Annotated in this window: 105 protein-coding genes, 1 tRNA gene, 1 other RNA gene and 2 pseudogenes (1 of these 109 only partly in view); 28 read left to right on the top strand and 81 right to left on the bottom strand. The window is 48.2% G+C overall.

What is annotated here, in order from left to right:
* A protein-coding gene (locus MK185_13385; protein MCH2041617.1) for an AraC family transcriptional regulator crosses the window boundary here: on the bottom strand, positions 1–651 show its 5' portion. Its footprint begins 357 nt before the window's first position; 651 of the gene's 1008 nt are visible here — the first part of the coding sequence; it begins with the start codon at positions 649–651; its stop codon lies beyond the left edge, outside the window.
* Positions 652–887: 236 nt separating this feature from the next.
* On the opposite strand from MK185_13385, the gene MK185_13380 reads away from it, so the two are divergent.
* Positions 888–1226 (top strand): hypothetical protein, encoded by a 339-nt coding sequence (locus MK185_13380; GenBank protein ID MCH2041616.1) that lies wholly within the window; start codon positions 888–890, stop codon positions 1224–1226.
* 29 nt (positions 1227–1255) lie between these two features.
* Here the strand turns inward: MK185_13380 and MK185_13375 are convergent, their stop codons facing one another.
* From MK185_13375 to fliS, 47 genes and pseudogenes are all read right to left on the bottom strand, one after another.
* Positions 1256–1498, bottom strand: coding sequence for a hypothetical protein (locus tag MK185_13375; GenBank protein MCH2041615.1), 243 nt, complete (start codon positions 1496–1498; stop codon positions 1256–1258).
* Between the two features lie 109 nt (positions 1499–1607).
* Entirely contained in the window at positions 1608–1982 is a 375-nt protein-coding gene (locus MK185_13370) for a DUF2802 domain-containing protein (protein ID MCH2041614.1), read from the bottom strand.
* Positions 1983–1991: 9 nt separating this feature from the next.
* Positions 1992–2474 (bottom strand): chemotaxis protein CheW, encoded by a 483-nt coding sequence (locus MK185_13365; GenBank protein ID MCH2041613.1) that lies wholly within the window; start codon positions 2472–2474, stop codon positions 1992–1994.
* A 117-nt stretch (positions 2475–2591) separates the two neighbouring features.
* Positions 2592–3509 (bottom strand): chemotaxis protein CheW, encoded by a 918-nt coding sequence (locus MK185_13360; protein ID MCH2041612.1) that lies wholly within the window; start codon positions 3507–3509, stop codon positions 2592–2594.
* Positions 3502–3915, bottom strand: a complete 414-nt coding sequence (locus MK185_13355; protein ID MCH2041611.1) for a hypothetical protein — start codon at positions 3913–3915, stop codon at positions 3502–3504. Before MK185_13355 ends, MK185_13360 begins: the two co-directional genes overlap by 8 nt.
* Position 3916: 1 nt before the next feature.
* Positions 3917–4702, bottom strand: a complete 786-nt coding sequence (locus MK185_13350) for a ParA family protein (GenBank protein MCH2041610.1) — start codon at positions 4700–4702, stop codon at positions 3917–3919.
* Positions 4703–4798: 96 nt separating this feature from the next.
* Positions 4799–5494 carry an OmpA family protein gene (locus tag MK185_13345; protein MCH2041609.1) on the bottom strand — a complete coding sequence of 232 codons (696 nt, stop codon included), beginning with the start codon at positions 5492–5494 and terminating at the stop codon, positions 4799–4801.
* Positions 5491–6231, bottom strand: a complete 741-nt coding sequence (locus tag MK185_13340) for a flagellar motor protein (protein ID MCH2041608.1) — start codon at positions 6229–6231, stop codon at positions 5491–5493. The genes MK185_13345 and MK185_13340 overlap by 4 nt, the downstream gene beginning before the upstream one ends.
* 9 nt (positions 6232–6240) lie before the next feature.
* A complete protein-coding gene (locus MK185_13335; protein MCH2041607.1) occupies positions 6241–7278 on the bottom strand; it encodes a chemotaxis response regulator protein-glutamate methylesterase in 1038 nt (345 codons plus the stop codon).
* An 18-nt stretch (positions 7279–7296) separates the two neighbouring features.
* Positions 7297–9579: a chemotaxis protein CheA gene (locus MK185_13330; GenBank protein MCH2041606.1), complete on the bottom strand. Its 2283-nt coding sequence runs from the start codon at positions 9577–9579 to the stop codon at positions 7297–7299.
* A gap of 12 nt (positions 9580–9591) precedes the next feature.
* The gene (locus MK185_13325) at positions 9592–10377 is read right to left on the bottom strand and encodes a protein phosphatase CheZ (GenBank protein ID MCH2041605.1); all 786 of its coding nucleotides are present in this window, start codon (positions 10375–10377) and stop codon (positions 9592–9594) included.
* A 15-nt stretch (positions 10378–10392) separates the two neighbouring features.
* Positions 10393–10779, bottom strand: a complete 387-nt coding sequence (gene cheY / locus MK185_13320) for a chemotaxis response regulator CheY (GenBank protein ID MCH2041604.1) — start codon at positions 10777–10779, stop codon at positions 10393–10395.
* Positions 10780–10968: 189 nt separating this feature from the next.
* Entirely contained in the window at positions 10969–11679 is a 711-nt protein-coding gene (locus MK185_13315) for an RNA polymerase sigma factor FliA (protein MCH2041603.1), read from the bottom strand.
* Between the two features lie 23 nt (positions 11680–11702).
* The gene (locus tag MK185_13310; protein MCH2041602.1) at positions 11703–12521 is read right to left on the bottom strand and encodes a MinD/ParA family protein; all 819 of its coding nucleotides are present in this window, start codon (positions 12519–12521) and stop codon (positions 11703–11705) included.
* A 6-nt stretch (positions 12522–12527) separates the two neighbouring features.
* Positions 12528–13922 (bottom strand): flagellar biosynthesis protein FlhF, encoded by a 1395-nt coding sequence (gene flhF, locus MK185_13305; GenBank protein ID MCH2041601.1) that lies wholly within the window; start codon positions 13920–13922, stop codon positions 12528–12530.
* A gap of 38 nt (positions 13923–13960) precedes the next feature.
* Positions 13961–16126: a flagellar biosynthesis protein FlhA gene (gene flhA / locus MK185_13300; protein MCH2041600.1), complete on the bottom strand. Its 2166-nt coding sequence runs from the start codon at positions 16124–16126 to the stop codon at positions 13961–13963.
* A gap of 150 nt (positions 16127–16276) precedes the next feature.
* The gene (gene flhB / locus MK185_13295) at positions 16277–17431 is read right to left on the bottom strand and encodes a flagellar type III secretion system protein FlhB (GenBank protein ID MCH2041599.1); all 1155 of its coding nucleotides are present in this window, start codon (positions 17429–17431) and stop codon (positions 16277–16279) included.
* A gap of 5 nt (positions 17432–17436) precedes the next feature.
* Positions 17437–18216 (bottom strand): flagellar type III secretion system protein FliR, encoded by a 780-nt coding sequence (gene fliR, locus MK185_13290; GenBank protein MCH2041598.1) that lies wholly within the window; start codon positions 18214–18216, stop codon positions 17437–17439.
* Between the two features lie 7 nt (positions 18217–18223).
* A complete protein-coding gene (fliQ, locus tag MK185_13285) occupies positions 18224–18493 on the bottom strand; it encodes a flagellar biosynthesis protein FliQ (protein MCH2041597.1) in 270 nt (89 codons plus the stop codon).
* 14 nt (positions 18494–18507) lie between these two features.
* Positions 18508–19278, bottom strand: coding sequence for a flagellar type III secretion system pore protein FliP (gene fliP / locus MK185_13280; GenBank protein MCH2041596.1), 771 nt, complete (start codon positions 19276–19278; stop codon positions 18508–18510).
* The gene (fliO, locus tag MK185_13275) at positions 19275–19649 is read right to left on the bottom strand and encodes a flagellar biosynthetic protein FliO (GenBank protein MCH2041595.1); all 375 of its coding nucleotides are present in this window, start codon (positions 19647–19649) and stop codon (positions 19275–19277) included. The genes fliP and fliO overlap by 4 nt, the downstream gene beginning before the upstream one ends.
* 34 nt (positions 19650–19683) lie before the next feature.
* On the bottom strand, positions 19684–20235 hold the full coding sequence (gene fliN / locus MK185_13270) for a flagellar motor switch protein FliN (protein ID MCH2041594.1): 552 nt from the start codon (positions 20233–20235) through the stop codon (positions 19684–19686).
* A gap of 11 nt (positions 20236–20246) precedes the next feature.
* A complete protein-coding gene (fliM, locus tag MK185_13265; GenBank protein MCH2041593.1) occupies positions 20247–21215 on the bottom strand; it encodes a flagellar motor switch protein FliM in 969 nt (322 codons plus the stop codon).
* A 9-nt stretch (positions 21216–21224) separates the two neighbouring features.
* A complete protein-coding gene (locus tag MK185_13260) occupies positions 21225–21767 on the bottom strand; it encodes a flagellar basal body-associated FliL family protein (GenBank protein MCH2041592.1) in 543 nt (180 codons plus the stop codon).
* A gap of 267 nt (positions 21768–22034) precedes the next feature.
* A complete protein-coding gene (locus MK185_13255; GenBank protein ID MCH2041591.1) occupies positions 22035–23222 on the bottom strand; it encodes a flagellar hook-length control protein FliK in 1188 nt (395 codons plus the stop codon).
* 143 nt (positions 23223–23365) lie between these two features.
* Positions 23366–23710: an Hpt domain-containing protein gene (locus tag MK185_13250; GenBank protein MCH2041590.1), complete on the bottom strand. Its 345-nt coding sequence runs from the start codon at positions 23708–23710 to the stop codon at positions 23366–23368.
* 12 nt (positions 23711–23722) lie between these two features.
* A complete protein-coding gene (locus tag MK185_13245; protein ID MCH2041589.1) occupies positions 23723–25423 on the bottom strand; it encodes a SpoIIE family protein phosphatase in 1701 nt (566 codons plus the stop codon).
* A gap of 13 nt (positions 25424–25436) precedes the next feature.
* Positions 25437–25742 (bottom strand): STAS domain-containing protein, encoded by a 306-nt coding sequence (locus MK185_13240; GenBank protein ID MCH2041588.1) that lies wholly within the window; start codon positions 25740–25742, stop codon positions 25437–25439.
* Between the two features lie 57 nt (positions 25743–25799).
* Entirely contained in the window at positions 25800–26837 is a 1038-nt protein-coding gene (locus MK185_13235) for a chemotaxis response regulator protein-glutamate methylesterase (protein ID MCH2041587.1), read from the bottom strand.
* Between the two features lie 7 nt (positions 26838–26844).
* The gene (gene cheD / locus MK185_13230; protein ID MCH2041586.1) at positions 26845–27498 is read right to left on the bottom strand and encodes a chemoreceptor glutamine deamidase CheD; all 654 of its coding nucleotides are present in this window, start codon (positions 27496–27498) and stop codon (positions 26845–26847) included.
* Positions 27495–28367 (bottom strand): protein-glutamate O-methyltransferase, encoded by an 873-nt coding sequence (locus MK185_13225; protein MCH2041585.1) that lies wholly within the window; start codon positions 28365–28367, stop codon positions 27495–27497. Before MK185_13225 ends, cheD begins: the two co-directional genes overlap by 4 nt.
* Before the next feature lie 182 nt (positions 28368–28549).
* Positions 28550–29053, bottom strand: a pseudogene (locus MK185_13220) (methyl-accepting chemotaxis protein).
* 285 nt (positions 29054–29338) lie between these two features.
* Positions 29339–30982 (bottom strand): annotated as a pseudogene (locus MK185_13215) (PAS domain-containing protein).
* A 193-nt stretch (positions 30983–31175) separates the two neighbouring features.
* Positions 31176–31682 (bottom strand): chemotaxis protein CheW, encoded by a 507-nt coding sequence (locus MK185_13210; GenBank protein ID MCH2041584.1) that lies wholly within the window; start codon positions 31680–31682, stop codon positions 31176–31178.
* Between the two features lie 10 nt (positions 31683–31692).
* The gene (locus tag MK185_13205) at positions 31693–33801 is read right to left on the bottom strand and encodes a chemotaxis protein CheA (protein MCH2041583.1); all 2109 of its coding nucleotides are present in this window, start codon (positions 33799–33801) and stop codon (positions 31693–31695) included.
* 5 nt (positions 33802–33806) lie between these two features.
* Positions 33807–34169, bottom strand: coding sequence for a response regulator (locus MK185_13200; GenBank protein MCH2041582.1), 363 nt, complete (start codon positions 34167–34169; stop codon positions 33807–33809).
* A gap of 29 nt (positions 34170–34198) precedes the next feature.
* A complete protein-coding gene (locus tag MK185_13195; GenBank protein MCH2041581.1) occupies positions 34199–34486 on the bottom strand; it encodes an STAS domain-containing protein in 288 nt (95 codons plus the stop codon).
* A 121-nt stretch (positions 34487–34607) separates the two neighbouring features.
* Complete coding sequence (gene fliJ, locus MK185_13190) at positions 34608–35063, bottom strand: flagellar export protein FliJ (GenBank protein ID MCH2041580.1); 456 nt, start codon at positions 35061–35063, stop codon at positions 34608–34610.
* A 2-nt stretch (positions 35064–35065) separates the two neighbouring features.
* Positions 35066–36403: a flagellar protein export ATPase FliI gene (gene fliI, locus MK185_13185; protein ID MCH2041579.1), complete on the bottom strand. Its 1338-nt coding sequence runs from the start codon at positions 36401–36403 to the stop codon at positions 35066–35068.
* A complete protein-coding gene (locus MK185_13180) occupies positions 36393–37268 on the bottom strand; it encodes a hypothetical protein (GenBank protein MCH2041578.1) in 876 nt (291 codons plus the stop codon). The genes fliI and MK185_13180 overlap by 11 nt, the downstream gene beginning before the upstream one ends.
* A 1-nt stretch (position 37269) precedes the next feature.
* The gene (gene fliG, locus MK185_13175) at positions 37270–38307 is read right to left on the bottom strand and encodes a flagellar motor switch protein FliG (GenBank protein MCH2041577.1); all 1038 of its coding nucleotides are present in this window, start codon (positions 38305–38307) and stop codon (positions 37270–37272) included.
* Positions 38300–40012, bottom strand: coding sequence for a flagellar M-ring protein FliF (fliF, locus tag MK185_13170; GenBank protein ID MCH2041576.1), 1713 nt, complete (start codon positions 40010–40012; stop codon positions 38300–38302). Before fliF ends, fliG begins: the two co-directional genes overlap by 8 nt.
* 13 nt (positions 40013–40025) lie before the next feature.
* Positions 40026–40409: a flagellar hook-basal body complex protein FliE gene (gene fliE / locus MK185_13165; GenBank protein ID MCH2041575.1), complete on the bottom strand. Its 384-nt coding sequence runs from the start codon at positions 40407–40409 to the stop codon at positions 40026–40028.
* Between the two features lie 204 nt (positions 40410–40613).
* Positions 40614–41969, bottom strand: coding sequence for a sigma-54 dependent transcriptional regulator (locus tag MK185_13160; GenBank protein MCH2041574.1), 1356 nt, complete (start codon positions 41967–41969; stop codon positions 40614–40616).
* A 19-nt stretch (positions 41970–41988) separates the two neighbouring features.
* Complete coding sequence (locus tag MK185_13155; GenBank protein ID MCH2041573.1) at positions 41989–43206, bottom strand: ATP-binding protein; 1218 nt, start codon at positions 43204–43206, stop codon at positions 41989–41991.
* Between the two features lie 187 nt (positions 43207–43393).
* The gene (locus MK185_13150; GenBank protein MCH2041572.1) at positions 43394–44854 is read right to left on the bottom strand and encodes a sigma-54 dependent transcriptional regulator; all 1461 of its coding nucleotides are present in this window, start codon (positions 44852–44854) and stop codon (positions 43394–43396) included.
* Between the two features lie 264 nt (positions 44855–45118).
* On the bottom strand, positions 45119–45577 hold the full coding sequence (gene fliS, locus MK185_13145) for a flagellar export chaperone FliS (protein ID MCH2041571.1): 459 nt from the start codon (positions 45575–45577) through the stop codon (positions 45119–45121).
* Between the two features lie 277 nt (positions 45578–45854).
* On the opposite strand from fliS, the gene MK185_13140 reads away from it, so the two are divergent.
* Positions 45855–47879, top strand: coding sequence for a methyltransferase domain-containing protein (locus tag MK185_13140; protein MCH2041570.1), 2025 nt, complete (start codon positions 45855–45857; stop codon positions 47877–47879).
* A 72-nt stretch (positions 47880–47951) separates the two neighbouring features.
* Here the strand turns inward: MK185_13140 and ung are convergent, their stop codons facing one another.
* From ung to prfB, 3 genes are all read right to left on the bottom strand, one after another.
* Positions 47952–48629 carry a uracil-DNA glycosylase gene (ung, locus tag MK185_13135; protein ID MCH2041569.1) on the bottom strand — a complete coding sequence of 226 codons (678 nt, stop codon included), beginning with the start codon at positions 48627–48629 and terminating at the stop codon, positions 47952–47954.
* A 136-nt stretch (positions 48630–48765) separates the two neighbouring features.
* The gene (gene lysS / locus MK185_13130) at positions 48766–50310 is read right to left on the bottom strand and encodes a lysine--tRNA ligase (protein MCH2041568.1); all 1545 of its coding nucleotides are present in this window, start codon (positions 50308–50310) and stop codon (positions 48766–48768) included.
* A gap of 138 nt (positions 50311–50448) precedes the next feature.
* Positions 50449–51544, bottom strand: a protein-coding gene (prfB, locus tag MK185_13125) for a peptide chain release factor 2 (protein ID MCH2041567.1) whose coding sequence is annotated in 2 segments (ribosomal slippage) — positions 50449–51471 and positions 51473–51544 — 1095 coding nt in all. Because the reading frame shifts where the segments join, the coding sequence is not laid out codon by codon here.
* Positions 51545–51708: 164 nt separating this feature from the next.
* Between prfB and MK185_13120 the strand changes: the two genes are divergently transcribed.
* The 7 genes from MK185_13120 (at position 51709) to MK185_13090 (ending at position 58151) form a co-directional block, all read left to right on the top strand.
* Complete coding sequence (locus MK185_13120) at positions 51709–52032, top strand: bacterioferritin-associated ferredoxin (GenBank protein MCH2041566.1); 324 nt, start codon at positions 51709–51711, stop codon at positions 52030–52032.
* 211 nt (positions 52033–52243) lie between these two features.
* Positions 52244–53224 (top strand): helix-turn-helix domain-containing protein, encoded by a 981-nt coding sequence (locus MK185_13115; GenBank protein MCH2041565.1) that lies wholly within the window; start codon positions 52244–52246, stop codon positions 53222–53224.
* 100 nt (positions 53225–53324) lie between these two features.
* Positions 53325–55634, top strand: coding sequence for a CCXG family PEP-CTERM protein (locus MK185_13110; protein ID MCH2041564.1), 2310 nt, complete (start codon positions 53325–53327; stop codon positions 55632–55634).
* A complete protein-coding gene (locus tag MK185_13105; protein ID MCH2041563.1) occupies positions 55631–56077 on the top strand; it encodes a YbaN family protein in 447 nt (148 codons plus the stop codon). The genes MK185_13110 and MK185_13105 overlap by 4 nt, the downstream gene beginning before the upstream one ends.
* Positions 56078–56081: 4 nt before the next feature.
* The gene (locus MK185_13100) at positions 56082–56945 is read left to right on the top strand and encodes an alpha/beta hydrolase (protein ID MCH2041562.1); all 864 of its coding nucleotides are present in this window, start codon (positions 56082–56084) and stop codon (positions 56943–56945) included.
* Positions 56946–57010: 65 nt separating this feature from the next.
* Positions 57011–57682: a phosphatase PAP2 family protein gene (locus MK185_13095; protein ID MCH2041561.1), complete on the top strand. Its 672-nt coding sequence runs from the start codon at positions 57011–57013 to the stop codon at positions 57680–57682.
* Between the two features lie 187 nt (positions 57683–57869).
* A complete protein-coding gene (locus MK185_13090) occupies positions 57870–58151 on the top strand; it encodes a hypothetical protein (protein ID MCH2041560.1) in 282 nt (93 codons plus the stop codon).
* Between the two features lie 17 nt (positions 58152–58168).
* Here MK185_13090 and MK185_13085 read toward each other — a convergent pair whose 3' ends face one another.
* From MK185_13085 to rlmE, 15 genes are all read right to left on the bottom strand, one after another.
* On the bottom strand, positions 58169–58342 hold the full coding sequence (locus MK185_13085) for a hypothetical protein (GenBank protein ID MCH2041559.1): 174 nt from the start codon (positions 58340–58342) through the stop codon (positions 58169–58171).
* Between the two features lie 357 nt (positions 58343–58699).
* Positions 58700–60802: a polyribonucleotide nucleotidyltransferase gene (gene pnp, locus MK185_13080; protein ID MCH2041558.1), complete on the bottom strand. Its 2103-nt coding sequence runs from the start codon at positions 60800–60802 to the stop codon at positions 58700–58702.
* A gap of 260 nt (positions 60803–61062) precedes the next feature.
* Positions 61063–61332, bottom strand: a complete 270-nt coding sequence (gene rpsO, locus MK185_13075; GenBank protein ID MCH2041557.1) for a 30S ribosomal protein S15 — start codon at positions 61330–61332, stop codon at positions 61063–61065.
* An 89-nt stretch (positions 61333–61421) separates the two neighbouring features.
* A complete protein-coding gene (truB, locus tag MK185_13070) occupies positions 61422–62378 on the bottom strand; it encodes a tRNA pseudouridine(55) synthase TruB (protein ID MCH2041556.1) in 957 nt (318 codons plus the stop codon).
* 22 nt (positions 62379–62400) lie between these two features.
* Positions 62401–62799, bottom strand: coding sequence for a 30S ribosome-binding factor RbfA (gene rbfA, locus MK185_13065; protein MCH2041555.1), 399 nt, complete (start codon positions 62797–62799; stop codon positions 62401–62403).
* A gap of 89 nt (positions 62800–62888) precedes the next feature.
* Positions 62889–65633, bottom strand: a complete 2745-nt coding sequence (infB, locus tag MK185_13060) for a translation initiation factor IF-2 (GenBank protein ID MCH2041554.1) — start codon at positions 65631–65633, stop codon at positions 62889–62891.
* Between the two features lie 27 nt (positions 65634–65660).
* Entirely contained in the window at positions 65661–67157 is a 1497-nt protein-coding gene (gene nusA, locus MK185_13055; GenBank protein ID MCH2041553.1) for a transcription termination factor NusA, read from the bottom strand.
* 22 nt (positions 67158–67179) lie between these two features.
* Positions 67180–67611: a ribosome maturation factor RimP gene (gene rimP, locus MK185_13050; GenBank protein ID MCH2041552.1), complete on the bottom strand. Its 432-nt coding sequence runs from the start codon at positions 67609–67611 to the stop codon at positions 67180–67182.
* Positions 67612–67994: 383 nt separating this feature from the next.
* Positions 67995–68080: transfer RNA gene (locus MK185_13045), tRNA-Leu, on the bottom strand.
* A gap of 17 nt (positions 68081–68097) precedes the next feature.
* A complete protein-coding gene (gene secG, locus MK185_13040; GenBank protein MCH2041551.1) occupies positions 68098–68502 on the bottom strand; it encodes a preprotein translocase subunit SecG in 405 nt (134 codons plus the stop codon).
* A 7-nt stretch (positions 68503–68509) separates the two neighbouring features.
* Positions 68510–69250, bottom strand: a complete 741-nt coding sequence (gene tpiA, locus MK185_13035; GenBank protein MCH2041550.1) for a triose-phosphate isomerase — start codon at positions 69248–69250, stop codon at positions 68510–68512.
* Positions 69251–69341: 91 nt separating this feature from the next.
* Positions 69342–70676 (bottom strand): phosphoglucosamine mutase, encoded by a 1335-nt coding sequence (gene glmM / locus MK185_13030; protein MCH2041549.1) that lies wholly within the window; start codon positions 70674–70676, stop codon positions 69342–69344.
* An 86-nt stretch (positions 70677–70762) separates the two neighbouring features.
* Positions 70763–71599: a dihydropteroate synthase gene (folP, locus tag MK185_13025; GenBank protein MCH2041548.1), complete on the bottom strand. Its 837-nt coding sequence runs from the start codon at positions 71597–71599 to the stop codon at positions 70763–70765.
* Positions 71600–71750: 151 nt separating this feature from the next.
* Positions 71751–73655 carry an ATP-dependent zinc metalloprotease FtsH gene (ftsH, locus tag MK185_13020; GenBank protein ID MCH2041547.1) on the bottom strand — a complete coding sequence of 635 codons (1905 nt, stop codon included), beginning with the start codon at positions 73653–73655 and terminating at the stop codon, positions 71751–71753.
* A gap of 106 nt (positions 73656–73761) precedes the next feature.
* Entirely contained in the window at positions 73762–74391 is a 630-nt protein-coding gene (gene rlmE / locus MK185_13015; GenBank protein MCH2041546.1) for a 23S rRNA (uridine(2552)-2'-O)-methyltransferase RlmE, read from the bottom strand.
* A 107-nt stretch (positions 74392–74498) separates the two neighbouring features.
* Between rlmE and yhbY the strand changes: the two genes are divergently transcribed.
* From yhbY to MK185_12995, 4 genes are all read left to right on the top strand, one after another.
* Positions 74499–74804 carry a ribosome assembly RNA-binding protein YhbY gene (gene yhbY, locus MK185_13010; protein ID MCH2041545.1) on the top strand — a complete coding sequence of 102 codons (306 nt, stop codon included), beginning with the start codon at positions 74499–74501 and terminating at the stop codon, positions 74802–74804.
* 327 nt (positions 74805–75131) lie between these two features.
* Positions 75132–76250, top strand: a complete 1119-nt coding sequence (locus tag MK185_13005; protein ID MCH2041544.1) for a beta-ketoacyl-ACP synthase III — start codon at positions 75132–75134, stop codon at positions 76248–76250.
* A 160-nt stretch (positions 76251–76410) separates the two neighbouring features.
* On the top strand, positions 76411–76944 hold the full coding sequence (gene fabA / locus MK185_13000; GenBank protein MCH2041543.1) for a 3-hydroxyacyl-[acyl-carrier-protein] dehydratase FabA: 534 nt from the start codon (positions 76411–76413) through the stop codon (positions 76942–76944).
* A gap of 182 nt (positions 76945–77126) precedes the next feature.
* The gene (locus MK185_12995; GenBank protein MCH2041542.1) at positions 77127–77642 is read left to right on the top strand and encodes an acyl-CoA thioesterase; all 516 of its coding nucleotides are present in this window, start codon (positions 77127–77129) and stop codon (positions 77640–77642) included.
* A gap of 65 nt (positions 77643–77707) precedes the next feature.
* Here MK185_12995 and greA read toward each other — a convergent pair whose 3' ends face one another.
* From greA to carA, 3 genes are read right to left on the bottom strand one after another with little or no spacing between them, the layout of a single operon-like run.
* Positions 77708–78184 carry a transcription elongation factor GreA gene (greA, locus tag MK185_12990; protein MCH2041541.1) on the bottom strand — a complete coding sequence of 159 codons (477 nt, stop codon included), beginning with the start codon at positions 78182–78184 and terminating at the stop codon, positions 77708–77710.
* Positions 78185–78205: 21 nt separating this feature from the next.
* Positions 78206–81421, bottom strand: coding sequence for a carbamoyl-phosphate synthase large subunit (gene carB / locus MK185_12985; protein ID MCH2041540.1), 3216 nt, complete (start codon positions 81419–81421; stop codon positions 78206–78208).
* Between the two features lie 9 nt (positions 81422–81430).
* Positions 81431–82573 (bottom strand): glutamine-hydrolyzing carbamoyl-phosphate synthase small subunit, encoded by a 1143-nt coding sequence (gene carA, locus MK185_12980; GenBank protein MCH2041539.1) that lies wholly within the window; start codon positions 82571–82573, stop codon positions 81431–81433.
* Positions 82574–83457: 884 nt separating this feature from the next.
* On the opposite strand from carA, the gene MK185_12975 reads away from it, so the two are divergent.
* A complete protein-coding gene (locus tag MK185_12975) occupies positions 83458–84066 on the top strand; it encodes a TetR/AcrR family transcriptional regulator (protein MCH2041538.1) in 609 nt (202 codons plus the stop codon).
* A gap of 81 nt (positions 84067–84147) precedes the next feature.
* Here the strand turns inward: MK185_12975 and dapB are convergent, their stop codons facing one another.
* The 4 genes from dapB to grpE form a co-directional block, all read right to left on the bottom strand.
* Positions 84148–84951, bottom strand: a complete 804-nt coding sequence (gene dapB / locus MK185_12970) for a 4-hydroxy-tetrahydrodipicolinate reductase (GenBank protein ID MCH2041537.1) — start codon at positions 84949–84951, stop codon at positions 84148–84150.
* Positions 84952–85127: 176 nt separating this feature from the next.
* Entirely contained in the window at positions 85128–86270 is a 1143-nt protein-coding gene (gene dnaJ, locus MK185_12965) for a molecular chaperone DnaJ (GenBank protein ID MCH2041536.1), read from the bottom strand.
* Between the two features lie 78 nt (positions 86271–86348).
* The gene (gene dnaK, locus MK185_12960; protein MCH2041535.1) at positions 86349–88271 is read right to left on the bottom strand and encodes a molecular chaperone DnaK; all 1923 of its coding nucleotides are present in this window, start codon (positions 88269–88271) and stop codon (positions 86349–86351) included.
* A 117-nt stretch (positions 88272–88388) separates the two neighbouring features.
* Positions 88389–88991 carry a nucleotide exchange factor GrpE gene (grpE, locus tag MK185_12955; GenBank protein MCH2041534.1) on the bottom strand — a complete coding sequence of 201 codons (603 nt, stop codon included), beginning with the start codon at positions 88989–88991 and terminating at the stop codon, positions 88389–88391.
* Between the two features lie 176 nt (positions 88992–89167).
* On the opposite strand from grpE, the gene recN reads away from it, so the two are divergent.
* Positions 89168–90844, top strand: a complete 1677-nt coding sequence (gene recN, locus MK185_12950; protein ID MCH2041533.1) for a DNA repair protein RecN — start codon at positions 89168–89170, stop codon at positions 90842–90844.
* An 83-nt stretch (positions 90845–90927) separates the two neighbouring features.
* Here the strand turns inward: recN and fur are convergent, their stop codons facing one another.
* On the bottom strand, positions 90928–91332 hold the full coding sequence (gene fur, locus MK185_12945; GenBank protein ID MCH2041532.1) for a ferric iron uptake transcriptional regulator: 405 nt from the start codon (positions 91330–91332) through the stop codon (positions 90928–90930).
* A gap of 128 nt (positions 91333–91460) precedes the next feature.
* Here fur and bamE point away from each other — a divergent pair, with 128 nt between their 5' ends.
* Positions 91461–91859, top strand: coding sequence for an outer membrane protein assembly factor BamE (bamE, locus tag MK185_12940; GenBank protein MCH2041531.1), 399 nt, complete (start codon positions 91461–91463; stop codon positions 91857–91859).
* 68 nt (positions 91860–91927) lie between these two features.
* Here the strand turns inward: bamE and MK185_12935 are convergent, their stop codons facing one another.
* The 3 genes from MK185_12935 to MK185_12925 form a co-directional block, all read right to left on the bottom strand.
* Positions 91928–92227 carry an RnfH family protein gene (locus MK185_12935; GenBank protein ID MCH2041530.1) on the bottom strand — a complete coding sequence of 100 codons (300 nt, stop codon included), beginning with the start codon at positions 92225–92227 and terminating at the stop codon, positions 91928–91930.
* 14 nt (positions 92228–92241) lie between these two features.
* A complete protein-coding gene (locus tag MK185_12930) occupies positions 92242–92673 on the bottom strand; it encodes a type II toxin-antitoxin system RatA family toxin (GenBank protein MCH2041529.1) in 432 nt (143 codons plus the stop codon).
* Positions 92674–92770: 97 nt separating this feature from the next.
* Positions 92771–94153, bottom strand: coding sequence for a sodium-dependent transporter (locus MK185_12925; protein ID MCH2041528.1), 1383 nt, complete (start codon positions 94151–94153; stop codon positions 92771–92773).
* A 243-nt stretch (positions 94154–94396) separates the two neighbouring features.
* Here MK185_12925 and smpB point away from each other — a divergent pair, with 243 nt between their 5' ends.
* From smpB to MK185_12905, 4 genes are all read left to right on the top strand, one after another.
* Positions 94397–94876 carry an SsrA-binding protein SmpB gene (gene smpB, locus MK185_12920; GenBank protein MCH2041527.1) on the top strand — a complete coding sequence of 160 codons (480 nt, stop codon included), beginning with the start codon at positions 94397–94399 and terminating at the stop codon, positions 94874–94876.
* A 130-nt stretch (positions 94877–95006) separates the two neighbouring features.
* Positions 95007–95366: a transfer-messenger RNA gene (gene ssrA / locus MK185_12915) on the top strand.
* Positions 95367–95535: 169 nt separating this feature from the next.
* Positions 95536–97164, top strand: coding sequence for an FAD-binding dehydrogenase (locus MK185_12910; GenBank protein MCH2041526.1), 1629 nt, complete (start codon positions 95536–95538; stop codon positions 97162–97164).
* 70 nt (positions 97165–97234) lie between these two features.
* Positions 97235–98902 (top strand): acetolactate synthase large subunit, encoded by a 1668-nt coding sequence (locus MK185_12905; GenBank protein ID MCH2041525.1) that lies wholly within the window; start codon positions 97235–97237, stop codon positions 98900–98902.
* A gap of 86 nt (positions 98903–98988) precedes the next feature.
* Here the strand turns inward: MK185_12905 and MK185_12900 are convergent, their stop codons facing one another.
* A complete protein-coding gene (locus MK185_12900) occupies positions 98989–100983 on the bottom strand; it encodes an EAL domain-containing protein (GenBank protein MCH2041524.1) in 1995 nt (664 codons plus the stop codon).
* 223 nt (positions 100984–101206) lie between these two features.
* Entirely contained in the window at positions 101207–103471 is a 2265-nt protein-coding gene (locus MK185_12895) for a LuxR C-terminal-related transcriptional regulator (GenBank protein ID MCH2041523.1), read from the bottom strand.
* A 190-nt stretch (positions 103472–103661) separates the two neighbouring features.
* On the opposite strand from MK185_12895, the gene MK185_12890 reads away from it, so the two are divergent.
* From MK185_12890 to MK185_12880, 3 genes are all read left to right on the top strand, one after another.
* Complete coding sequence (locus MK185_12890) at positions 103662–106424, top strand: peroxidase (GenBank protein ID MCH2041522.1); 2763 nt, start codon at positions 103662–103664, stop codon at positions 106422–106424.
* A 113-nt stretch (positions 106425–106537) separates the two neighbouring features.
* Entirely contained in the window at positions 106538–106975 is a 438-nt protein-coding gene (locus tag MK185_12885) for a MarR family transcriptional regulator (GenBank protein MCH2041521.1), read from the top strand.
* Positions 106976–107108: 133 nt separating this feature from the next.
* The gene (locus MK185_12880; GenBank protein ID MCH2041520.1) at positions 107109–107534 is read left to right on the top strand and encodes an organic hydroperoxide resistance protein; all 426 of its coding nucleotides are present in this window, start codon (positions 107109–107111) and stop codon (positions 107532–107534) included.
* A gap of 116 nt (positions 107535–107650) precedes the next feature.
* Here MK185_12880 and MK185_12875 read toward each other — a convergent pair whose 3' ends face one another.
* Complete coding sequence (locus tag MK185_12875; protein MCH2041519.1) at positions 107651–109513, bottom strand: monovalent cation:proton antiporter-2 (CPA2) family protein; 1863 nt, start codon at positions 109511–109513, stop codon at positions 107651–107653.
* A gap of 288 nt (positions 109514–109801) precedes the next feature.
* Between MK185_12875 and MK185_12870 the strand changes: the two genes are divergently transcribed.
* From MK185_12870 to MK185_12855, 4 genes are all read left to right on the top strand, one after another.
* Positions 109802–110803: a glutathione S-transferase family protein gene (locus tag MK185_12870; protein ID MCH2041518.1), complete on the top strand. Its 1002-nt coding sequence runs from the start codon at positions 109802–109804 to the stop codon at positions 110801–110803.
* An 18-nt stretch (positions 110804–110821) separates the two neighbouring features.
* Complete coding sequence (locus MK185_12865; protein ID MCH2041517.1) at positions 110822–111721, top strand: LysR family transcriptional regulator; 900 nt, start codon at positions 110822–110824, stop codon at positions 111719–111721.
* A 114-nt stretch (positions 111722–111835) separates the two neighbouring features.
* Positions 111836–112528: a pirin family protein gene (locus MK185_12860; protein MCH2041516.1), complete on the top strand. Its 693-nt coding sequence runs from the start codon at positions 111836–111838 to the stop codon at positions 112526–112528.
* An 11-nt stretch (positions 112529–112539) separates the two neighbouring features.
* On the top strand, positions 112540–113331 hold the full coding sequence (locus tag MK185_12855; GenBank protein ID MCH2041515.1) for a sulfite exporter TauE/SafE family protein: 792 nt from the start codon (positions 112540–112542) through the stop codon (positions 113329–113331).
* Between the two features lie 87 nt (positions 113332–113418).
* On the opposite strand, the gene MK185_12850 is transcribed toward MK185_12855, so the two are convergent.
* A complete protein-coding gene (locus MK185_12850) occupies positions 113419–113667 on the bottom strand; it encodes a type B 50S ribosomal protein L31 (protein ID MCH2041514.1) in 249 nt (82 codons plus the stop codon).
* Between the two features lie 262 nt (positions 113668–113929).
* Between MK185_12850 and MK185_12845 the strand changes: the two genes are divergently transcribed.
* Positions 113930–114871: an alpha/beta hydrolase gene (locus MK185_12845; GenBank protein ID MCH2041513.1), complete on the top strand. Its 942-nt coding sequence runs from the start codon at positions 113930–113932 to the stop codon at positions 114869–114871.
* Positions 114872–115343: the final 472 nt, after the last annotated feature.

Here is a 115343-nt window from a genome sequence, read left to right as displayed (position 1 = left end):
ATGCATCGACGCCAGTTTATCATCACTGAAAGCGAGTGGTTCATCCAGAATTTCCGATGAAAATACCAACGCGTTGTGTTTGGCACCAAAATGGATAGGAGCCTGAAAAATACGTTGATAGTTATCCAATGATTCAGGCTCCGGATGATTAAACTCAACCCGGATAATCGGCAAAGATTTACACACCAGCCAATTGGCAAAGCTACGTAATAGCACCATCACAGCATCAATCTGATGGCGAATAAAATCCTGACGCCGCGGCAGGTAAACCAATCCAGCTTCGCCATCACCTTTTATCAGACAATACTCGCCGCCATCACTGACTACCCGCGTGTAACGAATCGACTTTTCAAATGCAGCTTCCAGCGTTTCGCTGTGCATCAGACTCATTGCAAATAGCTGAAAATGACTGGGTTTTACCTGCTCGCCCATTAGCAACCCAAAATCGCTATTCGGTAATAACGATTCCATTGCCCGCCACATCTTCATGGTTTGTTCAAGACTGATACGGGCATATGGCTGATCCAGCATCCTGGCCTCAATACCAGAAAGTTCCAGCAACACATTGCGATCAATTCCCTGGTGGTCAGCACCAAGGAGTAAAGCATGTATCCATAAGCTGGAGACGGTTTGGATAGTGTTGCTAATCATCGGGATGTACAGCGGTTCCTGAGTAAATGACCGACAACAGACGTCATCGGTGTGATTAAAATAACAAACCCACCGAGATCGGTAAAAGTTTCTTTTATAACGTGGCGAAATCTAATATCGGATAGCCGTTAAAATCGGACTCTCCATCAAAGTTGCAGCTACCCTACCAACACCAAACCCCGTATAGTTGGCGCGCCAGAATTACAAAAACAAACAGTTTGGGAAGATCTGTTGATATGAAAGGGTACAAAAGCGTCAAAGGGGCGACGCTTATTGATAATACCATTGGGCTTGTGGTTGCATCCGGGCTTATTGCCATTTCCTTGGCGCAAGTACCCGGGGTTCTCGACAGTGCTGACAAAGCAGCGCTGCATTACATTCAGCAAACTGAACGTTCGGCCCATAGCGTGTATGAGCAGTACTCGATGGCTAAAGGATCAGAGTCACCAACACTTGAGATTGAATTCAATGGAGTACTGCGTGAGGGCAACCATGTGATATCTCCATTAGGACACTATTGCTACGACAGCAGCCGGCTGGAAGTTGGCCTCACTCGATGCGTTGCAGCTGAGTGATTACTGCAACAAAGATGACGTGAAGTAAGTCAGACGTTTACGTTAATACCCTGGCGTTTGTAACAGTAAGAAGCGTTGCAGTAGATGGTTATCAGACGCCCTTTATCCGGGGTCTGGATGATGTACAAATCAGTAAACTCGGGCGTCCGTTCCATAAATGTCGCGTTGTGAATTTGCTGTGATATCAGACTGTGTGAAACATCTGACTGCAAAGCCTCCCATTCCGTCAGCATACTTCCAGCCAGCATAAGGGAACCGAGAATAAGTTTCATAACATACCTCCAAGCAATGGCCACTCTTTCAGTATAGGAACGAAGATCTGCTCTCGATGTATTTTTTTGTTATAAGGTTACGATACAAAAAGTACGTATTATTACGACATTATTGCCTTTTCAGTGACACCAATAATTCTGCTTCGCCACGCGCCATGCCGCAGTTATCAACCAGTTCGGCAGCGGTTGCACCAAGACCAACAAGGCGGGAGGCCTGCTCGAAGGTAGCATCATCGGCGTTCGGCAATACTGCCTTTTGCTCAACTTTCTGAAAGCGAGACTCTATCTGCTTGATACGCCTTCCCATGCCAATGGTACTGCGGCTAACTGCCTGACTGGCCTCATCGAGAGCAACAAGACTCTCGTTTACCCTGACCTGTTCCAATTGCTGTTGTCGCCACAAAGACCACATAAAGCCGCCGACAACGACCAGTAAAGCCAGATTTCCAATTAACAACCAATGCACCAGAGTCAGTGACGCCATGACAAACCTCTATAAACCTTGAAGTTCTGTCCACTCCTCGTCAGTCATGAGCTTCTCGAGATCCACCAGAATAAGCAATTCATCATTTTTATGACAAACACCCTGGATAAATTTCGCACTCTCTTCATTGCCAACGTTCGGAGTGGTTTCAATTTCTGACTGTCGCAGATAAACCACTTCAGCCACCGCATCCACGAGAATACCAACCACCTGATTTTCCGCCTCGATAATCACGATACGGGTCTGGTCGGTTGTGTCTGATGTCGGCAAACCAAAACGTTGTCGGGTATCAATTACGGTAACCACATTACCGCGCAAGTTAATGATGCCCAATACATACGGGGGCGCACCTGGTACAGGAGCAATTTCGCTGTAGCGCAATACTTCCTGGACCTGCATCACGTTGATACCGTAAGTTTCATTCTCTAATCTGAATGTCACCCACTGCAGAACCGGATCGTCTGCACTCTTATTTCCGGCTATCGCTGACATAAAACATCCTCGCTAAGAAAGATCAGTGCGTCAAAAACACGTTGAAACCTCTCTTAACTATAGAAGACAGCACAAAGTGTACCAGCCGAATTGAAGTTTTTTTTTAACGAAGGGTTTTCATGCCGGGCGGGTATTATCTTCGAGCATATCCATCAGGTTAGGAACATCGATCAGGGCGCACATTTCATCGATAACAGTACCTGCCAGCCAGGGACGTTTGCTGTTATCACCGCGCCACTTGATAGAATCGTAAACCAGCGTGGTAGTGTCGCAGATTTCCTCACACGCCAACGCCCAATGCGAGCGATCTAACTGAATCACAAAACCAAAACCCTGGTCATTCAGGCGGATACCACGCTCCGGCATAATCAGTTGTGCACTGTCTACAATCGTCAGTTTCTGTGCATCACTTTGCCACACTCCGACCGACCAGTCGGCCTGACCAAACAAAGGGGTGATTTTATCGCTGGCATTGTGCACACCACCCAGCAACGACAAAGGAATCGCCAACTTTAATCCGGCGACTTTGAAAATTAAGCATTCAACTCCCTGACTGGAGCGCCAGTCTAAGGATTTGGCTGTCAGTTCCGATTGCTGTGTATCGCCTTCAAGCTGTAATGCAGGTTCTGCAATATCGTCGTACAGTGGTTCTGGCTCTGGATCAACCTGCGGAAATGCGTCAACCGCGTCCGGCAGAGCCACTCGCTGCAGAGGAACGGTCAGAGTCCGTGACAACCTTGTGGGGTCAGGTTCGGCAAACGGCGTTTTATCAACGGCGATAACCGAGTTAACACTGGCATCAATCGCCGTTTGCTGTTGCTGTATCACAGAGCTGGCAACACGCTCAGGTGTTGATGATTCAATCACTGCATCCGTATTAATCAATTTTTTCGTCACTGCAGACCCGGAAGCTTCCGGAGTCTGAGTATCAACAACCGTCAGTGTTTCGGTCGCAGTCAGCAGCAGTTGATCAAGATAGCCTTGAAGTACGTCATCAACATGGTTCGAAGGTTTCTGTTTGATCGGGTCAGTCATACACTGCGACCTTGACCCTGTTACCCGCTGTGACGACCGGCAACTCTGAATCTTTGTATTGTCGCGCCAACAATGTTTTGTTACACGATGCCAGCACACAATCGCGCAGGCGGGACTGCGGTAATACTCTGGCCAGCTGAAGATTGTTCAACAGTTCTGCATATCGCTCGTGAGCGTTAAGACACTCTGGTTTTACTGCCAACACTGGTTCTCTACCCGCCACGATAGTTGTTTCAGCCATTTCAGGTTCTGCAAGCGTAACCAACGCTGCCGTGCTATCCACCTGCCCGGTAGTTTCCTGAAATGGTTCAACAGCCTCAGCCAGCATTGAGTCCCAGTCGGCGGCAGCTGGTTGTGACGGAGTCAGCAAATCATTCAGGTAATCGCCAAGCGGGTTATTACTCATTTTAGTGCTCCGCCTGCTGACAGGATTCTTCCAGCAGGGCTAACAAATGACGATAGGCACGCACACCTCGTCCGGCGCTGTCCAATTGGTGCGGGAAAATCCCTTGCTGACTGGCATCACGCAGCCGCGTATCAACCGGAACCGCTTCAGACCACAGAGAGCCCTGATATATTCGTCGCATTTCTTTTAATGTCATTACGGAAGCCGACGTTCGACGATCAAATAAAGTCGGCACAATGGTGTAGGGTAAATTACGATTCTGTGATCGCATAACCATCTTGAGTGTGTGAATCATACGCTCTAAACCCTTCATGGCCAGATGTTCAGTTTGCGTCGGAATCACCAGACGCTGACACGCTGCCAAAGCATTGACCAGCAACACCCCCAGAATTGGCGGTGTATCCAGCAATACATAATCATAATCGTCCCACAACTGAGCCAATGATCGCGCCAGAACCAGGCCCATACCGTCCTGGCCACTGACCTGGCGCTCCAGCGTTGCCAAAGAAGTTGTTGCAGGCAGCAGTGACACATTCGCCATACTGGTCGGTTTTAAGACACTCTGAATAAAAGCTTTATCTTTATGGCGCTGTTCGAAAAACAAATGGTACAAGCTGCGTTCCAGGCTATCCGGATCCTGTTTGAAATAACTCGTCAGAGAACCATGCGGGTCCAGATCAACCAGTAACACCCGGTTCCCCTGCTCGGCAATCAGTCCGCCCAGAGAAACCACACTGGTTGTTTTACCGACACCGCCTTTTTGATTGGCTATCGACCAGATTCGCACAAATTTCACCCTATCGTTTTGGTTCTTCGCTTTTTGGTTCTTCGCTGTAAGGATTGGTTAGAAAAGCAACCCTATCGGAGAGAAGCAAATATCGTGTCAATTTACTTCGTTGGGACGTGACCATGGGGTTTCATTGCCACCCTGAGTCATAAAGATAACCACTCTGCGATTACGGGATTTAGCCTCTGGTGAGTCTCCCTCGGCAACCGGCTGGTAATGCGACATCCCCATTGCAGCCATACGCTGGGGGGCAACACCGTACAGGGCCAGATTCTGAACCACTGATGCCGCCCGAAGTGCAGAGATCTCCCAGTTACTCACTCCTATGGATGGCGTATCGTCACTGTGACCTTGAACATTAATCGGATGCGGCCAATTGCGCAGGTGGCGAGCCATTTCCTCTATCAGCGGCAAAGCCTGGTCACGAATCCGGGTCTCGCCGGGACCAAACAAAAAATCGGAATTCAATGACACCGAAATCCAATCACGCTCTCCTTCTACAATCATATCGTCCGCATCTTCAATTAATTGAGTAAGTTGGCGTATATCAGCCAAGAATGGCTTAAAACCACTCCCTTCCTCCAATGGTATTGAAAGTTGTGGCGGTGTAGCTGGCGGCGGCGGGATATTGTTAGAAAAAACGGCTTCTATCTGCGAACGTATCGCAGCACCTTCGTCCTCATCGATCAATTGCATTGCGTACATCATGATAAAAAAGGCACACAACAGGGTCATGTAGTCAGCATAAGAAACCAGCCAACGGTGCGGATCGGGGCCTTGCTGCTGACTCACAGGACAATGCCCTGCAAACGAAACCTCAGAGCCATCGGGTTCGTCCCCTCTTTAACCGATAACAGGCCAATCAGCATTGACTCGTAATAACGGCGTCGAATGGCAACATGCTGACGCAAACTGTTCGCTATCGGGATAACCACCAGATTAGCACTGGCGACACCATAAAATGTTGCCACAAAGGCAGTCGCAATACCGTTTGCCAATGCTTCGGGTTGCTGAATGTTCGACAGCACCTGCATCAGACCAAGAACAGCACCAACAATCCCCATTGTTGGCAGATAGCCCGCGAGGTTGTCCAAGACGTTAATAATATCCAGATCACGCTCAGCCCGAGTCTTAAACTCCAACTCCATTGTTGCTCTCATCGTGTCGGTATCGTATCCATCCACGACCAAGGTTAAGGCTTTTTTAAAGGTAGGATCAGTTTCAGTATTGGCCAAACGTTCAAGCGCCAGAATGCCATCACGCCTCAGCGCATTACCGCAAGTGACCAGTTTGTTCACCATGCCGTCGTATGAATATTGAGTGGGCGCAACCAGCCAGGAGAGCATAGACACAAAAGGGCGTACGTAGGAGGCTGGCATTTGTGCAAAAGCAGCCAGTCCCGAACCTGCAAAGACAATCAGTGCAGCAGCAGGATTCCACAAAACAGCGAGACTACCGCCTTCCAGAGAATGGCCAACGACCACGGCTACCACGGCTAAAAAAACAACGACCAGGCTCCAGCGGTCCATGTCTTATTTCTACCCCAGCTCTTTGCTCAAGCGCGAACCAATATCCTGCAGCGCAAGCACATCGTCATTCAGTCCTTCTTTTATAACCGCCAGAGGCATACCAAAAATGACACAGCTTTCTTCATCCTGCGCCCATACTGTTGAACCGGAACTCTTCAGCAAACGTGCACCCTCTTTGCCATCGGAACCCATTCCAGTCAGAACAATGGCCAAAGTGGAACGTGGAAAATGTTTCGCCGCCGAAGCAAATGCAATATCAACACTGGGTTTGTAGTTAACTCGCTGATCACTTTCATGAATATGAATTGAGCCGCCATTGCGTTTGTCGACCATCAGCTGCATACCGCCAGGTGCAACATAGACATGACCGTTTTTCAGCACATCCCCATCTTCTGCTTCCTTAACAATCAGCGGACTCATGCCATTCAGCCGTTCGGCAAACGCCTTCGTAAATGAGCCTGGCATATGCTGAACGATGACGATAGGGGTCTGAAAACCAGCAGGTATCGATTTGAACAGGGTTTGCAATGCGGCAGGACCACCGGTAGACGTACCAATAACAACCAGGTCCATTTTGCCAATGGGTTTACTGCGAGAAGACCGCGACGATACAGAGGCGTTTGGCGAAGCAGCTGCCAAAACCCGCGACTGCTTGCGAGCAACAGCGGCGATTTTGTCGGTGAGTGCTTTCTTTACTTCTGCTGTACCTTTCGCAACCGCATCAAAATTTTTTGACAGAAAGTCCAGTGCCCCGGCATCCAGCGCGTCAAGCGTTACTCTGGCTCCCTCGAATGTCAGTGATGAGAACATCAGGATAGGCACTGGTTGCTGTGCCATAATTGTCCGAACCGCCGTGATACCATCCATAACCGGCATTTCATAGTCCATGGTAATAACATCGGGCTTCAGCGATGCGTTCATTTCGACCGCTTCACGTCCGTTTGACGCGCATCCAACCACCTCCATACGACCGTCGGCATTGATGATTTCGGAGACCCTGCGACGGAAAAATCCGGAATCATCAACTACCAGAACTCGAATGCTCATTCCTTCCCCTTATTGGCTTCAGGCCGCGTTTATCGTTCTCGACGAATAGTGATTGAGCATGCTCGGAATATCCAGAATCAGGGCTATGCGTCCATCGCCAGTAATGGTTGCCCCGGCCATACCGGCGGTGCCGTGCAACATTTTACCCAATGGTTTGATAACCACCTCTTCCTGACCAATTAACTGATCGACAACAAACCCAACGCGTTTTGTACCAACCGAGACCACCACCACGTGGGCACTTTCATCGGCTTTGGCAAACTCTTCGCCTTTAATCAGCCAGCGTTTGAGATGAAATAGCGGGATGGGTTTTTCACGCACCACAACCACTTCCTGCCCATCCACAATGTTCGTTTGAGTCAAATCCAGATGGAAAATCTCATTGACACTGACCAATGGGAAAGCAAACGCCTGATCTTTTAGCATTACCATCAGCGTTGGCATAATTGCCAGCGTCAGCGGTACTTTAATCCGGATGCTTGTACCTTTGCCCATCTCAGAGTCAATGTTAATCGTCCCGTTAAGCTGGGTAATTTTGGTCTTAACCACATCCATTCCAACACCGCGGCCGGAAACATCCGAAATCTGCTCCTTAGTTGAGAAACCAGGTGCAAAAATCAGGTTATAACACTCGTTCTCGCTCAAACGATCAGCTGCATCCTGATCCATAACGCCTTTTTCAACTGCTTTATTACGCAGAACATCGGCGTCCATACCGCCACCGTCATCCTGGATGATCAGGAGAATATGGTCGCCTTCCTGTTCAGCCGATAACACAACGGTACCAACACGAGCTTTGCCGTTTTGCTCCCGCTCATCGGGCATTTCTACACCATGATCGACCGCATTACGGACAAGGTGAACCAATGGATCAGCCAGAGCCTCTACCAGGTTCTTATCCAGGTCGGTCTCTTCACCACGCAGCTCAAGATTGATTTCTTTCTTCAGTTGACGAGCAAGATCACGTACAACCCTGGGGAACCGACCAAACACCTTCTTGATAGGTTGCATACGGGTTTTCATGACTGACGCCTGAAGATCACCGGTAACCACATCCAGGTTGGCAACCGCTTTTGCCATCGACTCGTCGTTGCTCTTAAGGCCAAGTCGCACCAAACGGTTACGAACAAGAACTAGTTCGCCCACCATATTCATAATGTCATCGAGGCGCTTGGTATCAACACGAACGGTTGCTTCAGCGGCCGGTGCTTCTTTATCTGCCGCACGTTTGACCGGAGCAGCAGGTTTGGCCGTTTGGCTTTTGGCTTCTTGTTTCGCTGGGGCGACGACAGGTTTGGCAGCCACAGGCTTAGCGGGTGCAGGCTTTGCAGCAGGCTCAGCAGAAACCGATTTTGCAGCAGGTTTAACTGGGGCATCCTTCACCGGCGGCGGCGTGGCGGGTGCTTCAGGCGCTTTCGTATCAGCTGCGGAATCCGCAGTCGCTGAGTGCTTACCCTTGCCATGCAGACGATCCAATAACTCTTCAAACTCCGAGTCGGTAATCAGATCATCACCACCAGAGGGAGTTGTCGGTGGCAGTTTTTCTTCACTGGATTCCTGTGCCGGGGACTCTTGTTTCTTAACATCGTCAGCACTGATGTGTTTACCCTTGCCATGAATTTGATCCAGCAGGGCTTCAAACTCGGCTTCAGTAATCTCATCGTCTTCGTCGGCTGATTTACCGCCGAGATCAAAGAGCTCGTCATCGCCAGATGCTGCAGTAGGCTGCTCAACAGTCGCAGAAGACACTTCAGATTTTTCATCCAGCGCGTCTAACAGCTGCTCGAATTCATCATCAGTGATATCACCGGAGGCCTCCTCAGCAGTAGCTTCAGCGGCAGGCTGCGCATCAGCAACAGGAGTTGTTTCTTCTGCTGATGCTGGCTCGGCAACACTCGCTTCATCTTCGGCTTCTGGGAGCGCTAACTGATGCAGACGCTCGATCAAAGCCGGATCAGCATTCTCTGGTTCAACGCCGGAACGCACCGCCTCAAACATCTCGTTGACACTGTCCAACGCCTGCAAAACAACGTCCATGAGATCCGGATTGACCGTTCTGTTGCCGTTTCTGAGCGTATCAAAAACATTTTCCGCCGCGTGACAGCAATCCACCAATGGGTTCAGCTGTAAGAAACCAGCGCCACCTTTGACCGTGTGGAAACCACGGAATATGGCATTTAGCAGGTCGTTATCGTCCGGTCGCTGCTCAAGATCAACGAGCTGCTCGGACAGTAATTCGAGAATTTCACCGGCTTCAATCAGAAAATCCTGGAGGATTTCTTCATCTGCATCGAAACTCATCCGTTAGCTCCTCTAAAAGCCAAGACTGGATAACAAGTCATCTACGTCATCCTGGCTACTAACTACATCTTCGCTGGATTTATCAATCTGGGGGCCTTCAGCCACAATATTTCCATCCTCAGATGGCTCAGACTGACTTTCTCCAACCTCTAAGTCACCGTGGGTAATTCCGGTAATGGAATCCACATGGCCAGCCATAGCCACCAGAGTCACCAAGCGCGATTCAACATCGCGGACTAAATCCGCTACCTTGTGAATAACCTGCCCGGTTAAATCCTGGAAATCCTGAGCCAGCATAATGTCTGATAGCTGACCCTGTAATTGCTGCGATTGAGTTTCGCTGTTCTGTAAAAACGCCTGAATATCTTTGCTCAAAGCACGGAATTCTTCAGGCCGTAATTCTTTGTTCAGGAATCGCTGCCATTGTTGCGCCAGTTCACCGGAACGGCTTTGCATATCAGCCGCCAGTGGCAAGCTTGCTTCAACCAGATCCATTGTTCGGTTAGCGGACTTATCTGTCATTTCAACAACGTACGCTAATTTATCGGTCGCATTTTCGATTTCTGAACCGGCGCCAATGGAATCGATTTTCAAGTTCTTGATGGATTCATGCAGTGCACGAGTCAACCGGCCTATCTCGTCATAGAGGGTGCGGTCACGTACTTGATTGAGATCGTTAACCATGGCTACAGCTTTTCCTAAATCACCGTTTTCCAACTGCTTTAACATGCCTTCGGCCAAGGTTTTCATCTCTGAGCCGATCGCACCGTCATCATCCTGCGGTTTGATGTCTGACATCGCGTTGCCTTCCGGTTAGCCTTCGACTCGTTCAAAGATTTTGTCGATTTTTTCCTTCAACACTGCGGCGGTGAAAGGCTTAACAACGTAGCCATTCACACCTGCTTGTGCTGCCGCGACAATCTGATCACGCTTTGCTTCCGCCGTTACCATCAGAACGGGCATGGACTTCAGACGCTCGTCCTCGCGTACTTTCTTAAGCAGCTCAAGACCGGTCATTCCAGGCATGTTCCAATCAGTGACCAGAAAATCAAAATCACCGTTCTGCAGCATCGGTAAAGCAGTTGTCCCATCATCGGCTTCGGCCGTGTTGGTAAACCCCAGATCACGCAGTAAATTTTTGACAATACGTCTCATCGTAGAAAAATCATCAACGATAAGAATCTTCATATTTTTGTCCAAAACGACCTCCACTAGTCGACTTTGTATATTCCAAGTCGTTACTAAGGTTTAGTGTAGACCTTGTTATGGCTTTATCCAGAAACCAGCAGGGCAGATTGGCGATTGTGTAACAAGATGATCGATCAGACAGGGAGCAGAAGAGCGCTTTGGTAAAGGGTTTTTATTAATCAGATTGCGAGGAAAAATGAGTTATTCAATCCAACCAGTCAGTCGAGAACGTAAACGGGCCGCGGCCTGGCTATGAATCTGACTGACACGACTTTCACTGACCCCCAGAACGGCACCAATTTCTTTCAGATTGAGCTCCTCGTCGTAATACAACGCCAACACCAACTGCTCACGCTCTGGAAGCCCTTTGATCGCCTCGGCCAGACTGTTTTGAAAACTTCCCCTTTCGATACCCTCCAATGGGTTAGGACTGTCAGTTTCAAACACATCTGCGCCGGATTCGCTTTTCTCCAGCACTTCCTCGTAGCTAAATAGCCGACAACCGGCGCTGTCCTGCAGAATCGAGTGGTATTCTTGCTGAGTAATTCCCAGATATTCAGCGACTTCGCTATCCTCAGCATCCCGGCCTTTTTCACTTTCAACCTGTTTGATGGCTTCAGAGATACGCCGACTATTGCGGTGCACAGACCGGGGAGCCCAGTCGCCACGACGAATTTCATCGAGCATGGCACCCCGAATACGAATACCTGCATAGGTTTCAAAACTGGCACCTTTTCCGCCATCGTATTTGCGTGTTGCCTCCAATAAACCGATCATACCGGCCTGGATAAGGTCATCGACCTGAACACTATCGGGAAGTCGTCCGAGCATGTGATGCGCAATCCGTTTCACCAGCGGCGCATGCTCTCGTACTAATTCATCTACATTGTGATTTTGAACTTCTGAATACACCAGACAACTTCCCGCAACCACGACTACGCCCCGGTTTCCTGAACCAGGCGATCAACAAAAAATTCCAGATGACCACGAGGCGTTGATGGCAACGGCCAGGAGTCCACTTTTTTCGATAACGCACGGAAAGCCGCCGACGCCTTTGCGCGTGGATAAGCATCCACAACGGCCTTCTGACGCTGAACTGCGCGCTTCACCGCATCGTCTTGAGGAATTGCACCGACGTACTGCATAGCAACATCCAAAAATCGGTCGGTGACCTTCGTAAGCTTACCAAATAGCGCATTGCCTTCCTGTGGTGACTTCACCATATTGGCGATGATACGGAAGCGAAAAACGCCATAGTCACGGTTAAGCAACTTTATTTGAGCGTAGGCATCGGTAATCGAAGTTGGCTCGTCCGTCACCACCATTAATACCTCCTGTGCGGCACGAACAAAGCTCATGACGGTATCAGAGATACCTGCTGCAGTATCGATGATAAGAACATCAACGTCGTCACCAATATCGCTGAATGCCTGTATCAGGCCAGCGTGTTCCATCGAATTCAGCTGAGACAGTTTCTGTGTTCCTGATGAGGCTGGGACAATGCGGATACCGCCCGGCCCCTGAGCCATAATGTCACGCAGTTCGCACTCGCCCTGCAGCACATTTTCAATTGTTTTTGTTGAACTGATACCCAGCAGAATGTCGATATTCGCTAAACCGAGATCGGCATCTAAAACCACAACTCGCCGGCCCATTTCTGCCAGTGCGATTGCCAGGTTCACCGATACATTGCTTTTACCAACACCACCTTTACCACCGGTGATAGCAATGACTTGTACAGGGTGCCTAGACATATTCGGTTATGCTCCTTGTTGAAAACGAGACTGAGTTGCCAGGTGCATCGCATCGGCTGCTTGCCAACGGGTACGCGCCATTCGAGCCATTTGCTCGGCCAGCTGAACCAGTTTAACGGCATCCGGATAATGTACGTCATCTGGTATATGCGGCCCGTCAGTTACTATGGTGACTGGTAATTTAGTCAAAGCAGCAACACTCATTGCCGGACCCAAGCTGAAACACTCATCAAGTTTGGTAAATACACAGCCGACTAAACCAGCTGCTTTAAAATGTTCATAATTTTCCTGCAGGCATCGCCCCTGACTGGTCAGAGGGAGTACCAGCAATTTTTTCAGGCCAGAACCCGCTTTTTTAAGCATAGACAATTGTGTCTGAAAATGTGGGTCCTGACTGGCCAATCCAGCACTATCAACCAGCACCAGTTTTTTATTTTGAGTTTTTAACAACGCATTTTTAAAGGCTTTTTCATCGTTTACCTTATGCAATTCAACCCCCAGCAAACGAGAAAAAGTGCTGATCTGATCGTGAGCAGCAACGCGATAATTATCGAGCGTAATTAATGCAACACTGTCACGACCGTGATGAATCACAAACTGAGCTGCCAGTTTGCCGATGGTGGTGGTTTTACCAGCACCGGTTGGTCCGACCAGGGCATAACGTCCGCCTTTTTCCAACAATTCAGGGGGCGCAATTGGTAAATCACTGGCAATTCTTCTTAACGTCTGTTGCCATGCATCTTCCAGAGATTCGCCATCGTCAGTCTGGCTGGCGACACGATCAGCCCAGGCTGGTTCCAGACCCACGTCCTGGCAACGCTGCCACAGCTGGGATTGTTGCCAGGTCAAAGGACGACTGGTGTCCCAGGCACTGCCCTGGTGGCTTACCATCCAGTTTTTTAATTCTTTCAGCTCACCACTCATGGCATGCATTGCGCTGTTGTAACGCGCTTCCGATTGTTCAACACGAGCATCGAACGCTTGCTGATCAAAATTGGCAGACTCAGATTTTGCCGAGGTTTTGTCAGCAGCCGAGCGGTCAAACTGGTTAGTTTTCAGACCACGCAGTACCTCTTCAAGGCCCTCGGTTGAATTCAGATCTGAACGTTGAGCAAACTCAACACGCTGTTGCTGATCTTGACCAAGATCGTCAGTAGCCAGAATGCTGCCACGAGACTCACGATAGGCTTTAGCGGCCTCCAGTTCTTTCTGCAATTCAAGTTGGCGGGAAACATCCTCACCTTCAGCTTCAAGCCCAGGTTGGTAATCCAGCGCCGCAACCACCTCAAAGCCTTCTTCAACTTTTTTGCTCGACATAATGACCGCATCGGCTCCCAACTCTTGAGAAACCTTGCGCAGGGCGAGTTGCATATTGGCAGCAACAAAGCGTTTCACTTTCATACCAGAACCCCGGTCATTAGCTTAAAAATTCGTGTTCGTTATCCGTTATTTTGTGCGCCAACATTGGCAACGATGGTAATACTCTTATTATCAGGAATTTCCTGATACGCCATCACAGTCAGGGCTTCGACGCCGTTGCGGATAAATTCCGCCATCGCTGCACGCAGCTGCGATGTCACCAACAGTACCGCTGGTCGCCCCGCTACTTCCTGCTCCTGAGCAGCTTCACCCAGAGAGCGCTGCAGAGTTTCTGCCATGCCAGGTTCCAGTATTAATCCGTACTGACTGCCTTGTTGCGCACTTTGCTGCAGAGTCTGAAGCAACAACTGTTCCAGTTGTGGATCTAAAGTAATAACCGGCAGCTCATCCGCGTTCCCAAAGATGTTTTGAACAATCATGCGCGATAAAGACAAGCGGGCAGCGGATACCATGGCGGCAGTATCTTGACTCTGCCCTCCCATATTCGCCAAAGACTCGGCAATGGAGCGCAGATCCCGCACTGGGACACTTTCTTTCAGGAGACTCTGCAGCACGTTCAACAACTGGCTGATACTGACGGTATTGGGTACCAACTCCTCCGCCAGTTTTGGCGAGGTTTTCGCGAGCATATCCACCAGTTTCTGAACATCCTCATGACCAATTAATTCGTGGGCATGCTTGTGAAGCTTTTGATTGATGTGAGTTGCAACCACGGTGCTGGCATCTACCACGGTATAACCCAGTGTCTGAGCTCTGTCTTTCTGATCAGTATCAATCCAGAACGCATCCAATCCAAAAGCCGGATCTTTGGTCGCCATGCCTTCAATGTCTCCAAACACCTGGCCCGGGTTAATCGCCAGCTCACGCTCAGGATAAATCTCTGCTTCAGCCAGAGTCACTCCCATTAGTGTGACGCGGTATTGATTAGGTAACAGGTCGAGATTGTCGCGAATATGGACCGAGGGCATCAAAAAACCCAGATCCTGAGATAGCTTGCGGCGAACACCTTTAATACGATTGAGCAGCTGTCCACCCTGATTTTTATCTACCAGAGGGATCAAGCGATAGCCAACTTCAAGACCCACCCGGTCGACGGGTTCAACATCATCCCAGCCGAGTTCCTTCACCTCCATCTGCTTGATCGCCGCCTCGGCTTGTTCCTGCGGTGCAGTCAGCGCATTTGAACCATCACCTGCTGCACCGGCACTGCTGACGTCTGATTGCAAACCGAAGCGCTGAACAAAGGCGTCTCCTAACTTGCCACCTTCCTTCCGCCAATGAGATACGTAAGCTGCAGTGCCTGCAATAGCGGCAGCACTGAGAAATACCAAATGAGGCATTCCTGGTACAACGCCCATAAGAAATAACAAACCTGAGGTGACGCCGAGCGTACGTGATGATCCGAACATCTGCCCAACAACCTGATCACCCATCGCCTCCTCGCCACCGTTACGAGTCACCATAATTGCAGTGGCTGTCGACAGTAATAACGACGGTATTTGTGCTACCAGGCCATCACCAATCGCCAATAAACTGTAAGCAGACAATGCATCACCAAAGCCCAGGGAGTGCTGCCCCATACCGATCGCCAGACCACCAACAACATTAATGATAAGAATCAAAATGCCGGCTACCGCATCGCCTTTGACGAATTTACTGGCACCATCCATCGAGCCATAAAAATCGGCTTCTGCGGCAATTTCGCCGCGGCGTTTTTTCGCCTCATCCGCTTCGATTAAACCCGCATTTAAGTCAGCATCAATCGCCATTTGCTTACCGGGCATTGCATCCAGAGTAAAGCGAGCACTCACTTCTGAAACCCGACCAGCACCCTTGGTAACCACAACAAAGTTAATAATTACCAAAATGGTAAAAACAACCAGACCAACTGCATAGTTGCCACCAATCAACACTTCACCAAACGCTTCAATTACCTTACCTGCCGAATCACCACCTTCGTGACCGTAAAGCAGTACCACACGCGTTGATGCCACATTCAGGGCCAAACGTAATAACGTTGCGACCAACAGAATGGTCGGAAAAATAGCGAAATCCAACGGTCGCTGTGCATAAACACTGACCAACAGAACGACAATCGACAGGGTGATATTAAAGGTAAAAAATGTATCAAGCAGAAAGGGTGGCAGTGGCAGGGTCATCATACCGAGCAACACCAGAACCATAATCGGAATACCGAGATTCCCCTGGGCCAGTATATTAGCCATCTGCTTAAGCTGGCCGGTTACCTGCTGTTTCGATACTGATTGTTTAGAAGCAACGGCCATGTGTTTTTACTACCCCAAATAACGTCAGAAATTCATCACTGACGAGAGGTAGTGCAAGAAGCTTTCCTAAAATCACCAGTTGGTTAAAAATTATTGAGGTGACGATCCGTCCGGGTCAACCCGCAGGTCGCGTGGAATTGGCATGTCAGGTTTGCGCTCAGGCTTCGGCCCCTGCCCTTTTACAAACATATCCATTTGATAGATATATGCCAGCACCTGTGCCACTGCAACGTATAAGCCTTCTGGGATTTCTTCACCTACTTTTGCGTGGGTGTATAAAGCCCGGGCAAGCGGCGGAGCCTGCATCTGCGCAACATTGTGCTCTTTGGCTATTTCACGGATTTTGAGAGCGGTCTGATCGCTACCTTTGGCAACCAATAATGGCGCCTGCATCGCTTCAGCAGAATACTTCAATGCAACCGAATAGTGAGTCGGGTTGGTGATCACAACATCGGCATCAGGGACATCAGCCATCATGCGGCGCTGAGCAACTTCCCGCTGTAACTGACGGATTTTACTTTTAACTTCAGGCTTGCCTTCGGTTTCTTTAAATTCGTCTTTGATTTCCTGCATCGACATTCGCAGTTTTTTAGTGTGACTGTAGATTTGCCAAGGCACATCAGCGATTGCAATCAGCACGGTGGAAAAACACAAAAAGATAACTGACCAGATGATAATTTCGATGGTTTTATCCATGGCCGGTTTTGCAGCCTTATGTTGCAGCGCCATAGCATCGTCGAAATAATAACTGAGCACTAGAAAGGCAACGGTTCCAACCACCAGAACTTTAGCCCAGGCTTTGATCAACTCAACCAGTGAGTTCATCGAAAACATACGCTTCAAGCCACTCAACGGATTAATGCGATCCAGCTTCGGCGTAATTGCTTTGGTTGAAAACAGCCAGCCACCAACACTTAAGGGACCCGCAAATGCTGCAATTAACACCAGCACCAACCAGGGTGCGAGCGCTACGCCAGCCTCGATCATTGCTGCACCCAACTGGCTGGACATTACCCGAGGGTCAAACAATGCCGCGCGTTCTATAGTAAAGCTTGCTAACGCAATATTGTTCATACGCTCAGCCATCCATGGACCGAATATCAGCAGACCTAATGCTCCGACGACCAGCACCAAAGTCGTCGCCAGTTCTTTAGAACGCGGGGCCTGCCCCTCTTCCCTGGCTTTTTCAAGCCTTCGGGGTGTGGGTTCTTCTGTTTTTTCCTGACTGGAATCTTGATCTGCCATTTTTCTTACTGATTCAACGTGAGCTTTTTCAGAAACTCAAACAGAGTATCCATATGAACCTGAAAACCCGCCGCCATTTCACTGATATTCAGCCACATAATAAACAAGCCAACCACCATGGTTACCGGGAAACCTAATGCAAAGATATTCAATTGAGGGGCGGCTCGGGTCATCACACCAAATGCCAGGTTAACCACCAGTAACGCAGCAATAGCTGGTAGCGCAATGACCAATGCCGCAGCAAACATCCAGCCACTCCAGCGAATCATCAAGCCAAAATCATTGGCACTGAAGCCCTCCATAGAGACCGGAAATGTGAAGAAACTGTCGACCAAGATTTCGATTAAGACCAAATGACCGTTCAGTGAGACAAACACCAGACTGACCAGAAATAAAAACCACTGAGAAACAACAACAACCGAAGCACCCTGGCTGGGATCAACGGTCGTAGCAATACCTAAACCGGTTTGCATAGCAATTAACTGACCGGCGATAACATAGACCTGGGTTAACATTTCGACAATAAACCCAAGTGCAATACCAATAAGCAATTGCTGCATCACAATGATAAAAGACGCTAAAGACAGCGCTTCTACCTTCGGCATTGGTGGCAACACGGGAACAACAACCAGTGTTATCGCGACCGCCAGAAAAATCCGAATACGCTGTGATATCATCCGCGTTCCTATTAATGGCATCACCATTAACAAACCGCTTATGCGCGCAAAAGGAAATACATAGCGACTGACCCAGTGGCTAACATCCGTTACATCAAATTCAAACATATTCGGCTCAACCGATAATGAACGGAATATTCATATAAATCTGGCGAGTGAAATCCAACACCGTTGCTACAGCCCAGGGACCAAAGGCAATAATTGCTAGTAAGGTAACGACAAGACGTGGAAGAAAGCTCAACGTTTGCTCATTAATCTGCGTTGCCGCCTGAAAGGTACTGACCATCAGACCGACAATCAGACTGGGCACAATCATGGCACCAACGATGACCAGTACGATGTAAAGCGCATGAGTGAAAAGATCGCCGATTTCTGCTGGTGTCATCCTTATTCCCCTCGTCAGACCGTACCAAAACTATTGGCAAGGGTCCCCATAATCAGTGCCCAGCCATCGATCAATACAAACAACATAATTTTAAATGGCAAAGAAATAATGATTGGGGACAGCATCATCATACCCATCGCCATCAGGATACTTGCTACGACAAGATCAATGATGAGAAAAGGAATAAAAATCAAAAAACCTATTTGAAATGCCGTTTTTAACTCACTGGTGATAAAAGCCGGAATCAAAACATGAATGGGCGTATCCGCTGACGAGGCAATATCCGTCTCGCCACTCAGCCGCATAAAAAGATTCAAGTCATTTTCACGGGTCTGTGACAACATAAAGCCATGCAAAGGTTTGATGGCTCGTTCCGCAGCTTCTAGCGGCGTAATCTCCTCATTCAAATAAGGCTGCACCGCATCGACATTAATCACGCGAAATACCGGAGTCATAATAAATAATGTCAGAAACAAAGCTAACCCCAGGAGGATCTGATTGGATGGGGTTTGCTGCAATCCCATAGCCTGGCGGAGAATTGCCAGCACCACAATGATACGGGTAAACGAGGTCATCATAATCAGTAACGACGGAAGCACCGTCAATACCGTCATAATCGCCAGGATCTGGAGGGTTATCGTATATTCGCCACCGGATTCATTAGCCTGGTAAACCATCGCCGGTATGCCGATAAAAGACTTCTGAGTGCCTTCGTCTTCAGCCATTGCAGGAATCGTCAGTGTGGACAATAAAATAAACAGTATTTTTATCGCCAGACGATTCATGAACGCACCGCTTTTTTCAACAGGTCAGAAAATGAGAGAGCCTGTGCCGTCGTGTCTGGGGTAGAAAGTGGTTCATCAAGTTCGGCCAAGCAATTAATTTGCTGGGGGGTAATGCCTAATACCAATTGCTTTTCGCCCACCTGAACCACCGCTACTTTTTCTTTTATACCTAAGGGTAATACCGCCAATGTTTTAAGCTGTTCTCCATGGCCACCGTTTAATGGTAGCGCCCGACTTTTTCCGGCAAGCCATGCCAGAAAAAAAATCAGACCAACAACCAACACCAGAAATAAAATCACTTTTCCAGCAGAAGCCAAAGGATCTACAGCCAACGCTCCTGCCATCTGCCCAGCATCCGATGCTTCTGCCATCACAATGACGCTAGGGAATAAAAATAAGGCTGTTTTAACGCAGGCGTTGAATACGTTCACTCTGACTCACCACATCCGTTAATCGAATTCCGAACTTATCATTCACCATCACAACTTCACCGTGGGCGATTAAAGTACCGTTGACCATCACGTCCAATGGCTCACCGGCTAAACGATCCAGTTCCACTACGGACCCCTGGTTAAGCTGTAACAGATTGCGGATCGGTATTTGGGTTGCACCAACCTCCATCGAAATCCGGACAGGAATATCGAGAATAACATCCAGTTCCGGACCATCTGGATCAGGGTTTCTGGGAACGCCCTCATCAACAACCGGGTCCAGCGGCATTTTCTGGATGTCATCCGATGGTGTTTCTCCGGCTTCTTCCATTGCCGCAGCCCAGTCATCATCCACGCTTTCGTCCTCGTCGCCCGACTCCTCCATCGCAGCAGCCCATTCATCAGCCAGTGCCTGTTCGTCATCAGCGGCATCTTCAACTCCCTGAGCAACAGAGTCGGCTAAAGCATCTGCATCAAGGTTCTCATTATTATCCGGCGTTACATCCTGATCATTTTCGTCTGCCATAATCGTCTCTCCTAGCGCCGCCTGTGGTTTAGCGGGTCGATAATCTTAACCGCCAGATTTTCATGTGATATTCCCATTCTCCCCCGGAAAACCGGAATACCGTTTGCTTCCAGAGTAAAGTCGTCGGGCATTTCAATCGGGATAATGTCTCCCTCCTGCAGCTCGGCTACTTCACGCAATGTAATTTCGCGCTCAACCAAAGTCCCGTGGATGGGTACCGGAGCGTCCATAATGTCTTCCCGTAATGACTGGGTCCAACGTTCATCAATGTCATCAATATCACTCTGAACACCGGCATCCAGAACTTCGCGAATCGGTTCGATCATCGAATATGGGATGGTCATATGAAAATCGCCACCACCACCATCCAGCTCGATATGAAAGGTACTCACCACCACTACTTCACTCGGGCTTACAATGTTGGCCATGGCGGGGTTAACCTCGGAACCAACGTATTCAAATTCCACTTCCATTACCGGTTGCCAGGCTTCAATCATATCGGCAAAGATTTGACTCAGAACCAACTGCACAACCCGGACTTCAGTAGGTGTGAACTCTCGCCCCTCAATTTTTGCATGACGACCATCGCCGCCAAAAAAATTATCCACTAACTTGAACACCAGCTTGGCATCCATGATAAATAACGCGGTGCCTCGTAACGGTCGCATTTTCACCAGATTCAAACTGGTTGGTACATAAAGTGTGTGAACGTATTCACCAAACTTCATAATTTGCACGCCACCGGAGGCGACATCCGCACTGCGTCGCAAAAAATTAAACATACTGATGCGGGTATAACGCGCAAATCGCTCGTTAATCATTTCCAGCGTCGGCATACGACCGCGCACAATGCGGTCGTTGCTGGTCAGGTCATAGGATTTGACCCCCGCTTCGTCAATCTCCTCCTCAGGCTCGATATCACCATCATCGACCCCGTGAAGAAGTGCATCAATTTCATCTTGCGACAGTAAATCTTGCACCCATCAACCCTACTGCATTACTAAGTTAGTAAAGAGAACAGCTTCGACACCGTCGGTATCGGCTTCACGCTTCATTATATCTTTCAGATGCTTCAGCAACTGGTTTTGCATAGCGACGCGGCCTTCTGCTGTTCTTAATTGTTTAAAATCCTGCTCACCCATAATCCGGATAATGTCATTACGGATCATCGGTTCGTGCAACGTCAACGCATCAACAATCGCTTGCTGGCGTGTCATAACTTCGATGCTGGCTTGTAGAAAACGCTGCCGGGTTCCGACCTGAAAACTCACAACAAATTCAGGTTTGAGAACCACATACTGAGCCGGGCTTTCCGGCTCTTCCGTAATCACTTCCTCAACCACCGCATCTTCTAAAGCTTCAACCTCGGCTTCGCCATCACCACTGATCATCAAAAATACCGTGGTTCCGACTGCGAGTCCGATCAGCAAGACGACCGCGACAATAATCAAGATGAACTTCTTTTTACCGCCACCGGAAGAAGCTTCCTCTTGTCCAGCGCCATCCAGTTTTAAATCCTGCTCTGCTGCCATAACAGATATCTCCTGCAGTAAGTCAAATTTGCAATAGCCATGCCAGCCCTTTTCGTCAAAAAAACGGCATACTCTTTCATAAGCGTGATTTAAGTTTAGAAGGTTCTGGAATAACCGTTGAGTTAAGTATCCGGTTAATTCGTGGACGGCGGTCAGGGAACTGAACATAAACTCGTCGACTGAATTGAAAGTACGATCTGTTGCAGACCAACCATTCAATTCAGCTAAGAACTTCGAATTGACCGAATTTCAGAGATTTTTTGACGCTCAGGCGTAGGCGTCGAGCACACCATTATGGCGGGTGACGTTAAGCGCTTCCTGATTTTCTGCTTCGATAGCATCCGTCAACCGTTCGCTGCCTTGCTCAGAATCATCTGATGCCCCATCAGAAGAATCACCACCCTGCCCTTTTTCTTGCTGCGACACGTCAAACCCGGCCAACTCAAGACCTTGCTCCGCCAACTCATCTTTCAAGCGCTGAGCATTGGCTTCAAGGACCTCTTTAACCTGTGGCGTTTGCACCTGCACCTGGACGCTGGCCTGTTCCTGATTCACCTGAAGTTTTATTTCTAACGATCCTAATTCCGGTGGATCGAGATGAATTTCCGCCTGTTGAATATTCTCTGCAACCATAGTCACAATCCGACTGCCCATGGCAGGGGTCCATTGCTGTTTATCCCGACCAAATTCCAGCCGCTCTTTGCCATCAATTTGTTGTTGCTGCTCCTCCAGTTGCTGCAACTCGGCATCGGTCAGCAAAGCATCGTCACTGTTGGCGAATTGATCACTGCGGGTCAACACCTGGCCGTCTGTTGCGTTGCTGGCGGTTTGTGTCAGCGTGTCAGTGGCAACATGCACTTTTGCCGATTCAAACCGCTCGTTATCAATGGGATTAACAATTGGCTTGGTCGCAACGGTTGGTGAAGTCTGGCTAGCAATCTGAGTTTGCTGCACCGGATCACCTTCATTGCTATCTATCTCTTGCGGCAACAATGGCTCCTCTGTAGGTAGCTCTGACACCGGCCTACTTACAGCGCCTGGCGAAACCAATTGAGCAATATTTCTTGGCGCTGACGCTGAAGCTGGTTGGTTAATTGCCGGGCCAGCACTGGCAACCGTGGGCTGCTCAACAGGGATCAGAACAGAATCACTGATTTGCTGCGATTCACGAATCCTTTCAAGCAGTAATTGCGGTTGATACTCCTCCGGTAAACCTTCTGAAGGTAAACGTGTTTCAACATTCGTTTGTGGCGACGACAATATTTGTCCGCTCAACGGCAAACTGTCTCCGCTCGGAAGTTGTTCTTCACTTACGCCTTCAACCGGCAAAAGTTCACTGAGTACATCACCGAACTGACTCTCTGCCGCTTCCTCCGATAGGCTGACAGGCGCTTGTAACGCGGAAAAAGACGGTAACAATGACAACAGGCCTGGGGTAACGTCTGGCTGATTCATGCCTTCTCCATTGAGAGCTGAATTAATATCTAAGTTGGAATCAGCAAAGGGCGGGCCAATTTTCTGGGAAACCTATAAGAAAGAACAACCCCCGAAATTGGGGCTTATAGAGAAGGGCAATTAACAACAGGAACAATCTGTAGTCAGACCAATAGAGGTTGGAGGTAATTTTTTACGATGGCGTATTCTTTCTCAATGGCGGAGATAACCTGATGGAGATCTGACAATTCTCCGTTTTTGGCGGCACTTTCTAAAGAGAAACAGAGATCCGCAAGCGTTAAGGCAGAAATATTACTACTGGCACCTTTGAAACTGTGCGCCAATTCTCTCAAGGCCATGGCATCAGCAGCAGCCAATGCCTGATGTAATAACGGCAGACGGGAGTCAGAATCTTCAATATAAACCTGAAGCAAATCCGTAAATTCGTCGTCCATGACTTCCTTTAACATATCGAAAGCATCGGTATCAAAATGCTCTGGCCATCCCATTGCTCAGTCCTCTTATTCTGGTTTTGCTGGCCATCGTATCACTGCTTCAACAATATTGCCTCTACCGTGGTAACTCAATGATTCACAAACCTGACTGATTAACGGAATGCCACGACCAGAATAACGATTTTTTTTGTCACCAGTCTGACTGATTGCTGAATAATCAAAACCGTTGCCGCTGTCTTCCAGCTGAATGGTCAGACTGCCACAGCGTCCATCTCCCTGATGCTCCATCCGAATCTGGATATATCCGTCCTGCAAATTAGCAAGGCGACTTTCTCGTTCCTGATAATACAGAACGAAGCCATCCGCATCGGCTTTCAGTGACGAATTAAGCCCCAGTACACCATGCTCGAAAGAGTTGGAGAACAGTTCTGACATAACGGTGTAAAGCTGACCACCCATTGTCCTTAGACCGGGCACTTCCATCATAATGTGAATCATTAAGGGTAGCGGATTGAAATTTTTCAGCGTATCGGGACCAAGCCGATAGTCCATTTTCCAATCAATCGGTCCTGCAAGCGGACCGGAGTCCATTTGCACCTTCATATCTTCGATAACGGAATCCTGGACCATCTGAACTTCGATCAGCGTGGTATCGTCATCGCGTTCACTGCCTTGGGTAAATTCCGCCAGATTATTCTGAATGGAGTCAAAAACATCTGCGGGTGTTACCGAACCATCAAAAATAGCCCTTAACCGATCTTCACCAAACATCTCTCCAGTGGCATTTCTGGCTTCCTGAATACCATCTGACCAAAGAAATAAACGATCTTCATCGTCCATGGAAAATTCCATCAGATCGTCATTAAACTGCTCGTTACTCAATACACCGAGTGGTAGATTTGTAGAAGACAGCGTGTCCACGTCGCCATTGGCACGCAACAAATAGCAGTCTGGTAACCCCCCCATCCAGACATTAAGTGTTTTACGTCCCGGGTCGATATCCACAACTGCCGCACAACAAAAGAAACCAACCGGTAAGATACCTTTTAGCTTGAGGTTAATTTCACGCAGAATATCGCGGACGGCAAAACCCTTGGCACTCATACCATAAAAGATTTCAGCCAAGGGCATAGCTCCGATTGCCGCAGGCAAACCGTGCCCGGTGAAATCACCGAGCAACACATGCATTCCACCCGCTGGCTTACGAGCGGCCAGCAGTACATCACCATTAAATATCGATAAAGGCGACAACATGTAGCGAATATTGGAGGAGGATAAACAACCAGCGTGAGCGACATTATCGAATACCGCTTTGGCAACCTGTTGCTCATGCAGTAAATGTTCGTTGTTGTTAACAATCATATCGCGCTGAGACTGCAGCGTTTTGTGCATTTGCCGCATGCGCGAAAAGGAGTTTATTTTCGCCTGAAGAATGGTAGCGTTGTAGGGCTTACTGAGAAAATCATCGCCGCCGGAGTCAAGACAATCTGCGAGGCTTTGGGCATCAGTCAGCGATGTGAGAAAAATGATCGGAACAAAATCTTCACCACAACTGGCCTTGATTGCCAGTGCGGCTTCCTTGCCATTCATCTCCGGCATCATTACATCGAGCAAAATGATATCGGGAGCGAAAGTTGCGATGGCTTCAACCGCTTTTTTGCCGTTATCAACCTCATAAACCTCATGACCCTGATTACGTACAATACGGGATAACACCATCCGATCTATCTGATTATCGTCCGCAATCAGAATTTTAATACTGTCCATGTCAGAGTCCCGCTTACTGGATTCGGAACAGTTGCTCGAAATTTGAGATCGTCAGAATCTTACGCACATCCTGATTACAGTTCACGATCTGTACATCGGAACTATCACCCCCCGCATGATCGCGCAACAATAACAACATACCGAGAGCAGAACTATCTAGGTAAGAAGTACCACCCATATCAACAACATAAGAGGATATCCCGGAAGATACATTCTCATATGCGTCACGAAATTCCTGGTGAGCACTGAAGTCAAAGCGACCATCGATTTTGATCGTTAATTCGCGACCATCACCCGCCAGAGAAGACTGTACAGTCATCGGGTTACCTCCAATTAGTAATATGTATATTTATATTTAGCACAAAGAAGAAATTTGTCATGGCAATTGCGCAGCTTTTAGCATTTTTGACGCAATATTTGATAGCGACACCATTTCATCAACTGCGCCAAGGTCATACGCGGCTTTAGGCATCCCCCAGACAACAGATGAGCTTTCATCCTGTGCCAAGCACCGAGCGCCGGCATCTTTGAGCCGCTTCATGGCTTTGGCACCATCAGCCCCCATTCCGGTTAGCATGACCGCAACCAACTTGGTAGCCGGGGTCACTTGTGCAATCGCGTCAAACATTACCTCAACAGCAGGCTTATGGCGATTCACACGCTCAGTATCGCTCAGCTGACAGACGATATGCACTCCCTGCTTTCTGAACGTCAGGTGCGTGTTACCCTTAGCAATGATCACTCGTCCTGGCAGTACTTTCAGACCATCCTCAGCCTCCCGTACTTCCATCGCCAGAGAACGGTCAAGCCGCATTGCAAATGATGCGCTGAAAACTTCCGGAATATGCTGGGTGATCACAACTGGCGGACAGTTTTGTGGCAAACCTCCAAGTAATTCACGGATAGCTTCCGTTCCCCCGGTGGACGAGCCGATACAGATCATCCGTTTGTAGGGAACTTTGGCTAATGTCGGTACTGGTGTCCTCTGAACTGGGTTGTACGGACGCAAACGGGCTTTTGCTGCCATACGCACCTTTTCCAACAGATTCTCGACGAAATCGCTGAATTCAACCACATCTTTGGCTTTTGGCTTGGCGATGTAATCGACAGCACCAATTTCCAGGGCCTCCAGAGTTTCCGGAGCACCGGCCTCGGTCAGGGTTGACACCATCACCACAGGCATTGGTCGCAAGCGCATCAGGTTGCTGAGAAACTGTAAGCCGCTCATCCGCGGCATTTCAACGTCCAGAGTCAATACATCCGGGTTCAAACGTTTTATTTTTTCTCGTGCAATAAAGGGGTCTGCTGCAGTACCCACCACGTCGATATCGTCTGAACCAGTCAGGACTTCTTTTAACATTTGGCGAATCAGGGCTGAATCATCAATAATCAGGACTTTAATTCTATTGGTCATAACAAACTCAGAATAAATCTATGCCTCCGCCAGCAGGTCCTTTCGGCTGAGAGACCGTTTTACGATACTCAGTCTCACGTTGAATCAATGTATCATTGCTCATCTGCTTAATACGTCTGACTTTGACACTGCCAGTATCCGGGAAGTAAAGCACTTTACGGGCAAATACATCACCCACATCTGACGCTTCAACCTGCAAACCTTCACTTGCTAAGTAATTATAGGCGAACAGGATATTTCGTTGGCCGATATCACTCATGGAGGCGATCATCTGGCCGCCACCAAACAGCTTAACTTCGAGGTTTTCACGTTTACCACCACGCTTGAGAATTTCGTTAATCAGATACTCCATCGCCCAGTTGCCGTAGCGGGAAGCGTGTGTATTCGAATTAGTTCCCCAGATGTCAGAAGAAAACGCGCCTTGCATTGGCAGCATAAAATGATTCATACCACCAATGCCCCGAACCTTATCGCGAATACAGGCCGCAATACATGAACCTAATACCGTAACAACCATTTCTCCATGAGTAGAGATATAAAATTCGCCAGGTAAGATTTTGGCTGCCCAGACGTTATGCACGGGGTCCCAGTAACGATTGACATGCTCAAAACCCGAGCCTGCCGGAGGCTGAACAGCGCGTTTAGCTTCAGAAACATTCATCTTTTCTTCCGGTAAATGGTATTACCCAAATTTTCGAATCTGTCCGTAACACCATTGATATTCTCTGAGTGACCGATGATAAGGTGACCACCAATAGGTAGCATATCGGCGTATCGATCAAATAAAATATTCTGTGTTTCTTTGTTAAAGTAGATAACGACGTTTCGACAAAAGATAACGTCGAAAGGTCCTGTCATAGGCCACTCTTCGAGCAAATTAAGACGCTTAAAAAAAACCATCTTTCTGAGTGCGTCTTTCACCTGAACAGACTGTCCATCATTACTTCGATTAAAGTATTTTTTGACAATTTCACTGTCAATACCATCGATGTGTTCTGATGGATAAACGGCATCTCGACCGGCTTCAATGACGTTAGAGTCCAAATCGGTTGCCAGTATTTTCACATCCCAACTTAATGGGAATACAGACTCCTTTAACATCATCGCTATTGAATAAGCCTCTTGTCCGATCGAGCAACCGGCCGACCAAATCCGTAGTTTTCTACTGCTCTGATTGATGATGGCCAGTTTTGGAAATAGCTCTTCTTTTAGAAAATTAAAATGATGATTTTCCCGGAAAAATGATGTTAGGTTAGTCGTCAGAGCATTAATGAATTCCGATGCCTCAACAGCGTGATTACACTCCAGATAATTCAGGTAATCGGAAAAGCAGTCTAATTTCAGTGCTCTGACACGACGAGCGATACGGCTGTACACCATATTACGTTTGTGGCGGGCCAGAACAATGCCGCTGTATTGCAGTGCTAACTTCGAAATTCGATCGAAGTCAGCAGTGGTCATCCTGAATTCACGGTCATTATTACGTTGCTGTTCATCATAAACAGTGCTCACCGTTAAAATTCTGCCCATTCGCTATCTTCCTGACTAAAAGATAGTCCTCCCTGACTGGCATTACGTGTTGGATTAAAACCGGCATTAACAGCCGCTGATAATGACGACTCTCGGGACTTCACAGGAGAAGCATTGTTGATTGATGTTATATTCGTATGAGCATCAAGTGAAAAGAACTCCATCATCTGCATCATCGACTGAGATTGCTCAGCCATTGCTTCACCAGCCGCTGATGCTTCCTCAACCAACGCAGCATTCTGTTGCGTCATTTCATCCATTTGTGCGACCGCACTGTTCACTTGCTCAATTCCCGAAGATTGCTCGCGGGCAGCGGTGCTGATTTCCTGAATCATGTCAGAAACACGATCAACAGAGTGAATGATTTCGTTCAATGTTTTACCCGATTCATTAACCAGCGATGTGCCTGCATCCACCTTATCAACACTGTCACGAATCAGATCTTTAATTTCTTTCGCCGCACCTGCCGAGCGTTGTGCCAGATTTCGGACTTCGCCGGCAACCACAGCGAACCCTCGACCTTGCTCGCCTGCTCGGGCTGCTTCAACCGCTGCATTCAGAGCAAGTAAATTGGTTTGGAAAGCAATTTCATCAATTACACTAATAATGTCGGCGATTTTCTTGCTGGAATGGTTTATTTCTTCCATGGCGTTGACTGCCTTACTGACAACGTCGCCACCTGATTGCGCTTTTTGCTTCGCAGATGCCGCCAGCTCATTAGCGTGAACTGAATTATCACTGGTTTGTTTTACTGCACTGGTCATCTCTTCCATGCTGGAGGCCGTTTCCTCCAGACTGGAAGCCTGAGACTCGGTACGTTTACTTAAATCAGCATTGCCCTGGGCAATTTCACTGGCTCCGGTCGATACCGTCGAGGCAGCTTCACGAATGCGGGTAATAATATCGGTCAGGCGATCAACGGTGGTATTGGCATCTTGCTTGAGCTTATCAAACGCTCCCTGATAATCTTCTTCAATTTTTCGTGTCAGGTTACCGTGTGCCAGTGCGTCGAATACACGAATGGTATCGGACACCACACTGTCTGAAATGGTGAGCAATTTATTCAGGCCATCGGCTAATTTCAGGAAGAAGCCGTCTTTACCCTCCATTGCAATACGGCGGGATAAATCACCCATTGTTGCAGCTTCTACAATCTGGTCTATTTCCTGTTCAGCTGAAACCTCTGCAGTACGGTCCTTCCATTCCACAATGGTTCCGATACGATCTTTGCTTTCATTAAAGATCGGGTTTGCAATTAAGCTAAACGTTCGACCACCCACTTTTATCTCGGTACGATACTCGCTTTCGAGAGCCTTAACCATGTGTCGTTGATGGGCTGGATTTTTATGAAATATATCAATGTTCTGGCCATCTAACTGACTGGCATTAAACCCAGGTATATCACTGCGAATGTCCGCCTCAGCATTACTCATCATTTCTTTTACTGCTGCGTTCATGTAGATGATATTAAAATCGGGGTCAGCAATCATGGCATTGGTAGATACAACATCCAGTGCTTGCTTAACCCGAGCGTTTGCATCTGCAAGTACCTTCTCTTCGGATAAGCGAGCCAATTCATCAGTCAGATCCTGCCACTCAACAATGGTGCCAATACGTTCACCAGACGAATTTGACCAAGGCGTTGCTGTTAGGGAGAAAGTAGCGCCTCCGAACGTCAAACGGGTGCGATACGGTTCTTTGTAATCGCCAATCATCCTGTTTTGATGCGATGATTCCTGATGGAACTGTTCTATGCTGCTACCAATCAGTTTTTCTACGTCAAACGACGCCAGGTCTTTACGAATATCATCCTGGCGGTGCGATAAGGCTGCTCGCAGGCATTCGTTAATATACGTAATCTCCATATTACTGTTGGCTAACATGACATTCGCCTGACACACATCCAAGGCATTGGCGATGTCTGCATTACGCGCATTTATAATGGCCTGTTTGCGCTGCTCAGTAATATCCGTTGCGTATTTCACAACCTTGAATGGCTTACCGGTAACATCATAAATCGGGTTATACGATGCCTGAATCCAAACCTCTTCTCCGGTTTTGCCAAAACGCTGGTATTCACCGGAATCGTATTCACCATGACTCAGACGATCCCAGAAATTTCGATAATCGACTGACGATGCATAATCCGGATCAACAAACATGCGATGATGCTGACCTTGAATTTCCTCCAGGCGGTAACCGGTTACCGCGAGAAAATTATCGTTGGCATTGATAATAGTACCATCGAGATTAAATTCGATAACTGCCTGAGCTTTACTTATGGCATTTAACTGTCCTTCATAATCCGCACTTTTTTGCTTCTGCTCGGTAATATCAGTTGCGTATTTGACCACCTTGTATGGACGACCATGCTCGTCCATAATCGGATTATAGGAAGCCTGTATCCAGATATTTGCACCATTTTTAGCAACGCGTGGAAATTCAGCAGACTGAAATTCACCCTGACCCAAACGCTCCCAGAATTCACGATACTCAGCACTCACGGCAAGTTCTGGCGAAACGAACATTCGATGATGCTGGCCCACAATTTCATCAAGACCATACCCCATCGCTGCCAGGAAATTACCGTTGGCAGTAATAATGGTGCCATCCATATTAAACTCAATGACAGCCTGACTCTTGTCCAGAGCTTCCACCTTCGCCTTCAGCTCGCGTAATAAAACACTGTCTTTTTCTGTTTGTTCGTCAGCGAAGAAATTTTTTAAAATATTCATAGCAATACCCTTTGAGTATCTGCATCGCTTCAGTCAGCGAAAACAGTATAATTCCTGATAATCATGACTTGAGTTACTGAGCTGCAACGAGTTTAGTCAGCGTTTTTTGTTCAAAACTGAGTAAGGACTCCACATCCAGGAGGATGATCATTTTATCGTCTACATTAACCAGACCCTTAATAAATGCTGAGTTCTTATCTTCTGTCAGTTCCGGGGTTCTACGAGTCTCGTCGTCCGAAATGGTGTACACATCTGAAACTGCATCAACAACAATTCCCATAACACGTTCTCCCTGATCTGATTCAAATTTCAAAATAGTGACAACAGTAAGTGGACTATATTGAACATCCTCTAGACCAAAACGTGTACGCAAATCCATAATGGGAACAATCGTCCCCCGAAGATTAATGACACCTTTGATATAAGCAGGCGCATTCGGGATAAAGGTGGAGTCTTCCCAGCCACGAATTTCCTGGACAGCAAGAATATCAACACCATATTCCTCACCCGCCATTATAAACGTCAGATACTGGTGCTCGGCATCAGATTCACTCACACTCACTTCATTTATTGCTGCCATATCGAATTCCTTAAGCCGCTTGCTCGGATGTTTTCTTGCTTTGAGCAAGTGGGTCAATACGTTTGCCAATACTGGAGGTATCAATAATTAAAGCGACCGTTCCGTCTCCAAGAATCGTTGCACCTGAAATACCGGAAACCTTCTGATAATTCTGTTCCAGACTTTTAATAACAACCTGCTGCTGGCCTAATAAATCATCAACCACCAGGCCAATTTTCTCGTTATCGGCCTCAACGATGACCAACATAGTTTCGCCAGATTCTTCGAAATCGCGTTGTAGATTAAATACTTCATCAAGACGAATAATCGGAATATAATCATCACGCAACTGCATAACCTGCTGGCTACCCGTGATATTGTTCAATGCTTTGTTTTCTAACTGAATAGATTCAACAATCGATACCAGAGGAAAAATGTAGGTTTCGTTGGCAACACGAACGAGCTGACCATCAAGAATCGCCAACGTCAAAGGCAGCCGAATGGTGAATGTTGAACCAACACCGGGTTTCGAGAATACATCAATACTGCCATTTAGTTCGTTGATATTTCGTCGTACAACATCCATACCCACGCCACGACCAGAAATATCACTAACCGTCTCTGCGGTCGAGAACCCGGGTAGAAAGATCAAGTTATGAACTTCTTCCGGAGTCATTGGCTCGGATTCCTGAATAAGCCCGTTGGCAATGGCTTTTTGACGGATTTTCTCTTCATTCAGACCTGATCCATCATCTTTAACTTCGATAACAATATTTCCACCCTGGTGAAATGCATTCAGAGTGATTGTGCCTTGCTCTGACTTACCAGCAGCCAAACGCGATTCCGTTGTTTCCAGTCCGTGATCAATAGAATTACGGACGAGATGGATCAGGGGATCACCAATTTTTTCCATCACCGTTTTATCAAGCTCGGTACTTTCGCCCAGCATGACGAGATTAATCTTCTTACCTAACTGTTTTCCCATATCCCGAACGAGGCGTGGAAAGCGACTAAAGGCAAAGCTGATTGGCATCATGCGAATTTTCATCACACTTTCCTGCAGCTCCCGGGTATTCTGCTCTAACTGCGACAACCCCTCCTGTAGCTTCGCCAGGCGACTCAGGTCAAAATCAGTACCAAGCTGACCTAACATGGACTGCGTAATGACCAGCTCTCCGACCATATTGATCAGACTATCGACTTTATCGATTGATACTCGAATCGATGAATTTTCTGCAGCTTTTATGGCATTCTTCTGCGGCGATTTTATTGTCTCTGGTTTCAGGTTCGGATCAGCGGCTGACTTCTGTTCGTCCGGTAAAGCCGTACTTGCGGCTACAGCATTGGTATGGGTGTCATCAGATGAGGGGCTCACATTGTCGATAGCCTGTGATGGTTGATCAGGCTGTGATGCTTCGGAGATGAGCGGAATGTACTCTATCTCACATTCGTCTTCGACCCATTCGAATACGCAGGAAATCTCCGGCTTCGTCACACTTTTACGAACGTAAATATCCCAGTTCAGATAGCACGCTTCCGGATTAAGACTGGTGAATTCTGGTAACGTCGAAAAATCCGGAGTAACTTCGAGATACTCTTCACCCACAATTTCAGCCAACTCGCGGAACATTCGGAATGGCTCATTACCAGTCCGTAAAATATCCACATCACTTTTAAAACGAATATGCCAACCAGTGTCGTTTTGATCGTTCTCTGATGTGGTTATCGCCATATTTTCAACGGTTGCAGAATCACCGTTAAGAATGACCTCGAAACTCGCTTTCAATTCATCAGCGCGAGTCATCTCGGCTTCTTCACCCGTTTGCAGGGTGGTTAGCATTGAACGCAGGCAATCAACAGACAACAAGAATAACTCAACGTATCGCTGCTCCATCGAACGCTGCCCAGCGCGAATTTCATCCAGCAGTGTTTCTACCACATGAGTGAACTCGGATATCTGTAAAAAACCGAAAGTACCGGCACCGCCTTTAATCGAATGGGCAGCACGGAAGATTGTATTGACCGTTTCACTGTCTACATCACCTGGCTGCAGTTCAAGCAGCTGGCTCTCCATGACATCAAGACCTTCAAAGCTTTCTTCGAAAAAGACCTGATGAAACTGTGAAAGATCAACACTCATAACGATTATCCTAAAACACGCTTAATCGTGCTTAGTAATTGGTCTGGATTGAATGGCTTCACAATCCACCCCGTGGCTCCAGCCTGTTTGCCCTGCATTTTCATATCACCTGCTGACTCTGTTGTCAGCATTAACAACGGCGTGAATTTATAATCGGCCAGCTGACGCAGCTCTTTAACTAATTCAATACCATTCATGTTTGGCATATTCACATCTGACAACACCAGATCAAATCTACCTTTTTTGGCTTCCGCTAATGCCTCAACGCCATCACTCGCCTCTACGACCTGATAGCCAGCGCCTTTTAAAGTAAAGGACACCATCTGACGCATGGACGCAGAGTCGTCGACAGCTAAAATATTCGCCATGTTGGAGAACTCCTGTTCGATATAATTACTTATTGGGTGCTTGAGAGACCAAGCGAAGCGCGCAGGCCCAAATAACCTGCAGTTTCATTGAGGCAATCACTGCTACCAGACCAATAAATATCATGCCCGGTTACTTGTAATTTTTGTCTTAAACTGACCACCAGCTGCAAGCCTGCGGTATCGCAGTAATTCACATCAGAGGCATTCAATTCGATATCGACATCAGACGTCAAAGCGCTTTCCATTTCGCTGTAGAGGCGTTCAACATGCTCGATACTGAGCCGATCACCACAATGAATATTGATCCTGTCCGACATGAAGGACACCTATCTCTCTCTTCTCACGATTAAGATTAGACGTCGTTTACGAAGCTGCTAATAAACTTTGCAGCATTTTTTTAAATTTAAGAAGGGAAGATAATATGAACGTTTGTACAGATTATTTTTTATGACATAGAAATGCTTTTCGATTAGCCCACTCATCAGCAACACGCTGGGCTTGTTTATCTTGCTGGGCATCAAACTCCGCATTTAATTTATCCTGTAGCCCACATAATGCTTTTACCTTACCGTGTTGCTCCATATACACTTTTTTCGCCTGATCAACCTGCTGCCGTGTCAGACTTAACTGCTCATTTTGCTGTAACAGGGCTTGTTTAATCTGACCAATAAATCCCAGTGCATTCTGTATTGATCCGCCACGGAGTTGACGTGTTGAGGGCATGGAAATTCCTTTTTGGTATTCGCTGATATAGCTGTCCAACTGCGCTTTCTGGGCTTCTTCCTGTTGCAGTTTTTGTTGTAATTTCCCCCATTCAGCCAATGCCTGCTGCTCGGATTTTTCTGTTAAATCAACAATGACCTGCAAGCGCTTGGCTCTCGGGTGGCGTTGCATATTTAAGCCTCTTGCTGAGCGCCCGGATCAGGGAACAGTGACTGCAATTGATCGTAACTCTCCTGCAATGATGACCCCTCCTGCAATTGCTGCCTCAACATCGCTTTAATCGCTGGCATGCGATCCATAGCAGCATCCAGTACCGGGTCGCTGCCAGCCTGATAAGCACCAACACTCACCAGATCCTGATTCTGACGATAATGCGACATCAGGTGCTTGCACAACTGGGCTTTTTGCAGCCAATCCTGATCGACGATTTGTGGCATCACCCGGCTGACTGATGCTTCAACATCAATTGCTGGATAATGACCCTCTTCTGCCAATGCGCGGGATAACACAATATGACCATCGAGAATTGCACGACTGGCATCGGCGATAGGATCCTGCATATCATCACCCTCGCTCAGGACGGTATAAAACGCCGTAATAGAACCACCACCAGCAGGACCATTACCAGTGCGTTCAACCAACTTGGGCAACTTATTAAAAACAGAAGGCGGATATCCTTTTGTAGCTGGCGGCTCTCCGACCGCCAAGGCAATTTCACGCTGTGCCTGGGCATATCGTGTTAACGAGTCCATTAGCAGTAAAATATTCTGGCCCTGGTCGCGAAAATATTCAGCGACGGAAGTACAATACTGGGCAGCACGTAAACGCATTAACGGCGAATCATCTGCTGGTGAGGCAACCACAACCGAACGTTTCAGTCCCTCCTCGCCCAGAATTTCATCAATAAACTCTTTTACTTCCCGGCCTCGTTCACCAATTAAGCCAACAACAATAATGTCAGCCTCAGTAAAGCGCGTCATCATCCCCAGCAACACCGACTTACCCACACCACTGCCGGCAAATAAACCGATACGCTGTCCACGCCCGACCGTCAGCATGCTATTAATGGCGCGAATGCCAACGTCCAGTGGCGTGCGGATAGGATCACGATGAAGTGGATTGATAATTCGTCCCTGCAAACTGCCTGGCTGCGGTTCTTCAATCGGGCCGTGTACATCCAGTGGTCGACCAGTGCCATCAACGACGCGACCCAGCAGACCAAAACCGACTGGTACATCGGAACTGCCATGCAGTGGCCAGACTCTGGCGCCCGGACGCAGGCCTTCAACCTGCTCAATTGGCATCAAAAAAATACGATCCTGATCAAAGCCAACCACCTCTGCTTCGACATCTTCTCCACCATCTCGCTGTACCATGCAGCGATCACCTACTTTTACATTCAGTCCCAACGCTTCAAGGGTTAAACCGACCATGCGGATTAAACGGCCCGCAACTCGAGGACGATAGCGATCTGCTTCAGGCTTTAACCCAAGCCAGTGATCACTCAGCATGAGGTGGTGCCATTGGATTATCGAGATTCACATCCGTCTCGGAATTTTCGGCCGCTTTGAGTAATTTTGGAATAAATGCCGAAAGTTCGGTGTTGAGTTTTTCAGATACCGAGTATTCGATTAACGTCTGCTCGGTCTCGATGCGACAATCACCGCCAGCCAAATCCGGATCTGAATAGAAGTGCATTGTTTCTGTATCAAAACCCGCACGATCCAGATAGCTTAAATCTGCGCTATTTAAATACACGTTTATTGATTGGCTACTGCCGGGTAATTCATGCAACGCATCACGGATAAATTGCTCCATCGCCTGATTGCCTAACGACAGCTCGTGTTTCACAACCTGAGAGGATAAATTACGAATCATTTCACAAACAACAACAGGCAATTGCTGATCACGTTCAATAACACTGGCTTGCAGGTGTTGGTTGGTCCGGTTTAAATGCTCGCAAGCCTGCTGGATTTGTTGCTGCCCTTGCTCAAGACCCTCAGCCTCGCCGCTTTCAAACCCGCGTTGACGTCCTTCCTGTTCGCCTTTGACACGCCCTTCATCTAAGCCCTGAGAGAAGCCATCTTCGTAGCCCTGTTTTTCGCCTTGTTGACGGCCTTCGACCAGCCCTTGTTCCAAACCCGCGTTGTAAGCATCACGGCGAATATTCTCCAGTTCTTCTGCGGTTGGCATCGGAAAAGATTCTGGTTGCGGATCGGCTTGCGGCTGTTCTTTTTGCTGTTGCTCTTTTTCTTCTTTTTCAACCAGCCAGGCGGGCTTATCCGTCCAGAACGGTAATCGCCAGGGCTTGACTTCTTCTTTAACTTCATCTTTGGCAATCGGATGAGAGTGATTGTTCTGGCGTAACTCAGTCATGCTACATCATGGCCTCGCCACCACCACCCAATACGATCTCACCGGCATCGGCCAACCGACGGGCAATGGTGAGAATTTCTTTCTGGGCGCCTTCAACCTCACTGACTTTAACCGGGCCTTTCGCCTCCAGATCATCACGCAGCAATTCTGCTGCACGTTTTGACATATTCTTGAAGATTTTTTCCTGAACTTCCGGGTCGGCTCCTTTCAGGGCGACCACCAACAGATCGGTAGAAACTTCACGCATCAGCGCCTGAATGCCACGGTCATCGACATCCACCAGATTGTCAAAGACAAACATCAGATCCTGAATTTGTGTACCCAGATCTTCATCCACCTCTTTAATCTGCTCAAGCAGGTCGTTGGCAATCGCGCTATCAACCATGTTAACGATGTTAGCCGCCACCTTAACGCCGCCCATCGACGTTGTCTGACCACCCGCATTACCAGTGAACTGACGCTCGAGAATATCGTTCAGTTCCTGCAGTGCAGCCGGCTGTACCGCTTCCAGTGCAGCCACCCGCATAACAATATCGAGACGCACTTTTTCGTCAAAATTCGATAACACTTCGGCAGACTGATCAGAATCGAGATACGACACCACAATCGCCTGAATCTGCGGATGCTCATGACGAATTAAGTCTGAAACCTGACGTGGCTCCATCCATTTCAGAGAATCCAACCCAGTGGTGTTGCCACCCAATAAAATCCGGTCAATTAAAGCGCCAGCCTTATCCGAACCCAGTGCCTGAGTCAGCATACTGCGGATATAGTCGTCAGAACCTAAGCCCATTCCGGTCTGACCACTGACGGACTCGAGAAACTCAGCAACCACACCTTCAACCTGTCCCTGATTAACACTGGTCAGTGTTGCCATAGTAGTGCCCACTTTCTGCACTTCTTTTGGCCCCATGTGTTTCAGGATTTCTGCAGCATCCTTTTCGCCCAGAGTCATTAGCAGAACGGCGGCACGTTCAACCCGACTCAGACTTGTCATTGAGCTGTCATCAGTGGCTGCTGGTGTATTATCTTCAGGCATCGCCTTCATTCACCCATTTAATTACGACTTGTGCCACCCGTGCCGGATCTTCAGCAATCAGACCTTTTAATGCATCAAGCTGTCGTTCAAAACTTTCTGATGCGCCGGGTAACAGGTATTCATCCATACCGGACAAAGTAACTTTTTCTTCATCGAGGCCAGCTTCAGCATCTTCCAGTTCTTCCAGCAAGCTGAGCTGCTCTTCTTCTTTACCGCGATTAGCAATACTCTTAATCGTTGGCCGGATCACACCGAAAATCAGCACCAGAATAAAGAACCCGGCCAGAATTTGTTTCATGATTTCCCAGAACCATGGCTGTGTCCAAAAATCCGGATCACCGAGTGATAATTCACCACCTCCTACAAAGGCTGAATTAACCACGTTTACGCTGTCGCCCCGTGCTGCATTAAAGCCAACCGCATCCTTCACCAATACTTCAAGGCGCTGCAGATCGGCTTCCTGCCATGGAACATAAACGGTGTCACCATCGGCATTCAGGGCTTCACGATCATTTACCACAACGGCAACGGTTAAGCGTCGGATACGACCAACCTGATGCTGTTTAAAGCTCAGAGTACGATCAACCTCATAATTACGGGTTGCTTCAGAGCGACGGTTAACAGCGCCACCAGCACCCGCTCCGCCGGCCGCCTGTTCAGGAGCCGCGGCATCCACTGGCGGTTGATTAGACAACGCTCCCGGTATACCACCGTTTTGTTTACCCGCGTTTTCCTCGTCGATTAATTGTTCACTGCGCAGTGCAATCAAATCAGGGTTATACAATTCTTCCGTTTGTTCCTGCACAGTAAAGTCTACATCAGCCGATACTTCAGCTTTGTAATTTTCCGTTCCCAATACCGGACGTAAAATGTTATTCACCGCCTGGTTAATAGAGTTCTCTACCTTTTCAGTATATTCCAGCTGTTTTGTTGCCAGAATTTCACCGGTCTGCTCATCTTCTTTAGATAATAAATTACCGTGCTGATCAACAACGGAAACATCAGTTTTATCCATTGCAGCAACACTGGAAGCAACCAGGTTAACGATCGCCTCAACTTGCTGCTTCGATAAGCCCCGCCCCGGGTATACCTCGATAAAAACGGACGCTCTTGGTTTACGTTGATCGCGAACAAATACTGATTGTTTTGGTAACGCCAGATGCACCCTGGCATTACGCACCGGTTTTACTGCAGTGATGGTCCGTGCCAGCTCACCCTCCAGGCCACGGCGATAGCGCGCATTCTCAATAAATTGGCTGGTTCCCAGAGTACTGTCTTTATCAAGCACTTCCAGGCCTACGGTTTTATCGTCAATAAGACTGGCTGAGGCCAGCGCCATCCGTGCCTGATGCAAGTCACCAGCTTGAACCATTAGTATTTGTGAACCGGGATCAATCTCAAATGGAATGCCCTCGCGTTGTAATACTTCGACAATTTCCTGAGCGTTGTGATCCTGCAAGCGAGTGATTAATGGTTTATAGGTTGGGTCTTGCGACCAGATCATAATAGCGATAGCCAACGCAACCACCAGCGCAATACCCGCAATAACACCTGCCTGGCGGACAATGGTTAAACGGTTAAAGCCAGCCAGAACAGGATGCGCTCCTTCATCTGAATTGGGTGCCCCAGTCTGCGCCGGTAAATCCGGATCATTGGCTTGCTGCTGTTCGGCAACACTGGCTTGTTGAACGGGTGCGTTTTCCATGATTTAAACCTGCTTACACCGGCATATTCATAACGTCTTTATAAGCTTCAACCAGCTTATTACGCACTTGTGTCATTGCCTGAAAAGAAACTGACGACTTTTGCATCGCAACCATCACTTCAGGAAGGTCCACACTCGGGTCGCCCATCTCAAAACGTTTCTGAAGGTCACTGGAGGTTTTTTGATTGCTGTTAACGGTATCCACCGCATTTTTCAGCATCGCCTGAAAATCCGGGACGGTATTGTCACCACGAGCAGACTCAGTGGCGTCCTGAACTTGCTGTGGCCGCAGCTTATCGATCTGGCTTGCCGGGTTGTCGTGATTCGAACGGATCTGATCCTTAACCTGACGCATTTGCATTAATACGGCATTTACATCTACGCGATTATTAACCATTTTTTCTACCTCACAGGCCTCTGGTGAGCCAAACCGTTTACTGACGCATTTCTCTAGTAGAGGCGTCATTTTTTCAACTATTCATCCTACTTTGCAAACAGCTTGCCAAGTTCTAGTAAACTTCCGTTGGCGTGATGATCCCAAATCACAGACACAAAAAAGCCGGCGAATGCCGGCTGATTGCTGATCAGAAAATTTCTCAGATTATGCCGTTAGCATCGATTCAACATCAATGCCGTCCTCACGTAACTTAGCCACTTTATAACGCAGGGTTCTTGGGCTGATACCCAATCGATCTGCAGCGTCTTTACGACTCGGCTCCTCTTTCAGCGCCTTCACAATCAGTTCCACTTCCCGATGTTTTAAATCATTGCCTAACTCACCGTCATTCACCGTCATTACTTCCACCGGTGCGGTGGGTTGAAGCTGGCGGTTTTTAGGTACCGGCGTCAGAATAAAATCGTTCGCAAACAGCTGCGGTCCAGACTGAACGATTAATGCCCTCTGCATGGTATTGTCCAGCTCACGAACATTACCCGGCCATGGGTGAGATAATAGCTTTTGCTCTGCGTCTGCGAGCAACTGAGGCATTGGCCGCTTCATTTTCCCCGCATGATGCGCCAATAAACGACGCGCCAGTGGCAAGATATCGTCCTGACGCTCACGCAACGGCAGCCACTGCAATGGGAAAACGCTTAACCGGTAGTATAAATCTTCGCGAAAATTTCCTTCCGCCACGTAATCCGCCAGTTCACGGTTCGTGGTAGCAATAATCCGGACGTCCAGATCAATGGTTTTTTTACCGCCTAATCGCTCGACCTGCCGCTCCTGAATAACGCGCAACAGCTTTGCCTGCAGACCCAAATCCATTTCAGTAATTTCATCGAGTAAAATAGTGCCGCCATCAGCCTGCTCAAACTTACCGGCACTGGCACTGTATGCCCCGGTAAATGCGCCTTTCTCATAACCAAACAGCATGGCTTCCAACATATTTTCCGGGATAGCGGCACAATTAATGGCAATAAAGGGCTGTTTTTTGCGCTCAGAATTCTGATGAATAAACCGTGCCAGTACTTCTTTTCCGGTACCACTTTCGCCACTGATCAATACGGTCGAATCTGTTTGAGCGACTCGCTGAGCCAGCTGAAATAATTGCTGTGACGCCAATGCCTCACAAACCGGCTCAGAGTCATCGGTCTGGTCGCCTTCGCCGCTGAATGGTTTTAACAATGCATCCAACTCCGCCAACTCAAAGGGCTTCATCAAATAATCGTTAGCGCCGCGCTGCATCGCTTTAACTGCCTGCCCCACGTCGCCATACGCCGTCATTAACACGATGGGCAGCCATGGATGCGCCTGTTTCACCTTATCCAAAAGTTCAAGGCCATCCATACCAGGCATATTGATATCAGACAACACCAGGTCAACTTCCTGGTTGGTCAATACAGCAAGCGCTTCAATACCGTTTGGTGCTTCGGATACATCGTGTCCTTTAAGCATCAACGTATCCACAATCGCTTCGCGCAAACGAGGATCATCTTCTACCACTAAAATTCGCATATTATTTCTCCTCCACGACCTAAGCGTGTAATCCCCGAACGACCGGAATGGATAATTCAGCCGACAAACCACCCAGCTCGCTGTCTGCAAGCCGGAACTCACCTTTGTGCGCATGCACAACCGCCTGAACCACGGCCAGACCCAAACCGGTACCGTTGCTCTTGGTGGTATAAAAGGGCTCCATCATTTGTTGCTTCTGCGATTCATTTAAGCCAGAACCATTGTCCATGACCTGAATATGCAATCCTTGCCGACAACGTGTGATGCGTATCAGAATTTCAATTGGGTATTCGCCAGATTCGAGCGAATTATTTACCAAATTCATCAGGCTGCTGATCAGGGCATCTTTGTTGCAAACGAACAGAGAACCAGTGGCCTGATTATCTATCGTGCAGCTGGCCTGGAACTGTTGCAGCTGAATTTCCATCGCCGAATTAAGGCCTTCAATCAGTTCGTCAACGGAAATTTCGTCATTCAATGGAGCCTCACCACGAGCAAAAATCAGCATATCGCGAACCTGATTTTCAAGATGTTGCAGACGCTCCTGTAACTTCCCGGCAAAACGAACACGCATATCAGGTTGCAAGGTGTCAGAGCCCAGATGCCCAGCATATAAAGTCGCTGCAGCCAGCGGCGTTCGAATTTGATGCGCCAGTGAAGCGACCATTTTTCCCATCGCAGAAAGACGCTCATGCTGACTCAATTGAGACTGTAGCGCCCGGGTTTCGGTCATATCTGTTAACGCAATTAATTGCCCGCAATCATTTGCCATGGCTGCAATGCGCAAGTTCACCTTGCGACCGTCAACCAAAGAGATCTCATGCCCATCGTCACTCTGAGGCTTAAAACACTGCTGAATTAAATGCACCCAACGCTGCCCGATGAGCGATGCCTTTTTACTGGATTTCAGCAGAAGATCATCTGCTGCCGGATTAGCCTGAGTCACAAAACCGTTCTCATCCAATACCAACACACCGGCCGGAAGAAGCTGCAAGAGACTCTCCAAACGATCGGCCAATTGCTCCTTTTCGGCCAGCTCATGCATACGCTGCGCAGAAACATTCGCCAACTCGCCACTCAATTGCTCGACCTTGTCTTCAAGGAAGGCGTAAGAGTCTGTCAGTTGCTGCGACATCTGATTAAACAGAGTAAACGCCTGCTTTAATTCAGCACGATCAAGCTGAGGTTCTCCCAACGGAATAACGTCAGTGTCCTGGCGCAAAGCTGCATTCGCCATACTTACTCCTCACAGGTTGTCGGTTATCCGACAGAAAATTTGCCATAGTCGAGAGGCAGCAATTAGCGTGCCGTATTTTTTACGCCAATCGAAAGGTTTAGCGTCAAATAATTAATTCAGACAGCATTCGGACACAAAAAAGCCGGAATTAACCGGCTTTTTCGAAGGTCGCTTTAGAAAGAAAACATCAGGCAATGTCTTTTTCTTTGCGGGAGATATTGTACTTACGCATCTTCTCTACCAATGTCGTGCGCCGGATATTCAGCTTTTCAGCCGCGCGGGCAACAACACCACTCGCATCGTCAAGAGCTTGTTGAATCAAAGAGCACTCGAGATCTGACAGATACTCTTTCAGATCCAGACCGTTAACCGGTAATAGCGCCGGAGAGTCGATGCCAGCCAAACCATTTTCAGTCTGGGTTACGTCAGCAACCGCAGGCACGGAGAAACCTTCATCACCCTCATCAACATGACGGAATTTCTTTGGCAGCTCATTAACACCAACGACACCGTATGGATGCAATATAGCCAGACGCTCAACCAGATTCGCCAATTCACGGACGTTACCATGCCAGTCATGGCGACAAAGAGACATAATGGCGGCGGAGTTAAAACGAATCGAGCCGCGCTTCTCGTTTTCAAGACGCGATACCAGCTCATTCAGGAGTAGCGGTAGATCTTCAACACGCTCACGTAATGACGGCATATCGATCGGGAAAACATTGAGGCGATAATACAAATCTTCACGGAAAGTACCGTCCTCAATCATCTTCTCCAGATTTTTATGCGTTGCGGCAATAATACGGACATTAGCATTTAACGTTTTATTGCTACCAACCCGCTCAAACGTATGCTCTTGTAAAACACGCAGAATTTTAACCTGCATATTTAACGGCATATCGCCAATTTCATCGAGGAATAATGTGCCGCCTTCTGCCATTTCAAAGCGCCCGGGACGGCTGTTAATAGCACCGGTGAAAGCGCCCTTTTCATGTCCGAACAGTTCGCTCTCTAACAATTCCGCGGGAATGGCACCGCAGTTAACCGGCACAAATGGCTTATTACGCCGGTGAGAGTGATAGTGCAGATTACGTGCGACAACCTCTTTACCTGTACCTGAGTCACCCTGAATCATGACACTAACGTCTTTATCCGCTACCTGCATGATCAATTCGCGAACGTGCTGAATTTGACGACTGGTACCAACCAGGCTTCGGAATAACTGGACTTCACGGCGCTCACCGCGACTGCGATTGTGAGTATATTGCTCTCGGTACACCTGACAACGATGCAAGCTATCTAATAGCTTATTGTAACTCGGTGGCATCTCTACCGAAGCTAACAAAGCACGGCGAATATTCTCAGGCAAAGATTCTGACTGAACCGCCGTGCCTATTGATAAGATAGGAATACCTTTGTCCCAGGTCAGCAACGCTTCAATCACATCGGCAACAGGAATACTTTTGCTGTCACCTAATAAAACAGCACTGATTTCCGTGCTGTCCTCTACTTTACCTTCAATTTCTCTGCGCCAATCGCTGGGCTGAGCCACAATGGCCTCTTCCCCAAGGAAGTCCAGAATGACCTTCAGATCGTGACGTCGCTGTTCATCATCATCGATCAACAGAACCTTAATTTCTCTCCACATGGCGACCAGCCTTTTCCTTCCCAAAATGACGCTAACGAAGCATTGCTAGCGTCGATTGTTTGACAACGGTTGCTGCAGTTAAGTATCAAACCACAGAGAAGTCAAACTTCTGACGTTGTTTTCTTGTTTTTAATTTCAGTCATAAGACTTGGGTCATTTATAGCTGAAGTTGTCGCCCAAAGACAAGACGACAACAACAGAATCACGAAGAAAAATAAGTACTTAGAGTCTTATTTATAATGATGCAAAAATTCGGGAGAAAATTCAGACAGTTACCTGACTGGCAAGACGAGACTCAGAATCCGTTTCAGATGCGGAACTGTGTTTATTCAGAGTATCCAGGTATTCCTGGCGAATTCCATCCCACCCTTGCTTAATTTCAAGCATCAGCGACATGACTTCATCGATCATATCAACGTCGTTGAGACTGCTCGCCTCTAATAAGCGTCGATTCATATAAGCATACAAACGCTCAAAGTTTGTCGAGATATCACCGCCCTGAGAATGATCCAGGCTGTCTTGCAGAGTCTGGATAATTTCCATAACCCGGCCTAACAGGTTGGCTTTAATATCCATTTCATTGCGATCAATGGCGCCCTTCGCCTGAGACATACGGGTCAGCGCTGCATCCATTAACAACTGAATAAGACGATGAGGATCCGCATCCAGCACTTCCGACGTTCGGTTTACCTGCTGATACTGCTTAGCACCTGAGTTGTACATAGAGCTGTCTCCTGAATTAATGTCTCGTCTTCAGTTTGACGGCACATATCCGGAAATCTTTAGGAAAAATGTTGCAGGCCGATGCAATCCGCTGTGAATTCTTTAGCGGCAAAGCGGCAAGCGCTTACCCTCAGCATCCGAAAGTTTCCGCTACCACACGTTTGAATTACGATTTTTTCTATATATTTCAGTAACTTAAAAATTGGCACACAGCCTGCTTAGCGAACAGCAATAGAAAAAATTTACCCAACGAGCGGTAACAGTTCGAGGCGACACCATGGCAACTGCACAACTGAACCTCAGAGAAGTACAACAGACAGGCAATCAGCACCAGGATTTATATCAGCTGGCCAGCCGCTTTTATCAGGACGCACTTGAGCAGGATAACCACTTATTGCTCGCCGATGCGGCTCAGCTGGCTGAACAAGCCTGGCAGATAAAGCCGAATTATGCGCCCGGACTGAACCTGCTTTGCCGAATTGAATTACAGCGGCGTAATACGGACCTCGCCTGGCGCTGGGTAAGCCTGGGTCTGTCGCAAAAACCCGATAGCATTAATCTGCTGTATAGCGCGGGTCATGTTGCTCTGGCGGAGCAGGATCTGGAACAAGCGCAAACCTACTTCAGCAAAGCTTATCGGATATCCCGGGTTGCGACCAAAGCTGGTAATTACCTCGCCCATATCGCTTTAGTGCAGCAGGATTACCTGCAAGCATTCCAATATTACCGCGAACTGATTAAAACTCAGGCTAAAGACCCTCAAGTCAAGTCTGGGCTGTTTTCCGCGGCAGAAAAGTTAACCGCCGACTTTTATTCGGATGAGCTTGAACAGGATTTATTGCGCTATCTGGATTTCCATGATGTGGATTATTCGCAACTGAGACCACTTGCGAGCAGTTTACTAAAACATAAACTTCAACTGTCAGAAGCCGGTAGTCCGTTGGAGTTGGAAACACTGGCAAGTGATCCGCTACTCCTCACCTGCCTGGAAAAGTTCTATTTTTGCGATCCGATTCTTGAGCGCCTGCTAATCACTCTGCGCCAGAGTGTATTTATCTCCAGTGCCGCACAATTATCGATTACCAGTGATTTAGTTCCGCTGGTCAGCGCCATCGGTCATCAGACATTTCTTAATGAATCTGTTTGGTATCAAACAGAGCAAGAGAGCAAGCTGGCAGACCAGTTACACCACCTGGTTGACCGCATGATTAAAATGCCAGAGCTAAGCAATCAGGATCTTTATCCGATTTTATTATTGCTATTTATGTACCGGGTGCCGCAACAATGTAAATTTGCTGATGTGCTCGACCACGAAGCGCTAGCCTGGCCTATCCCCCTGGGCGACTTGATCGAAAAAGCACTGGTGGAAGCCCAGTCACTGCAAGCCAAACAACATCACCTAACCAGCTTTGGTAATACGAATAATCAGGTTTCGGAAAAGGTTGCCAATCAATACAACAACAACCCATATCCCCGCTGGAGTGATATTGGTTATAGCCAACCCAGCAGTTATTGGCAGGCCGTGGCTAATTTATTCCCCACGAAAGTTACCGCTCGACAACAACCATCACCAATCCGTGCCTTGGTTGCCGGCAGCGGTACGGGTAGGCACGCTCTGCGTTTAGCACGCTATTTTCATCATATGGAAATTACCGCATTGGATCTGAGTCATCAGGCGCTGGCTTACGCACAAATGAAAGCGGATCAGTATCAGGTTGAGAATATCGATTTTATTCAGGGTGATATTCTACTGGCTGAGCGTCTTGGACAACAGTTTGATGTGATTGAATGCTCTGGTGTTCTGCACCATATGCAAGATCCTCAAACAGGCTTAAACGCATTAGTGAAACAGCTTAAAGGTAATGGCCTGATTAAAATTGCCTTATACAGTACAGCCGCACGCGCGAATATTATTAAACTCCGAAATGACCTTGAGCAAAATATGCCAACCGAAGCGCATGATATGCGTTTGATTCGCGAGGCGATGCTACAAGGCTCTCTGACGGGTGACTGGTCTGATATCTTTAATTCAGCTGATTTTTACAGTTTGAGTGCATGTCGGGATTTATTATTCCACCAGCAGGAACACACGTATAACTGTGCACAGCTTCAGCAGTTACTTGATAACGCCGAACTGGAATTTATCGGAATGATTCCACAAGGCGAAAGCGAACAACTGGCGCAGCAGCTATTTAATAAAGCTGGCCATCAGCTGACTCTGGAACAATGGGGCGAGGTGGAACATCAAAAGCCAGAGCTGTTTGCAGCTATGTATCAGTTCTATGCGCGCAAGCCTATCTAGTTCATTTTTTGAGGCTTTATCGCTTAAATCTGAAAAATTCAGGTTTCGTCGAATAGGGAATAATCTGAGATTCTACAGCTGCCAGTTAATCGGTGGCTGACCCTGATCCATTAAAAACTGATTAATGGTTGAGAACTGACGCTGACCAAAAAAACCACGATGAGCCGACAAAGGCGATGGATGCACCGACTTCAACACCATATGTTTGCTCTGATCAATTACCGCACCTTTCTTTTGGGCATAACTGCCCCATAAAACAAATACCAAACCACTGCGCTGCTCATTCAACGCTTTAATCGTCGCATCGGTAAACTCTTCCCAACCCTTCTTCTGGTGAGAACCGGCTTTGGTTGCCTCAACGGTTAACGTCGCGTTCAACAGTAAAACACCCTGATCAGCCCAGGGCGTCAAGTCACCCGTACCCGACATCTGAATGCCGAGATCGGCGTTTAACTCTTTGTAGATGTTTACCAATGACGGCGGCACCTTAACACCATCCGGTACGGAAAAACTTAAGCCCATTGCCTGACCCGGGCCGTGATACGGGTCCTGGCCAATAATCACCACCCTTACCTGATCAAACGGTGTATGGTTAAAGGCATTAAAGATCAGCGGGCCAGGGGGATAGATTTCTTTACCCGCTTGCTTCTCAGTGCGAAGAAACTCGCGCAGGTTATTCATATAGGGTTGCTGCAGCTCATGGCCAAGCACCTGCTGCCAGGAAGGATGAAGTTCGCCCGGTTTGCCCATCTTAAAATCCTTTATAAAAATCGGATAAAAAAACAGGCAGCTAAGCTACCTGTTTTTCTTTAATTTCACTCAACAATCAGTTCAACTGAATCGTTAATGAGGCAGCTAGTACGAAGTAGTAGCAAGTTAATTAGGTTCAGTCAGCCAGCGGCTTCATATGCGGGAACAGAATCACATCTTTAATGGTATGACTGTCAGTGAATAACATCACCAGACGGTCGATACCAATACCCTGACCCGCTGTTGGTGGCATACCGTACTCCAGCGCACGAATATAGTCGTCGTCGAAGTGCATCGCTTCGTCGTCACCGGCGTCTTTTTCTTCCACTTGCTTACGGAAACGTGCCGCTTGGTCTTCAGCGTCATTCAGCTCTGAAAAGCCATTAGCCAGCTCACGGCCGCCAACGAAGAATTCGAAGCGATCAGTCACAAATGGGTTGTCGTCATTACGACGTGCCAGTGGCGATACTTCCCATGGGTATTCGGTAATAAAGGTCGGCTGATCCAATTTTTCTTCTGCGGTTTCTTCGAAGATTTCGCAGATATATTTACCCGGGCCCCAGGCTGCCTGCTTCGGAGAATCCGGCACACCCACTTGTTTGGCGTACGCTTTTAACTGCTCGAAGTTTTCTTCCGGATTGGCAAATACCGCCTGATCGAAGTCCGGGCAATATTTCAGAATCGCTTCCACCATGGTCATACGCTGGAATGGCTGAGCGAAGTCGTATTCAGATTCACCGTATTTAATGGTGGTGGTACCCAGAACGGTTTCTGCGATGGTACGCAGCATATCCTCGGTCAGGTCCATCAGGTCGTGGTAAGTCGCGTACGCCTGGTAGAATTCAATCATGGTGAATTCCGGATTGTGGCGCGTGCTCAGACCTTCGTTACGGAAGTTACGGTTAATTTCGAACACTTTATCGAAACCACCCACAACCAGACGCTTCAGATACAGTTCTGGTGCAATACGCAGGAACATATCAATGCCCAGTGCATTGTGGTGTGTTTCAAATGGCTTAGCCGTTGCACCACCCGGAATGGTTTGCAGCATTGGCGTTTCTGCTTCGATATAACCACGCTGTGACAGGTAGAAACGCATGGTTTCGATTACCTTGGAGCGGATCATAAAGGTGTTACGGGTATCTTCATTAATGATCAGATCCACGTAACGCTGACGATATTTCATTTCCTGGTCAGCCAGACCGTGGAATTTGTCCGGCAGTGGACGCAGAGATTTTGTCAGAATGGTGAAACCTTCAACGCTATCGACTTCAACGTACAGCTCGCCTTTACCGGATAATTGCAGCGTACCGGATGCACCAATAATGTCGCCAATATCCAGCTTCTGCCAGGCATCGCTTTCTTTTTGCAGCTGTTTACCCATGTAAACCTGCAAACGGGAGGTACTGTCCTGAAAACCTACGAATGGACCGCGCTTACCCATTACACGACCCGCAACGGAAACTTTAATGCCCGCTTCGGCTAATTCTTCTTTCGACTTTTCGCCATATTCCGCTTTTAAATCGCTTGCCAGATTTTCACGTTTAAAATCATTGCGGTGACCGTTGGCATTACAACCATCACGCATTTGCTCAAGCTTCTGACGACGCTCGGCAATTAACTTATTTTCATCTGCACTTTGTGCTTCAGCCGCAGGCGCTGGAGTGTTCTGATCTGTCATTTCTGATTCCAAATTCTAATCTTTGCCGAATTCTTTAAAGTCTTCAGATACTATTTTTATGAGCAGCAATATGGATTGCTGCTTTAAAAAAGTTTTTGAAATACTCATTGTTCTATTAGCTACGTTTGCAGCCCTTAATTACAGGCCTTGCTTCAAGCTAGCTTCAATAAAGGCATCTAGATCACCGTCCAATACCGCCTGTGTATTGCGGTTTTCTATACCAGTACGCAAATCTTTAATGCGAGCGTCGTCCAATACATAAGAACGGATCTGGCTGCCCCAACCGATATCCGCTTTTGAATCTTCCAGAGCCTGCGATTCTGCATTACGCTTCTGAAGCTCGTGCTCATACAACTTAGCTTTTAACTGCTTCATTGCCTGATCTTTGTTCTTATGCTGAGAGCGGTCATTCTGACACTGAGTGACGATATTGGTTGGTAAGTGAGTAATACGTACCGCAGATTCTGTCCGGTTAACGTGCTGACCACCCGCACCAGAAGCACGGTATACGTCGATCCGTAAATCCGCCGGATTAATTTCGATGTCGATGTTGTCATCCACCTCCGGCGACACAAACACAGAAGAAAAAGACGTGTGACGACGGTTACCAGAATCGAATGGTGATTTACGCACCAAACGGTGAACACCGGTTTCAGTTCGCAACCAGCCATAAGCGTATTCGCCTTCAACCCGAATAGTGGCGCCTTTAATACCAGCGACTTCACCTTCGGACACTTCCATCAACTCACCTTTAAAGCCGTGAGCTTCAATCCAGCGTAAGTACATACGCAGCATCATATTGGCCCAGTCCTGCGCTTCGGTACCACCGGAGCCTGACTGGATTTCCACATAGCAGTTATTTTCATCCAGCTCACCAGAGAACATGCGGCGGAATTCCAGCGTTTCTAACTGAGCTTGCAAGCCGTTCAGTTCTTCACGAACGTCATCAACCGTACCTTCGTCATCTTCTTCCACCGCCATATCCAACAGATCACGGCTATCAGCCAGCCCGGTGTTCAGATCGTCGATGGTTTTAACTACTGCTTCCAGCGAAGAACGTTCTTTACCCAGCTCTTGTGCGCGGTCCGGGTCATCCCAGACATCTGGCTGTGCCAGTTCCTGTTCTACCTCTTCCAAACGCTCGGTTTTGGTAGCGTAGTCAAAGGTACCCCCTAAGCACGTCTGTACGCGCTTGAAGGTCTTTAATCTGTTCGACAATAGGGTTGATTTCCAAGGCTTTGTCTCGCTTCTTTCTATAGCTGCTATCTATCAGGGACTGTCATCACCAACCCGATTGTTTAAGCCGCAATTGCTTAATGAAGTTGGCCGACAAAAAAGAGGCAACATGTTACATGAGGCACGATCAGGATGCGACTTTCTGCCAGAGGAAGACTGTATATGTATTTCCTGACATTTGAGAATCTGGTTACAAATGAGAATACAAACTTATTGAAAACTCATCGCATTAAGATTAAAGTCCAACTTATATTCATTCTCATTCAGATTTTCATCAAGGTTGAGACAACAATGTACGTTTGTTTATGCAAAGGCATCACTCAACAGCAGATTCAGCAAGCTGTTGAAAACGGTGATAGCTATGCACAAATTCGCCAGAAAATGGGCGTAGGCACCGACTGTGGTTGCTGCGGTCAGAGTGCGAAGCAAGTGATCCGTGAGCATTCAAACAAAATGCCTGTGTGTGAGTTTGCTGAAGCAAGCTAAAAGCGCGGATAGCCAGAAGGAAAGCCAGCATAACGCTGGCTTTTTTGTGCCTGAAATATACCAACAGGACGCCCAGAATGACACATATCCCACCAATAATGCTTGTTAAGACACACCAATAGGTTCATTATGCCTCCATGCAAGTAATTTGTGCCACAACGCCTGATTGAGTGGCCAGAGCAAACAACCGATTAAGTAACGTTAGAGTGCCATGCTGAACATTGTTGTCGCAGGATTTGATAAAGCCCTTGCCTCCGCCATAACCGGTGTAACCGATTTATTTGGTCTTGCTGGCGTTACCTGGAATCTGATTCAGGGGCAGCAGCCGGAAAAAGCCTTTAATGTAACAATAGCCAGTAAAGACGGCGGTCCGATCCAATGCATCAATGGCCTGCAGATTGGCGCGCATATGAGCTTCGATGAGATTACTGAAGCTGATGCTATTGTTATTCCAACCATCGGAGGACCGATTGAAGAGGTTGTTCAGCATACGCCTGAGCTGCAAGCCTTACTGCAACGTGCCAATCAACAAGGCTGGACCATTGCCGGCAACTGCACCGGTAACTTCCTGTTGGCTGAATCTGGCATTCTTGATGAGAAAACAGCCACGACTCACTGGGGCTTTAAAGAGCAATTTCAGCAGTGTTATCCGCAGATAGAGTTAAAAGCCGACCAACTGATTACCCGCTCCGATAATATCTATTGTGCCGGCGGTGGACTGGCCTGGTTTGATCTCGGGCTGCACATTATTGAGCGCCAGATTGGCTTTGAGGCTGCGATTCAAACCGCCAAAGCCTTTGTAATTGATTACCGTCGCGACACCCAACTGTCGTATTCCCTGATGCGTTTATCCAAACCGCATAAAGACGATTTGGTGCGTGAAGCACAAAGCTGGCTGGAACAGAACTACGCCGAGCAATTCACCGTAGAGCAGCTGGCGGAGCGCTTCAGTGTCTCGAAACGCACCTTAATCCGGCGCTTTAACGCCGCTCTGGAAATGCCGCCGAATACCTACGTTCAGTCTTTGCGCATCGAAGGGGCACAAAAACTTTTAGAAGAAACAGAACGCACCGTTGATGTAGTGATGAATGACGTTGGCTATGAAGATGCCAGCTCTTTCCGTCGCCTGTTCCGTAAGAAAACCGGTCTTACCCCGACAGAATACCGTCGCCGGTTTGCTCGTCGATTGTAAAATCTGATTAATTCTCTGATTTAACGCAGTTTTGACTATTCAGTGATTAGGAGTCCCAAGTCCGATTCAGTAAACTGGTACGCCTATCGTGGAGACTGATATGCGTTGGTTTGTAATCTGTTTGTTGTTGTTTTCTTTTCCCGCTGCTGCAGCGCTGGATTGCCGCTGGCCGTTCAAGACCCAGGTAACCGTGAACACCTCCGCCAGCGTTCCTAATAATTATCAGGTTCGCATCAACATAACCGGCAGCGACTTATTCAATGGGTATGATTGGAGCAATGATGGTAAGGACTTACGCGTTTTCGACAGCGATGACAGTACTGCTCTGGATTTCTGGATCGACCAATGGGACCCTAGCTCAGAGACAGCATCTATCTGGGTGCGCTTTTCTTCGCTATCACCCGGTAACCGAACCCTTTATCTGTATTACGGCAATCAGAATGCTCAACCAATTATCCAGGCACCACCAGTCTTTACCTACCCTGGCATTCGTTTTCATACCCGCAAAACCAACGCTAATCCAGCCAATTACGCACAAGCGGTAAACGCCTTTGAATCCGCTGCTGATGGTGTAACGGGGTATGGCTGTAAATTTATCACCGACTTTACCGGCATTACCAACCGCAATCAGTTCTCTCCCAGCCAGCGTCGGGATAATTTTGGTGCCCGCTCTGAAAGCTACTTTGAAGTTAAGCCCGGTGAAGCTGGGTTCTGGGAATTTCGTTATGGTTCAGACTTCGGCCGTGGCGGCGGTTTATTTGTTGATGGCACACCATTAGAAGAGCAATGGACTGATGATCTGTGGTGGGCCAACAACTGGTCAAACAGCGATGTACTGGAAGGTGGTATTAACCTCGCTGCGGGATATCATAAGCTCGAGGTATTGGGTTTCGAAGGCTGTTGTGATGGCGGCATCACCGTGCAGTTCAGGAAGCCCGGTGGCTCATGGCAGACGTTCACCACCAGCAATATCGATATCCGCTCAGCTGCTTGTCCGGTTCAAACCAATATCATTTTTGGCGCTCATACCGTATGCCGTGCTGAGCTTGAATTGATGGCGTTTGGCAGCGGTAGTAATAACAGCCAAGCACCAGACCTCTGGGTGGAAGCAAGTCCTCGTGCAGTGACCTATAAGGTGCGCAACAACGGCGATAAATCAACCCTGGCTGATACCCGCCTGGACATTACATTGCCGGGTAATCTCAACCTCGATTCCAGCACCCTGAATGGCTGGAGTTGTCCGGGGAGTACCGGCAACACATTAAATTGTACGTACTCGACGGTTGTTGCTTCCGGCGCTTTCTTTCCCGACATAACGTTGAACCTGGTTCCGACCTCTACGGCACCAAGCCCGGTAACACTCTCAGCGACGGTCACTGGTTTACAATACGACGCCGATTTGAATAACAACACCAGGGCAATCAGCCTTGCTATACGCGCCTTAAACTTACCTTCAGGCCTGGCGGGTGGCTGTTCGACTCAACCGGGTCTGATCACCGGCTTTTTTAATACTCAGGGTAACCCGGATGGGAATGGCTTTGCCGACAACAAAGCGGAGTTTGATACTCTTGAAAGCAGCTATGCCAAAGGTCAAACCTTGTATGGCTACACACTGTTCAGCCAGGTGAATGGCTCTGCAAACCCATTTGGCAGTGACGAACGTTATCTGACCGTTTTTGACGGCTATATCCGTTTAGATTCCGATGGCGACTATCGTTTTGCCGTCGATGGTGATGATGCGGTTGAACTGACATTGGTGGACTCTGCGAATGTTGAGCATATTGCAGCCTGGTATGGCGGCCATGGCGCCATCAATAATCCACAAACCAATAGTCCTGCGACGATTATTAATACAGGTTTCGCTCAGGGTTTCTTCCGTTTCAGGTTCCGTCATCAGGAAAACAGCGGAGGCGATAGTTTCCGTGCGTATTGGCGCAGACCCGGCGATAGCAATTATTCGGTGATCCCTGCGAGCCAGTTCTTTAACTGTGTGGCTGACCAGAATATTGAATTATCGTCAGAACTGGTGGTGATCAGCGACCCGATTAATAGTTCAAACTTTAAAGCGATTCCTGGTGCAGTAATTAACTACACCGTGGTTGCGAAAAATCTTGGCAACATCAGCAGTGACCTTAATACCACCGTACTGGAGCAAGCGATTGATACTGGTAGTGAACTGCAAACCGGTTCTTTAAGCCTCACCGATGGTGCTGGTAACAATGCCAGCGGTCTTAACATTGCTGGGGTTACTGTGACTTACCTGAATGCTGCCGGAAACTCTGTGATACCCAACGCAGGTTTTGATTCTCAGGTCCGAACAATCCGAATGAGCTTTAGTGGGACATTTAAACCGAAATTCGATACGCTGGAACCCGAGTTCAGTTATCAATATCGGGTTCGACTACAGTGACCGAGAGCAAAACGTCCGAGACTTCTGCTAAATCAACAAAACGCATCAACCAGCCCGTACTGAGACTACTGGTACTCGGGCTCGGTTGGATCAGTGTGTTCCTCGGTTTTATTGGTATTTTTCTCCCGGTTCTGCCGACCACACCGTTTCTCTTAGTTGCAGCGGCTTGTTTTTTACGCACATCTCCACGCTTTTATAACTGGTTGGTATCACATCCACGCCTGGGTAAATACCTGCTTTACTACCTCGATGGCAAAGGCCTGCCCGTTAAAGCAAAAATCTACACTCTGATCCTGATGTGGGTATCACTGATATCTACCGCCTTTATTTTTGTGCCCAGAATGACCGTACAAATTATCCTGCCGATCGTTGGTTTATTAGTCAGTATTTACATTCTGCGTCTGCCAACTCTTAAGCTGCACACCGACAATCAAGGTAGCTGACGTTATGCAAGTGACAGACCTTAGGGAGTGGCAAAACAGCGCCCGGACCTTCGATTTTAATGGTGAGAAATTCTGCTACTGGACATCAAGCGATTCCGCTGACAAACCCACATTACTGCTTATTCATGGATTTCCAAGCGCCTCATGGGACTGGTCACCCGTTTGGAATACGCTGGCACAGCACTATCAACTGGTTGCTGTCGACATGCTTGGCTTCGGCTTCTCCAGCAAGAATCCCAAGGCTGACTACAGCATTCATTGCCAAGCTAACCTGCAGCAGGCTCTGTTACAGCATTTGGCGATAACAGAGTATTCCGTTTTGGCTCATAACTATGGCGATACCGTTGCCCAGGAGTTACTCGCACGAGATCAGAATAACCATCGCATCCAACAAATGTTCCTATTAAATGGTGGACTGTTTCCTGAAACCCATCGCGCGCTGTTTGTGCAAAAACTGATGCTGTCGCCAGTGGGATTCCTGATTCCGTTGGTGATAAATAAACAACGCTTTCTGCGATCTTTCGCTAAAATATGCGCCAAACCCTTGTCGATCGAAGAGATGGACGGTCTGTGGCAGTTGATGGCCTATAACCAGGGACCGGTTGTTATGCCCAAACTGATTCACTACATAAAAGAGCGACGTGAACATCGCGAGCGCTGGGTAGGTGCACTGACCAACAGCCGCACACCTCTGGTATTGATCAATGGCAGCGATGATCCAATTTCGGGGTCTCATATGGTTGAACGTTATCGCCAGCTTGTACAAACCGATCATATCTACGAACTACCGGGCATTGGGCACTACCCGCAGCTGGAAGACCCAGCCTCCGTATCTCGATTAATTCTCCAAACCTCATCGGTTTTATAGAAGATGACGCCGGTGAGATGACAAGGTAAGCTGCCGCGTTCTGAATATTTTTCGCGGAAGTCACCATGTTGTTAAAACGCCACTTTGACTGGATCAGCCTGATCGTTCTGGCCGCTTTGTTTCTGATATGGCCAGAAATTGATCTGGCAATCAGTAATTATTTTTACGACCACGAAACGCAGCAGTGGCCGCTGAAACACCACCCGGTCAATACGTCCATTTACGCTTTGTTTCGTTATATGCCGCATTTTTTGCTGCCGATCATGCTTATTTGTATTGGTATGACCTTCGTCCGCAATGGCATCAGTAAGCAGCACCGCAACCCTTTGCTGTTCCTTTTTTTGGTTCTGTTGATTGGTCCGGGTCTGATTGTTCACGGTGTTTTTAAAGAAGGCTTTGAGCGTCCCCGTCCACGTCAGATTCAGGAGTTCAACGGTGGCAGTGGCTTCACCCCGGCTTTCATTGTGTCGGATAGCTGTGAAAAACGCTGTAAATCGTTTGTTAGCGGACACGCGGCGATGGGTTTTTTCTTTATGGCTCTGGCTTGGGTATTTCGTTCCAAACGCTGGTTTTGGTTCGGCATCGGCTTAGGTGTGATCAGTAGTCTGGTCAGAATTGTTCAGGGCGGGCACTTTTTGAGTGACACAATTTTTGCGGGGTACGTGGTGTACTTTACCTGTGTGTTACTGTCTGCATGGCTGTTTCACCGGCGAGGGATTGAAGGTGACAGCCGTTGATACAGGACATCTAATTGTTACCAGTCGTCATTCGCTCAATGACATTCAGATGTACCAACACCGGCCTCTCTGACTTTAGCGGCAGCGATGTAGGCGATGTTTGCATACATAAAAGATTTGTAACACCACTGGAGCAGCTCAGTACTCCGTTGCTATAGTACTTGAACAACGTGACCTCCTGCAGCTTATGACCTCACTTCGCCCGACTCAGAACAGTTTGATTGCTCTGGACATGAATTCTCGTCAGGAGCTTCCTCGTCCAGAGAAAACGGTACGTAATCCAGTCAAGCGCGTTAATGAGGTAGAGGTACTACCAGCAGACATCAGCGACCTTGAATTTGTTGCACAACAACAAGCAGAACAGCAGCAACAACGACAGGGCCAATCCAGAGAAAGTAAAGCCTTCTTGCAAACCCAGGACCTGCAGTCAGAAAAATCCCTTGGACGTTTTATCGATATTAGGGCATGAGGCGAGCATCACGCACGCTATTGTAAACCAGGCTCTGACACCGCTGAGCGCCGCACTGAAGCAAGGTCAGTACGCTCAAGTTCCTGAGAAACGTTCACTTCCTGCACAACCACTTCGGGTTCAGCAAAGCCGACCCAATAGGTTAATACCAGCGTAAAAACTAAAAAGAGCGTTAGAGTTGCCTGAGTCATGATGTAGAAGTCTTATTTTTGTTTTATTCAAGACTAAATGAACTTCCCCCCAGACAGCAAACATCAATCAGGTACGATAGAACTACTAATTTCATACCCCAAGCGAGCGCACACCCTTAGACTTCATTATTAGCTCGATAGAGCCAAAAATACGGGTGAAAGCACTGCCTTTATTCACCATAAAGCAACAGTTGGCCTGCAGTGTTGTCATTAACCCTGATATTTTTAAGGTGAAAAACGCACAATTTGTAACACATTTTTCCAGGCTTAAACGCGTCTGTGGTTTATCTGATGGCATAAAAAAACGCCGCTATTGATCACAACAGCGGCGTTTTTGAACTTTAAAGAATGCGGAGCTTACTGCTCAACACCTTTCATAGTCAGTTTCACACGTCCTTTCGGATCAACGTCCATCACGTGAACTTTGACCATCTGACCTTCGCTCAGGTGATCAGCGACATTTTCGACACGCTCTTCACTGATCTGAGAGATATGCAACAGGCCATCTTTACCTGGCAATACCGTAATGAAAGCACCAAAATCAACGATCTTGCTCACTTTGCCTTCATACGTCACACCAACTTCGATTTCAGCAGTGATCTCTTCGATCATTTTCTGTGCTGCATCAGCACCAGCTTTATCTGCTGCGAAGATCTTGATGTTTCCGTTATCGTCGATATCGACAGAAGCACCAGTCTTCTCGGTGATATCACGAATGGTTGCACCGCCCTTACCAATCACGTCACGAATCTTGTCAGAATCGATCTTCATGCTGGTCATAGTTGGGGCGTTCTCTGACAGCTCTGTGCGCGGCTCAGAGATCACTTCATTCATTTGCTCCAGAATGGTGAAACGGGCTTTCTTAGCCTGAGTCAGAGCAATTTCCATGATCTCTTCAGTGATACCCTCAATCTTGATATCCATCTGTAAAGCAGTGATACCTTCATCGGTACCGGCCACTTTAAAGTCCATATCACCCAGGTGGTCTTCATCGCCCAGGATGTCGGTCAGAACAGCGAACTTCTCACCTTCTTTAACCAGACCCATAGCGATACCAGCAACTGGCGCTTTCAGTGGAACACCGGCGTCCATCAAAGACAGAGACGCGCCACATACGGAAGCCATAGAGGAAGAACCGTTCGATTCAGTGATCTCAGATACCACACGGATCGTGTATGGGAACTCTTCCTGATCCGGCATCATTGCCTGAACACCGCGACGAGCCAGACGGCCATGACCGATTTCACGACGGCCAACACCGCCCATACGCCCAGCTTCGCCCACAGAGTATGGAGGGAAGTTGTAGTGGAACAGGAACGGATCCGTCGTCATCCCATGCAGGAAATCAACCATCTGTGCATCACGTGCGCTACCCAGAGTGGTAGCAACGATTGCCTGAGTTTCACCGCGGGTAAAAATCGCAGAACCGTGAGCGGTGTTCAGGGCACCGGTTTCAATGGTCAGAGGACGCACAGTTTCGTTATCACGGCCATCGATACGAGGCTGACCGTCGATAACGCGCTGGCGCACAACTTCGTACTTCAGCTCGCCAACCATGGCGGCGATGTCATCAGCGCTGTAGCCTTCTTCGCCTTCTGCTGCAGCCAGTTTTTCAACAGCTGCGGCTTTAACTTCGTCGATACGACCGTAGCGAGCCAGCTTATCAGAGATGGTATACGCTTCACTGATACCAGCTGCCGCTTCAGCTTTAACTGCGCTGTATAGCGCTTCGTCACGTGCTTCCGGCTGCCAGTCCCACTGCTCAACTTTCAGCTCTTCAGCCCATTCGCTGATGGCAGTAATGGCAGACTGGAAACCTTTGTGGGCAAACAACACCGCACCCAGCATTTCGTCTTCGGTCAGTTCGTCGGCTTCAGATTCAACCATCAGAACCGCATCTTTTGTACCTGCTACAACCATATCCAGCAGAGAGTCTTCAAGCTGGCTGTAAGTTGGATTCAGGGTGTAACCATTGTCATCGGAGAAAGCTACACGCGCTGCACCGATAGGACCGTTGAACGGAATACCAGAAATACTCAGTGCTGCTGAGGTTGCGATCATGGCGCAGATATCCGGATCAACGTCTTTTTCTGCTGCAACAACAGTCTGGATAACCTGAACTTCGTTCATAAAGCCGTTCGGGAACAGCGGACGAATCGGACGGTCGATCAGGCGCGATGTTAATGTTTCTTTCTCAGAAGGACGGCCCTCACGTTTCAGGTAACCACCAGGGATACGGCCCGCGGCGTACATTTTTTCCTGATAGTGCACAGACAACGGGAAGAAGTCCTGACCTGGCTTAGTGCTCTTGGCTGCAACAACGGTTGCCAACACCTGAGTTTTGCCAATGGTAGCCAATACAGCGCCGTCAGCCTGACGAGCGATACGGCCGGTTTCTAAAGTGACGGTTTCGCCACCAAATTCGAAGGTTTTGGTTAAAGCAACTGGTTTAGTGCTCATTCAAAATTTCCTTTAATAATATAAGTTCACCAGTTCCGACTGCCGGTGCTTCTAAGCATTGACCCTTCTGTAATTCGCTCGTTGGAACAAAGCGGAAAGGTAAATGGTTAGAAGCACCACCATTGATCAACAACACGATCAAATGGGGTTGGCACCACAGTTGTTCAGGAACTGAACAGTTTAGAGTCTGTAACACAAACAAAAATTCTTTTAGCTAAAACAACAAAAGCCCCGTAGGGCTTTTGTTGTGAAGCGAGATCTTAGCGACGCAGACCCAGACGCTTGATCAGCTCTAAGTAACGATTTGCATCTTTACGCTTCAGGTAGTCCAGCAGCTTACGACGCTGGTTAACCATGCGGATCAGACCACGACGAGAGTGGTGATCTTTAGCGTGTGCTTTGAAGTGACCTTGCAGATCATTGATATTGAAGGTCAGCAGAGCAACTTGTACTTCAGGAGAACCCGTGTCGCCTTCAGCAGTTTTGTACTCGTTTACAATCTCAGCTTTCTTTTCAGCAGATAATGCCATCTGTCTATACTCCGATGAATGTGCAGTCGAATACATCACCACCGTGCACATTAACAGTGGGATGCTGTCGCGTTTGCGACGTATCCGTTTCAGTCAGCTAACAGGTTCACCTGCAACAAACGCTGTGGTCGAATGCCACCCCGTTCGATACGGCCAATACCAATCAACTGCTTCCGCCCGGATTCAGCGGCCCATAATTGTACAGAAGGTGTTTCGGTTAAGCCAGTACTCACAGCTTGTCCCTGCAGGATCTTTTCCGCCTCGGAACGGCTCAATTCAATCACTGGCCAGCTGCTTGGCAACGCAGTTTCAGGCGGCAACAATAATTTGTCTAATGCGTCGGTCCCACCCGCTTCAAACAATGCTTCAAGCTGCTCTAAGGTAATCATCTGAGCAGAGTGATACGGACCAGAGTGTGTGCGGTGTAACATGGAAACATAGGCTCCTGAACCCAGAACGTTACCAATGTCTTCCACCAGAGTTCGAATATAAGTCCCCTTGGAACAACGCACCGACAAATCAAGTTCATCAGAGCGCTGATCATTCAATGTCAGTTCATGAATCTGAATGGTACGGCGTTTTTTCTCAGCAATGGCCTGAGCTTCTTCCGCCGTCATACCGTTGCGGGCGAGTTCGTACAGAGGTTTACCGTCGAGCTTCAATGCTGAGAACATCGGCGGCACCTGAACCACATCACCGCGAAAGTTACTCAGCACTTCTTCAACCTGCTCTCCGGACAACTCAGGAACATCAGCAGTTTTTATGACTTCACCTTCGGCATCGCCAGTCGAACGAATTTCGCCCAATTTAGCGGTTGTCTCGTAACCCTTATCGGAATCCAGCAACAATTGAGAAAACTTAGTGGCTTCGCCCATACAAATCGGCAAAACACCGCTGGCTTGTGGGTCCAGTGCTCCGGTATGACCGGCTTTTTGCGCCTGAAACAACCACTTCACTTTTTGTAAAACCTGGTTTGAACTTAATCCCAGAGGTTTGTTCAACACCAGAATGCCGCTGACTGGGCGGCCTTTTTTCTTACGTCCCACGCTACTTATGACCTGCTAGCAATTAGTCTTCAGAATCATCATTCTGGTGCGCATCGTCTTCCTGGCGAGCCTTTTTAATCAGGCCCGTCAGATGATGCCCACGCTCCAGCGTTTCGTCATAGTGGAAACGCAGTTGTGGCGTCACACGAGTCGTCATGTTCCGGGCCAGTTCAGAGCGCAGGTAGCCGGCAGCATCGTTTAAAATACTTTCGGTTTGTTCACGAATTTGTTCATCCGTTTCACCTTTGGCACCCATCACGGTGAAATAGATGTCGGCATAACCTAAATCTTTCGCCACTTTTACCTGGTTTAACGTCACCATACCCAGACGCGGGTCTTTCATTTCAAACTGAATCATTTGTGCCAGATCACGTTGGATTTGTTCACCCAGTCGTGATGTACGGCTGTAATCTTTTGGCATGTTTATTCTCTTTCAGAAGCAGCAAAGCCCAGTCTGAAACAGACCGGGCTTTGGGTAAGTGCTAAGCACTTTGAGGCTTAGAAGCCGATTTACAGTGTACGTGCAATTTCACGCACATCGAACACTTCAATCTGATCGCCAGGGCGAACATCCTGATAGTTCTTAACACCGATACCACATTCCATCGCCTGGCGAACTTCCTGTACGTCATCTTTAAAGCGACGCAGAGACTCCAGCTCACCTTCATAGATCACGACGTTCTCACGCAGTACACGGATCTTCTTATTGCGATAAATGGTACCGTCAACCACCATACAGCCAGCAATCTGACCGAATTTCGGTGAGTTGAATACATCACGCACTTCCGCTATGCCAACGATTTCTTCGCGTAGCTCAGGCGCCAGCAGGCCACCCATTGCTTGCTTAACATCGTCCAGCAGGTCGTAGATCACGCTGTAGTAACGCATGTCTACGTCGTTACCTTCGACAACTTTCTTCGCAGCGTTATCCGCACGAACGTTGAAGCCGAACATAACGGCACCGGAGGCAACAGCCAGGGTTGCGTCAGTTTCAGTAATACCACCCACACCGGAAGATACGATGGTTACTTTTACTTCATCGGTCGCCAGCTTCTCAAGCGAAGCGGCAATGGCTTCCAGAGAACCACGAACATCGGTTTTCAGAATGATGTTCAGGTTGGCCTGCTCACCTTCCTGCATGCCTGCGAACAGAGCATCCAGTTTGGCTTTCTGCTGACGTTGCTGAATTTGTTCTTTCAGCTTAGCTTCACGGAATTCAGCAACTTCACGTGCCTTCTTCTCGCTTTCAACAACCATGAACACGTCACCCGCGTCAGGCGTGCCACCAAGACCCAGAATTTCAACCGGGATCGACGGACCAGCTTCGTCAGTTGGCTTACCGTTCTCATCCAGCAATGCGCGGGCACGACCGTAATAAGTACCTGCCAGTACGATGTCGCCTTTTTTCAGAGTACCGTTCTGAACCAGCAGCGTAGCCACCGGACCACGACCTTTGTCCAGGCGCGATTCAACCACAACACCCTGACCCGGACCATCGAAGTGGGCTTTCAGCTCCAGCAACTCAGACTGCAGAATGACGGCTTCCAGCAGCTCATCAATACCCTGACCGGTATGAGCAGATACCGGTACAAACGGTACGTCACCGCCCCAATCTTCCGGGATGACATCGCGAGCAGCCAATTCGTTTTTAGCACGATCCGGATCAGCCGCCTCTTTATCCATCTTGTTGATCGCAACAACGATTGGAACACCGGCCGCTTTAGCGTGTTGTACCGCTTCTTCAGTCTGAGGCATCACACCATCGTCTGCTGCAACTACCAGAATGACAACGTCCGTAGACTGAGCACCACGAGCACGCATCGAGGTAAATGCCGCGTGTCCAGGTGTATCCAGGAAGGACACCATGCCGTGATCCGTATCTACGTGGTACGCACCGATGTGCTGGGTAATACCGCCAGCTTCGCCGGATACAACGCGTGATTTACGGATGTAATCCAACAGCGAGGTTTTACCATGGTCAACGTGACCCATAACGGTAACAACCGGCGCACGGGTAGTTTGTTCACCGTCGTACGATACCGACTCAGTAACCGCCTCTTCCAACTCATTGTCAGAAATCAGCTTGGAAACCTTATGGCCCATTTCTTCAACCACCAGAGTGGCAGTATCCTGGTCCAGAGTCTGGTTGATGGTGGCCATGACGCCCAGCTTCATCAGCTCCTTGATCACTTCACCGGCTTTAACAGCCAGTTTCTGCGCCAATTCACCAACAGAAATCGCTTCTGGCAATTCCACTTCTTTGATGACTGGAGCCGTTGGTTTACTGAAACCGTGCTCATTATTAGCATTGGCCGCCTGGTTTTGCTGACGACGCGCAGCGCCTTTCAACTTACCTTTATTTCGGCCTTTGTTACGGCCACTGCGATCCTGCTCAGAACCATCAACAAAACGCTTCTCACGATCATCACCATGGCGACGATCGCTGCCTTTCCCACGTTTACGACCACTGTCATCCTGACGGGCCTGAACCGCTTCCGCTTCTGCACGTTTTTGTGCCGCTTCGTCTTCTGTTGGCTTCTGGCGAACCTTAGCTACCGGCTTACTTGGCTTAGCACGACGTTCTTCAGCAGGCGTTACCTTCACCTTAGGTTTCGCAGTTGCCTTCGGTTTAGCTTCTGCTTTAGGTTTCAGAGTTGCTGTTGGCTTCTTCTCTTCTACCTTCTTCGCGACAACACGAGCCGTTGGCTTAGCCGTTGCCGTTGCTTTAGGCATTTGAGGCGCTTTAGGCGCTTCTTTCTTAACCTTAGGCTCTGGCTTTTTGGCGGCTTTTACTTCCGCTGCGGCTTTATCAGCCTGCGCTTTCTCTGCCGCTGCTTGCTCAGCATCAGCAGTCGCTTTCGCTTGTGCCGCTTCCGCTGCACGTGCGGCTTCTTCTTCAGCAGCCTGATCAGCGGCTGCCTTTGCCTCTACGCGCGCCTTGTCTGCTGCTAACTCAGATTCGTCGCGCTTCACGTAGGTGCGCTTTTTACGCACTTCTACGTTTACTTGTTTCTTGCCACCTGCACCCACTTTTAATGTCGTGGTTGCTTTGCGCTTCAGGGTAATTTTCTTCGGGGCGTCACCAGACTCACCGTGGCTGGACTTTAAAAAGGCCAACAAGGTTTGTTTTTGATCATCTGATACTGCATCTTCAGAACCGGTCTGAGGCAGACCGGCTTCTTTCATCTGGGACAGCAGGCGATCAACACCGATATTTACCACGTCGGCGAGTTCTTTAACTGTTACATCTGCCATACGTTTCTCCTATGCCGAGCGGATCTATTAGTCGTTGCCCTCGAACCAGGGCTTGCGTGCCGTCATAATCAATTCGGCGGCTTTCTCTTCGGTCATGTCTTCAACGTCCAGCAGGTCATCGATGGATTGCTCGGCGAGATCCTCCATCGTACAAATACCCTTGCTGGCCAGCACCAATGCCAGGTGCTTATCCATGCCGTCCATTGTCAGCAGATCTTCTGCTGGTTGCGCTGCTTCCAGTTGTTCTTCTGATGCAATGGCCTGAGTCAGCAGCACGTCTTTTGCGCGATTACGCAATTCGTTAACGACTTCTTCGTCCAGACCTTCGATCGCCAGCATTTCTTCCATGGGCACATAAGCGATCTCTTCCAGAGAGGTGAACCCTTCTTCTACGAGCAGCAGAGCGAAGTCTTCATCAATATCCAGAGAATTCATAAAGGTGTTGATGTAAGCAGAGGCTTCTTCGTTCTGTTTGTCAGACGCTTCTTCCTCAGTCATCACGTTGATTTCCCAGCCTGTCAGCTCGGACGCCAAGCGTACGTTCTGACCACCACGGCCGATAGCTTGTGCCAGGTTGTCTTCTTCAACAGCAACATCCATGGAGTTGGTTTCTTCATCCATGATGATGGATGCCACTTCCGCAGGTGCCATTGCGTTGATAACCAGCTGCGCCGGGTTATCGTCCCACAACACAATGTCGATGCGCTCATTACCGCCAAGTTCGTTGGTTACGGCCTGGACACGAGCACCACGCATACCCACACAAGCACCTACCGGATCGATACGCTTATCGTTAGTTTTAACTGCAATCTTGGCACGCGAACCCGGGTCACGAGCGGCACCTTTAATTTCGATAACCTCTTCCGCAATTTCAGGCACTTCAATGCGGAATAATTCGACCATCATGTCGGAAATGGTGCGACTCAGCATCAACTGAGGGCCGCGATTTTCCGGTCGGATATCAAACAGAATGGAACGAACACGATCACCCATACGCAGGATTTCACGACCGATCAACTGATCTTTTGGCATCAGACCTTCAGCATTGTTGCCAAGATCGATAATGACATTATCGCGGGTGACCTTTTTAACGGTACCGCTGATTAGTTCACCCACTCGATCTTCATACTGTTCAACAATCTGGGCACGCTCAGCTTCACGTACTTTTTGCACAATAATTTGCTTCGCCGCCTGGGCAGCAATACGTCCAAAATCAGGATTTTCAATCTGAGTTTCGTAGGTATCACCTGGCTGCAGATTGGTGTCAATTTCGAGTGCTTCTTCCAGCGTGAGTTCATCACCCAAGCCTGGAACCACATCGTTACTAACAACTAACCAGCTGCGGAAAGTTTCGTAATCACCGGTTCTGCGGTCGATATCTACGCGAATAGTGGCTTCTTCATCTTCGTAACGCTTTTTAGCAGCCGCCGCCAGCGCAGATTCAATGGCTTCAAAAATAATTTCTTTTGAAACGCCTTTTTCGTTGGATACCGCTTCCGCGACCAGGAGAATTTCTTTGCTCATCTTCTAGCCTCGCTCTGCAACCTTAGTCCTTGAATTGTGGAACAACATTCGCCTTCTCAATCAGCTCAATGGGCAACAGATATTCATGGCCATCAACAAACAGCACAATATCTTCCTGCTCAACACCAATCAGTTGGCCCTTAAATTTTCGACGTCCATCGAACGGCATACGCAAGCGCAACTCAATAATATGGTTGGCGTAACTTTTAAACTGTTCGAGGGTAAATAATGGTCGGTCCATCCCAGGGGACGAAACTTCCAGAGTGTAATCCTGAGAAATAGGATCTTCGACATCCAGAACACTACTAACCTGACGACTGACTTCAGCGCAGTTGTCGACGTTAATGCCATTTTCATGATCAATAAAGATTCGCAACAGCGTATGCTTACCCTGCGCAGAATATTCCAGGCCCCAAAAAACGTAGCCCATAGACTCCACAATTGGAGCCAGCATTTCAGTCAACTGAGTGTCTTTAGCCAAACAACCACCTTTTCAAAATTTGATGTCGGTCATAACCTGAGATCAGCAAAGACCGACTTCGACACAAACAAAAACTGGGCATAAATGCCCAGTCTGATAAAACTGCATGCAATCGCGATAACAACGACATCACAATTGCATCTGCAGACCTGATAAATCGAAACGGTTTATCCAGGCTGGAACACCGCTGATCCACTGCAAGCCCTGAATTCGAAAGGCCTCGAGTACGAAAAAGCCCCTGACGCGAGGGGCTTTAAAGCATGTGTTCTGTAAAAAGCAGGCGCATTATAGGTGCTTTAAACAGAAAAAGCGAACTAAGTTCGCTTTCTATTTCTTATTCTACAACAATAAGAAGTTGGTGCGGATGGCGAGACTTGAACTCGCACGAGCTATGCTCACCACCCCCTCAAGATGGCGTGTCTACCAATTCCACCACATCCGCACTACATTCGCTTGCGCTTACTGACCCGCCTCTTCGATTGCAGGCTCATCAGACGCTGAAGCGTCCAGCTCAGGAGCACCCAAAACAGGAGCATCTGAAACCGGCGCGTATTCTTCCACAATTGGGGTGTCTTGCTCAAGCTTTTCGATCACTTCTTGGCTCGGAATACCCAAATCAGAAGCACCAACGGCTTTTTGCTTAGCAACAACGGCTAAACCCAGACTGGTGACGAAAAACAAAGTAGCAAGAATTGCCGTACTGCGACTCAGAAAGTTACCCGAACCCTGGCTACCGAATACAGTTTGGGACGCACCGCTACCGAAAGAAGCACCAGCATCAGCACCTTTACCCTGCTGCATCATGACAAAACCAACGATGCCTAACGCAAACAAGATATGAGCAATTAAAATAATTTGTTCCATATTCTACCTATGAACGACAGATTCCTAAAAATTCTTCAGCCGTCAGCGATGCACCGCCAACCAGACCACCATCAATATCGACCTGAGTAAATAACTCTGCCGCGTTAGCAGCTTTCACACTGCCACCGTATAAAATCTTAGTTTGCTCAGCGACCCCAACACTCACTGATGCGAGCAAAGAGCGGATAAATGCATGCATCTGCTGTGCTTGTTCCGGCGAAGCTGTTTCGCCGGTACCAATCGCCCAAACCGGCTCATAAGCTACGACGACTTGAGACCATTGCTGCTCCGACAACTGATGCAATAATGCTGACAGTTGTTGCCTAACAATCAGTTCCGCATTGCCAGACTGACGCTGCTCAAGCGTTTCACCGACACACACTACGGCAATCATTCCCTGAGCAAGCACCTTCTCTGTCTTGGCCAGAACAACTGCATCGGTTTCATGATACAGACTGCGGCGCTCAGAATGACCGACCAACACCATGCCACACCCAATATCCTGCAACATAGAGACTGAAACCTCACCAGTGTAGGCACCCGAGTCAGCAATTGAACAATTCTGCCCGCCCACAACAATCGATGATGCTGATAACTTTTCTTTTGCTAACGCAAGATAGGGAAAAGGAGGAAATACAGCAACATCGCAGTTATCAATTTCAGCTGCTGTAATCGCGGATAAAAGCGATTCAGTCATTTCGACTGAAGCGTTCATTTTCCAGTTTCCGGCAACCAATAATCGACGCATGAGGCTTCTCAAAATTCAAAGAGCGCAGATACTATCTAAGAAGGAGAGCTGATACAAGAGAAGGAGCGAATACTCCCTCTCTTATTAACAATCAAGCCAGCACTTTTTCCACAACTTCGGCCAGTTCCTGTGTCAGTGCTGAAACCTGTGCGGCATCCTCACCTTCTACCATCACCCGCACGACCGGTTCCGTACCCGAGGGACGCAACAACACACGACCGCGACCAGCCAGAGTATTCTCCACTTCGGCAACGGCAGCCTTGACGGTGTCGTCACTATTTACATCAATGTCTTGATTACGACGAACATTGATCATGGTTTGTGGACACTTACTCATACCCTTTTTCAATTCATGCAATGGCTTGTCTAAATCCTGAATCGCCATCATCACCTGCAAGGCAGAAACAACACCATCTCCGGTCGTTGTTGAATCAAGGCACAGCAAATGACCAGAGGACTCTCCACCAAAACGCCAGTTGCGCTCTTTTAGCTGCTGCATCACATATCGATCACCTACTTTGGCGCGGGCAAAATCGATACCGTCCTCTTTGAGGGCTAATTCAAGGCCCAGGTTTGACATCAAAGTACCGACAACGCCGCCCCCCAAACGCCCACGGCTTTTAGCGTGCGTTGCCATAATGAACAACAACTCATCACCGTCAACAACCTCGCCATTACCATCCACCATGACTACGCGGTCACCATCACCATCAAAAGCGATACCCAGATCGGCGCGGATTTCGGTAACTTTGCGCTGCAATGCCTTCGGTGAAGTAGACCCCACCTCTTTGTTTATATTAAGACCATCAGGCTCGGCCCCAATAACGACAACTTCAGCACCCAACTCACGAAACACTGCCGGAGCAATCTGGTAAGTTGCACCATGGGCACAATCCAGCACGATACGCTGCCCCTTGAGACGCAAACGTCGCGCACTGCTCTTACAGAATTCAATATAACGACCTGCTGCGTCATCAATCCGAAAGGCTTTGCCCAGTTGATCCGAGGCAACGGTTGTCATAGGCCGGTCTAAATGTTCTTCAATAGCTTGTTCAATCTTATCATCGAGCTTGGTGCCATTACTTGAGAAGAACTTAATCCCATTATCCTGATATGGGTTGTGAGACGCACTGATGACAATGCCAGCATCGGCGTAAAAAGTTCGTGTCAGATAGGCAATACCGGGAGTTGGCATCGGGCCCAACAAACCACTATTTACACCGGCTGCAGACAAGCCAGCCTCCAAGGCTGATTCAAACATATAACCGGAAATACGAGTGTCCTTGCCGATTAAGATGGTTTTCTTACCCTGTTCGGCAAATACTTTCCCGGCAGCCCAACCCAGCTTCATTACAAATTCAGGCGTGATCGGGAACTCACCCACTTCCCCACGAATACCGTCGGTACCAAAATATTTTCTCGACATTATCTTTCCTTGTTCAGAATGAGGCAGGCCTCTGATGAGGCTGGCCTACCCAACAATATTATTCTTATGAAACGAGCCATACGACGCTATGCAGATTCATTCAGGGCTGCATTAGCCACCGCCAACGCTTCAAATGTTTCTTTCACGTCATGCACACGCAATATCCTGGCACCCTTCATCGCGCTGATAACAGCGCCCGCAACACTACCAAAGACTCGTTGCTCTGCTATTTCACATCCAGTCGCAGCGCCAATCATTCGTTTGCGCGATAAACCAATCAGTAACGGCAAGTCTAATTCATGCAGCTGCTCAAGACGATTCAGCAATTGGTAATTGTGCTCAGTGGTTTTGCCAAAACCAAAACCGGGATCAAGCAGAATACGATTACGGCTGATTCCGGCTTTTTCGCAAACTTCCACGCGCAGTTCAAGGAATTGCTTCACGTCCTGAATCACATCTCGATAATCCGGGTTATCCTGCATGGTTTTCGGGTCACCCTGCATATGCATTAGACACACAGGCAGACCTGACGTTGCTGCTGCTTGCAAAGCTCCCTCACGCTGCAAAGCCCGCACATCGTTAATCAAATTCGCACCGGCTTGCGTCGCTTCCCGAATAACCGCAGCAGTACTGGTATCCACTGAAACCAATACATCCAGCTCACTACGAATGGCCTCAACAACAGGAATCACGCGGTCCAATTCCTGCTGTTCAGAGACAGGGTCAGCACCAGGGCGGGTGGATTCGCCGCCCACATCAATAATTGCAGCACCATCAAGCGTCATTTGTCGCGCTTGCCTTAATGCTGAATTAAGCGAAGTAAAGCGCCCACCATCTGAAAAAGAATCCGGAGTCACATTCAGAATACCCATCACCTGGGCTTTGGATAAATCCAGCGAACGCTGGCCACATTGCAGAATCACATCTTTCACTTATTTTCTAATACAATAACGCGGTGCAAATGGATTAATTTTCAAAACATTGGGACGTTAAAAATAATCCACAGGCATAGCCGACGGTCACAACTCAAATAAAAAAGGCGGCAAAGCCGCCTTCTCAGATCATTCGATTCTATTAAGAATTCTGCTCCCCAGCAGCATCACCAATGGAGTCATCACGGTCATCTTTTGCCAGATCGTGACTCTCCTCTACCGGCGCAGCCGGGCCGGAGCCATTATCTCCCCACGATTTAGGTTCACGCGGCGGCTTACGCGCCATGATATCGTCGATTTGCAATGAATCTAGAGTTTCATATTCCATCAGCGCATCTTTCATGGCTTCAAGAATATCCCGGTTCTCCTCAAGGATCTCATAAGCTCGAGCATAACATTGATCGGTAATTTTACGGACTTCATCATCAATCAGCTTCGCCGTGGCACCAGAAATATGACGTGCATTAATACCATCCTGGTCTTTAGCGTCATAATCAAGCGGGCCAAGTGCGTCTGATAATCCATAATTGACCACCATTGCTCTGGCAATTTGAGTGGCCATTTTAATATCCTGATAAGCCCCCGTACTGACCCCATCAGTACCGTATAGTAATTCTTCAGCAATTCGTCCGCCGTAGGCTGTGGCGATATCACCCAATAGCTTGCGTCGACTTTCACTGATCTTATCAGCTTCGGGAAGAAAGAACGTAACACCCAGTGCGCGACCGCGAGGAATAATGGTTACCTTATGAACTGGATCATGTTCTTCCGACAGGTAACCAACAATAGCATGGCCGGCCTCATGATATGCCGTACTTTCTTTTTCCTTTTCAGACATCACCATGGTCTTACGTTCTGCACCCATCATGATTTTGTCTTTGGCTTTCTCAAATTCCTCCATTGTGACTAAGTTGCGATTAGCACGTGCCGCAAAGAGCGAAGCTTCATTAACAAGATTGGCCAATTCAGCGCCAGAAAAACCCGGTGTACCGCGAGCCAGGACGGCTGCGACCACATCATCAGCCAACGGTACTTTTTTCATGTGCACTTTGAGAATTTGTTCACGACCACGGATGTCAGGCAGACCGACATTTACTTGCCGGTCAAAACGTCCGGGACGCAGCAGTGCAGGATCAAGCACATCCGGACGGTTTGTTGCAGCGATAACAATAATACCGTCGTTAACCTCAAAGCCGTCCATTTCCACCAGCAACTGGTTCAACGTTTGCTCACGCTCATCATTCCCGCCGCCCATTCCGACGCCGCGTGAACGACCAACTGCATCGATTTCATCGATAAAGATGATACAAGGCGCTTGTTTTTTAGCTTGCTCGAACATATCGCGAACACGCGATGCACCAACGCCCACAAACATCTCTACGAAATCAGAACCAGAGATAGAAAAGAAAGGAACGCGCGCTTCACCAGCAATGGCTTTGGCTAACAGGGTTTTACCGGTACCTGGCTGACCTGCCATCAGCACCCCTCGAGGAATCTTACCGCCCAAGCGCTGGTACTTGCCTGGATCACTCAGAAAATCAACCAGCTCTTTTACATCTTCTTTGGCCTCATCGCAGCCTGCAACATCTTCAAAGGTCGTTTTAATCTGGTCTTCACTCAGCAGCTTGGCTTTGCTCTTACCAAATGCCATTGGGCCACCGCGGCCACCCGCTCCCCCTTGCATCTGACGCATAAACAACATGAAGACAGCAATGATGATCAGAATTGGCAGAGAGGCCAACAGCAGCTGAGACAGGAAACCTTGTTTCTCTGGCTTCTCACCCACCACTTCAACACGGTTATCCAGCAGAGTGTCAATCAGCTTTTCATCATAGGTTGGCAGAACAGAGTCAAACGTTTCACCAGATGTGGTACGCCCGGTGATGCTCTGCCCGGAAATTGTGACTTTTTCTACCTGACCGTTCTGTACGGCAGTCATAAATTGCGAGTAGGAATATTCCTGACCGCGGCCGACGTTCTGGAAGTTGTTAAACACCATCATCAGGACAGCCGCAATTACCGCCCAAAGTATGAAATTCTTTGCCATGTTTGGCGTACCTCTTAACTCAGCCGACCAACGCTTCCTTGATGATAATGCGCCAATCTTGCGTGTGTTGAAATTTTGACCCTAGCCATAGCTTAGCAAGCATTCACTAAGCACGAAAACCTTTACCTACAATGTAAACCTCGCGGGAACGCGCCCGAGAAGCTTTGGGTTTGCGAATCAGCACCTTAGAGAAGGACTGACGCACATCAGCAAGGTATTCATCAAAGCCTTCACCCTGAAACACTTTGGCAACAAAATGACCGTTTGGTTTCAGCGTCTGACGCGCCATATCGAGCGCCAACTCCACCAGATACATAGCGCCAGGCTGATCGATGGAAGCCATACCAGACATATTGGGGGCCATATCCGAAATTACAAGGTCTACCGGACGATCATCAATCGCCGTCATGATTTCGTCGAAAATCGCGTCCTCAGTAAAGTCACCCTGAATAAAGGTCACATCGGCAATGTTATCCATAGGCAAGATATCGGAGGCGATAACCACACCACTGCCGTCAAGCTTTTGTGCGACGACCTGAGACCACCCACCTGGTGCAGAACCGAGATCCAATACTGTCGAACCTGGCTTCAGCAGCCCATCTTTCTCGTCCAGCTCCAGCAACTTGTAACTGGCTCGTGTGCGATAGCCATCCTGCTGTGCCATCTGTACGTACATATCGTCTACATGTTCTTTGAGCCAGTTAGCACTGGTTTTCGAACGCGTCGAACGTGACATAGGGGGTTTTACTCCAAGGTCAGGTATACTGAGCGCTAATCGCGCTTGTTGAATCGGTAATGTCCGATTCTAACACTGAAACAGATACAACACTGAATAGAAGCTATATGGCATTATCAAACGAACAGAAAAAAGCATACCGCTCAATTGGCCACAATCTGAACCCAGTAGTGACCATTGCAGGTAATGGCTTAACCGAAGGCGTCATGGAGGAGCTGAACCGTGCCCTGGACGATCACGAGCTGATCAAAGTTAAAGTTGCCGTGGGTGATCGGGAGGTCAAACACGCTGTCATTGCTGAGCTGGTCAAACTGACTGGCGCCGAACTGGTACAGCAAATCGGAAAAGTAGCACTTCTGCTGCGCAAAAATCCGCGAGCCAACCCAAGGCTGTCGAATCTGCAACGCCCTTAAGTGTATTTCCGTCGCTGATTTCTGCACGTCGGCCGATAGCACTTGCAGAAACCAGCGCCCCATGTAACTCGCACTGCCGGTATGGTGTGAGCAACAACATTAGGAACCGCCAGATCTCGGGAACCAAACGTGCTAACCGAGATCGAATATTACCCGAGCACGTCGCGCTGCAAGAAATAACTCACCACTATTACCATCTTATGTCCATTCAGCGGTTGGAAGGCTGAGCCGTTCCGGTGATAATGGCTCAAATTTCAGACGCAACCACAGTCAGATTACATTTCTGTGGCAAAGAACAAGATAGCTATAACAAAGGATTCATCAGGCATGTCGAATGTTGTCATCTCCGGTACCGGACTGTTTATTCCTCCACACGTAATCACCAACGATGAACTGGTTGCCGCTTTTAACCAATATGTCGACAAGTTTAATTCTGAAAATGCTGCTGCCATTGAAGCGGGTGAAACCGAAGCATTAGCGCATTCGAGCTCCGAATTTATTGAAAAAGCATCCGGTATCAAAGCCCGTTACGCCATGTATAAAGACGGCATAATCAATCCTGACATCATGCACCCAACTTTCCCGATGACCCGCGAGGGCGACACTCCGGAAATCGTTCAGATGGGGTGCGCCGCAGCACGCGACGCCATGGAACAAGCGGGTAAGACAGCTGACGATATCGATATGGTGATTGTCTCCAGCACTTTCCGCCAACGCGACTACCCGGGCATGTCGGTAGAGATTCAGCGCGATCTTGGCATCAAAGGTTTTGCTTACGATATGGGAATCGCCTGTTCGTCTGCCACCTTCGGAATGATCAACGCTTATACCGCACTAAAAGCAGGAACAGCCAAATGTGTGTTGTTTGTAAACCCGGAGTTCACCACGCCAGGTCTGGATTTTAAGGACCGCGACAGCCACTTTATTTTTGGTGATGTAGCAACGGCTGCCGTCATGGAGCTGGAAGAATACGCCAAACCAGACAACGCTTTCCGTATTCTTGATACCAAACAGTTTACTGAGTTCTCTGACAACATTCGCAGTGATTCATCGTATGCAGACTATTGCTTCGATGAAGTGCCAGCTAATCGCTACGCATTCAAACAGCGTGGTCGCAAAGTCTTCAAAGAACTGCTGCCGCTGATTGTTACCTTCCTCGGGGAACAACTTGAAGCCAACCAACTCAGTGCAGAAGATATGAAACGTATGTGGCTGCACCAAGCCAACATCAATATGAATAACTTCGCGGTTAAGAAATTACTTGGTCGCCTGCCAACTGAGGAAGAAGCGCCAGTGGTACTGGATGAATTTGCCAATACGGCATCCTCCGGTTCTGTTATTGCCTTTCACAAATACAACGATGATTTCAACTCCGGAGACAAAGGAATCATTTGTTCTTTTGGCGCCGGTTACTCAATCGGCTCGTTGCTGGTCGAAAAAGTCTGACATTGACACACCCTGCCACCACCCGGAATCCGATGCGGATTCCGGGCCAAATCTTTGCCGTGATTCTTTATTTATTCCATTAGGTAAAAAAACCTTCATTAGCCTATTTGTCCTCTCTGTGTCAGTGTGAGTACAGACTTTATATCTGAGAGGAAAAAACATGTCTCAACCTGCACTCAAAGAACAGCCAAGCTCTTTTGAGCGTGAAGACCTGCTGGCTTGCGGTCACGGTGAAATGTTTGGCGAGGGCAACGCCCGCCTGCCGCTACCCAACATGCTGATGATGGATCGCATCGTCCATATCAGCTCTGAAGGCGGCACCTACGGGAAGGGTGAGATTGTCGCTGAATTGGATATCGACCCATCTTTGTGGTTCTTTGATTGTCATTTCGAAGGCGACCCGGTGATGCCTGGTTGCTTGGGCCTGGATGCCATGTGGCAACTGGTGGGCTTTTTTCTGGGATGGCGTGGTAATCCAGGTCGCGGTCGCGCGCTCGGGTGCGGCGAAGTTAAATTCCGTGGTCAGGTATTACCCGAAGCCAAAAAAGTCACCTATCACATCGATGTTAAGCGCGTCATGGAACAAAAGCTGGTGCTGGGAATTGCTGATGCCCGCATGGAAGTTGATGGTCGCGAAATTTATCAGGCGAAAGATCTGCGCGTCGGACTGTTCACCTCAACGGCAGATTTCTGATCTGGCAATAATCAACCAAGCGGCCAGCTTTAATGTAAAAGTGAGCAAGAAAGGTCGCCTGAGTTCACCAGAGCGACTAAGTGGACAAAAACGTCACTTCAGGTTCTACCTTTTTGGATAAAACCATAGTTTTATTGAAATTGAGTGATTAAAATCGCCGCAAATATTTTCCAGAGGCATATATGGCACAAATCATTCAAACGGAAATGACTGAACTGGTGACACCAGGACTGGCAAACTTTTCCGGCAATATGCACGGTGGCGAATTATTAAAGCTGCTGGATAAAGTTGCTTATACCTGTGCCATGCGTTATTCCGGCCACTATGCCGTCACATTGTCGGTCGATAATGTATTGTTCAAACAACCTATCCACATCGGTGAAATGGTCACTTGCCTGGCCACGATTAACTACACCGGCCGTACATCGATGGAGATTGGTATCAAGGTCATTTCTGAAAATATTAAAGAAAAAACCGTCCGTCATACCCACACTTGTTATTTCACCATGGTGGCAATGGATGAAAACAACAAGCCGGTTCCCGTACCTCAGCTGGAACTGAATGATGAAGAACAGATCCGCCGCTGGAATAAAGCACTAAAACGTCGCCAGGCACGCTTTAAACTGCAAGAAATGATGAAGCAGATTGAACAAGAAGATTCTTTCGAAAATGAGCTACCAAAAGCATCATTGATGTAGCAGATAAAAAAAATGGCCGCATTGCGCGGCCATTTTTTGAACTAGACAAAGTCATCTGCTACCAATTACAGATGTTTTACTTCGTCAATTTCGTATTCAACAGCACCAGCTGGCACCTGAACAACGGCAACATCACCTTCCTCTTTACCAATGAGTGCGCGAGCAATCGGTGAGGAGACAGAAATTTTATTCTGCTTAATGTCGGCTTCGTCATCACCCACAATCTGATACTGAACTTCGTCGTCAGTATCAAGATTGATCAGGCTCACGGTGGTACCAAACAGAACTTTACCGGTGTGTGGGATATTCTTGATATCAATAACCTGTGAGTTAGACAGCTTACCCTCGATATCCTGAATACGACCCTCAATAAAACCCTGCTGCTCACGGGCAGCATGGTATTCAGCGTTTTCTTTTAAGTCACCGTGTTCGCGAGCTTCGGCAATATCTTTGATCACCGCCGGACGAGCAACGGTTTTTAATTCCGTTAACTCAGCCTGCAGCGCCGCCTCACCTTCCACTGTCATTGGGTACTTTTGCATAATTTCTTTCCTTACACGCTGCTAAATAGCAGCGTGAATTTCCTGTAAACGACGAACTACGTTCAGGCCTTCAGCATTCAAGCCTTCTACAACGGCTTCAGCACCGGCCAAAGTTGTAGTGTAAGTTACTTTATGCTGCAGCGCGCTGCGGCGAATGTCAGCAGAATCAGCAATGGCTTGTGAGCCTTCAGTGGTATTCACAATTAAAGCGATCTCGTCATTCTTGATAGCATCAACAATATTTGGACGTGCTTCGTTCACCTTGTTGATGCGCTCAACTTCGATACCCGCTTCAACCAACTTAGCATGAGTACCACCGGTTGCAATCAGGCTGAAGCCTAACTTAGCGAAACCTTGAGCGACTGCCACAACACCTTCTTTATCGGCGTCACGTACAGAAATGAAGACTTTACCTTCTGTTGGTAATTTCTCACCGGCACCCAGCTGAGCTTTGTAGAAAGCCTCACCGAAGGTAGCGCCTGCACCCATAACTTCACCGGTCGATTTCATTTCAGGGCCTAAGATTGGATCTACGCCCTGGAATTTATTGAACGGGAATACCGCTTCTTTTACAGAGAAGTGCTCTGGTACGATTTCTTCAGTAAAACCAAGCTCAGCCAGTGTTTTACCCATCATTACTTTACCTGCGATCGCAGCTAAAGAGTTACCGATGCACTTAGAAACGAAAGGTACGGTACGGGAAGCACGCGGGTTGACTTCGATCACGTAGATCTCATCATCCTGGTAAGCCAGCTGAGTATTCATCAGACCAACCACACCCAGCTCTAACGCCATGGCTTTTACTTGCTCACGCATACGGTTCTGAACGTCTTCAGACAAGCTGTACGGAGGCAATGAACACGCCGAGTCACCAGAGTGAATACCCGCTTGCTCGATGTGCTGCATGATGGCACCGATAACAACTTGCTCGCCGTCACATACGGCATCAATGTCTACTTCAACTGCACGATTTAAGAAGTAGTCCAGCAGTACAGGGGAATCATTAGAAACCTGAACCGCTTCACGCATGTAGCGACGCAGAGATTCTTCGTTGTTGACGATTTCCATCGCACGACCACCCAATACATAGGAAGGACGTACAACTAACGGGAAACCAATTTCGTTGGCTTTAGAAATCGCTTCTTCAGTAGAACGCACCGTCGCGTTCACTGGCTGCTTCAAACCCAGACGCTGAATCATTTGCTGAAAACGCTCACGGTCTTCAGCACGATCAATCGCTTCCGGAGAAGTACCAATAATCGGCACACCAGCGGCTTCTAATTCGTTCGCCAGTTTCAATGGAGTTTGACCACCGTATTGAACGATTACGCCTTTTGGCTGTTCTTTATCAACGATCTCTAATACGTCTTCCAGAGTTACCGGCTCGAAGAACAAACGGTCGGAAGTATCGTAGTCGGTAGATACCGTTTCAGGATTACAGTTCACCATGATGGCTTCGTAACCCAAATCTTTAGCAGCGAAGGCCGCGTGTACACAGCAGTAATCGAATTCGATCCCCTGGCCAATACGGTTCGGTCCACCACCCAATACGATGATTTTTTCTTTATCGGTTGGGTTCGCTTCACACTCTTCTTCATAAGTAGAGTACATGTAAGCCGTATCGGTAGAGAACTCCGCCGCACAAGTATCAACACGCTTATAAACCGGGCGAACATCTAACTTCTGACGTTGCTTACGGAATGCTTTTTCCGACACCCCCAGCAGCTTAGCCAAACGAGCATCGGCAAAACCTTTACGCTTCAGACGGAAGATACGATCGGCATCCATCGAGGTTAAGCTGCTTTGCGCAACATCAGCTTCATCTTTAATGATGTCTTCGATCTGAACCAGGAACCAAGGATCAACACCAGAGTGCTGGTAGATTTCTTCAACACTTAAACCGGCACGGAATGCGTCACCGATGTACCAAATGCGATCAGCACCTGGGGTTTTCAGTTCCGAAATAATTTTGTCCATCGCACCTTCTGAATCAAGGTCGATGATTGGGTCAAAACCGCTAACACCCACTTCAAGACCACGCAGTGCTTTCTGCAGTGACTCTTGCTGAGTACGGCCCATTGCCATCACTTCACCCACAGATTTCATCTGTGTGGTTAAGCGGCCATCCGCTGTTGGGAATTTCTCGAAAGTAAACCGAGGAATTTTAGTAACAACATAATCGATGGACGGCTCGAACGATGCTGGGGTTGCGCCACCAGTGATGTCGTTTTGCAATTCATCCAGGGTATAACCAATCGCCAGCTTGGCTGCGATTTTAGCAATCGGGAAACCGGTTGCTTTAGAGGCCAGGGCGGATGAACGAGAAACACGAGGGTTCATCTCAATCACAACCATGCGGCCGTCTTTTGGATTAATACCGAACTGAACGTTGGAACCACCGGTTTCTACGCCGATCTCACGCAGTACTGCCAACGAGGCATCACGCATGATTTGCAATTCTTTGTCGGTCAGGGTTTGAGCCGGTGCAACAGTGATGGAGTCACCTGTGTGTACACCCATGGCATCAAAGTTTTCGATCGAACAGATAATGATACAGTTGTCGTTTTTATCACGAACAACCTCCATCTCGTATTCTTTCCAGCCGATCAGAGATTCATCGATCAGCAGCTCACTGGTTGGAGATAAATCCAGACCGCGAGTACAGATTTCTTCGAACTCTTCTTTGTTATACGCGATACCACCACCGGTACCACCCATGGTGAAAGAAGGACGAATAATACATGGGAAGCCTAAGCCCTTCTGAACTTCGCGCGCTTCTTCCATGCTGTGGGCGATGCCCGCACGTGGACATTCCAGACCAATCTTTTTCATCGCCTGGTCGAAACGGTCACGGTCTTCCGCTTTGTCGATTACATCAGCTTTAGCGCCGATCATTTCAACATTAAATTTTTCTAAGATGCCAGCAGACTCAAGGCCTAATGCACAGTTCAGTGCGGTCTGGCCGCCCATGGTTGGCAAGATTGCGTCTGGGCGTTCTTTTTCAATGATGTTGGCAACCGTATCAACCGTGATTGGTTCGATGTAGGTTGCATCTGCCATTGATGGGTCGGTCATAATTGTGGCTGGGTTAGAGTTCACAAGAATAACGCGGATACCTTCTTCACGCAGGGCCTTACAAGCCTGTGCGCCAGAATAGTCGAATTCACAAGCCTGACCGATGATGATCGGACCAGCGCCAATGATTAAAATACTTTGTATGTCGGTACGTTTTGGCATGGCGGCGTCCTACTTCTTAGCGGCTTCGATCAGATCGATGAAACGATCAAATAATGGGGCAACGTCACGTGGACCCGGGCTTGCTTCCGGGTGACCCTGGAAGCTGAACGCTGGCTTATCGGTCAGCTCGATACCCTGCAAAGTGCCATCGAACAGAGACTTATGAGTCGCTTTGATGTTTGCTGGAAGTGAGGCTTCGTCTACGGCGAAACCGTGGTTCTGAGACGTAATCATTACTACACCAGAATCCAGATCCTGAACCGGATGGTTACCACCGTGGTGGCCGTGCGGCATTTTCACCGTTTTTGCACCAGATGCTAACGCCAGCAGCTGATGACCTAAACAGATACCAAACACCGGAATGTCGGTTTCCAGAATTTGCTGGATCGCTTCGATGGCATACGTGCATGGCTCTGGGTCACCTGGGCCATTGGATAAGAAGATGCCGTCCGGGTTCATCGCCAGCACGTCCGCAGCAGGTGTCTGAGCCGGAACAACCGTCAGGTCACAACCACGTTCAGCTAACAGACGCAGGATGTTGCGCTTAACACCGAAGTCGTATGCAACAACTTTGTATTTGCCTTCTTTCAATTCGCCGAAGCCTTGGCCCAGAGTCCAGTCTTGCTCGGTCCATTTGTAGCTGTCAGTAGCCGTCACTTCCTTCGCCAGGTCCATACCTTTCAGGCCTGGGAATTCTTTTGCCGCTGCAATCGCTCTAGCAATGCTTTCTTCAGAAGCGGCATCTTCACCAGCAATGATACAACCATCTAGCGAGCCTTTTTCACGCAGAATACGGGTCAGGCGACGGGTATCGATATCGGCAATGCCCAGGATGTTATTTTCCTTCAGGTATTCATCCAACGCTTTTTCGCTGCGGAAGTTAGAAGCAATCAGAGGCAAATCACGAATCACCAGTCCTTTGGCGAAGATACCGCGAGACTCTTCGTCCTCGCGGTTAACACCGTAGTTACCGATATGTGGGTAAGTCAGAGTGACAATCTGGTTAGCGTAGGATGGGTCAGTCAGGATCTCCTGATAACCGGTCATGGAGGTGTTAAACACCACCTCTCCCACAGACAGACCTTCGGCACCGATAGCGGTACCTTTGAAGATGCTGCCGTCCTCAAGAGCTAGAATGGCTGGCGTAGACAAGGCTTAAATCCCCGAAGTAAGAACAATCTGGCGACATCGATAACGCAAAAGTGCCTGCTCAACTCGCAAAAAAGCGGGATGGAACCGAAAAGGTTTCATCCCGCTTTTTTGACTGAATTCTGAACTGCACGGCTACTCTTTTACTGGTAGTTGCGTTACATGCTTAAACTAACATTAAAGGATACTGAAAACAGAGGCTTATGTCCATCTTTAGTGCATTGATCTCAGTGAATAGCCAAGACCTCGCCATTGAGCCGTCAAATGTCATTGGGTAGCAAGACGCACCGAACAAAAGCCTGACCAACAAGACAATAAATAGATTTTCAGCATCGACACCCTCTTCACTGATTAGCTATTTAACACATAAAATTCATTCGATTTGATGAAACCGACAGGATATCGCTAACTGCCGGTTGTATTTGATACGACCTTAATGTAATTGATTAAATGATCGAAAAACAATCTCGTTATCAGCGACACTTGCGTGCATTAAAAATAGTTTGTCATTCGATTACTACGCATAAAAAATTCAAAAATAAGGTATAACAGTACCAGAATCCTCTGCTCCTAAAATAATAATAGAAAAATCAATTAAAATACCCCCTGCCAATGATGACTGCGCGATCACGACAAATCAGGTGGATCATCACAAAACACCTAGTTACACTAGGTTACATAATGTAACATACATTTTGATACCTAAAAGTGCTTCACTAAAAGACCTGTAGAGTTTTTTATTAGCAGATAATTGAGATAGATAACTACTGTTCTGTCAAAGTACAGTTAAAAGACTCAACCCGAGTAACAAGAATATTAATAAATTCCTGCTGCATCGTGGCACAGGAAGCAATGATTAAAATCACCACATTAAACGAGGTTTAATTATGCCAACAGCCGTTGATGGTCGCCGTCGTTTGCAACCGGAAGAACGCAGACGTTTATTACTAACCTATGCAGTTGAAGTGTTCGCACTCAGAGGGATTGGTCGCGGCGGGCATACAGAGATTGCTGAAATGGGAGGAGTGTCAGTCGCCACTGTTTTCAATTATTTCAAAACACGTGAAGCATTGGTAGAAGCTGTTTTGGAAGACGTTGACAACTTTTTAATCTCCCTGGCCGAATCTGTTTACAGCGAAGAAGACGATCCGGTTCAAGCCATTCGTACTCACATCAAAGCGTTTCTCAATGCCTGCGAAGAAAATCCGTCATACATTAAAGTATGGTTGGAATGGAGCGCCTCCGTTCGTGAAGAAACCTGGCCATCGTATCTGGAGTTCCAGAATAAATTACTTGATATGATTGCTAAGCAAGTGGACAAAGGGGTTAAAAAAGGCCTTATGGAACCAGGCCTGGCTCCGAAAGAACGTGCGCGCTGGGCGCTCGGTAATGCTCAGATGTTGGTGTCGATGGTATTTGATCCAAACGGAAAACCACGTGGCATGGAGAAAATGGTTGAGCGTGGCTTCGACCACATGCTGGGTGTTAAGGGCTAAGATTCCCGTCGTAACGAAAAACAAAAAAGCCGCTTCATTTTTCTGAAGCGGCTTTTTTGTTGTTAAGACAACGAGCGAACATCAAAAACCTAAGACATCCTGCATATCGTACAGACCATGAGGTTGCTCCGAGATCCACTTCGCGCTGCGCACAGCGCCTTTAGCAAACGTCATGCGGCTTTGTGCTTTATGTGTCACTTCAACTCGCTCGCCTTCCGCAGCGAACATCACGGTATGATCACCGACGACGTCACCACCACGAATCGTTTCGAAGCCAATTTGCTTGTGTGGACGAGCACCGGTCTGACCTTCACGGCCGTAACACGCTACTTCGTTTAAATCCCAACCCATGGTTTCAGCAACCACTTCGCCCATACGTAGGGCCGTACCGGAAGGCGCATCTACTTTGTGTTTATGATGCATTTCAATCACTTCGATATCACTGTCATCACCCATCACTTTGGCCGCCATGCGCAACAAGTTCAGGCACAGGTTAACGCCTACGGAGTAATTCGGAGCAAATACAATCCCCATGTCGCTCGACGCCTGCTGCAGACGTACTTTCTGCTCATCGGTCAAACCAGTGGTACCAATCACGATGTTTTTGCCGTGAGTACGGCACAGTTCAACATTGGCCATGGTGGATTCAGGAGCCGTGAAATCGATCAGGACGTCAAAGTCATTAATTACCGCTTCCAGACTGGTTGCTGTTTTAACACCCATTTCCTTCCCCAGACCCGCCAGCGCGCCCGCATCAATACCAACCATGGGATCATCAGCCAATACAACAGTGGCACCCAATTGTGCGTTTTCATCATTAGCAACCGCTTCAATTAAGACACGGCCCATACGGCCAGCAGCTCCGGTAATAGCAATGCGAGTCATGGTGTTTCCTGAATTTAAGGGGATTAATATTTTTGGGGAGTATACAGGGAAAGTGAGAACTGAGCTGCAGTGATATTTTCGAAGCAACGGCAGGAAGCCGAGGTAGCGCGGCAGGGCCAGGGGTGGCCCTTCGGCGCAGCAACTGAAATATCACTGCAACTTGGTGCGAACTGAGATCACATTTCTTCGAAGAAACGCTTCGCTCGTTCAAAGAAACTCTTATTTTGTGGCGAGTGCTTTTCGCCCGCTTTCTCGCCGTTCAAAGATGCCTGGAATTGTTCCAGCAGTTCTTTCTGCTCTTTGGTCAGATTAACCGGCGTTTCTACCTGCACACGACACAGTAAATCGCCCGGAGCACCACCACGTACCGGCACCACGCCTTTACCACGCAAACGGAATAATTTGCCGCTCTGAGTCTCTGCAGGAATTTTCAGCTTAACGCGACCATCCAGTGTTGGAACTTCCAGCTCGCCGCCTAATGCCGCATCAACAATACTGATCGGCACATCGCAATAGAGGTTACGACCGTCACGGTTGAACAACTCATGCTCACGCACACTGACTTGTACGTATAAGTCGCCAGCAGGTCCGCCCATGGCACCTGCCTCTCCCTCGCCGGACAGACGAATTCGATCGCCGGTATCCACGCCCGCCGGAATTTTAACCGATAAGGTCTTGGTTTCCTCTTTAACACCGCGACCGTGACAGCTGTTGCATGGATCTTCGATAATAGTGCCCTGACCACGACAGGTCGGGCAGGTTTGCTGTACCGAAAAGAAACCCTGTTGCATACGCACCTGCCCCTGGCCATGACACGTAGGACAGGTTTTAGGCTGAGTCCCCTCTTTTGCACCAGAGCCATCACAGACATCACAAGTGGTTAAAGTAGGAACACGGATTTTTTTCTCAACGCCACGAACCGCTTCTTCAAGAGACAAATCCATGGTGTAGCGAAGATCAGAGCCACGCTGAGGGCCACCACGACCACCGCGGCCGCCACCACCTCCGCCGCCAAAAATATCGCCGAAGACATCACCAAAAATATCACTAAACCCGCCAGCGCCGCCGCCACCAAAACCGCCACCAGCCTGGCCATCGACACCCGCGTGTCCATACTGGTCGTATGCGGCCCGTTTCTGCTCGTCACCTAAGATTTCGTAAGCTTCCGTCGCTTCCTTGAACTTGGCTTCAGCATCGGCATCATCCGGGTTACGGTCGGGATGATATTTCATCGCAATTTTACGATACGCTTTTTTCAGCTCTTTTTTATCGACGCCTTTGGATACACCAAGTACTTCGTAATAATCTCGTTTCGACATGATTTTGCTCGTTAAATGGCAAAAAACGCGGCTAGTTTTCTAACCGCGTTTTGTTTGAGTGCTTTAAAGAATTAACAATTACTTGTCTTTAACTTCTTCAAACTCAGCATCAACAACGTCGTCATCCTGACCCGCTGGCTGTTCACCGGCATCTGCCGCGCCTTCAGCACCTTGCTGCGCCTGAGCTTGCTCAGCGTACAGCTTCTGAGCAAGAGAGCTTGAAGCCTCTGTCAGAGCATTGGTTTTCGCTTCGATATCGGCTTTGTCATCAGTTTTAATCGCTTCTTCTAAATCAGCTACCGCTTTTTCGATTGCAGTTTTCTCTTCTTCCGTCGCCTTATCACCGGCTTCTTCAAGCGTTTTCTTAGTCGCGTGAATCAGGCCATCTGCGGTATTACGAACCTGAATCAGCTCTTCGAACTGCTTATCCGCTTCAGCGTTAGCTTCCGCGTCTGCAACCATTTTTTCGATCTCGTCATCGCTCAGGCCAGAAGAGGCTTTAATAACGATGGACTGTTCTTTGCCAGTCGCTTTGTCTTTCGCGCTGACGTTCAGAATACCGTTGGCATCGATGTCGAAAGTAACTTCGATCTGAGGCACACCGCGCGGAGCCGGTGGGATATCAGCCAGATCGAAACGACCCAGAGATTTGTTTTGTGCCGCTTGCTTACGCTCACCCTGAACAACGTGGATGGTTACAGCAGGCTGGTTGTCATCGGCCGTTGAGAACACCTGAGATTTCTTCGAAGGAATCGTAGTGTTTTTCTCGATAACCGCCGTGGCAACACCCCCCATGGTTTCGATACCCAGAGTCAGAGGCGTTACGTCCAGCAGCAGTACGTCTTTAACGTCACCGGCCAGTACCGCGCCCTGAATCGATGCACCAACAGCAACGGCTTCATCCGGGTTCACGTCTTTACGAGGCTCTTTGCCGAAGAACTCAGCCACTTTTTCCTGAACCATTGGCATACGGGTCTGACCGCCAACCAGGATCACTTCGTCGATTTCACTGGAGGACAGATCAGCATCTTTCAGTGCAATACGGCAAGGTTCCAGAGAACGGGAAACCAGCTCTTCAACCAGAGATTCCAGTTTGGCGCGCGTCACTTTTACATTTAAGTGCTTAGGACCCGTTGCATCAGCTGTGATATATGGCAGGTTCACATCCGTTTGTTGTGCTGAAGACAGCTCAACTTTTGCTTTCTCGGCCGCTTCTTTCAAACGCTGCAGAGCCAGTGGGTCGTTATGCAGGTCGATGCCGCTTTCTTTCTTAAATTCGTCAGCCAGATACTCAATCATGGCCATATCGAAGTCTTCACCACCCAGGAAAGTGTCACCGTTGGTTGCCAGTACTTCGAATTGCTTCTCGCCATCAACGTCAGCCACTTCAATGATGGAGATATCGAAAGTACCACCACCCAGGTCGTATACTGCGATGGTACGGTCACCACCTTCTTTATCGATACCGTAGGCCAGGGCCGCAGCTGTTGGCTCGTTGATGATACGCTTAACGTCTAAACCCGCGATTTTACCGGCATCTTTTGTTGCCTGACGCTGAGAATCGTTGAAGTACGCCGGAACAGTAATAACTGCCTCGGTTACTTCTTCACCCAGGAAGTCTTCTGCAGTTTTCTTCATTTTTTTCAGAACTTCTGCAGATACCTGTGGTGGTGCAAACTTGTCGTCTTTTACAGATACCCATGCATCGCCATTGTCCGCTTCGATGATTTTGTACGGAACCATAGAGATGTCTTTCTGAACCACGTCATCTTTAAAACGACGACCGATCAGGCGCTTAATTGCGAACAGCGTATTATCTGGGTTCGTTACCGCCTGACGCTTAGCCGGCTGGCCTACCAGAGTCTCACCATCGGTGTATGCGATGATGGAAGGAGTGGTGCGATCGCCTTCTGCGTTCTCAACCACTTTTGATTTTTCGCCATCCAGTACGGCAACACAGGAGTTGGTGGTGCCCAGGTCGATACCAATAATTTTACCCATAAGATTTATCTCCGATGTCGGCGGCACTGGCCGCCTGAAAAAATAATTACAACAGTATTTGTGTTGATTTCTATATAAGTCCGCTCACTCGCCTTTCAAGGCTGGGCGGATAAAAAATTACGCGTTTTCGTCGATCTGAGGAGCGCCCTTGCTCACCATTACCATTGCTGGACGCAACAGACGGCCTTGCAACGTGTAACCCTTCTGCATCACAGCAATCACGGTATTGGGCGCTGCTTCAGCACTCTCAATCATCGACATTGCCTGGTGCAGTTCCGGATTAAAGGTTTCCCCCATAGGATCAACCGTTTCTACTTTGAATTTCGCCAGGCCAGCAGCAAAACCAGTCAGCGTCATCTCAACACCTTCACGCAGTGGCTTAGTTGCCTCGTCGTCACCGGCGGCTGCCAGTGCCCGGTCCAGGTTGTCTGCAACACTTAACATCTCGTTTGCGAACTTTTCCACGCCAAACTTGTGTGCTTTTTCCACATCCGCTTCAGCACGGCGACGTACATTCTGCATTTCAGCCTGAACACGTAACATCTGATCTTTCAGATCAGCGATTTCCTGTTGAGCAGCCTCCAGCAGAGAAGTCAGTGCTTCTTCACCGGTTTGCTCATTTGCACCCTCCGCTGCTTCTTCTGCAGCGGTTTCGGTTGCTTCCATTTGCTCTTCAGCTGGATTCTGGATTTCGTCCTGAATGTTCTGCTCTTCAGACATCAACTTTTCCTCAATCAGGGTCGTTCAACTCGTTTCGATGAGTGGTATATGGGAACGGAATACAGAGTTTCAAGGGCTGAAACTCACACAACTTAACGTAAAGTTGATTAAATTCTTGACAGACACCAATACTGTACATATAAACACTGTATGTATAATCAGCATTAAGGTGAGTTATGCTGTCACATTTATCGATACATCAGTTTGCATTGGTCGATGAGCTGGAGCTGGAGTTTAAGCCCGGAATGGCCGTAATTACTGGCGAAACCGGTGCTGGCAAATCGATTCTGCTGGATGCTCTCGGCATCGCACTCGGACAACGAGCGGAAGCCGATAACGTGCGCTTTGGTGCCGACAAAGCGGAAGTCAGTGCCAGCTTCACACCAAATGATAGTGCCAGAAACTGGTTGGGACAGCGTGACCTGCCAACAGATGATGATCAGATTATCCTGCGCCGGGTGGTTTCCAGCGAAGGCCGTTCACGTGGTTACATCAATGGCCGCCCGGCTTCGGCAAATGATCTGAAAGATCTTGCCCAGTGCCTGATTGATGTTCACTCCCAACATGCTCACCAGCGCCTGCTGCAAAAAGATACACCGCGACAACTGGTGGATGCCTTTGGCAACTTACAACAGGATGCCCGGGCAGTTTCACAAGCGTTTAAACACTGGCAAAAGAATGCTCAACGATTAAAAACCCTGAGCGAGGAAAGTAGCGAAATTCAGGCACAACGCCAGTTACTCAGCTATCAGGTCGAAGAATTACGCGAACTGAATCTGAGCGAAACCGAACTCGATGAACTGGAAACCGAGCATAAACGTTTAGCAAACGCAGAGACGATGCTGCTAAGCGGTCAACAAGCACTGGCCTCTTGCCTCGGTGACGAAAGCGCCGAAATGGCGGCAACTCAACTGGCTTATCAGGCGATGAATTTGCTCAGCCAGCTGGACGATCATCATCCTGCGTTACTCGAAGCGAAAGACCTGCTGCAGCAAGCCCATATCCAGTTGGAAGAAGCTGGTTTATCGCTGCAACGTTACCTGGAACAAGTGGATATTAATCCGCACAGACTTCAGCAGGTTGAGCATCGTCTGGGAGAAATTTTCTCCGTTGCCCGAAAACACCAGATTCAGCCACAACGCTTATACCCATACTGGCAAGAACAAGAAGATCAGTTGGCGCAACTGAATCTCAGTGACGATGATTTGTTAGAACTGCAACAGGAAGTTGACCGCATGAAAGAACACTTCCAGCAATTAGCACAAACACTGTCAGACAAACGCCAGAGAGCCGCAACCAAACTCGATAAAGAAGTAGAGGCGCATTTTGAATCGCTGGCCTTAGGGCGCGCGCGCTTTATGACCCAGGTGCAGGTGCTCGACGAGCAACAAGCCAACCATCATGGAATCGACAGTATCAGTTTTCAGGTGCAAACCAACCCAGGTATGCCAGGCGGACCGCTAGCAAAAGTTGTTTCCGGCGGTGAATTATCTCGCATCAGTCTGGCGATTCAGGTGGTAACGGCTGCGACCAGTCAGATTCCGAGTTTAATTTTTGATGAAGTCGATGTCGGTATTGGGGGTGGAACCGCAGAGCGAGTCGGTCGCTTGATGCGATCTCTGGGAAAAGAGGAGAGTCAGGTGATGTGTGTGACCCATCAACCTCAGGTTGCTGCTCAGGCGCATCAGCATTTTCAGGTGAGCAAAATCAGCGGTGATAATTCAACACACACTCAAATCCGTGAACTTAACGGTAAGCAACGCTCTAAAGAACTGGCACGCATGCTCGGGGGCGTTGATATTACCCGACAAACCCTGGCCCACGCCCAGGAAATGTTAGATCTTGTGCAATAAGCTGCGATACTTTTACGCTGTCTAAAAGCAAAAAGCCCTGATGACTGAGTCATCAGGGCTTTTTTTGTATTACCAGGCGATGCTTATTTTTTGCGAACGTAAAGCACCAGGCTGTGGTCAACCAGCTCAAAACCATGCTCTTCAGCAATTTCGTGCTGGAGGCGTTCGATCTGCTCGTTAGAGAACTCGATCACAGTACCATCATCGACGTTCACCATGTGATCGTGATGGTCGCCACGAGCCAGTTCAAATACAGAGTGGCCGCCATCAAAGTTGTGACGCTCAACCAAGCCAGCGCTTTCGAACTGAGTCAGTACACGGTAAACCGTTGCAAGGCCAACATCTTCACCGGCATCAATCAGAGAACGGTAAACATCTTCCGCGCTCATGTGGGCTTCCGGATTACTTTCCAGAATGCTCAGGATCTTAACTCGCGGCAGAGTGACTTTCAGGCCTGCCTTGCGCAGTTCCACATTTTTATCGGACATGCTTTCCTCGAATATTTCACAGCAAGTTGAATTATCGGGTATTATCGCTGGTCTGAGACATCATGCGCAACTGATAAGCATTTGCCAGAGCGCTGGAGCCAAACGATTTGCCAATAATGAGTGTATTTATGCGAGTGTCAATTCTGACTGTTTTACTGGGTTTTGCAACCCTGACGGGCTGTGCTTTCCCAGGAGTTTATAAGTTAAACGTGCAACAAGGTAATATCGTAACCCATGACATGATCGAACAGCTGGAACCTGGCATGACACAGCGTCAGGTAGAGTACGTGATGGGAACACCGATTGTTCAGAACCCTTATGAGCAACAACGCTGGGACTACATTTATACACTCGAGCAACGAGACGTCATCACCAAGCGCTATCACATTAAGGTTTTCTTTGATGAACAGGGCAATTACAGCCGTTATGAGGGAGAGTTACCCAAGGACGAAAGCCTGGACAAAAGTCAGGTAGACGATCTACCAGCTCAGGAAGAAAAGCGCAATCTGCTGGATACTTCTGAGTAGTACGCCCGACAAGCAGTATCACAGGGCCTCGCACCCGTTCAGGTTGCGGGGCTTTTTAATAGCCCAAATTACGTCTTGTTTTTTGCCGCACGATTAGCACGCGCCTGTTTCGGGTCAATCAGCAGTGGTCGATAGATCTCAATCCGATCACCATCACGCACAGTATCGGTATCTGGTGCACGCGACGCCTTACCGAAAATACCGTATTTTGCCTCGTCCAGATTCAGATCGGGAAACTCATCAACAATGGTGGATTGCTGTGCGGCCTGGCGAATGGTTGAACCTTCCTCCACCATAACTTTAAGAATCTTTTGTTTTTCTGGTAACGCGTAAGCGACTTCAATTTCGATCATGTTTACGTCTTCCATCTCTGCCTACTCCGTTACTTGTAAACTTCTTCTGCGCGTTTTACGAAGGAATCCACCATCATATTGGCAACCTGTTTAAACACCGCGGCCATGGCCATCCCCGTAATCCGATTCCCCATTTCAAAATCGAGATCCAGTGATACCTTACAGGCTTCATCCGATAATGGGTCAAAATGCCAGATGCCGTGAAAACGACTGAAAGGACCGTCAAGCAGCCTCATTTCCATCCGATGAGGAGGCTCCAGGGTATTACGAGTAGAAAAACTCTGATTAACACCCGCTTTTGAAATGGTCAGCTCAGCCTCAATGAAGTTCTCACCTTCTTTGATGACATGAGTTTTTTCGCAGCCGTTAAGAAACTCCGGGTAGCGGCGCACGTCATTAACCAGGTTAAACATCTGCTCTGCGGTGTGCATTACCAAAGCACTGCGGGTAATGGTGGTCATATCGTCTCTCTGACAGAACTCAAACAAACAGCGTAAACAAAAACGCCGGAGCGGGATTATACCCGCTCCGGCGTAGGATTCAGCAGCTATTCACAAACTAGCCGAATAATCCCGATATCCAACTGAAGAAACCGATGCCATTCAGGAAGATATAACCGACTGCAATTGGTGATACAAAACGCACCATCACACGCCATACGCTGTAAATGAGGGAACGATCTTTATCTACCTGTGCTGCGGTATGGCTTTCTTTCATAAACCAACCAACGAAAATCGCAATCAGAATACCGCCCAGTGGCAGCATGATATTCGATGATACAAAGTCGAGATTATCAAAGATGGTCTTACCGAAGAACTTAACTTCAGACCATTCATTAAAGGACAGTACCGTACCAATACCCAGCAACCAGGCCAGACCACAAATAACCGCTGTTGCCTGTACACGACCCAGGCCGCGCTCTACTGCCCATGCGACCGCTGGCTCAGCAATCGAAATTGCAGAACTCCACGCAGCAATTGCGACCAGAACGAAGAAAGCAACACCCAGAATGTCACCACCCGGCAGACCGCCCAGAGCCAGAGGGAAAGTCACAAACATCAGACCAGGGCCAGCACCCGGCTCGAGGTTGTTGGTGAATACGATAGAGAACACGATAATGCCAGCGACCAGTGCAACCAGAGTATCAAGGAAACCAACGGTCATTACGGTTTTACCCAGAGACTCTTTCTCAGGCATGTAAGCACCGTATGCCATGATGGCACCCATACCCAAAGACAAAGTGAAGAAAGAGTGACCCAGTGCCACAACAATACTTTCACCAGTCAGCTTGCTGAAATCGAAGTCAAACAGGAAGTGTAATGCCTGAGAGAAACCTGCAGTCGTCATCGCATAGCCCAGTAACAGGATCAGCATGATGAACAGCAGCGGCATCAGGATACGAATGGTATTTTCCAGACCCTTATTCACACCACGCGCAATCACGTAGGCGGTCAGAATCATAAAGATAGTGTGGTAAACGGTCAGCATGACCGGGTTAGCCAGTAATTCATTAAATACTGCACCGGCTTTGTCACCATCAGCACCAGTAAAAGTACCAACAGCCATTTCACCGATGTACTCCAGCGTCCAGCCAGCAATTACACTGTAGAAAGACAGAATAAAGAAGCCAGCCAGAGCTCCCATCCAACCTATAACACGGAAGAATTTGGGTGCCTCATATTCGTCGGTCAAATTTTGCAACGCATGAATGGGACTCAAACGTGTTTTTCGGCCAATCAGTACTTCCGCCAGCATTACGGGGATACCCGCTGCCAGAATACACAGCAGGTACACCAGTACGAATGCACCGCCGCCATTTTCGCCAGTAATGTATGGAAACTTCCAGATATTTCCCAAGCCCACAGCAGAACCCGTCGCGGCCAAAATAAAGGTCCAGCGATTGTTCCAAATGCCGTGCATTCCCCGTTTATCGTTATTCATAATCTTATTATCCGTTTATCGGTTAAACCGAGCGTATTGTTCAAGATTTACTGTACTGGCTCAAGCGTGAATCGGGCCAGACAGCCGATAAATACTACAATTGGGCAGCTTTTAACCAGATAGTCAGGTTTAACACCTCTATATTCCTCAATAGCAATGAAAAGATCGCCACGCCTAAAGATCCATCTGAGCTTTTAACAGGATGGTTATCAGCCAGCCCTTCCTCGTTTATACTCCACCGCTATGAGCAAAAAGAAATCAAAGCCGAGCGGCAATACCATTGCCCTCAACAAGAAAGCCCGCCACGATTACTTCATCGAAGACAAACTCGAAGCCGGCATTGCCCTGACAGGCTGGGAAGTAAAATCCCTGCGCCAGGGCAAAGTTCAGCTAGTCGATAGCTACATTGTTTTCCATAAAGGTGAGGCCTGGCTGACCGGTGCATTAATCACGCCGCTAAAAGAAGCGTCGACTCATGTGATTTGCGAACCACGTCGTGAACGCAAACTACTGATGCACCGCAAAGAGCTGGATCGTCTGCAACAGAAGATCGCAGCGAAAGGTCATACCTGCGTGTGTACGGCACTGTATTGGAAAGGCCCAAACGTCAAAGCGGAAGTCGCACTGGCCAAAGGCAAGCAGAACCATGACAAACGTGCTGCCACCAAAGATAAAGACTGGAATAAACAAAAAGAACGTCTGATGAAGCATTCGGTACGCTAACGTGCTAATATTCAAGGCGTTTTTCACTACTGACTGGATTGTGGGTTGAATTTTTCAGGCTCGATACCATTTAAGTAGTAAGTCATCAGGTCAGAGACTGATGACACCATGCTGGTAAGCACAAGAATTCGGGGATGATTAGGATTCGACGTTGATTACAAAGCTATGGATGCATGTCGAGAGCGTACGGTGATCTCGTAAATAAACGCTGTACATTAGTTATAGTCGCAAACGACGAAAACTACGCACTAGCGGCATAAGCCCGCTTACACCAGAACTCGGGTGGCTATAGCCGGGGGACGGTGGCATCGTCTTATAGCCTCGCCTCGCGGACTTCGCTCGTAGTCCAACGGGTCAAACTTTAATCGAGACAGCTCTAAACACCCTGCCCCTCGGGTCGTGATGAGTTAAATGAATAGAGACGGCTAAGCATGTAGATTCTCTAGTGGAGGATTGGCGGACGGGGGTTCAAATCCCCCCATCTCCACCACACAGAAAACCCCCGACGTGAAAACGTCGGGGGTTTTTTATTGGCTGGCCGATAGTGACAGACTTTCAGTCCCTCAGAGTCAAAATTTCCGTCCCCTCTGGTCAATATTTCATTGCATCAATACCGTAAGCTGTGGACTCATAACAATAATCACGCAAGGACTGTCTATATGGTTAATGCACTTTCTCCCCAGGTTCAGACTACGGATGTATTGGTCGTGGGTGGTGGCATCGCTGGTATCGTTACGACTCTCGAGCTGCTGCGTGCTGGTAAGAGTGTCACTCTGGTCGATCGCGATACTCCGGAGCGTCTCGGTGGTTTAGCACTATGGGCCTTTGGCGGCATGGCCTTGGTCGGTACGCCGCTGCAGAAGAAAATGGGGATTCCGGATAACCCGGAACGAGCGCTGCGCGACTGGATTCGCTTTGGCGAACTGGACGAAACCGACGAACACTCAGTAGCCTGGGCTAAATACTACGTTGAAAATTCCTGCAGCGAAGTCCATGACTGGCTGAGCAAGGAAGGCATCAAATTCGCTCCAGCCGTCAACTGGGTAGAACGTGGCTTAAACGGTGATGGCAATAGTGTGCCGCGTTACCACGTCGTCTGGGGCACTTCGCGTGAACTAACCCGCACCATGATTGCTGCCATGCATGCCGCCAACAGGGACGGCAAATTAACCTTGCTGCACAATCACAGCATCACCAGCCTGATTAAAGAAGGCAATAGCGTAACCGGCGCCACTGGCACCAACGATGCCACTGGAGAAACCATCGAATTTCGTGCCGGCACCGTGGTGCTGGCAACTGGCGGTATTAACGGTAGTCACGATGAAGTACGCAAAAACTGGCCAGCGGATCGCGCCATTCCAGACACCATGCTGAACGGCGCTCATCCTTTTGCGGATGGCAATATGCACCGAGAAGTAGAAAGTCGTTTAGGTGGTCATATCGTTAATGCCGGTGAAATGTGGAATTATGCGGCGGGCTTCCGACATCCTTATCCGCATTTTTCCGGGCATGGCTTATCCACCATTCCCTGTAAATCGGCGCTTTGGTTAAACCATAAAGGTGAACGTATTGGGCCTGAACCTATGGTTACCGGGTTCGATACCCATATTTTATGTCAGCGTGTTGCCGAGCAGGAAAAACCCTGGAGCTGGCATTTACTGAACTGGCGTATCGCAGCAAAAGAATTTGCGATTTCCGGTGCGGAGCACAATCAGCGTATCCGCGATAAACAATTTCTGATGTTTTTGAAAGAAACGCTACTCGGCAATCATCGTCTGGTTAAACAGATGGCAACCGAAAGTGATGATTTCCTGGTGGCGGATACCCTTGAAGAACTGGCGCAAAAGATGAATGCATTAACCTGCACTCACGATGTCAGCGCTGAACAGCTACAACAAACGGCCGATGACTTTGACGCAAACTTCGCTAAAGGTAACCAACTGGAAAACGACGACCAGATTCGTCGTATTTTGCATGCACGCCAATGGGGGCCGGATAAATTGCGTACCTGTAAACCAGCACCACTGCAAAAACCCGGCGCAGGTCCGTACATCGCTATTCGTATGCAATTAATTACCCGTAAAAGTCTCGGCGGATTACGTACCGATCTGGATTGCAAAGTGCTGGGTAACGACAACCATCCGGTTAACGGTTTGTACTGTGTCGGAGAAGCTGCAGGTTTTGGTGGCGGTGGCTCAAACGGTAAGCGCTCTCTTGAGGGCACCTTCCTGCCGGGCTGCATCTTAACAGCGCGAGCAGCAGCCCGATCGATTAACGGCCGTAGCTGAACAACAGAACTTAAAAATAAAAACGGTTGCTGACAGCAGCGACTCAGCAGAAATTTTCTGGAGAAAAATAATGAGCAAAAAGATGAACGGCGCACAGGCACTGATGAAAACCCTGGTCGATGCCGGCGTGGAAGTCTGCTTCAGTAACCCGGGCACCAGTGAAATGCATTTTGTTGCGGCACTCGATAGCGAGCCAAAAATGCGCGCAGTATTAGCTTTGTTTGAAGGTGTGGCAACCGGTGCTGCCGATGGTTACGCTCGTATGGCGGGCAAACCGGCTGCAACGTTGTTACACCTCGGCTGCGGTCTGGGGAATGGCCTGGCAAACCTGCACAATGCCCGTAAAGGTAAAGTGCCAATGATTAATATCGTTGGTGATCATGCGACTTACCATGTGAAATACGATGCACAATTACAGTCGGATATCGAAACCGTCGCCCGTAATGTATCACCGGAATTTGTGCGTACATCACAAAGTACAGAGGGTCTGTGCAGTGACGCAGCTGATGCGTTAACAGCAGCACGAACATTCCCGAATAAAATTTCGACCCTGATTCTGCCCGCTGATGTGTCTTGGGGCGAAGGCGCTAAGCCTGCCACCGTGCCCGCCATTCCTGCGGCACCGGTTGCCGACGACGCAATTATTGAAGAAATTGCCAAAGCCATTAAGTCTGGTAAAAAGACAGCAATGTTGCTGGGGGGTCGTGCCTTACGTGAGCCAAGCCTGATCGAAGCGGCCAAAGTCGCTGCCAAACATGGTGTGAAATTATTTGCGGAAACCTTCCCGACCCGCATCGAGCGTGGTGCAGGTTTACCACCGGTTGAACGAATTGCTTATCTGGCCGAACTGGTTGGCGTACAGCTGGCGGATATTAAAAATCTGATCACCGTAGATGCTAAACCTCCGGTTTCATTCTTTGCTTATCCAAACAAAAAGAGCTACCTGGTACCGGACGGTTGTAACGTATTTGAACTGGCTTCCGAAGAACAGGACACAACCAAAAGCCTGAATAAACTGGTGTGTGCTCTGGACGCCAATGACACCAAGCCTGCTCTGCAGGAAGCCAGTCGTCCAGGTCGCCCTCGCGGGAAATTAACCGCCGAAAAAGTGTGTAAAGCGGTTGGTCACTTTATGTCGGAAGACACCATTATCGTTGACGAAGCAATTACTTCAGGACTGATGTTAAACGCCATGACAGCTGGTGCTCCACGTCACGATATGATCACCTTAACCGGCGGTGCTATTGGTCAGGGTCTACCAAACTCGATTGGTGCCGCCATCGCTTGTCCGGATCGCCCGGTCATTGCACTGATTGGCGATGGCACCGCTATGTACACCAATCAGGCACTGTGGACCATGGCAGCAGAAAACCTGAACGTAACCAGTATTATTTTTCACAATGCTTCCTATTCGGTACTGAACATTGAGCTGGAACGTGTGGGAGCCGATTCCATTGGTGAAAAAGCCAAGTCACAGCTGGATTTGAAAGGTGCTCACCTGAACTTCGCACAACTTGCTCAGGGAATGGGGGTACACGGAACCCGTGTCACCACGGCAGACGAGCTGAATAAAGCGTTGAAATATGCGTTAAATCACAAAGGTCCAAACCTGATTGAAGTCATGGTGCCGGAATCTCTGAATGGCACTAAACGCAAGGTACTGCCCTGGGTACTGAAATCTTTACCAGGTTTACCACTGCCGCTGACACGGGCACTAAAGAAGAAAATTGCTCCGTAACCCATATTGTTGTCTTACCTTAGACGAAGAACCCCGCTTATCTCAGCGGGGTTTTTTATAAGGCGAACGAGGAAAAACATGGCTCATCACGTTAGTGGTACCGGCTTTTCGAAGTAATACCCCTGAAAATAGTCAACACCAAATTCAATCAGAAGATCGATAATATCTTTCTCGGCAGAGAATTCGGCAACGACCGGAATGTCCAATGACTTACACAAGGTCACAATCGATTGGACAATCAGGTGATGCTTCTTATTTTGTAAAATATCGCGAATTAATGAGCCGTCTATTTTAATCAGATCGACATCGGTGGTTGCCAGGTAATCGAAATTTGAATAGCCACTGCCAAAGTCATCAATTGCAATCTGACAATTGAGTGACTTGAGTTCTGCAATGAAATTTTTCACTACCGTATTCGAGAAATCCACACCAGAAGATTCCAGTAGTTCCAGTGTCAATTGATCGCCACAACCGCTGTCACGCACATGATCCAGAAGGATACCGCGGGTGGTTTTATTAAACAGATCTTCCCGATCCAGATTAATTGAGAAACGCTGACCCGAATCTTTAAAGTAGTTGAATGACTGGCGAATAACTTCATGGGTTAACGAACTGTAAATACCCGCTGATTTAGCGTAATCAAGGAAAACTATGGGGGATACACATTCATAACCCGACTGATAGCGCATCAGAACTTCGGTGGAATAACGCTTGCCATCGGCGCAAAAAATACCTTGTCCATAAATTTGAATCCGTCCGCGAGAAATCGCGCTTTTCAATTTACCCGCCCAATAGATGGCATTACTCAGACGCTGATATTCTTTGGTACCCTGATGGTAGATACCGATACTATCCTGATCCTGATAAGCTGAATTCATCGCCAGACAGGCATGACCATAGGTCTTCTCTGGCTGATCATTTTCTGCGACACCCACTTTGACAGACAAATAAATTTTATTATCTGCCAGCACCATGGGTTGTTCCAGAATTTTCTCTACAATTTTTTCACAGTTTTCAACAAACGTTTTCTGTTCGCAATCGGATTCACAAATCAGTGCGAAATAGGATTCTGAAGTACGATAAACACGGGCGATATTAGTGGAATATTCCGTTAGCATCGACGTCAGATTTTTGATAAAACTCTCATATTCAATATCACCATAAATTTGCTGAACACCTTCGATTTCAGCAAATGACAATACGGCAATCCAGGCACCGGAACGACGACGTAAATCGTCATTAAACTGCACCCGGTTGGGCAAACCGGTTTCGATATCGGTTGTCTGAATCTGGATTATCCGATCTTTTTCATAAAGGCCGGTAATATCGTGGCGAATTGCGATGTACTCTATGATCTCGCCATTGCTGCCACGAATGGGCGAGATCGTCGAAGACACATAATAATTTGAGCCATCTTTACGGCGATTGAGGATAACACCATGCCAGACCTTGCCCGAACGTATGGTGCGCCACAAATCAGCAAATACCTCTTTCGGCATACCCGGATGGTTAACGATATTATGATTCTCACCCAGCAATTCGTTATGGCTATAGCCCGATACGTCACAGAACATGTTGTTAACATAAGTAATGTTACCGTGGGTATCCGTTTTTGAAACAATAGCACTGACATCAATTGCACGCTTGTGCTGGTGGAGTAAGTTATAGCTCTCGCGAAATGCCATCCCCTGTTCAGGACTTATCGCTGAGACTTTTGAATCCTGGTTGCTCTCACCGAGGGAGATGCGCGGCTCAAGCAGTCGCGCCAGTAGCGTGTTGTTTTCAATTAACCGTAATTCGACCCGACAGCTGAATAAGCTGCCGGTTACCATGGTATGTACCCAATCGAACTCTCGATGTCCCTGCTCGAAACATTCGGTGATATAACGACTGGCCAGCTCACTGGATACCTCGCCGCTGACCTGGTATTCAGGCGATAGTTGCGACGGATGCGTGCCGCGAAGGTCGTCTTTGGAAGAGGCGTCAAACAGTGAAACATAGGCCTGGTTGCAGTCCAACAGAGCGCGTTCATTGAGGATGGCCTCGGCGACAGCGGTGTCGTCAGATAGAACTATTGTCATGGGGGCACCATCACTGCACTCGTTGAACCTGGCAACATTAACAACTACCTACGGTGAATATACAAACAAACCAAACAGGCAACCTCACAACGAGTTTAGGATACTCACACCAAATAACCAGCATGACCCCCAGCAGCTCGTCGGATATCAAGTGCATCGCAGTTAGGGTGAAAGTCATCACTCAGCGGCGTCATACACTGACGTTGATGGCACAGTACCCCACTCAGGCAACGGGCTGTACTTTGTGCATAAACGCAATGGCTGAGGAACGATTCTCCAGCTCCAGTTTGCGATAGATGTTCTTCAGATGCCACTTCACTGTTGCTGGTGCCACCTTCAGATGTCTGGCGATGTTCTGATTGCTCAGTCCATCGGCCAGTGATGCCATAACTTGCTGTTCTTTGGTTGTTAGTGATTCAAATTTCTGCACGTTTACCCCGGCACAAGTCGGATCGGGCTGATTAAGCAAAGACTCGAACAATTTAAGGTAGACAGAAGTCGGTTTGACCCGACGACTTTCTATCAGATGTAACATAACCGGAACAACGCCCGGCGCTTCATCCAGCAGACCACGATTAAACAGTAACCAACCATAAAAATTAATGGCCTCCGCCAGCTGATCGGCAGCTACCCGTTGCTCTCCCTTAAGCCAATAAGCAACCACAATCTGAGCTTCGGCCACCAGTGCTCGCTCATGAAAATCGCTCTTCAGTAAGCTATCACGCAATGGGATCAACAATGCGATCACGGCGTCATACTGTTGGTCGAACATCAGCTGCATCGCCTTTGCTTGTGATAAATAGTCACGTACATCAAGTAGCATATTGTGAGATTTATGCGTCAAAGTGTCATCGATATCAAATTTATCACGTAAGTAGTTCATCGATTTTCTGTCATTTTTTCGCACGGCTTGTCGCATGCGTTCAGCGACCATTTTCCCCTGATACCTCGGATAGTTTCCCAGGGATAGAAAGCGCTGCAATCGAATCAGATACTCGAAGCTTTCCTCCTGTTCATCAAACAACTCGAGAATTCTGGAATAGTACAGATAAAAGTGCACTATCACCTCGGTTGAACAAGCATTATTCATATAGGGAATAACCTGTTCACACATCAGTCTTGCCTGAATGAGATCATTTTTTTCGTAATAAAAGATCAGCATTCCAGCGGCATAGTTTTGCCAGCCCGGATCCTCGGGATTGGGCCGTTTGTTATTAAAACCAAGTACCAATTGCTGTGCTGCCTGAATGGTATAACCCCGATACTTATCACAGGCAATCAACAACATTTCTGTGAGGCTCGACAGATAGACTTGCTGATGTTCATTCATATAAAACAATGCATCACGAGCCTGATTGGCAGCGTCGTTTAAGTCGCTTTGATAAAATGCCCGATATGCAGCCAGTAATTTGCCAAGGCAAACAATCACATTGTTGCCTGAAAAGCTGTTATCCAGTGTCATTAACTTATCTGCCTGATCTCCCTCATTCGTTGTAAAAAGAGCCAGGGTCATACTGAGCACGTCGATTATATTCTGGATACGCCTGTTACTGGGAAGCTCCTCCATTTGCTCGAGAACAAATCGCGCCTGGTAAAACCTTCGGGTAAAAATCAGTGCGATCACCAGAGGAATAATGATCTTCTCATCGGACAAATAGGATTCACTATCGTCATAGAAACTATCTATTAATAGCTGAAAACAACCGTGCCTCAGCCAATAATCACATGCTTTTTCCAACAATCGTTTTTTCTGGTCCGGCGCAACCGGATACTGCTGCAGTACTTTCCGAACTTCCGGAATCCAGACATAGCGGTCGCTTTGTTCTTCGGGGGGATATAAAAACCGATACTTCTGCCAAACATCGAATAAGTCAGCACGCGTTAAATTCAGTTTGCGCCAAAGATAACTATTAATTTCTTCGAATAAACTCAGCTGCGCCAACAGCTCGATATCCTCTTCATTCAGTGTCTGTAGAAATTCCTGCTGAAGGTATTGCCGTACCTGAGAATCCAGAGCACCCTGATGCCAACTGTTACCTTTCATCATGTGGATCGCTGGCCAGCAACCGTCAGTCGCAGACATCAGATCGGCTTCCTGCTTCACGGTAATACTATGACTGTAATGCCAGCGCACAAACGACACTGCGGGCATTCGTCGCGAAGCCAGCCACAGCTCATCGCCAGCTCGCATACGGCCAAGCAGTGTATTCAAAAGACGCGACTCATCATCAACAGCCAGTAAATGAGCATTATTGATAAATATCGCTTCCGGTCTTTCTGCATTCCGCTCACCAGCAGAGCGCAACTGCCCGGCTATCTGCTTTTCTAACAACGGATAGCTGTCTTTTTCAGTGCAGTGCACGATCGCCTGAGCATGATCATCACGCATGTTCCAGCTGGCAATTGCTTTTTGTAATACGGTTGTTTTTCCGAATCCTGGCCCGGCAACCAGGATCATCACTGATGCTTTTATTATTTTTGGGGTCACTTTCTGAGACCTTTTCCTTGTCTTTATAACACACAGATTTTTTGATTATTAGATTGTGTGGTAGCAAAATCTAACACACCCCCACCGCATTTTTGAAAGCCCCTCTCCCCCTCCCTTGGGGGGGGAGGCAGATTACTCACTTTGCTCTAGCCTGCCGAACCTCTAACAATAAACACAAAGAGGATCACGCATGAGCACTTCCGTTTGGGTAACCTGGCCAACACTGGCCAAGGTCGGCGGCAGCCTTGGGGTTGTAGCAGGCCTGCTAATTCTTGCTTTTGAACGCCAGGAGCTACAGGACAATAACCTGATTGCGACAGAGGATCTCAGTCAGGCCAACACCACAATCGTTTGTGATGAACGCAGCCTCGGCGCCCGTACCGAAGACGGTACATGTAACATTCTGGACAATCCAGCCGAAGGTTCCGTAAATCGCCGTTTCGGTCGTAACGTCAAACTCGAAGCAGCCTACGGTGAAACCGAAGCGGATACTCTGCTATCACCCAACCCACGTGAAGTATCGAATGTACTGATGGCACGTGAGGAGTTTAAGCCGGCAACCAGTATCAACTTTATTGCAGCAGCCTGGATTCAGTTCATGGTCCATGACTGGATTGACCACGGTGATGGCCAGGATGACGATCCGATACTGATATCACGACCAGCGGATGATCCTCTGGGACCCGGTGTGATGAGCGTCAAACGTACCATCGCCGACAATGACAGAACGGCAGAAGAAGACGCCACACTGCCCGCCACCTATCGCAACATAAACACCCACTGGTGGGATGGATCACAGCTCTACGGCAGTGACAAAGCAACTAATGATAAAGTTCGTTCGTTCGAGGATGGGAAGCTCGCCGTTAATGCCGACGGTAGTCTGCCAACGGAATATTGGAGTGGCGTGCCGGTCACGGGTTTTAACAAAAACTGGTGGCTGGGTTTGTCGATGCTGCATCAGCTGTTCACGCTGGAACACAACGCCATTGCTGACATGCTGAAGGAAAATAATCCGGGACGCAGCGACCAGTGGTTATACGACAAAGCCCGCCTGATTAATGCCGCCCTGATGGCAAAAATACATACCATTGAATGGACTCCGGCGATTATTGCAAACCCGGTAACCGAACGGGCAATGCGCGCTAACTGGTATGGCCTGACCGATAATCGTGAAAGCCGTGACGCGGTTCAGAAAGTACTGGATGGCTTATCCAGCGGCCTGAGTAATTCTCCGCTATTAAAAGCGCTGTTAGCCAGTCGTCCGGATTTAATCGATAAACTGGATGATCCGAACTTTATCGATTTTGCCTTAGGTGGCCTGGTAGGTACACGCGAATCCTACAATGCTGGTGTCGATTACACACTGACCGAGGAATTTACCGCTGTTTATCGTCTTCATCCGTTATTACGTGATGATGTTGAAGTATACGATATCGGTTCATCGGAGGTGGCTCGTCGAATCCCGATGATGGAAACACGAGATGGTGATGCTGAAGATATCCTCAGTGATGAAGGTGGTGAGCGTTTATGGTATTCATTCGGGACCACCTATCCTGGCGCTTTAACCCTGAATAACTACCCGGAATTCCTGCGTAATTTAACCATTCCTTTTGCTGATGACCTTGACCTGGCAACCATTGATATCCTGCGTGACCGCGAACGTGGTGTTCCACGCTACAACGAATTTCGTCGTCAGATTGGCCTGAAACCCATTAATAAATTTGAAGACCTGACCACCGATGCAACCACTCTGGCAGGGCTGAAACGCCTGTACGACAACGACATCGAGAAAATCGATGCGCTGGTCGGACAATTGGCTGAAACGGTTCGCCCGGAAGGTTTTGCGTTTGGCGAAACAGCCTTCCAGATTTTCATTCTGAACGCTTCCCGTCGCTTAATGACCGACCGTTTCTATACGTCTGACTATCGCGCAGAAATATACACCCAGGAAGGTATTGATTGGGTGGAAGACAATGATATGAAACACGTATTAGAGCGTCATTTCCCTGAGCTGACGGTCAGCCTTACCGGTATCGAAAACGCCTTCAAACCATGGGGTTTGAAAATCCCAGAAAACTATCAACAAATGGCCGCTTGCGATAAGCAAACTTTACTCTGGCAAAATGGTGTTGTGCAGAGCCAATACCAGCCTGACGAGCGACCAGCGTTAGAGCCTGTTGATATCGGGGGATTAATAAATTCGGTGCTGTGGAAAAAAGTCCGGTTAAATACCGATGTTGCTCCGCTGGGCTATAAAAAACCAATCCATCCCTATGGTGCGATGGCGACTGTGTCGTTTGAATCGAGCAATAATCACCCTTACACCGGTGTGTTTAAAGGCGCTGACTGTGGACTCGTAAGACTGTCTCTTACTGGCGATCCAGCCGATCGGGGATTTGCACCGGGTCTGGCCTGGAAAACATTTATTGATGGTAAAGAGTCCAGTAATGTATCTGCGCTGTATACACTGTCCGGACAAGGCGATAACCACGACTTTTTTGCTAACGAGCTGTCGCAATATGTGGCAACCGAAGCAAACGATACACTGGGAAGCACCATTCTGTTCTCCTTGGTGAGCACCAAACCAACCCGCCTGATGACCGAAAACCTGGCTGCAACCCGTGCCGATGGACAAGTAGAGTCGAACGCTAAAGCGCCGACCCAGATTTACTTTGTCCCGACGGCCGGTGTGCGTGATCGTTTCAGCAACAGTGCTCATGATTTTCGTGATGATCTGATCACACTCGAATCAGGGACTGCTTTGTACGATGTATATGCAACGGATAAAGCCATCCGTACCAGCTGGTTCAGTAGCCGTAATAAACGTTATGCTCGCGAGCGTCGCAACAGTGCTGTAAAAGTTGGTACGCTGCGCTTGACCTCAGATATGACAACCTCTGCTTTTGGTGACGGTGGCGTATTCTTCAAGCACCAACGTTACGAAGACCGATAGATTAAACCCTGAGATTTTCTGGCCGCCGCGGTTTCACCCGGCGGCTTTTTTGTGCGTGAAAGATAAAACTTCAGTACACTTTAGCTATCGCAATAATCATTCCTGAACATATTATGGCCAAATCCCCAGATAACCCATTAGCCCTCGACAACCAGCTGTGCTTCGCGTTGTACTCCACTTCGCTGGCCATGACGCAAATGTACAAAGAGCTTCTGGCACCTGTTGGCCTGACGTATCCGCAATACACCATCATGATGATTTTGTGGGAAAACGACGGTGTTCCACTGAAACACATTGCTGATCGCCTGGGCCAGAAATCCGGCTCATTGACGCCGGTAATTAAACGTATGGAAGTCGATGGCCTGATTCGGCGGGTTCGTGGTAAGGAGGACGATCGTTCCCTGAGCATTGAATTGACAGCCGCCGGAAAAAAGCTGCGCCAGAAGTGCCTCCGCATTAACCAGTGTATTGTTGAAGCCTGCGACCTACCTGTTTGTGATCTGGCTGACTTACGCGACAACCTGAACAGACTGAAAAATAATTTAGCGTAATAGTACTTGCACAATAATAGTTATCGCGATAACTTAATGGCAGTTTTGGCGTCATCGCTTGTATTCGATGACGCCTTTATTTGAACCAAATAGTTATCGCAATAACTATTATTGATAAAACAATGGTGATCACATGCAAGCTATTTACAAGACCACAATGACTTCAACCGGTGGACGCAGCGGCAGCTCCGTTTCTGAAGACGGTAACTTCACACTCGACCTGAGCACCCCTAAAGAGTTGGGAGGCGCTGGCGGAGAAGGCACTAACCCGGAGCAGCTATTCGCTGCCGGTTATTCCGCCTGCTATATCGGTGCTTTGCAGTTTGTTGCCTCGCAACAAAAACTGAAGTTGCCGGCGGGGATGCAGGTTACTGCAACCATAGGTATCGGCGAAAACCCACGTGGCATTGGCTTCAACATCAGCGCAGACCTGATTGTTGCGTTACCCGGCATGGACAAAGCAGCGGCTGAAAAACTGGCAGAAGACGCTCACCAGGTGTGCCCGTATTCGAATGCGACCCGCGGCAATATCGATACGTCGACTGAAGTGGTTGTATAAAGCAACAGGCCAGGCTGGCAAGTTGGCAGCAGACAACCGGGTAACGAAGGAAATCGCACCCGGTTCTCTGCCAACGCTCAGACCTTAAAAACATCCAAGTCGTCCTTTGGTTGTATTCAGCCACCGTCATCCGCGCTGCGTTTATCTTCCCGAGCATCGCGCATGGCCGATAGAATTTTGCCTTCCATCTGCATAAATAACGAACGGTAGTGATCGCTGAATTCACGCTCTTCGCCTTCGTGGCGCCAGCTGTTAAACAAGGCGTCAAAGTGTTTGCTTTCCAGACAACAAAAGTGCTGCTTGGTCTGCTCAGCCTGAACCGGCTGCTGACCCAAACGCTGCAACACTTCGCCACCGAGTTCCAACGCTGATTTATAGGTTTCACTGATGACGTAGTCCGCGCCAGCATCCAACAGTTCATAGTGATGACCACGGTCATAAGCACGAGCAAGAATACCGACGTGCGGAAACTTATGCTTCACTTGCTTCACCAACGTCAGAGCGCGGTCTTTATCATCGATTGCCACCACCAGTAATTCAGCCTCGTCGATACCTGCCGCATGCAACAAATCCGTACGACTGGCATCACCATAAAAGCTCTTGATATTGACGGACCGCAACCGATCAACCTGAGCCGCCTGATGATCAAGTACCACCGTCGGAACACCATTTGCCACCAGCAATCGATTCACAATCTGACCAAAACGCCCGATCCCGGCAATTATCACACGGCCATGCTCATCAATTTCGTCCGTATCTCGTGACTGTTGTTGCTGCTCATAACGCGGAAAAATTATCTTCTCCAGCACAATAAACAAGGCCGGGGTTAGAAACATGGATAACGCAACCACCAGCGACAATAACTGCGCCAATGCCGTTGGCAATACGCTATGACTCACTGCATACGTCAATAATACAAATCCAAATTCACCCGCCTGAGCCAGGCTTAACGTAAATAACCAACGATCTCCGGCATGCACTTTAAAGATCCATGCAAGAACCAGCAATACGGCCGCTTTCAGCAGCATTAATCCCAACGTAAGAGTAATGATGGTCGTGAAATGATCACCTAATACGGTAAAATTCACTCCAGCGCCGACGGTAATAAAAAACAGTCCTAACAATAACCCTTTAAACGGTTCAATATTGGCTTCCAGTTCATGACGAAACTCGCTGTTGGACAACACCACGCCGGCAAGAAAAGTCCCCAACGCCGGAGACAATCCCACCAACCCCATTAATGCCGCAATACCGATAACCAGCATCAGAGCCGCTGCCATAAAGGCTTCACGCAACCCAGAATCGGCCACGTAACGAAATAATGGGCGGCTCAAATAATGGCCAGCCAATGCCAGTCCAATAATCGTGGCGAATACCACCAAACCGGTTGCCCAACCGGGCAAATGCGCCACCAAACTGATTTCTTCATGGTGGCCAACGGCAACAGATTCAGCGGATTGTAGCTCAGGAAGTGCCAATAAAGGCATTAACGCTAACATAGGAATGACGGCAATATCCTGAAACAGCAGCACCGAAAAAGCCCGATTACCGCCTTCCGTTTTGGTCAGACCTTTTTCGTTAAATGTCTGTAACACAATTGCCGTAGAGGACAAGGAAAATATCAAGCCAATAGCCAGTGAAATAGTCCAGCTCTGTCCCAACAGTAACGCAATACCCGTTACTGACAGTGCGGTTAAACCAACCTGCAGACCACCTAACCCTAATAATCGATGACGCATCTGCCACAGCATCGAAGGCTGTAACTCCAGCCCGACCAGAAATAACATCATCACCACACCAAATTCAGCAAAATGCTGAATGGTATTGGTCTCCTGGCCCACCAGACCGGTTACCGGGCCGATAATAACGCCGGCAATTAAATACCCGAGTACCGAGCCTAAACCGAGCCGCCTGGCCAATGGCACCATCACCACGGCAGCAAACAGGAAGATAAAAGCCTGAATAAAATAACCCGTCATCTTTTGTACTCCTGAAGCGGTTTTCGCCGTTGCTCGGTAACAACCTGATACGCTGAAAATTGTTGATATAACATCAATACCTTACGGCTCACAACACTCTCTCTGGGCAAAATTTAACAGTAGACCCGGGCAAATCGCATGTTTCTATTCAAACAGATGTCTACTGGGCCTATCATTCTATTTTATAGAACAAATAGCTCGTTTATTTGTCGTTTTCATTCTATAGAAAACACATACACTGAACATATCACAGGCAAATTTGCCTTTAATCAGTCAGACGAGGCTCCTATGGGACTGCTAGTAAATGGCCAATGGCACGACAAATGGTATAAGACAGAGGAATCCGGTGGCGCTTTCCAGCGCGAGGCTGCGCAGTTACGTAACTGGGTTACCGAAGATGGCAAAGCCGGGCCAAGCGGTGAAGCGGGATTCAACGCAGAGTCTGGTCGTTACCACCTGTATGTTTCGCTCGCTTGTCCCTGGGCTCATCGCACCCTGATCTTTCGTAAACTGAAGCAGCTGGAAACACACATCAGCGTATCGGTTGTCAGCCCGGATATGCTGGATCAGGGGTGGACATTTGAACAATTAAACGATGACGCAGCCAAAGGCAGCAGCGGTGATACGCTATTCAACGCCGACTACATGCACCAGATTTACAGCCGCAACAAAGCTGACTACACCGGTCGGGTGACGGTACCGGTTTTATGGGATAAACAGCAAAATCGTATCGTCAGTAACGAATCATCTGAGATTATCCGCATGTTTAATTCGGCATTTAATCAACTGACTGGCGACACTCAGGACTTTTACCCGCAGGCGCTGCGCACCGATATCGATTCACTCAATGAGCGGGTGTATGAAAATATTAACAACGGTGTGTACCGTTGTGGCTTTGCCACCACTCAGGAGGCTTATGAAAATGCCTACAACAAATTATTTGTAGCTCTGGATGACGTAGAAACCATCCTTGGTAAACAGCGCTATCTGGTGTCGAATCAAATAAGCGAGGCAGACTGGCGATTATTCACCACCCTGATTCGCTTCGACGCGGTATACCATGGTCACTTCAAAACCAATCGTCAGCGATTGGAAGATTACCCACATATCTCTAACTATGTGCGTGAGCTCTTTCAATGGCCAGGCGTGGCAGACACGGTGGATTTCTACCACATCAAGCGCCACTACTATTTCAGCCATACCATGATTAACCCGACCCAGGTGGTACCGGTTGGTCCGGATATTAATTATTTATCACCACACAACCGAGCAGAGCTTTTTCCGATTTAAAACCGCAGGGCGCCTTTTATGCAAAAGACCACACTCGAACAATGGCGTATGTTTAAGGCCGTCGTTGATGCCGGCGGCTTTAACCAGGCGGCAAGTAAGGTACACAAAAGCCAGTCAAGTATTCACCATGCAGTGAGCAAACTCGAAGAGGCACTGGCGGTAAAGCTGTTCGAAGTTGAAGGACGGAAAACGCTGTTAACTGAAGCCGGAAAATTGCTGTTGCGCCGGGGCGAGTATCTACTCGACGAAGTATCCCGTATCGAGGCGGTTGCGGCTTCGGTCAGCTCAGGGGTGGAATCAGAATTACGTATTGCCGTCGATGGTGCCTTTCCGCAAACCATTGTGTACTGCGCGCTGGAAAAAGTATCGTCGTTATTCCCTCAGATCCGTATTGATATCATTGATACGGTGTTGTCAGGTACCAACGAACTCATACAGAACCGTAAAGCCGATATCGGATTATCCGGTTTCCAGATGCCGTCCGGCCTTAACGAAGAAATCTGTACTTTAGAATTTGTTGCCGTTGCTCACAAAGATCACCCACTGCATCAGTTTAATCGCCCGCTCAGCCATGAAGATTTAAAATCTTATCGTCAGATTATTACCCGCGACTCCGCCAGCGAAAACAGACGCTCATCTGGCTGGCAGGGTTCTGAGCAACGCTGGACCGTAGGCAGTTTGCGCGCGTCATTCGATTTAATCAGTCAGAATCTGGGATTTGCCTGGCTGCCCTTTCCTCTGGTTAAAGATGTCTTAGAGCAAGGTTTACTAAAACGTTTGCCATTAACTGAAGGGGAATTTCGCAGTACCAGCTTTTACCTGAATTATCAGGATAAGGACAAGTTAGGGCCGGCAGCTCGTGAGTTTATCGGCGAGCTGCGATTGCTGACTCTTGATATGCCGATATCGGATGATTGACATCGGCAGCAGGTATCAATCGAAAATACTGGATCATAGTGCCCATTCTTTGCAATTTTTTATCTGAACCCTTGCCATTAACATAAACATCACCCATTCAGTGAGGTAGTTATTATGTTGTATTTTCGTCCCGGCAATGCACGTGGTCGTGCAAACTTTGGCTGGCTTAACAGCCAACATTCGTTTTCTTTTGGTCACTATTACGACCCCAAACATATGGGATTTTCTGCGCTACGCGTTATTAACGACGATAGCGTGGCACCGGGAGCCGGTTTCGATACCCACGGCCACCGCGATATGGAAATTATTTCCTACGTACTGGAAGGCGCTATCGAACACAAAGACAGCATGGGACATAGTTATATTGTCCCTGCCGGAGACGTTCAGAGAATGAGCGCGGGAACGGGTGTTACTCACTCTGAATTTAATCACTCAAAACAACACAATCTGCGTTTTCTACAGATTTGGATTCAACCAAACAAACTCGGTATCACACCGGGCTATCAGCAACAAAAAATTGAACAAAGGGGTAAGCTGACACCGCTGGTCACACCCGATGGGTCTGACGGCTCATTGTCCATACAACAGGATGTCAGCCTTTATCGTGTTGCGTTGAATCGCGGTGAATCACTGCAACTGGATACTCTGCAACGCCCGGGATATTTTCATTTAATTGAAGGTAGCGTGAACATAAACGATCATCAGTTGATGGCCGGAGATGCCTTGGGAGCCTTCGAAGAATCGCTGCAACTCAATGCCCAAGAACCACTGATTGCATTATGGTTTGATCTGCCCATCACCGAATAACCGCAGCGCGAGTGGCCGAGCTGTTCGCCAGTGATGGATACAACTACTTTATTAACAGCAGGATAACTGAATATATGTTGAGTACCGACCCGATCTTCTGGCTGCTTGCCATTATTGGTGTCATTTTCACCGGGATTTCAAAATCCGGACTGGCCGGTGGTGCTGGGGTTGTAGCAGTGCCACTACTGGCATTGGTTATCTCAGTACCGGAAGCAGCGGCACTGATGCTGCCACTGTTACTGATTATGGATGTACGCACCATCAGCATGTATCGCCATGCCATTAAAAGTTATCGCTCAATTGCCACCATCGTTATCGCCGGACTGTTAGGCGTCATTATTGCCGGCAGCGCAATGGGGTCACTGCCAACCGAAAGTCTGCAATGGATTCTGGCAATTCTGTGCATCAGCTTTGCACTTTGGAATCAACTGGCACCGATGCTGGCGAAACTGCCGGGGTCTGCCATGATTTGGGGCACACTGGCAGGCATCACCAGTACATTGCTGCATGCCGGAGGACCGCCCATCAGTATTTATTTTCTGGCGCAACAGCTTGAGAAACAACAATGGCTAGGTCAGGCCGCTATTTTCTTTGCCATGATCAATTTCAGTAAATTGATTCCGTACACAATTAATGGCAGCTGGTCTGCTGAACTGTTAACCACCAGCGCAGTCCTGATTCCTTTTGCATTACTGGGGGTTAGCCTCGGCTACCGTATCCAGAAATTAATTTCTCAGGATAACTTTATGCTGATGTGTCGGGGGATGTTGCTGATATCTGGCGTGAGCCTGTTGATGAAATAGAAAACGCTACTTGAACACTGACCAACCAGAAACGGCGAGTGACAACAAACGCGAGCACCGGGCAAAGCGTTGCCCGGTGCCAGGTCATTATTTAGCAGGACGCTTAAAACGTTTATTAAACTTAGCAATCTGGCCGTCTGTCTGAGCAGTACGCTGCTTGCCAGTATAAAAAGGGTGAGAAGCACTGGACACTTCAATCGTCATGTAAGGGTAAGTTTTCCCCTGATACTCCTCAGTACGATTGGTTTGAACGGTTGAACCAATAATAAAATACTGGTCAATCGTCGTATCGTGAAACAACACATCTCGATATTCAGGGTGGATACCTGGCTTCATAACTTATACCTCTGGTCTGTAGCTCAAAACGTTATACTATAACAACAAAAGGTTTTTAACAATGATTCTCAATACGATAGCGATAACAAAGGTCCGCTACGCTGAACGGAAGCCTCAGATACCGAAATAATCGTAGAGATATTGTCCGGAATTCACCGTAAGAAAAGTTGACCGCCTTTCACCGTCTTTATAAAGTGACGACAGTTATCTTCAGATATGTATAAATCACAACCAATAATAAAAACCCTGCAAGGACCCCGTTATGAAAACTACCCCGCTGCTGTTCACGGCAATGCTGCTGGCGTTTGTATTTGGCCTGGTTCGCGGTCAATACGCTCAGGTCGGCCACTGGCTTTACACCAATGTGACCGATCTGGAAGCCTCTCTATACGGCTTTGAGCAAGATCAGATTGATATTGGTGAGATGTCACTGGCGTTGTATAAAACCCCTGATGCAGAAACCAAACCGACCATTGTTATGCTACACGGCTATAGCGCAGATAAAGACGTATGGGCCAGGTTTGCCAAGCACTTTGTTGACGACTATCAAGTGATTATTCCCGATATGGCGGGTCACGGTGACTCGCCGTATCAGCCACAATGGGATTACAGCATGCCAACCCAGGCAAAACGCCTGGCTACCCTGCTTGACCGATTGAACATTGAGCAGGCCCATGTCATTGGTAATTCCATGGGAGGCTTTTTGACCGCTACCTTCGCCATCGATTACCCACAACGCGTGCTGTCAGCCACGATGGTCGATCCGGCTGGTGTCATTCCACCACAAGCCAGTGACATGATGAAAATGCTGGAAAAAGGCAACAATCCTTTTCTGATAAAGAACCGAGCCGAGTTCGATGACTTTTACGCCATGACCATGGCACAACCGCCTTATTTGCCAGATATCGTTCTGGAAGCCATTGGCCAGAGTTACATCGACCGCCACGATCAGTTAGAGAAAATCTTTCATGACTTCCATTCTTCCGATTATCTGGAAGCGAAGCTTAACCAGTTAACAGCACCTGCGCTGTTATGGTGGGGCGATAAAGACCGCCTGCTACACGTCAGCTCGGTACCGGTATGGCAAGCAGGCATAAAACACCTTCAAACCGAAATCTGGCCTGGAATTGGTCACATGCCTATGGTGGAAAAAGCCGCCACTGCTGCGGAGAAATACCAGGACTTCTTAACGTCAATCGAGTGATAGCGATAAGCAGAAAAACAACGCGTAACCTGGAAGGCTGGATAATGGTTATGTCGTAAATATTTCCGATACCTTCGGTTCTATTAAAACCGCTGAGTGTCGGAAATCTCTATTTCAATCTGCATTTTTTGGCATCCCCTAACCTTTTAATTTCACGCTCTAAAAAATCTAGGATGATCACTCATATACTAGTATTAAAGCACTACAGAGAAAAATTTAATCGGTGCATCATTAAAGATCTGCTCCAGCATTGCCCATTATTTCTATGACTTTAACCGCCGCATTGCTGACAAGCATATTCTTATATCAATAAATCAATAATTTATAAATTACATATTTTTCCGGCACTGCCATTGCAATCACTCCACTTTCATTACTAAAGTGGAGTGATGGTATGGCCTATATAGAACCCAATGAATTTGTCACAAAAATGGTGGACGCCGGTGATGCTATTCTTTTTTATGGGTTTCGA

The sequence above is a fragment of the Saccharospirillaceae bacterium genome, from assembly GCA_022448365.1.
Taxonomy (GTDB): Bacteria; Pseudomonadota; Gammaproteobacteria; order Pseudomonadales; family Oceanobacteraceae; genus Bacterioplanoides.
Note: the sequence above shows the minus strand (reverse complement) of the source record. Positions and strands in the feature narration are given on the sequence as shown.

What these genes read in the sequence shown, in the direction of transcription:
- ung (MCH2041569.1), bottom strand. Translation starts at nt 48,629, where the DNA reads ATGGGCAAACCGGGCGAACTTCATCCTTCCTGGCAGCAGGTGCTTGGC.
- MK185_12935 (MCH2041530.1), bottom strand. Translation starts at nt 92,227, where the DNA reads ATGGAAGACGTAAACATGATCGAAATTGAAGTCGCTTACGCGTTACCA.
- glmM (MCH2041549.1), bottom strand. Translation starts at nt 70,676, where the DNA reads ATGTCGAGAAAATATTTTGGTACCGACGGTATTCGTGGGGAAGTGGGT.
- pnp (MCH2041558.1), bottom strand. Translation starts at nt 60,802, where the DNA reads ATGAGCACTAAACCAGTTGCTTTAACCAAAACCTTCGAATTTGGTGGC.
- MK185_13110 (MCH2041564.1), top strand. Translation starts at nt 53,325, where the DNA reads ATGCGTTGGTTTGTAATCTGTTTGTTGTTGTTTTCTTTTCCCGCTGCT.
- MK185_13005 (MCH2041544.1), top strand. Translation starts at nt 75,132, where the DNA reads ATGTCGAATGTTGTCATCTCCGGTACCGGACTGTTTATTCCTCCACAC.
- MK185_13355 (MCH2041611.1), bottom strand. Translation starts at nt 3,915, where the DNA reads ATGAGTAATAACCCGCTTGGCGATTACCTGAATGATTTGCTGACTCCG.
- fliP (MCH2041596.1), bottom strand. Translation starts at nt 19,278, where the DNA reads ATGAATCGTCTGGCGATAAAAATACTGTTTATTTTATTGTCCACACTG.
- flhF (MCH2041601.1), bottom strand. Translation starts at nt 13,922, where the DNA reads ATGAAAGTGAAACGCTTTGTTGCTGCCAATATGCAACTCGCCCTGCGC.
- MK185_12870 (MCH2041518.1), top strand. Translation starts at nt 109,802, where the DNA reads ATGGGACTGCTAGTAAATGGCCAATGGCACGACAAATGGTATAAGACA.
- MK185_13360 (MCH2041612.1), bottom strand. Translation starts at nt 3,509, where the DNA reads ATGACTGACCCGATCAAACAGAAACCTTCGAACCATGTTGATGACGTA.
- MK185_12880 (MCH2041520.1), top strand. Translation starts at nt 107,109, where the DNA reads ATGCAAGCTATTTACAAGACCACAATGACTTCAACCGGTGGACGCAGC.
- MK185_12865 (MCH2041517.1), top strand. Translation starts at nt 110,822, where the DNA reads ATGCAAAAGACCACACTCGAACAATGGCGTATGTTTAAGGCCGTCGTT.
- MK185_12975 (MCH2041538.1), top strand. Translation starts at nt 83,458, where the DNA reads ATGCCAACAGCCGTTGATGGTCGCCGTCGTTTGCAACCGGAAGAACGC.
- rbfA (MCH2041555.1), bottom strand. Translation starts at nt 62,799, where the DNA reads ATGCCAAAAGATTACAGCCGTACATCACGACTGGGTGAACAAATCCAA.
- rpsO (MCH2041557.1), bottom strand. Translation starts at nt 61,332, where the DNA reads ATGGCATTATCTGCTGAAAAGAAAGCTGAGATTGTAAACGAGTACAAA.
- fabA (MCH2041543.1), top strand. Translation starts at nt 76,411, where the DNA reads ATGTCTCAACCTGCACTCAAAGAACAGCCAAGCTCTTTTGAGCGTGAA.
- tpiA (MCH2041550.1), bottom strand. Translation starts at nt 69,250, where the DNA reads ATGCGTCGATTATTGGTTGCCGGAAACTGGAAAATGAACGCTTCAGTC.
- MK185_13225 (MCH2041585.1), bottom strand. Translation starts at nt 28,367, where the DNA reads ATGGGCAGAATTTTAACGGTGAGCACTGTTTATGATGAACAGCAACGT.
- MK185_12875 (MCH2041519.1), bottom strand. Translation starts at nt 109,513, where the DNA reads ATGACGGGTTATTTTATTCAGGCTTTTATCTTCCTGTTTGCTGCCGTG.
- dnaJ (MCH2041536.1), bottom strand. Translation starts at nt 86,270, where the DNA reads ATGTCGAAACGAGATTATTACGAAGTACTTGGTGTATCCAAAGGCGTC.
- MK185_13210 (MCH2041584.1), bottom strand. Translation starts at nt 31,682, where the DNA reads ATGGCAGCAATAAATGAAGTGAGTGTGAGTGAATCTGATGCCGAGCAC.
- MK185_13115 (MCH2041565.1), top strand. Translation starts at nt 52,244, where the DNA reads ATGCTGAACATTGTTGTCGCAGGATTTGATAAAGCCCTTGCCTCCGCC.
- fliG (MCH2041577.1), bottom strand. Translation starts at nt 38,307, where the DNA reads ATGCCTGAAGATAATACACCAGCAGCCACTGATGACAGCTCAATGACA.
- MK185_13310 (MCH2041602.1), bottom strand. Translation starts at nt 12,521, where the DNA reads ATGTCTAGGCACCCTGTACAAGTCATTGCTATCACCGGTGGTAAAGGT.
- MK185_12885 (MCH2041521.1), top strand. Translation starts at nt 106,538, where the DNA reads ATGGCCAAATCCCCAGATAACCCATTAGCCCTCGACAACCAGCTGTGC.
- dapB (MCH2041537.1), bottom strand. Translation starts at nt 84,951, where the DNA reads ATGACTCGCATTGCTATTACCGGAGCTGCTGGCCGTATGGGCCGTGTC.
- MK185_13140 (MCH2041570.1), top strand. Translation starts at nt 45,855, where the DNA reads ATGGCAACTGCACAACTGAACCTCAGAGAAGTACAACAGACAGGCAAT.
- MK185_12930 (MCH2041529.1), bottom strand. Translation starts at nt 92,673, where the DNA reads ATGACCACCATTACCCGCAGTGCTTTGGTAATGCACACCGCAGAGCAG.
- MK185_13365 (MCH2041613.1), bottom strand. Translation starts at nt 2,474, where the DNA reads ATGTCAGCGATAGCCGGAAATAAGAGTGCAGACGATCCGGTTCTGCAG.
- MK185_13160 (MCH2041574.1), bottom strand. Translation starts at nt 41,969, where the DNA reads ATGCGAATTTTAGTGGTAGAAGATGATCCTCGTTTGCGCGAAGCGATT.
- cheD (MCH2041586.1), bottom strand. Translation starts at nt 27,498, where the DNA reads ATGAATGTTTCTGAAGCTAAACGCGCTGTTCAGCCTCCGGCAGGCTCG.
- fliS (MCH2041571.1), bottom strand. Translation starts at nt 45,577, where the DNA reads ATGTACAACTCAGGTGCTAAGCAGTATCAGCAGGTAAACCGAACGTCG.
- bamE (MCH2041531.1), top strand. Translation starts at nt 91,461, where the DNA reads ATGCGAGTGTCAATTCTGACTGTTTTACTGGGTTTTGCAACCCTGACG.
- MK185_13330 (MCH2041606.1), bottom strand. Translation starts at nt 9,579, where the DNA reads ATGAGTTTCGATGCAGATGAAGAAATCCTCCAGGATTTTCTGATTGAA.
- smpB (MCH2041527.1), top strand. Translation starts at nt 94,397, where the DNA reads ATGAGCAAAAAGAAATCAAAGCCGAGCGGCAATACCATTGCCCTCAAC.
- MK185_13380 (MCH2041616.1), top strand. Translation starts at nt 888, where the DNA reads ATGAAAGGGTACAAAAGCGTCAAAGGGGCGACGCTTATTGATAATACC.
- MK185_13375 (MCH2041615.1), bottom strand. Translation starts at nt 1,498, where the DNA reads ATGAAACTTATTCTCGGTTCCCTTATGCTGGCTGGAAGTATGCTGACG.
- MK185_13100 (MCH2041562.1), top strand. Translation starts at nt 56,082, where the DNA reads ATGCAAGTGACAGACCTTAGGGAGTGGCAAAACAGCGCCCGGACCTTC.
- fliF (MCH2041576.1), bottom strand. Translation starts at nt 40,012, where the DNA reads ATGGAAAACGCACCCGTTCAACAAGCCAGTGTTGCCGAACAGCAGCAA.
- MK185_12905 (MCH2041525.1), top strand. Translation starts at nt 97,235, where the DNA reads ATGAGCAAAAAGATGAACGGCGCACAGGCACTGATGAAAACCCTGGTC.
- MK185_13325 (MCH2041605.1), bottom strand. Translation starts at nt 10,377, where the DNA reads ATGTCAGACATCAAACCGCAGGATGATGACGGTGCGATCGGCTCAGAG.
- secG (MCH2041551.1), bottom strand. Translation starts at nt 68,502, where the DNA reads ATGGAACAAATTATTTTAATTGCTCATATCTTGTTTGCGTTAGGCATC.
- fliO (MCH2041595.1), bottom strand. Translation starts at nt 19,649, where the DNA reads ATGGCAGAAGCATCGGATGCTGGGCAGATGGCAGGAGCGTTGGCTGTA.
- MK185_13090 (MCH2041560.1), top strand. Translation starts at nt 57,870, where the DNA reads ATGACCTCACTTCGCCCGACTCAGAACAGTTTGATTGCTCTGGACATG.
- MK185_12995 (MCH2041542.1), top strand. Translation starts at nt 77,127, where the DNA reads ATGGCACAAATCATTCAAACGGAAATGACTGAACTGGTGACACCAGGA.
- infB (MCH2041554.1), bottom strand. Translation starts at nt 65,633, where the DNA reads ATGGCAGATGTAACAGTTAAAGAACTCGCCGACGTGGTAAATATCGGT.
- MK185_13245 (MCH2041589.1), bottom strand. Translation starts at nt 25,423, where the DNA reads ATGGACAGTATTAAAATTCTGATTGCGGACGATAATCAGATAGATCGG.
- MK185_13235 (MCH2041587.1), bottom strand. Translation starts at nt 26,837, where the DNA reads ATGACCAATAGAATTAAAGTCCTGATTATTGATGATTCAGCCCTGATT.
- fliN (MCH2041594.1), bottom strand. Translation starts at nt 20,235, where the DNA reads ATGGCAGACGAAAATGATCAGGATGTAACGCCGGATAATAATGAGAAC.
- greA (MCH2041541.1), bottom strand. Translation starts at nt 78,184, where the DNA reads ATGCAAAAGTACCCAATGACAGTGGAAGGTGAGGCGGCGCTGCAGGCT.
- MK185_13155 (MCH2041573.1), bottom strand. Translation starts at nt 43,206, where the DNA reads ATGGCGAATGCAGCTTTGCGCCAGGACACTGACGTTATTCCGTTGGGA.
- fliE (MCH2041575.1), bottom strand. Translation starts at nt 40,409, where the DNA reads ATGGTTAATAATCGCGTAGATGTAAATGCCGTATTAATGCAAATGCGT.
- MK185_13335 (MCH2041607.1), bottom strand. Translation starts at nt 7,278, where the DNA reads ATGAGCATTCGAGTTCTGGTAGTTGATGATTCCGGATTTTTCCGTCGC.
- fliI (MCH2041579.1), bottom strand. Translation starts at nt 36,403, where the DNA reads ATGCTGAGTGATCACTGGCTTGGGTTAAAGCCTGAAGCAGATCGCTAT.
- MK185_13200 (MCH2041582.1), bottom strand. Translation starts at nt 34,169, where the DNA reads ATGGCGAATATTTTAGCTGTCGACGACTCTGCGTCCATGCGTCAGATG.
- MK185_13370 (MCH2041614.1), bottom strand. Translation starts at nt 1,982, where the DNA reads ATGGCGTCACTGACTCTGGTGCATTGGTTGTTAATTGGAAATCTGGCT.
- MK185_13150 (MCH2041572.1), bottom strand. Translation starts at nt 44,854, where the DNA reads ATGTGGAGAGAAATTAAGGTTCTGTTGATCGATGATGATGAACAGCGA.
- MK185_13255 (MCH2041591.1), bottom strand. Translation starts at nt 23,222, where the DNA reads ATGAATCAGCCAGACGTTACCCCAGGCCTGTTGTCATTGTTACCGTCT.
- fliQ (MCH2041597.1), bottom strand. Translation starts at nt 18,493, where the DNA reads ATGACACCAGCAGAAATCGGCGATCTTTTCACTCATGCGCTTTACATC.
- fliR (MCH2041598.1), bottom strand. Translation starts at nt 18,216, where the DNA reads ATGTTTGAATTTGATGTAACGGATGTTAGCCACTGGGTCAGTCGCTAT.
- MK185_12925 (MCH2041528.1), bottom strand. Translation starts at nt 94,153, where the DNA reads ATGAATAACGATAAACGGGGAATGCACGGCATTTGGAACAATCGCTGG.
- recN (MCH2041533.1), top strand. Translation starts at nt 89,168, where the DNA reads ATGCTGTCACATTTATCGATACATCAGTTTGCATTGGTCGATGAGCTG.
- flhA (MCH2041600.1), bottom strand. Translation starts at nt 16,126, where the DNA reads ATGGCTAATATACTGGCCCAGGGGAATCTCGGTATTCCGATTATGGTT.
- lysS (MCH2041568.1), bottom strand. Translation starts at nt 50,310, where the DNA reads ATGACAGATCAGAACACTCCAGCGCCTGCGGCTGAAGCACAAAGTGCA.
- yhbY (MCH2041545.1), top strand. Translation starts at nt 74,499, where the DNA reads ATGGCATTATCAAACGAACAGAAAAAAGCATACCGCTCAATTGGCCAC.
- fliJ (MCH2041580.1), bottom strand. Translation starts at nt 35,063, where the DNA reads ATGCAACGCCACCCGAGAGCCAAGCGCTTGCAGGTCATTGTTGATTTA.
- MK185_12890 (MCH2041522.1), top strand. Translation starts at nt 103,662, where the DNA reads ATGAGCACTTCCGTTTGGGTAACCTGGCCAACACTGGCCAAGGTCGGC.
- grpE (MCH2041534.1), bottom strand. Translation starts at nt 88,991, where the DNA reads ATGTCTGAAGAGCAGAACATTCAGGACGAAATCCAGAATCCAGCTGAA.
- rlmE (MCH2041546.1), bottom strand. Translation starts at nt 74,391, where the DNA reads ATGTCACGTTCGACGCGTTCGAAAACCAGTGCTAACTGGCTCAAAGAA.
- MK185_13195 (MCH2041581.1), bottom strand. Translation starts at nt 34,486, where the DNA reads ATGTCGGACAGGATCAATATTCATTGTGGTGATCGGCTCAGTATCGAG.
- nusA (MCH2041553.1), bottom strand. Translation starts at nt 67,157, where the DNA reads ATGAGCAAAGAAATTCTCCTGGTCGCGGAAGCGGTATCCAACGAAAAA.
- ftsH (MCH2041547.1), bottom strand. Translation starts at nt 73,655, where the DNA reads ATGGCAAAGAATTTCATACTTTGGGCGGTAATTGCGGCTGTCCTGATG.
- MK185_13180 (MCH2041578.1), bottom strand. Translation starts at nt 37,268, where the DNA reads ATGACTGAGTTACGCCAGAACAATCACTCTCATCCGATTGCCAAAGAT.
- fur (MCH2041532.1), bottom strand. Translation starts at nt 91,332, where the DNA reads ATGTCCGATAAAAATGTGGAACTGCGCAAGGCAGGCCTGAAAGTCACT.
- MK185_13205 (MCH2041583.1), bottom strand. Translation starts at nt 33,801, where the DNA reads ATGAGTGTTGATCTTTCACAGTTTCATCAGGTCTTTTTCGAAGAAAGC.
- rimP (MCH2041552.1), bottom strand. Translation starts at nt 67,611, where the DNA reads ATGCTGGCTCCAATTGTGGAGTCTATGGGCTACGTTTTTTGGGGCCTG.
- MK185_13085 (MCH2041559.1), bottom strand. Translation starts at nt 58,342, where the DNA reads ATGACTCAGGCAACTCTAACGCTCTTTTTAGTTTTTACGCTGGTATTA.
- MK185_12910 (MCH2041526.1), top strand. Translation starts at nt 95,536, where the DNA reads ATGGTTAATGCACTTTCTCCCCAGGTTCAGACTACGGATGTATTGGTC.
- MK185_12900 (MCH2041524.1), bottom strand. Translation starts at nt 100,983, where the DNA reads ATGACAATAGTTCTATCTGACGACACCGCTGTCGCCGAGGCCATCCTC.
- MK185_13095 (MCH2041561.1), top strand. Translation starts at nt 57,011, where the DNA reads ATGTTGTTAAAACGCCACTTTGACTGGATCAGCCTGATCGTTCTGGCC.
- MK185_12860 (MCH2041516.1), top strand. Translation starts at nt 111,836, where the DNA reads ATGTTGTATTTTCGTCCCGGCAATGCACGTGGTCGTGCAAACTTTGGC.
- MK185_12845 (MCH2041513.1), top strand. Translation starts at nt 113,930, where the DNA reads ATGAAAACTACCCCGCTGCTGTTCACGGCAATGCTGCTGGCGTTTGTA.
- carB (MCH2041540.1), bottom strand. Translation starts at nt 81,421, where the DNA reads ATGCCAAAACGTACCGACATACAAAGTATTTTAATCATTGGCGCTGGT.
- MK185_13240 (MCH2041588.1), bottom strand. Translation starts at nt 25,742, where the DNA reads ATGACTGTACAGTCTTCTCTGGCGGGTGATGGTCGCGAATTAACGATC.
- MK185_12850 (MCH2041514.1), bottom strand. Translation starts at nt 113,667, where the DNA reads ATGAAGCCAGGTATCCACCCTGAATATCGAGATGTGTTGTTTCACGAT.
- flhB (MCH2041599.1), bottom strand. Translation starts at nt 17,431, where the DNA reads ATGGCAGATCAAGATTCCAGTCAGGAAAAAACAGAAGAACCCACACCC.
- MK185_13340 (MCH2041608.1), bottom strand. Translation starts at nt 6,231, where the DNA reads ATGGACCGCTGGAGCCTGGTCGTTGTTTTTTTAGCCGTGGTAGCCGTG.
- MK185_13250 (MCH2041590.1), bottom strand. Translation starts at nt 23,710, where the DNA reads ATGGGATGGCCAGAGCATTTTGATACCGATGCTTTCGATATGTTAAAG.
- MK185_13120 (MCH2041566.1), top strand. Translation starts at nt 51,709, where the DNA reads ATGTATTTCCTGACATTTGAGAATCTGGTTACAAATGAGAATACAAAC.
- dnaK (MCH2041535.1), bottom strand. Translation starts at nt 88,271, where the DNA reads ATGGGTAAAATTATTGGTATCGACCTGGGCACCACCAACTCCTGTGTT.
- MK185_13260 (MCH2041592.1), bottom strand. Translation starts at nt 21,767, where the DNA reads ATGGCAGCAGAGCAGGATTTAAAACTGGATGGCGCTGGACAAGAGGAA.